General features: G+C 30.7%; 119 protein-coding genes and 2 pseudogenes (1 of these 121 running past the window's edge). 92 read left to right on the forward strand and 29 right to left on the reverse strand.

Features of this window, described 5'->3' with window-relative positions; translation table 11 throughout:
• From STERM_RS02020 to STERM_RS02150, 29 genes are all read left to right on the forward strand, one after another.
• Positions 1–26: the 3' end of a hypothetical protein gene (locus tag STERM_RS02020; RefSeq protein WP_012859886.1), read on the forward strand. The gene continues 691 nt to the left of window position 1, outside the view; the window shows 26 of its 717 coding nt (coding positions 692–717); its start codon lies off the left edge, out of view; the stop codon is at positions 24–26.
• A 28-nt stretch (positions 27–54) separates the two neighbouring features.
• A complete protein-coding gene (locus STERM_RS02025) occupies positions 55–3003 on the forward strand; it encodes an acetate and sugar kinases/Hsc70/actin family protein (protein ID WP_012859887.1) in 2949 nt (982 codons plus the stop codon).
• 34 nt (positions 3004–3037) lie between these two features.
• A complete protein-coding gene (locus tag STERM_RS02030; protein ID WP_012859888.1) occupies positions 3038–4894 on the forward strand; it encodes a contractile injection system protein, VgrG/Pvc8 family in 1857 nt (618 codons plus the stop codon).
• 8 nt (positions 4895–4902) lie between these two features.
• Entirely contained in the window at positions 4903–5709 is an 807-nt protein-coding gene (locus STERM_RS02035; RefSeq protein WP_012859889.1) for a hypothetical protein, read from the forward strand.
• Positions 5709–7199 carry a PAAR-like protein gene (locus STERM_RS20995; protein WP_012859890.1) on the forward strand — a complete coding sequence of 497 codons (1491 nt, stop codon included), beginning with the start codon at positions 5709–5711 and terminating at the stop codon, positions 7197–7199. Before STERM_RS02035 ends, STERM_RS20995 begins: the two co-directional genes overlap by 1 nt.
• The gene (locus STERM_RS02045; RefSeq protein WP_012859891.1) at positions 7199–7594 is read left to right on the forward strand and encodes a hypothetical protein; all 396 of its coding nucleotides are present in this window, start codon (positions 7199–7201) and stop codon (positions 7592–7594) included. The genes STERM_RS20995 and STERM_RS02045 overlap by 1 nt, the downstream gene beginning before the upstream one ends.
• Before the next feature lie 160 nt (positions 7595–7754).
• Complete coding sequence (locus tag STERM_RS02050) at positions 7755–8270, forward strand: hypothetical protein (RefSeq protein ID WP_012859892.1); 516 nt, start codon at positions 7755–7757, stop codon at positions 8268–8270.
• Positions 8270–8668 (forward strand): hypothetical protein, encoded by a 399-nt coding sequence (locus STERM_RS02055; RefSeq protein ID WP_012859893.1) that lies wholly within the window; start codon positions 8270–8272, stop codon positions 8666–8668. The genes STERM_RS02050 and STERM_RS02055 overlap by 1 nt, the downstream gene beginning before the upstream one ends.
• 96 nt (positions 8669–8764) lie before the next feature.
• On the forward strand, positions 8765–9358 hold the full coding sequence (locus STERM_RS02060; RefSeq protein ID WP_012859894.1) for an EndoU domain-containing protein: 594 nt from the start codon (positions 8765–8767) through the stop codon (positions 9356–9358).
• Positions 9359–9372: 14 nt separating this feature from the next.
• The gene (locus tag STERM_RS02065; protein WP_012859895.1) at positions 9373–9669 is read left to right on the forward strand and encodes a hypothetical protein; all 297 of its coding nucleotides are present in this window, start codon (positions 9373–9375) and stop codon (positions 9667–9669) included.
• 28 nt (positions 9670–9697) lie between these two features.
• A complete protein-coding gene (locus STERM_RS02070; RefSeq protein ID WP_012859896.1) occupies positions 9698–10036 on the forward strand; it encodes a hypothetical protein in 339 nt (112 codons plus the stop codon).
• The gene (locus STERM_RS02075) at positions 10036–10518 is read left to right on the forward strand and encodes a hypothetical protein (RefSeq protein ID WP_012859897.1); all 483 of its coding nucleotides are present in this window, start codon (positions 10036–10038) and stop codon (positions 10516–10518) included. The genes STERM_RS02070 and STERM_RS02075 overlap by 1 nt, the downstream gene beginning before the upstream one ends.
• A gap of 136 nt (positions 10519–10654) precedes the next feature.
• Positions 10655–10798: a hypothetical protein gene (locus tag STERM_RS21995; protein WP_169305380.1), complete on the forward strand. Its 144-nt coding sequence runs from the start codon at positions 10655–10657 to the stop codon at positions 10796–10798.
• Positions 10782–11099, forward strand: a complete 318-nt coding sequence (locus STERM_RS21000; RefSeq protein ID WP_049768964.1) for a hypothetical protein — start codon at positions 10782–10784, stop codon at positions 11097–11099. Before STERM_RS21995 ends, STERM_RS21000 begins: the two co-directional genes overlap by 17 nt.
• Positions 11014–11310, forward strand: coding sequence for an EndoU domain-containing protein (locus STERM_RS21505; protein ID WP_244407263.1), 297 nt, complete (start codon positions 11014–11016; stop codon positions 11308–11310). The genes STERM_RS21000 and STERM_RS21505 overlap by 86 nt, the downstream gene beginning before the upstream one ends.
• 13 nt (positions 11311–11323) lie before the next feature.
• On the forward strand, positions 11324–11782 hold the full coding sequence (locus STERM_RS21005) for a hypothetical protein (protein ID WP_012859899.1): 459 nt from the start codon (positions 11324–11326) through the stop codon (positions 11780–11782).
• Between the two features lie 26 nt (positions 11783–11808).
• Complete coding sequence (locus tag STERM_RS02090; protein WP_012859900.1) at positions 11809–12282, forward strand: hypothetical protein; 474 nt, start codon at positions 11809–11811, stop codon at positions 12280–12282.
• Positions 12283–12386: 104 nt separating this feature from the next.
• Entirely contained in the window at positions 12387–12791 is a 405-nt protein-coding gene (locus STERM_RS02095; RefSeq protein ID WP_012859901.1) for a hypothetical protein, read from the forward strand.
• A 162-nt stretch (positions 12792–12953) separates the two neighbouring features.
• A complete protein-coding gene (locus tag STERM_RS02100) occupies positions 12954–13469 on the forward strand; it encodes a hypothetical protein (protein WP_012859902.1) in 516 nt (171 codons plus the stop codon).
• Positions 13469–13870: a hypothetical protein gene (locus STERM_RS02105; RefSeq protein WP_012859903.1), complete on the forward strand. Its 402-nt coding sequence runs from the start codon at positions 13469–13471 to the stop codon at positions 13868–13870. Before STERM_RS02100 ends, STERM_RS02105 begins: the two co-directional genes overlap by 1 nt.
• 160 nt (positions 13871–14030) lie before the next feature.
• Positions 14031–14546 (forward strand): hypothetical protein, encoded by a 516-nt coding sequence (locus STERM_RS02110; RefSeq protein WP_012859904.1) that lies wholly within the window; start codon positions 14031–14033, stop codon positions 14544–14546.
• Positions 14546–14941 (forward strand): hypothetical protein, encoded by a 396-nt coding sequence (locus STERM_RS02115; protein WP_012859905.1) that lies wholly within the window; start codon positions 14546–14548, stop codon positions 14939–14941. The genes STERM_RS02110 and STERM_RS02115 overlap by 1 nt, the downstream gene beginning before the upstream one ends.
• A 556-nt stretch (positions 14942–15497) precedes the next feature.
• On the forward strand, positions 15498–15926 hold the full coding sequence (locus tag STERM_RS02120) for a hypothetical protein (RefSeq protein WP_012859906.1): 429 nt from the start codon (positions 15498–15500) through the stop codon (positions 15924–15926).
• 232 nt (positions 15927–16158) lie between these two features.
• Positions 16159–16515 (forward strand): hypothetical protein, encoded by a 357-nt coding sequence (locus STERM_RS02125; RefSeq protein WP_169305381.1) that lies wholly within the window; start codon positions 16159–16161, stop codon positions 16513–16515.
• Positions 16516–16538: 23 nt separating this feature from the next.
• Complete coding sequence (locus STERM_RS21010; protein ID WP_012859909.1) at positions 16539–17126, forward strand: EndoU domain-containing protein; 588 nt, start codon at positions 16539–16541, stop codon at positions 17124–17126.
• Between the two features lies 1 nt (position 17127).
• Positions 17128–17637 carry a hypothetical protein gene (locus tag STERM_RS02135; protein WP_012859910.1) on the forward strand — a complete coding sequence of 170 codons (510 nt, stop codon included), beginning with the start codon at positions 17128–17130 and terminating at the stop codon, positions 17635–17637.
• A gap of 309 nt (positions 17638–17946) precedes the next feature.
• Positions 17947–18144: a hypothetical protein gene (locus STERM_RS22460; RefSeq protein WP_041309761.1), complete on the forward strand. Its 198-nt coding sequence runs from the start codon at positions 17947–17949 to the stop codon at positions 18142–18144.
• A 73-nt stretch (positions 18145–18217) separates the two neighbouring features.
• A complete protein-coding gene (locus STERM_RS02145) occupies positions 18218–18619 on the forward strand; it encodes a hypothetical protein (RefSeq protein ID WP_012859911.1) in 402 nt (133 codons plus the stop codon).
• Positions 18620–18677: 58 nt separating this feature from the next.
• A complete protein-coding gene (locus STERM_RS02150) occupies positions 18678–18908 on the forward strand; it encodes a hypothetical protein (RefSeq protein ID WP_041309763.1) in 231 nt (76 codons plus the stop codon).
• A gap of 108 nt (positions 18909–19016) precedes the next feature.
• Here STERM_RS02150 and STERM_RS02155 read toward each other — a convergent pair.
• Positions 19017–20153: pseudogene (locus STERM_RS02155) on the reverse strand (IS110 family RNA-guided transposase).
• A gap of 275 nt (positions 20154–20428) precedes the next feature.
• Here STERM_RS02155 and STERM_RS02160 point away from each other — a divergent pair.
• From STERM_RS02160 to STERM_RS02265, 23 genes and pseudogenes are all read left to right on the forward strand, one after another.
• Positions 20429–21244: a hypothetical protein gene (locus STERM_RS02160; protein WP_012859913.1), complete on the forward strand. Its 816-nt coding sequence runs from the start codon at positions 20429–20431 to the stop codon at positions 21242–21244.
• 10 nt (positions 21245–21254) lie between these two features.
• Positions 21255–22148, forward strand: coding sequence for an MFS transporter (locus STERM_RS02165; RefSeq protein ID WP_012859914.1), 894 nt, complete (start codon positions 21255–21257; stop codon positions 22146–22148).
• A 12-nt stretch (positions 22149–22160) separates the two neighbouring features.
• Positions 22161–22736: a hypothetical protein gene (locus tag STERM_RS02170; protein WP_012859915.1), complete on the forward strand. Its 576-nt coding sequence runs from the start codon at positions 22161–22163 to the stop codon at positions 22734–22736.
• A 14-nt stretch (positions 22737–22750) separates the two neighbouring features.
• On the forward strand, positions 22751–24781 hold the full coding sequence (locus STERM_RS02175; RefSeq protein ID WP_012859916.1) for a contractile injection system protein, VgrG/Pvc8 family: 2031 nt from the start codon (positions 22751–22753) through the stop codon (positions 24779–24781).
• 7 nt (positions 24782–24788) lie between these two features.
• The gene (locus STERM_RS02180) at positions 24789–25535 is read left to right on the forward strand and encodes a hypothetical protein (RefSeq protein WP_012859917.1); all 747 of its coding nucleotides are present in this window, start codon (positions 24789–24791) and stop codon (positions 25533–25535) included.
• 9 nt (positions 25536–25544) lie between these two features.
• Complete coding sequence (locus STERM_RS21515; RefSeq protein ID WP_012859918.1) at positions 25545–27650, forward strand: polymorphic toxin-type HINT domain-containing protein; 2106 nt, start codon at positions 25545–25547, stop codon at positions 27648–27650.
• Between the two features lie 9 nt (positions 27651–27659).
• On the forward strand, positions 27660–28139 hold the full coding sequence (locus tag STERM_RS02190) for an SMI1/KNR4 family protein (RefSeq protein ID WP_012859919.1): 480 nt from the start codon (positions 27660–27662) through the stop codon (positions 28137–28139).
• 26 nt (positions 28140–28165) lie between these two features.
• A complete protein-coding gene (locus STERM_RS22000) occupies positions 28166–29071 on the forward strand; it encodes a tetratricopeptide repeat protein (protein ID WP_012859920.1) in 906 nt (301 codons plus the stop codon).
• Positions 29072–29285: 214 nt separating this feature from the next.
• Positions 29286–30080, forward strand: a complete 795-nt coding sequence (locus STERM_RS02200) for a Hint domain-containing protein (protein WP_012859921.1) — start codon at positions 29286–29288, stop codon at positions 30078–30080.
• Between the two features lie 16 nt (positions 30081–30096).
• On the forward strand, positions 30097–31059 hold the full coding sequence (locus tag STERM_RS02205) for a hypothetical protein (protein WP_012859922.1): 963 nt from the start codon (positions 30097–30099) through the stop codon (positions 31057–31059).
• 22 nt (positions 31060–31081) lie between these two features.
• Positions 31082–31525: a DUF6630 family protein gene (locus STERM_RS02210; RefSeq protein WP_012859923.1), complete on the forward strand. Its 444-nt coding sequence runs from the start codon at positions 31082–31084 to the stop codon at positions 31523–31525.
• Positions 31526–31695: 170 nt separating this feature from the next.
• Positions 31696–32055, forward strand: a complete 360-nt coding sequence (locus tag STERM_RS02215) for a Hint domain-containing protein (RefSeq protein WP_256595002.1) — start codon at positions 31696–31698, stop codon at positions 32053–32055.
• Positions 32012–32284 (forward strand): hypothetical protein, encoded by a 273-nt coding sequence (locus STERM_RS02220; protein WP_012859925.1) that lies wholly within the window; start codon positions 32012–32014, stop codon positions 32282–32284. The genes STERM_RS02215 and STERM_RS02220 overlap by 44 nt, the downstream gene beginning before the upstream one ends.
• A gap of 13 nt (positions 32285–32297) precedes the next feature.
• Complete coding sequence (locus tag STERM_RS02225; RefSeq protein WP_012859926.1) at positions 32298–32792, forward strand: hypothetical protein; 495 nt, start codon at positions 32298–32300, stop codon at positions 32790–32792.
• A 20-nt stretch (positions 32793–32812) separates the two neighbouring features.
• Positions 32813–33220 carry a hypothetical protein gene (locus STERM_RS02230; protein WP_012859927.1) on the forward strand — a complete coding sequence of 136 codons (408 nt, stop codon included), beginning with the start codon at positions 32813–32815 and terminating at the stop codon, positions 33218–33220.
• 64 nt (positions 33221–33284) lie between these two features.
• On the forward strand, positions 33285–33416 hold the full coding sequence (locus STERM_RS22610) for a hypothetical protein (RefSeq protein ID WP_256594907.1): 132 nt from the start codon (positions 33285–33287) through the stop codon (positions 33414–33416).
• Positions 33417–33448: 32 nt separating this feature from the next.
• Positions 33449–34045 (forward strand): pentapeptide repeat-containing protein, encoded by a 597-nt coding sequence (locus STERM_RS02235; protein WP_012859928.1) that lies wholly within the window; start codon positions 33449–33451, stop codon positions 34043–34045.
• An 88-nt stretch (positions 34046–34133) separates the two neighbouring features.
• Positions 34134–34373 (forward strand): annotated as a pseudogene (locus STERM_RS21520) (IS3 family transposase); the annotation flags it as partial.
• Positions 34374–34431: 58 nt separating this feature from the next.
• The gene (locus STERM_RS02245) at positions 34432–34944 is read left to right on the forward strand and encodes a hypothetical protein (protein WP_012859929.1); all 513 of its coding nucleotides are present in this window, start codon (positions 34432–34434) and stop codon (positions 34942–34944) included.
• Positions 34945–35031: 87 nt separating this feature from the next.
• The gene (locus STERM_RS02250; protein ID WP_012859930.1) at positions 35032–35361 is read left to right on the forward strand and encodes a toxin-antitoxin system YwqK family antitoxin; all 330 of its coding nucleotides are present in this window, start codon (positions 35032–35034) and stop codon (positions 35359–35361) included.
• A gap of 337 nt (positions 35362–35698) precedes the next feature.
• Positions 35699–36673, forward strand: coding sequence for a hypothetical protein (locus tag STERM_RS02255; RefSeq protein WP_012859931.1), 975 nt, complete (start codon positions 35699–35701; stop codon positions 36671–36673).
• A gap of 22 nt (positions 36674–36695) precedes the next feature.
• On the forward strand, positions 36696–37139 hold the full coding sequence (locus tag STERM_RS02260) for a DUF6630 family protein (protein WP_012859932.1): 444 nt from the start codon (positions 36696–36698) through the stop codon (positions 37137–37139).
• Between the two features lie 104 nt (positions 37140–37243).
• Positions 37244–38848 carry a toxin-antitoxin system YwqK family antitoxin gene (locus tag STERM_RS02265; RefSeq protein WP_012859933.1) on the forward strand — a complete coding sequence of 535 codons (1605 nt, stop codon included), beginning with the start codon at positions 37244–37246 and terminating at the stop codon, positions 38846–38848.
• Between the two features lie 543 nt (positions 38849–39391).
• Here the strand turns inward: STERM_RS02265 and STERM_RS21525 are convergent.
• The 4 genes from STERM_RS21525 to STERM_RS02285 all read right to left on the reverse strand — a co-directional run bounded on the left by STERM_RS21525 (position 39392) and on the right by STERM_RS02285 (position 43088).
• Entirely contained in the window at positions 39392–40225 is an 834-nt protein-coding gene (locus STERM_RS21525) for an IS91 family transposase (RefSeq protein WP_169305383.1), read from the reverse strand.
• A 745-nt stretch (positions 40226–40970) separates the two neighbouring features.
• Positions 40971–41471: a GNAT family N-acetyltransferase gene (locus tag STERM_RS02275; RefSeq protein ID WP_012859934.1), complete on the reverse strand. Its 501-nt coding sequence runs from the start codon at positions 41469–41471 to the stop codon at positions 40971–40973.
• 10 nt (positions 41472–41481) lie between these two features.
• Positions 41482–42402 carry a hypothetical protein gene (locus STERM_RS02280; protein WP_012859935.1) on the reverse strand — a complete coding sequence of 307 codons (921 nt, stop codon included), beginning with the start codon at positions 42400–42402 and terminating at the stop codon, positions 41482–41484.
• A gap of 65 nt (positions 42403–42467) precedes the next feature.
• Positions 42468–43088, reverse strand: coding sequence for a Crp/Fnr family transcriptional regulator (locus tag STERM_RS02285; RefSeq protein ID WP_012859882.1), 621 nt, complete (start codon positions 43086–43088; stop codon positions 42468–42470).
• 737 nt (positions 43089–43825) lie between these two features.
• On the opposite strand from STERM_RS02285, the gene STERM_RS22005 reads away from it, so the two are divergent.
• Together STERM_RS22005 and STERM_RS02290 are read left to right on the forward strand one after the other, a co-directional pair.
• Positions 43826–43987: a hypothetical protein gene (locus STERM_RS22005; protein WP_012859936.1), complete on the forward strand. Its 162-nt coding sequence runs from the start codon at positions 43826–43828 to the stop codon at positions 43985–43987.
• 231 nt (positions 43988–44218) lie between these two features.
• Positions 44219–44539 carry a transposase gene (locus STERM_RS02290; RefSeq protein WP_041309764.1) on the forward strand — a complete coding sequence of 107 codons (321 nt, stop codon included), beginning with the start codon at positions 44219–44221 and terminating at the stop codon, positions 44537–44539.
• A 1222-nt stretch (positions 44540–45761) separates the two neighbouring features.
• On the opposite strand, the gene STERM_RS02295 is transcribed toward STERM_RS02290, so the two are convergent.
• The 5 genes from STERM_RS02295 to STERM_RS02315 all read right to left on the reverse strand — a co-directional run bounded on the left by STERM_RS02295 (position 45762) and on the right by STERM_RS02315 (position 51061).
• Positions 45762–46568 carry a hypothetical protein gene (locus STERM_RS02295; RefSeq protein WP_012859937.1) on the reverse strand — a complete coding sequence of 269 codons (807 nt, stop codon included), beginning with the start codon at positions 46566–46568 and terminating at the stop codon, positions 45762–45764.
• Positions 46565–47263: a hypothetical protein gene (locus tag STERM_RS02300; RefSeq protein ID WP_147289462.1), complete on the reverse strand. Its 699-nt coding sequence runs from the start codon at positions 47261–47263 to the stop codon at positions 46565–46567. The genes STERM_RS02295 and STERM_RS02300 overlap by 4 nt, the downstream gene beginning before the upstream one ends.
• A gap of 433 nt (positions 47264–47696) precedes the next feature.
• On the reverse strand, positions 47697–48620 hold the full coding sequence (locus tag STERM_RS02305) for a hypothetical protein (protein WP_012859939.1): 924 nt from the start codon (positions 48618–48620) through the stop codon (positions 47697–47699).
• Complete coding sequence (locus STERM_RS21015) at positions 48621–49388, reverse strand: tetratricopeptide repeat protein (RefSeq protein WP_012859940.1); 768 nt, start codon at positions 49386–49388, stop codon at positions 48621–48623.
• Positions 49389–49432: 44 nt separating this feature from the next.
• Positions 49433–51061, reverse strand: coding sequence for a hypothetical protein (locus STERM_RS02315; RefSeq protein WP_012859941.1), 1629 nt, complete (start codon positions 51059–51061; stop codon positions 49433–49435).
• Between the two features lie 314 nt (positions 51062–51375).
• Here STERM_RS02315 and STERM_RS02320 point away from each other — a divergent pair, with 314 nt between their 5' ends.
• The 4 genes from STERM_RS02320 to STERM_RS02335 all read left to right on the forward strand — a co-directional run bounded on the left by STERM_RS02320 (position 51376) and on the right by STERM_RS02335 (position 54462).
• Positions 51376–51564 (forward strand): hypothetical protein, encoded by a 189-nt coding sequence (locus STERM_RS02320; protein ID WP_012859942.1) that lies wholly within the window; start codon positions 51376–51378, stop codon positions 51562–51564.
• 821 nt (positions 51565–52385) lie between these two features.
• Positions 52386–52868, forward strand: a complete 483-nt coding sequence (locus tag STERM_RS02325) for a hypothetical protein (RefSeq protein ID WP_012859943.1) — start codon at positions 52386–52388, stop codon at positions 52866–52868.
• The gene (locus STERM_RS02330) at positions 52852–53310 is read left to right on the forward strand and encodes a hypothetical protein (RefSeq protein ID WP_012859944.1); all 459 of its coding nucleotides are present in this window, start codon (positions 52852–52854) and stop codon (positions 53308–53310) included. Before STERM_RS02325 ends, STERM_RS02330 begins: the two co-directional genes overlap by 17 nt.
• A gap of 12 nt (positions 53311–53322) precedes the next feature.
• Complete coding sequence (locus STERM_RS02335) at positions 53323–54462, forward strand: HlyD family secretion protein (RefSeq protein ID WP_012859945.1); 1140 nt, start codon at positions 53323–53325, stop codon at positions 54460–54462.
• Between the two features lie 605 nt (positions 54463–55067).
• On the opposite strand, the gene STERM_RS02340 is transcribed toward STERM_RS02335, so the two are convergent.
• From STERM_RS02340 to STERM_RS02355, 4 genes are all read right to left on the reverse strand, one after another.
• The gene (locus tag STERM_RS02340; RefSeq protein ID WP_012859946.1) at positions 55068–55274 is read right to left on the reverse strand and encodes a 2-hydroxymuconate tautomerase; all 207 of its coding nucleotides are present in this window, start codon (positions 55272–55274) and stop codon (positions 55068–55070) included.
• A 25-nt stretch (positions 55275–55299) separates the two neighbouring features.
• On the reverse strand, positions 55300–56706 hold the full coding sequence (locus tag STERM_RS02345; protein WP_012859947.1) for a 6-phospho-beta-glucosidase: 1407 nt from the start codon (positions 56704–56706) through the stop codon (positions 55300–55302).
• 18 nt (positions 56707–56724) lie between these two features.
• Positions 56725–57576: a PRD domain-containing protein gene (locus STERM_RS02350; protein WP_041309766.1), complete on the reverse strand. Its 852-nt coding sequence runs from the start codon at positions 57574–57576 to the stop codon at positions 56725–56727.
• 100 nt (positions 57577–57676) lie between these two features.
• The gene (locus STERM_RS02355; RefSeq protein WP_012859949.1) at positions 57677–59533 is read right to left on the reverse strand and encodes a beta-glucoside-specific PTS transporter subunit IIABC; all 1857 of its coding nucleotides are present in this window, start codon (positions 59531–59533) and stop codon (positions 57677–57679) included.
• Positions 59534–60946: 1413 nt separating this feature from the next.
• Here STERM_RS02355 and STERM_RS22465 point away from each other — a divergent pair.
• The 4 genes from STERM_RS22465 to STERM_RS22785 all read left to right on the forward strand — a co-directional run bounded on the left by STERM_RS22465 (position 60947) and on the right by STERM_RS22785 (position 70507).
• Positions 60947–61243, forward strand: a complete 297-nt coding sequence (locus STERM_RS22465; RefSeq protein WP_244407210.1) for a response regulator transcription factor — start codon at positions 60947–60949, stop codon at positions 61241–61243.
• Between the two features lie 472 nt (positions 61244–61715).
• A complete protein-coding gene (locus tag STERM_RS02365; protein WP_012859951.1) occupies positions 61716–68345 on the forward strand; it encodes an autotransporter domain-containing protein in 6630 nt (2209 codons plus the stop codon).
• A gap of 654 nt (positions 68346–68999) precedes the next feature.
• A complete protein-coding gene (locus tag STERM_RS02370; RefSeq protein WP_012859952.1) occupies positions 69000–69674 on the forward strand; it encodes a hypothetical protein in 675 nt (224 codons plus the stop codon).
• Between the two features lie 218 nt (positions 69675–69892).
• Positions 69893–70507, forward strand: coding sequence for a TraX family protein (locus STERM_RS22785; protein ID WP_012859953.1), 615 nt, complete (start codon positions 69893–69895; stop codon positions 70505–70507).
• A 489-nt stretch (positions 70508–70996) separates the two neighbouring features.
• Here the strand turns inward: STERM_RS22785 and STERM_RS02380 are convergent, their stop codons facing one another.
• The 5 genes from STERM_RS02380 to STERM_RS02400 are packed head-to-tail and all read right to left on the reverse strand — an operon-like array spanning position 70997 to position 76974.
• Entirely contained in the window at positions 70997–71980 is a 984-nt protein-coding gene (locus tag STERM_RS02380) for an aliphatic sulfonate ABC transporter substrate-binding protein (RefSeq protein ID WP_012859954.1), read from the reverse strand.
• Between the two features lie 33 nt (positions 71981–72013).
• Positions 72014–72781: an ABC transporter ATP-binding protein gene (locus tag STERM_RS02385; RefSeq protein ID WP_012859955.1), complete on the reverse strand. Its 768-nt coding sequence runs from the start codon at positions 72779–72781 to the stop codon at positions 72014–72016.
• Between the two features lie 21 nt (positions 72782–72802).
• Positions 72803–73630, reverse strand: a complete 828-nt coding sequence (locus STERM_RS02390) for an ABC transporter permease (RefSeq protein WP_012859956.1) — start codon at positions 73628–73630, stop codon at positions 72803–72805.
• A gap of 44 nt (positions 73631–73674) precedes the next feature.
• Positions 73675–75477 (reverse strand): DUF6568 family protein, encoded by a 1803-nt coding sequence (locus tag STERM_RS02395; RefSeq protein ID WP_012859957.1) that lies wholly within the window; start codon positions 75475–75477, stop codon positions 73675–73677.
• 24 nt (positions 75478–75501) lie between these two features.
• Complete coding sequence (locus STERM_RS02400) at positions 75502–76974, reverse strand: nitrite/sulfite reductase (protein ID WP_012859958.1); 1473 nt, start codon at positions 76972–76974, stop codon at positions 75502–75504.
• A 924-nt stretch (positions 76975–77898) separates the two neighbouring features.
• Here STERM_RS02400 and STERM_RS02405 point away from each other — a divergent pair.
• Positions 77899–78480 (forward strand): DJ-1/PfpI family protein, encoded by a 582-nt coding sequence (locus STERM_RS02405; RefSeq protein WP_012859959.1) that lies wholly within the window; start codon positions 77899–77901, stop codon positions 78478–78480.
• Between the two features lie 391 nt (positions 78481–78871).
• Here STERM_RS02405 and STERM_RS02410 read toward each other — a convergent pair whose 3' ends face one another.
• On the reverse strand, positions 78872–79294 hold the full coding sequence (locus STERM_RS02410; protein ID WP_012859960.1) for a MerR family transcriptional regulator: 423 nt from the start codon (positions 79292–79294) through the stop codon (positions 78872–78874).
• A 101-nt stretch (positions 79295–79395) separates the two neighbouring features.
• Here STERM_RS02410 and STERM_RS02415 point away from each other — a divergent pair, with 101 nt between their 5' ends.
• The 26 genes from STERM_RS02415 (at position 79396) to STERM_RS02525 (ending at position 107809) form a co-directional block, all read left to right on the forward strand.
• Positions 79396–80157, forward strand: coding sequence for an SDR family NAD(P)-dependent oxidoreductase (locus tag STERM_RS02415; protein ID WP_012859961.1), 762 nt, complete (start codon positions 79396–79398; stop codon positions 80155–80157).
• Positions 80158–80417: 260 nt separating this feature from the next.
• Positions 80418–80546 carry a hypothetical protein gene (locus tag STERM_RS22615; protein ID WP_012859962.1) on the forward strand — a complete coding sequence of 43 codons (129 nt, stop codon included), beginning with the start codon at positions 80418–80420 and terminating at the stop codon, positions 80544–80546.
• A gap of 173 nt (positions 80547–80719) precedes the next feature.
• Entirely contained in the window at positions 80720–80848 is a 129-nt protein-coding gene (locus tag STERM_RS22620; RefSeq protein ID WP_012859963.1) for a hypothetical protein, read from the forward strand.
• Positions 80849–80897: 49 nt separating this feature from the next.
• Positions 80898–81854 carry an aldo/keto reductase gene (locus tag STERM_RS02420; protein WP_041309768.1) on the forward strand — a complete coding sequence of 319 codons (957 nt, stop codon included), beginning with the start codon at positions 80898–80900 and terminating at the stop codon, positions 81852–81854.
• A 64-nt stretch (positions 81855–81918) separates the two neighbouring features.
• Positions 81919–82317: a pyridoxamine 5'-phosphate oxidase family protein gene (locus STERM_RS02425; protein ID WP_012859965.1), complete on the forward strand. Its 399-nt coding sequence runs from the start codon at positions 81919–81921 to the stop codon at positions 82315–82317.
• A 154-nt stretch (positions 82318–82471) separates the two neighbouring features.
• Entirely contained in the window at positions 82472–83908 is a 1437-nt protein-coding gene (locus STERM_RS02430) for an MFS transporter (RefSeq protein ID WP_012859966.1), read from the forward strand.
• A 14-nt stretch (positions 83909–83922) separates the two neighbouring features.
• Entirely contained in the window at positions 83923–84135 is a 213-nt protein-coding gene (locus STERM_RS02435) for a Rossmann-fold NAD(P)-binding domain-containing protein (protein ID WP_012859967.1), read from the forward strand.
• Positions 84136–84331: 196 nt separating this feature from the next.
• Positions 84332–84913, forward strand: coding sequence for a flavodoxin family protein (locus STERM_RS02440; protein WP_012859968.1), 582 nt, complete (start codon positions 84332–84334; stop codon positions 84911–84913).
• Positions 84914–84957: 44 nt separating this feature from the next.
• On the forward strand, positions 84958–85377 hold the full coding sequence (locus STERM_RS02445; RefSeq protein WP_012859969.1) for an OB-fold putative lipoprotein: 420 nt from the start codon (positions 84958–84960) through the stop codon (positions 85375–85377).
• A 464-nt stretch (positions 85378–85841) separates the two neighbouring features.
• Positions 85842–87614 (forward strand): oleate hydratase, encoded by a 1773-nt coding sequence (locus STERM_RS02450; protein WP_012859970.1) that lies wholly within the window; start codon positions 85842–85844, stop codon positions 87612–87614.
• A gap of 547 nt (positions 87615–88161) precedes the next feature.
• Positions 88162–89862, forward strand: coding sequence for a biosynthetic-type acetolactate synthase large subunit (gene ilvB / locus STERM_RS02455; RefSeq protein WP_012859971.1), 1701 nt, complete (start codon positions 88162–88164; stop codon positions 89860–89862).
• Positions 89859–90347, forward strand: coding sequence for an acetolactate synthase small subunit (ilvN, locus tag STERM_RS02460; protein ID WP_012859972.1), 489 nt, complete (start codon positions 89859–89861; stop codon positions 90345–90347). The genes ilvB and ilvN overlap by 4 nt, the downstream gene beginning before the upstream one ends.
• Positions 90344–90919: a TetR/AcrR family transcriptional regulator gene (locus tag STERM_RS02465; protein ID WP_012859973.1), complete on the forward strand. Its 576-nt coding sequence runs from the start codon at positions 90344–90346 to the stop codon at positions 90917–90919. Before ilvN ends, STERM_RS02465 begins: the two co-directional genes overlap by 4 nt.
• A 414-nt stretch (positions 90920–91333) precedes the next feature.
• The gene (locus STERM_RS02470; RefSeq protein WP_012859974.1) at positions 91334–92470 is read left to right on the forward strand and encodes an alpha/beta fold hydrolase; all 1137 of its coding nucleotides are present in this window, start codon (positions 91334–91336) and stop codon (positions 92468–92470) included.
• Positions 92471–92504: 34 nt separating this feature from the next.
• The gene (locus tag STERM_RS22010) at positions 92505–92648 is read left to right on the forward strand and encodes a hypothetical protein (RefSeq protein WP_169305384.1); all 144 of its coding nucleotides are present in this window, start codon (positions 92505–92507) and stop codon (positions 92646–92648) included.
• 2 nt (positions 92649–92650) lie between these two features.
• Positions 92651–93256: a DUF6273 domain-containing protein gene (locus STERM_RS02475; protein WP_012859975.1), complete on the forward strand. Its 606-nt coding sequence runs from the start codon at positions 92651–92653 to the stop codon at positions 93254–93256.
• A 138-nt stretch (positions 93257–93394) separates the two neighbouring features.
• Positions 93395–93883 carry a hypothetical protein gene (locus STERM_RS02480; RefSeq protein WP_012859976.1) on the forward strand — a complete coding sequence of 163 codons (489 nt, stop codon included), beginning with the start codon at positions 93395–93397 and terminating at the stop codon, positions 93881–93883.
• 635 nt (positions 93884–94518) lie between these two features.
• The gene (locus tag STERM_RS02485; RefSeq protein ID WP_012859977.1) at positions 94519–95352 is read left to right on the forward strand and encodes a class II fructose-bisphosphate aldolase; all 834 of its coding nucleotides are present in this window, start codon (positions 94519–94521) and stop codon (positions 95350–95352) included.
• A 5-nt stretch (positions 95353–95357) separates the two neighbouring features.
• The gene (locus STERM_RS02490) at positions 95358–95813 is read left to right on the forward strand and encodes a PTS sugar transporter subunit IIA (protein ID WP_012859978.1); all 456 of its coding nucleotides are present in this window, start codon (positions 95358–95360) and stop codon (positions 95811–95813) included.
• Positions 95814–95827: 14 nt separating this feature from the next.
• Entirely contained in the window at positions 95828–97237 is a 1410-nt protein-coding gene (locus tag STERM_RS02495; RefSeq protein ID WP_012859979.1) for a PTS fructose transporter subunit IIC, read from the forward strand.
• A gap of 684 nt (positions 97238–97921) precedes the next feature.
• Entirely contained in the window at positions 97922–98452 is a 531-nt protein-coding gene (locus tag STERM_RS02500) for a hypothetical protein (RefSeq protein WP_012859980.1), read from the forward strand.
• 24 nt (positions 98453–98476) lie between these two features.
• Positions 98477–98878, forward strand: coding sequence for an FxLYD domain-containing protein (locus STERM_RS02505; RefSeq protein ID WP_012859981.1), 402 nt, complete (start codon positions 98477–98479; stop codon positions 98876–98878).
• Between the two features lie 40 nt (positions 98879–98918).
• Positions 98919–99254 (forward strand): hypothetical protein, encoded by a 336-nt coding sequence (locus STERM_RS02510; protein ID WP_012859982.1) that lies wholly within the window; start codon positions 98919–98921, stop codon positions 99252–99254.
• Between the two features lie 113 nt (positions 99255–99367).
• Complete coding sequence (locus STERM_RS02515; RefSeq protein ID WP_012859983.1) at positions 99368–99898, forward strand: OadG family protein; 531 nt, start codon at positions 99368–99370, stop codon at positions 99896–99898.
• A 21-nt stretch (positions 99899–99919) separates the two neighbouring features.
• On the forward strand, positions 99920–100237 hold the full coding sequence (locus STERM_RS02520) for a hypothetical protein (RefSeq protein WP_012859984.1): 318 nt from the start codon (positions 99920–99922) through the stop codon (positions 100235–100237).
• Between the two features lie 939 nt (positions 100238–101176).
• Positions 101177–107809, forward strand: a complete 6633-nt coding sequence (locus STERM_RS02525; protein WP_012859985.1) for an autotransporter domain-containing protein — start codon at positions 101177–101179, stop codon at positions 107807–107809.
• Between the two features lie 328 nt (positions 107810–108137).
• Here the strand turns inward: STERM_RS02525 and STERM_RS02530 are convergent, their stop codons facing one another.
• The 5 genes from STERM_RS02530 to STERM_RS02550 form a co-directional block, all read right to left on the reverse strand.
• Positions 108138–108374 (reverse strand): hypothetical protein, encoded by a 237-nt coding sequence (locus STERM_RS02530; protein ID WP_012859986.1) that lies wholly within the window; start codon positions 108372–108374, stop codon positions 108138–108140.
• A gap of 320 nt (positions 108375–108694) precedes the next feature.
• Positions 108695–109141 (reverse strand): DKNYY domain-containing protein, encoded by a 447-nt coding sequence (locus STERM_RS02535; RefSeq protein ID WP_012859987.1) that lies wholly within the window; start codon positions 109139–109141, stop codon positions 108695–108697.
• Positions 109142–109280: 139 nt separating this feature from the next.
• Positions 109281–109811 carry a DUF4189 domain-containing protein gene (locus tag STERM_RS02540; RefSeq protein WP_012859988.1) on the reverse strand — a complete coding sequence of 177 codons (531 nt, stop codon included), beginning with the start codon at positions 109809–109811 and terminating at the stop codon, positions 109281–109283.
• A 160-nt stretch (positions 109812–109971) separates the two neighbouring features.
• Complete coding sequence (locus STERM_RS02545; protein WP_012859989.1) at positions 109972–110472, reverse strand: DUF4189 domain-containing protein; 501 nt, start codon at positions 110470–110472, stop codon at positions 109972–109974.
• A 71-nt stretch (positions 110473–110543) separates the two neighbouring features.
• Positions 110544–111053: a DUF4189 domain-containing protein gene (locus tag STERM_RS02550; protein WP_012859990.1), complete on the reverse strand. Its 510-nt coding sequence runs from the start codon at positions 111051–111053 to the stop codon at positions 110544–110546.
• Between the two features lie 303 nt (positions 111054–111356).
• On the opposite strand from STERM_RS02550, the gene STERM_RS22790 reads away from it, so the two are divergent.
• Positions 111357–111548, forward strand: coding sequence for a DUF4260 family protein (locus STERM_RS22790; RefSeq protein ID WP_012859991.1), 192 nt, complete (start codon positions 111357–111359; stop codon positions 111546–111548).
• 186 nt (positions 111549–111734) lie between these two features.
• Positions 111735–111851 carry a transposase gene (locus STERM_RS22470; RefSeq protein WP_370452832.1) on the forward strand — a complete coding sequence of 39 codons (117 nt, stop codon included), beginning with the start codon at positions 111735–111737 and terminating at the stop codon, positions 111849–111851.
• Positions 111852–112105: 254 nt separating this feature from the next.
• Here the strand turns inward: STERM_RS22470 and STERM_RS02560 are convergent, their stop codons facing one another.
• Together STERM_RS02560 and STERM_RS02565 are read right to left on the reverse strand one after the other, a co-directional pair.
• Entirely contained in the window at positions 112106–112522 is a 417-nt protein-coding gene (locus STERM_RS02560; RefSeq protein WP_012859992.1) for a DMT family transporter, read from the reverse strand.
• A gap of 14 nt (positions 112523–112536) precedes the next feature.
• Positions 112537–112956, reverse strand: a complete 420-nt coding sequence (locus tag STERM_RS02565; protein WP_012859993.1) for a DMT family transporter — start codon at positions 112954–112956, stop codon at positions 112537–112539.
• A gap of 88 nt (positions 112957–113044) precedes the next feature.
• Here STERM_RS02565 and STERM_RS02570 point away from each other — a divergent pair, with 88 nt between their 5' ends.
• Entirely contained in the window at positions 113045–113719 is a 675-nt protein-coding gene (locus STERM_RS02570; protein ID WP_012859994.1) for a Crp/Fnr family transcriptional regulator, read from the forward strand.
• A gap of 287 nt (positions 113720–114006) precedes the next feature.
• On the opposite strand, the gene STERM_RS02580 is transcribed toward STERM_RS02570, so the two are convergent.
• Both STERM_RS02580 and STERM_RS02585 read right to left on the reverse strand, forming a co-directional pair.
• Positions 114007–114318 (reverse strand): putative quinol monooxygenase, encoded by a 312-nt coding sequence (locus tag STERM_RS02580; RefSeq protein ID WP_012859995.1) that lies wholly within the window; start codon positions 114316–114318, stop codon positions 114007–114009.
• A 162-nt stretch (positions 114319–114480) separates the two neighbouring features.
• Complete coding sequence (locus STERM_RS02585; protein ID WP_012859996.1) at positions 114481–115311, reverse strand: helix-turn-helix transcriptional regulator; 831 nt, start codon at positions 115309–115311, stop codon at positions 114481–114483.
• Between the last annotated feature and the right edge of the window lie 32 nt (positions 115312–115343).

Raw genomic sequence — 115343 nt, forward strand, 5'->3', positions numbered from 1 at the left:
GGATCGGGGAGATGGTTATTTTTTAGGGGGAATAATAAAAAGTAGGAGAGCGGAATGAAAAAACTGTATCATGAGGAAGAATTAAGGGAAAAATCATATTATGACTTATATGAAATTGTAATAGAAGAAAGGATACTGGATTCATATGCAGCAACACCAACAAGGGAGCAGCTTATAAGTCTGCTTTTGAAATACAGGGGATACAGGCTTGAGAATAAAATCAGGGAATATAATGAAAACGGTTTTTTTTATGTCCAGCAGTTTCTGGACAGAAAGCTTGGTAATAAATTACATCCTGAAGGAAGAATAAGAATACCGTATAAAATAATAATATATAATGATCTGGATCTGACAAGGGAAGATAACTATAAAATAGTTATTCCGGAATATGTGAACAGCAGTAATGTTTTTCTGGTAAATGCCAATAATTATTTATGCGGAATTCTTAGTCTGGAAAAAGATCTGGATTCGATGGATGAGTATTATCTGGTGAGTAAAAAGGAATTTTTGAATTTAGACGGACTAAAAAACAGCAAATTTTCTCTGATATTTTTTAAAGAAAGAGATGCTAAGATTCCTTATGAATTCTATAATATGGAGGATATTGGAGAAATGTCGAGATATCCGGGAAAAATTGATTATTATTGTATAGGGATAGAAAATTTCGAGTACAGGGAGCTGGAAAAAACAACAGCAGTACTGTGTATAGACTTTGGGACGGCGAATACTACAGCAGGAGTGTATCTTGACAGAAACTATGTGAGTAAGCTTCCAAGCAATGATATTCTGAATGGAAATATAAAACTAGATGAGATAAATTATGTAAAATTTCCTGACGGAGAGTGGGATTACAGTATAATCTACCCTACGATTACATATATTGAGAATTGTAAAGATGTGAAAGATATAAAATATCTGTTTGGTCATGATGCAAGGAGAAAACTGGAGTCCAATGATTATATAGTAAACGGGACAATATTTTACGGATTAAAAAAATGGGTTTATGAAAATAATAAAAAAGAGAAAATAGTCGATGAATATGGGAATATGCGTGAGGTAGAGAGGAAAGAAATAATAAAGGCTTATTTGAAATATGTAATATCACGGGCAGAGTATTTATTTAAATGTAAGTTTACAAAGATACATGCCACAAGTCCTGTGAGACTGAAAGAGCAGTTTTTGAATATGTTGCAGGATATTTTTACTTTAGAAATAAAAAAAACAGGGAGAAGGGAAATAATAACTAAGATACCTGTACCAAGGAAAGAAATAAAAATAAATCTGGAAAAAAAATCAGATAAAATAGAAAACACAGAGACCAAAAATCTGACAAATGAGGAAATTTTAGAAAAGTTTGGCGGTCATGGTGAAAGAGCAGATGAACTGAAAAATGAGCTTTTAATTTCTCAGATTGAAATAGATAATGAGTTTGCGGAAGAGGAAATTAAAGCTGTAAAAACAGATGAAATAAATGTAATTGAACAAATCATGGAAGATGATGAATATATTACGGAAATCACATATGTTGATGAAGTAATCGGAAAAGAAACAGTTATGGAATATGAAGTAATAAGTGAAAATGCTATGGATGAAGCTGTAGCTGTTCTTTATAATACTATAGAATCAGGACTGGGAAAGAAAAATTATGAAGAAGGTACAGAATATAAGGCTTTGGTAATAGACTGCGGTGGAGGAACAACAGATCTTGCAGCATGTAGTTTTCAGATAGGGAGCACTCTTGATGTGGCTTATCATCTAGAAATGAAAACGAGTTTTGAGAATAGTGATGAGAATTTTGGAGGGAATAATCTTACTTATCGGATAATGCAATATTTGAAAATAATACTTGCCAATAATTATATAAATAATACAGAAATAAGCATAGAGAATTTAATACCATATGCTAAAGAGAGTATTTACAATTCAATAAATGAAATAGGAATAGATAAAATTTTTGAAGTTTTTGAGGAAGAGTATCAAAAAGCTGAAAAAATAATTCCTACTAAATTTTCAAAATTTGAAAATAAACTAAGTGAAGAGTACAGGAAAATAAAGAGTAATTTTTATCTGCTTTGGGAAGCTGCTGAAAATCTCAAAAGAGAGTTTTTTAAGAAAGATGACACATTAAGGACAAGATTTGACAAAGAAAAAAATTATGAAAAAAGGAATGATTTTCATATAACTGCATTACGAACATGGAATTTATATATTAATGAAAATGGAAGACTGGAGAAAGAAGCGGAATTTCCAAAGAATATTTTTACAATAAGAGAACTGGAAAAAATAATAAGGATTGATATTTATGAAATGCTTAGGAAATTTCTGGACACTTATTATGACGGCGGAGAATTACAAGAATATGCACTGATAAAATTAAGCGGACAATCCACAAAAATCGGGATATTTCAGGATGTCTTAAAGGAATTTGTTCCCGGAAGGCAGATAGAATTCAAGACAAAGGATAATGAGAAGGACGGGTACGAACTGAAACTTGCCTGTCTGAACGGGGCAATAAAGTATCTGGATTACAGAAGATTCGGACATATGAATGTAACAATAAAGAATGAGATTCCTGTGATACCGTATTCAGTATGGGGGAAAACATATAAGAATGATGATGTAGAGATAATAAAAACGTCAAACAGGGCAAATGAAAATCTCGGATATATAGATAAAGTATCTTCTGTCATGGAATTAAAACTGTATCTGAAAAATATGGAAGATGATGTCATAAGAGAGATAGTATATAAGAATGACATAGATTTTGTGGATAAAGATGCCAAACCACTAATAGAGGGTCTTAGGATGAAAATAAGCCAGAATGAAACAGATAATGTACCTAATGATATAACAAGATTTCTGGTTTATACAGATGAGAACTGCTGGGGGTTTTATATATGTCCGATCAGGAGAAAAGACGACCAGATATGGATGGGAAGAATAGATTATTATCCATTTGAAGATAAAATAAATGAAATAAGTTTTTTTGATGGCGAGCATTAATTAAAATATAAAAATAATTGAGGAGGAAGAAAAAATGTCAATAAAGAATAAATCCCTTAAAGAATTAATAGAACAGGATAAAAAAGAACAGAGAGAGCTTTATGGAGGGAATAAAAGTTCTTCGGGTTCATCTGTTAACAAAGATTTGCCGGAAAATCAGCAGGAAATACAGGAGAGACTGAATGCTTTGAGAGGAGACGCATTAAACTCCGGAGACAGAAACTCAGAGGGGAACAGTGCGGTAAACAATGCTTTTTCTAATGTGTTATCAAAAAGTAATTTTGTAAAGGGGATGGCAGCAGGAGCAGCTGGTTCAGGGCTCGCGAATAATATTGTCGCAAATAATAATAGAGATATGACGGATTATGTTCAGTATCAGGTAAAAAATGCCGATATCACAATAAATGATGAAATCCTTGATCTGAAAGATGTGGATTTCAAGATCAGGAAGATTATGAACAAACATGATGTTCTTGAACTTAATTTTAATTTTTTTACTAAGGACGCAGATAAGTATAAAGGATATGTCTATACTCTTATGAATACAATCGGGATTGGGCTGAACAGGGTAAAAGAATCAGGGGAAGATGATTTTAAGGCTGTTTTTGACGGGATAATAGAAGAGATTGAGGTAATACAGAGTAAGGGAGAACTTTCATCAGGGCGGATACTGGCATATTCGAAATCAATACTTCTAGATAAAGTACTGAAATTCAGAACATTCACAAATCCGGAGCTTACAGTGGACGGAGTAATAAATGAAATAGCTGCGGAGTATACTGATGTAGTGTTTCATATAGATGACAGCCTTGTGGGAAAACCAATACCACATATTTTATTCCAGTTTGGAGAAACAGATTTTGAATTTTTGAACAGAATGCTGAATATAATGAATTACGGACTGACAACACACTTAGGTTCTGTAGTGTGTGGCCTTCTTGAACTGACAGTATATGATCTTCCAGTAGAAACTGAAATTTATACTACTATAAGACGTGATAAGAATTTATCATATAAGATAAAAGGGACTAATCCTTTTAATGTGGTGGAAAAGGTAAATATGATAATGGAAGACGAGGAAGCTGTGAGGGTGGTTTATAGTTCCGATATGTGGATAGAAAATAAGACAGTACAGTGTGAAATGGTGCTTGTAGATCTGAATGACAAACAGCTCAGACATGATTTTCCTTTGATAATAAATGAGAAGATGAGCGGTTCTGCAGTGGAAGCTAAGGTAGTGGAAGTAGGGGGAGAAAATGGAATAGCTACAGTTACACTGGATTTTACAGATGGTCTGGCAAGGCTTACAGACAGGAAATCACAGGCATATAAGGATAATTATGCGGGGATATTTAAGTTTCCTTATACTACGATGTATTCGAGCACAAACAGCGGTATGTTTGTGACACCTGAGGCAAATGACGTAGTTTCTGTGTACTTTCCAAATGGGAATGACAGTCTGGCATATGTGCAGGGTTGTGTAAATAATCCCGGAAATGAGAGGGCAAGTAATCCTAATGTGAGAAATTATACTCTTGGCGGGGATGATAATGCAGGAGGAGCACCTTTGTTTAATTTTCAGCTGAGCAGTAACAGTTTTAATGTGAGTACTACTGATCATGTGGGGCTTTCTTCCAAGAATATGATGAATATTTCTACAAGTGAGCAGCTGGTGGTGAATAGTAATAACAGGACTGTTACAACTAAGGGGAACTCTTTCGAGGAAGCAGATAGCATGTGTATGATATCTAAAAGTAAAACATCAGTGATATCTAATGACAGTGTGGCGGTAGTTAGTAAAAATAAAGTAACTGTAGGTGGGCAATCTTCAACAAATGTTGGCGGTGGAAGTTTCACTCATATCACTGGAAAAGCAGCTAAATTAAATTAGGAGGGGCAATGAAATTTGATTTACTAAAAACTACTGGGAAAAAAATATATAGAATCAAAAAAATCAGGGAAGTTCAGATGATTGATGAAAAAGCAAAGAAAATAGAAGACTTTGTATTACAGATAGAAAGTGAAAAAAATGATTCTGATAAGATAATTATAAATTTTGAAATATTAAAGTTGTTACATACTGACAATTATATAATAGAACAAAAATATTATAATTTGATGAGAAACAGAAAAGTGTTGTTTAATCTGGAGGGGAAATACATAGATACATTAAATAAGAATAAGATATTAACAGAATGGGATGAATTCAGAGAATTAATGAGTAAGGATATAGAAACTCCAAATTTAAAAACTGAAAAGGAATTTAAACTGATGAGAGGGTTTTTGGTGGAAGAAAAGTATATAGTAAATTCATATGATATATTTTCGATATTTTTTCCAAAGATATATAATAAAGAATTTATTAATGAAATATATTATAATGACAGTATGGAGTATTTTTTCGGAGCTGTTAATATACCTGTTAAAGTAAAAGTTAATGTTAAAAATGAAAATGAAAATTTTAGAATATCAACAACCCATGACATAGATGATATATATTTTAGAAAATATGAAATAAAAGAAGTACTCGAATATAATAAAATAAATGTTGATTATAATAAAAATATTATAATGAGTTTTTTTAGTTATGACTTATTATTTGATAAGGAAAGACATCTCCTAAAAAGCGGTGAAATAGAGTTAGGCGGAGAAATAAAAGATATCTATAAAAATTATACAAAATTTCAAATAGAGGAGATGGTATAATGGATAAAGATATCGTCTATGAAGACTATCTTTTGGTTTGTGAAGCAGGAGCAGCAATATGTCAATTAAAATGCCATAATAAAATGTCTGTAGATGTAGGCGGGAAGTGCAGTATTCCATTTGGAATAGCAACTACAGCGGATAATAAAGAAGAGAATATAGGTTCATTAGATGAAGAATATTTTGGAATGTGTTTATATAAAGGGAAATGTGATTTGCAGGTATTGGGCGAGTGGACAAAGCAGCATGAAAGTTTATATATAGGTTCTTCAAAAGCTCTACTTATAGATTCAAAACTGCCGTGTAATATTTCACTGTCAACAAATGTATCAGACATGAGACTGAGTAAATTGAAACAATTTGTGGCTTCTGACAACAATATGACTATGTCAGTAAATGCTACACATGAAGGTGACCCTAGTGATATTACAGCCTCCGGTGGTCAGCTATCACCTGGTTCGGCAGACATAACAATAACAGGAACTAAATATATATCAATATTTAAGGATTTTGATTCTGCAATGGGGATGATGGCAAATTCAAGAGTATTACAAGAAAAAGCAGAAGGAGATTTAATAAATGCAGCAACTATAGGGGCTGTTGGTGGAACTATGATGCTTTTATTTCCACAGGTGGGAGCGGCGATTGGGAGTTATGCAGCAAAAGATATGGCATTTTCATCAATATTAATAGGTGGAACATTAGATAATTTAAAATCAAGATATGATAAATATAAGGATTTGGAAAGAAAAGCGGATACGCCGGAAATGAAAGAGTTCTGGAGCCGTCAGTTTTGGCTGGAGGCAGGAGCAGAATACGGGCCGATGATGTTGGTTGGAGCATATCAGGCAGGGCCGGCTGTGAAGAGTAAGTTTACAGAATTGAAAGCATATTATTCAAGAGGTTTGTCAGAAGAGGAGATGATACTCTATGGTTTAAGAAATAACGGAGCAACAGTAGCGGCAGGTAAAAGTGTGGAAGGCGGGGTTATTGGAGATGACGGGAGGTTTTATACAGCTTTAGATGATGAGCTTTTATATGGATATAATGAGGCACAAGATGCTTATTCAAGAATTTTAGGAAAAAGAAAATTTTCTGAATTATCGGTTCAGGATCAGAGATTATTGGCACGTGAGTTTTCTAAGAGATCACCGGTTAAGATACCGGAAAATGCTAAGATTAAAGTTCAAACAAAACTAGGAGGCTATGAACAGATATCATATAGATGGAGAGATGCAAATTATAAATACGAGATAAGATGGCATACTCGAACTCCAGGTGCACCCGCAGATCAAGGAAATACTTGGGTTGTAATGAGAGAGACTCCTGGAACCGGAGGAAATACGAAAAGATCTTATCATTATTTATTAGATGATAATACATGGGTGACTGGAAAAGAATGGTATGATGCAATTGATGCTAGAGGTAGTGGAATGTCAACTTTGAGACAAATAGAAATTTTAAATATGGGACATTGGAGTGATTATTAATGATAGAAGTAGATGATGAATATTACAAAGGTTTTGAAGGAGAAATAGAAATAGATTTTGTATATAGAAGAGATGGGGAAGTAGTAAAAAGAATGGAGATATGGTTTGGTTATTTCTTGAATTTAATAACTGGGATGGTTCCGGAAAATGAAGAACCAACAGGGATATTGTATGATTTACTTATAGGTGAAGATTGGGAAGAGGAACCATGGAAAATATTAGATATCCAACAAACTATCGAACAATTTTGTGGATACAATGAATGTAATTTTAATGTGACTGAAAAACCAAGCAAAGGTATTTTATTAAAACTTCCTAAAGTCTTAGAAAAAATATTAAATTTTTTAAAAGAGGTTAAAAAAAATGATGGAGAAGTGTATATAGAATATCTTTAATAAAATTATAAAAAATATAAATTATTAATTTATAAAATGGGTTAGAGAAAAATCTAATTCATTTAAGTAAGTGAATAATTAAATAGAAGGTTTTTTGTAGGGGGAAGTAATATTTTATAGTTTAAGAAATAACGGAGCAACAGTAGCGGCAGGTAAAAGTGTGGAAGGCGGGGTTATTGGAGATGACGGGAGGTTTTATACAACTTTAGATGATGAGCTTTTATATGGATATAATAAGGCACAAGATGCTTATTCAAGAATTTTAGGAAAAAGAAAATTTTCTGAATTATCAGTTCAAGATCAAAGATTATTGGCACGTGAGTTTTCTAAAAGATCACCGGTTAAGATACCAGAAAATGCTAAGATTAAAGTTCAAAGTAAACCAGCGGGTTATGAACAAATATCGTATAATTGGAGAGACACGAACTATAAGTATGAGATAAGGTGGCATACAAGAACGCCTGGTGCACCAGAGGGACAGGGAAATACTTGGGTTATAAGAAGGACAATACCGGGAACTGGTGGGAATACAAAACCTGCCAACCATTATTCATTGGATGATAATACATGGGTGACAGAGGTAGAGTGGAGAAATGCAATAAAAGCAAGAAAATACGGAGTACCAACATTAAGAGAGAGTGAAATATTAGATAGAGGTCATTGGAGGGATTATTAATGGAAAAAATAAGAGAGAGTGAATTTTATGAAGGCTTCGAAGAAGAAGAAATAGATCTAATATATAAAAAGGATGGAGAGGAAATAAGAAGATTAGAAATTTGGGAAGGATATTTTTCAACACTGCTAAATGAAATGATAACAGAAGAGACAGAAGCTGAGGGATTATTATATGTATATAGTGTTTATGAAGGTTGGTATGAAGATGAAAATCCTTGGAAAATACCTGATATTACTCAAGCTATAACTCAATTTAAAAATTATGAAAAAAAATTAATGATAAATAAAAAAGAAATAGATAAAATTTGGCCAGAGATTCCGAAAATTTTGGAACGAATATTAAAATTTTTAGAAGAGGCTAGAAAAAATAATGGTGAAGTGTACATAGAGTATCTTTAATAAAATTAGAGAAAATGTATGAATTATTAATTTATAAAATGGATTAGAGAAAAGTCTAATTCATTTAAGTAAGTGAATAATTAAATAGAATATTTTTTGTGGAAAGAAGTAATATTTTATAGTTTAAAAAATAACGGAGTGACAGTAGCGGCAGGTAAAAGTGTGGAAGGCGGGGTTATTGGAGATGACGGGAAGTTTTATTCAAATAAATTAAGTGATGAATTTAAAAGACTGGAATATAAGACATTTATTTCAGAAAAGACTGAGAATAAGATTTTAAGAGGGGAACTTAATTCCAAAAAAATAGTTATAGGAGGGCACTCACCTGAAATTAATGATATGAGCACTAAATATTGGATCAAGGAAACTATAAAAATAAATCCTGATGGAACTAGAGTTGTTAGATATAAGAAAATTTTTCCAGATGGAACAAGTTCAAAACTAAAAAAATCAATAATTTTTCCGGAAACTTGGAGTGATACAGATATAATAAATTCAATAAAACAGATAGGAGATACAGAAGCAATAGGGGTAAGGGTGAGAGATCAAACCACTATTCATAGAGGAACTGTAAATGGAGTGCAAATAGAAGTAATGAAGATTGGGAGCTATACAACAAGTGGATATCCAACAGGAGGTTATCCTATGGATTTAATAAAAAATGATTTTATACCAATAATATTTGAATAATTAAGGAGGCTTATATGGCGGTATCATTGTATGAAGAACTTAATTCATATTTGAAAAATTCTGAATACTGGTATGAAGAATGCTGGTATGAAGAGGGAAGTGGTAAAGTAAGTGAAATGCTTTCAAAATTTACACAAGAAGATTGGAATAATTTAACAAGAGAAATATTTAATAAATCAGTGGATTATCAAGAGAAGATAGCTTATTGTATGAATGATATTGATAATAAAAATGAATTAGAATTTTTAATATACATGACAAAAAATGCTAAAGATTCTATAGTATTTGAAAATTGTTTAGATTCTCTGTAAAAATATTGGAACACAAATAGAAGGGAAAGTGGGAGAATTTGTTCAGGAGAGAGTGGAGATAGAGAAATTTGGGCAGAAACTAAAGAATGTTAAAACAAATGAAATAGCTGCAGAAATAGATATAGAAACAAAAACTCAAATTATTGAAATTAAAAAATCTGCAAGTAGTATTGAGTTAGAGCAAATTGAAAAATATATAAATCCTTTGGATAATAATTTCATTAATTATAGTGGGAAAGAAGTAATTATATATATTGATAAACCATTAGCGGGGAGCAAAATTCCAAGATATAAAATTAATTTTATAAATAGTAAAGGAATAAAAATAGTAAATTCATTAGAAGAATTATCGGAGGTGTTAAAATAATGGGAATAAGTGCATTTGTAATGTTCGAGAGGGGAAAAAGTATATCAATAGAAAGAATGTTGCAAGAATTAAAAGAAGAATGTGAAAAATCTGGACTATATTTTAAGTTATCAGAATATGGTTATGAATTAGGTGTAGGTGGAATAAGAATGCATGTAGTTGTGGATGAAATGGCTAATTATGATAGTGATAATAAAGATACTGCACTTTATATGGATTTTTATGAAGAACCTAATAAATTTAATTATGTATTTTTAGATGAATATGATGATATCGAATTATTTCAAGCCATTATAATTAATAGGTTTAGTGATAGAGAAAAATTATTGTTAAAATTTTTATATATAGTATTAAAAAAATATCCACATGGAATAGCTTGGCCAGAAACAGATTGGATTTACACTTTAGAAGATTTGGAAAAAATAGTAAAGAAACCTTATGATGAAGATTGGTTTATCAAGAATCCTAAAAAATTAATATAAATTTAAAAAAATATACTCTAGTAAAGTTGTAACAGAAAGAGAATGGGTGAAGTATACAGACAAAGTAAAAAATAATTTAGTACAATATTGAAAATCAGAATATCCTGATATTGTATTTCATATAGATGACAGCCTTGTGGGAAAGCCAATACCGCACATTTTATTTCAGTTTGGAGAAACAGATTTTGAATTTTTGAACAGAATGCTGAATATAATGAATTACGGACTGACAACACACTTAGATTCTGTAGTGTGTGGCCTTTATGTGGATAAAAAATAAGACAGTACAGTGTGAAATGGTACTTGTAGATATAAATGACAAACAGCTCAGACATGATTTTCCTTTGATAATAAATGAGAAAATGAGCGGTTTTGCAGTGGAAGCTAAGGTAGTGGAATTAGGCGGAGAAAATGAGATAGCTACAGTTACACTGGATTTTACAGATGGTCTGGCAAGGCTTACAGATAGGAAATCACTGGCATATAAAGATAATTATGCTGGGATATTTAAGTTTTTTTATACTACATGGAACAAGTTCAAAATTAAAAAAATCAACAATTTTTCCGGAAACTTGGAGTGATACAGATATAATAAATTCAATAAACCAGATAGGAGATACAGAAGCAATAGGGGTAAGAATGAGAGATCAAACAACTCTTCATAGAGGAACCGTAAATGGAGTACAAATAGAAGTAATGAAGATTGGGAGCTATACAACAAGTGGATATCCAACAGGAGGTTATCCTATGGATTTAATAAAAAATGATTTTATACCAATAATATTTGAATAATAAGGAGGCTTATATGGCGATATCATTGTATGAAGAACTTAATTCATATTTGAAAAATTCAGAATACTGGTATGAAGAATATTGGTATGAAGAGGGGAGTGGTAAAGTAAGTGAAATACTTTCAAAATTTACACAAGAAGATTGGAATAATTTAATAAAAGAAATATTTAATAAATCAGTGGATTATCAGGAGAAGATAGCTTATTGTATGAATGATATTGATAATAAAAATGAATTAGAATTTTTAATATACATGACAAAAAATGCTAAAGATTCTATAGTATTTGAAAATTGTCTAGATTCTCTAATAGAATTTGTGACACCTGAAACAAAGTTTAGATTTTTAAGTGATGATCAATTGATTATATTAATTACTGGTGGGATAAGAAAAGAAACGATAGAAGGAAATGGAAGAAATAAGATATATAAAACAATATATGAGCAGTTTTTTGAAAAGTTAAATAATAAATAAGGAAAATTATTAAATAGAAGATTTTTGTGGGGAGAAATAATATTTTATGGTTAAGAAATAACGGAGCAACAGTAGCGGCAGGTAAAAGTGTGGAAGGCGGGGTTATTGGAGATGGCGGGAGGTTTTATACAGCTTTAGATGATGAGCTTTTATATGGATATAATGAGGTACAAGATGCTTATTCAAGAATTTTAGGAAAAAGAAAATTTTCTGAATTATCGGTTCAGGATCAGAGATTATTGGCACGTGAGTTTTCTAAGAGATCATCGGTTAAGATACCAGAAAATGCTAAAATTAAGGTTCAAAGTAAACCAGCGGGTTATGAACAGATAGTGTATAAGTGGAGAGATGCTAATTATAAGTATGAGATAAGGTGGCATACAAGAACGCCTGGTGCACCAGAGGGACAGGGAAATACTTGGGTTGTGCTAAGGACAACGCCAGGAACTGGCGGTAATACAGTTGCAGTTGATCATTATTTATTGAATGATAATACATGAGTATTAGGTGATGACTGGCAACAAGCGATAAGAGTGAGAAAATACGGTGTGCCAACATTAAGAGAAATAGAAATTTTAGATATGGGTCATTGGAGTGATAATTAATGGATCGAATAAGAGATAGTGAGTTTTATGAAGGTTTTGAGGGCGAGGGAGAAATAGATTTGATATATAAAAAAGAGGGTAAAGAAATAAAACGATTAGAGATTTGGTATGGATATTTTTCAAAATTATTAAATAAGATGATACAAAATGAAATGGAAATTGAGGGTTTATTATATGAACATAGTATACATGCAGGATGGTATGAAGATGAGGAGCCATGGGAAATAATGGATGTAAATCAAGCAATAACTCAATTTAAAAATTACAAAGAAAAAAAGTTAACAGAAAATAAAAGAGAAATGTCTGAAATTTGGCCAGAGATTCCGAAAGTTTTAGAAAGAATATTAGAATTCTTAGAAGAAGCTAAAGAAAATAATGGTAAAGTGTACATAGAATATCTCTAATAAAATTACAAAAAATATATAGGCGATTAATTTGTAAAATGGGTTAGAGCATTCTCTGACCAATTTAAGTAAGAGGATAATTAAATAGAAGATTTTTTGTAAGGATAAGTAATACTTCATAGTTTAAGAAATAACGGAGCGACAGTAGCGGCAAGTAAAAGTGTGAAGGGTGGGGTTAGTGGAGATGACGGGAGGTTTTATACAGCTTTAGATGATGAGCTTTTATATGGATATAATGAGGCACAAGATGCTTATTCAAGAATTTTAGGAAAAAGAAAATTTTCTGAATTATCGGTTCAGGATCAGAGATTATTGGCACGTGAGTTTTCTAAGAGATCACCGGTTAAGATACCAGAAAATGCTAAAATTAAGGTTCAAAGTAAACCAGCGGGTTATGAACAGATAGTGTATAAGTGGAGAGATGCTAATTATAAGTATGAGATAAGGTGGCATACAAGAACGCCTGGTGCACCAGTAGATCAGGGGAATACTTGGGTTGTGCTAAGGACAACACCAGGAACTGGTGGGACTACAAAAGCAGTTGATAATTATTTATTAAATGATAGAACATGGGTAACAGGAAAAGAATGGTCTGATGCAATAACAGCTAGAAAATATGGTATGCCAACATTAAGAGAAATAGAAATATTAGATAGAGGACATTGGAGGGATTATTAATGGTAATAATAAATAATAAATATTATGAAGGATTTGAAGGTGAAATAGAGATAGATTTAATTTATAAAAAAAATGGAGTTGAGATAGAGAGATTAGAGATTTGGAATGGTTACTTTTCAGCATTACTAACAGGTATGTTACAATTAGGGACGGAACCTATAGGGATATTACATGAGTATAATTTAAGAGAAGGGTGGTACGAAGATGAGAATCCATGGAAGATACCAGATATTGCTCAAGCGATAACTCAATTTAGTAATTATAGTGAAAGTAATTTTAGTGAGGAGGAAAGGCCGGGGAAGCTTCTCTTGAGCTCTCTTCTGAAAGTATTAGAAAGTATAATACAATTTTTAGAAAAAGCTAAAAAAAATTGTGGAGAAGTTTATATAGAATATCTTTAATAAAATTATAAAAAATATAAATTATTAATTTATAAAATGGGTTAGAGAAAAATCTAATTCATTTAAGTAAGTGAATAATTAAATAGAAGGTTTTTTGTAGGGGGAAGTAATATTTTATAGTTTAAGAAATAACGGAGCAACAGTAGCGGCAGGTAAAAGTGTGGAAGGCGGGGTTATTGGAGATGACGGGAGGTTTTATACAACTTTAGATGATGAGCTTTTATATGGATATAATAAGGCACAAGATGCTTATTCAAGAATTTTAGGAAAAAGAAAATTTTCTGAATTATCAGTTCAAGATCGAAGATTATTGGCACGTGAGTTTTCTAAAAGATCACCGGTTAAGATACCAGAAAATGCTAAAATTAAGGTTCAGAGTAAACCAGCGGGTTATGAACAAATATCGTATAATTGGAGAGACACGAACTATAAGTATGAGATAAGGTGGCATACAAGAACGCCTGGTGCACCAGTGGATCAGGGGAATACTTGGGTTGTGCTAAGAACAACGCCAGGAACTGGCGGTAATACAGTTGCAGTTGATCATTATTTATTGAATGATAATACATGTGTATTAGGCGATGACTGGCAACAAGCGATAAGAGTGAGAAAATACGGTGTGCCAACATTAAGAGAAATAGAAATTTTAGATATGGGTCATTGGAGTGATAATTGATGCTAATAATAGATGATAGATATTATAGAGAATATGAGGGAGAAGGAGAAATAGATTTTATATGTCAAAAAAATGGAAGGAAAGTAAAAAAAATACAAATTTGGGAAGGATATTTTTTAAGCATATTGAATGGATTAATAAAAAATGGAGAAAAACCTGTGGGAATGCTATGTATGTTGTTAATAAGTGATACATGGGATAAAGAACCTTGGAGAATACCAGATATTCAGGAAATGATAATAGTATTTGAAAAATATGATGAAAATAACTTTAGTGAAAGTGAAAGACCGAGTAAACTTCTTTTGGATTTATTGCCGGAAGTACTGGAAAGTATAATAAAATTTTTGAAAGAAGTTAAAGAAAATAATGGTGATGTGTATATGGAGTATCTTTAATAAAATTCGAAAAAATGTACAAATTATTAATTTATAAAATAGGTTAGAAAATAGTCTGACTCATTTAAGTAAGTGAAGAATTTTATATAGATTAAATTAGTCTAAATAGAAAGTATGAGAATTTGAAAAAAAGCGGATACACCCGAAAGGGAATCCATACGATGATGTGAGCATAGAAAGTTTTTATTCAGTATTAAAAAAGAACTGATTTATGCATTAGGAGAAAAAAGTTTCATAGAATTAAAGCAATATTTGTTTGTGTATATAGAAGGGTTCTGTAATACGAGGAGAATCCAAAAAAAATCAAGTTATTTATCTTCAAGAGAATATTTGAAAAAAAATCTTAACAGACAAGAAAAATGTGTCCAAGTTATTGACATAAGTTCAATATCCAGATTTAAATGGAGCAGAGATATTAATTTTTACTGAAAGAATTCCATGTGCAGGATGTGCTTTAGATATATCGACATTTGATAAAAATTGATTTAATACAATAATAAATGTATTTGATACAAATGGGGAATTATTGCTCTAAGACTAAAAAGGAGATTGAATTATGAATGTATTTAAATTAAAGAAATTTACAAGAAGTGATTTTAATTATTTTAATAATTTAAATTTAATGAGTGAGGTATCACTTGTATCTGCTTGTTTAAATGAGTTTAGTTTTAGAACTGAGGAGGAGAAAAGAGGAGAAATAGTGGTATATTTGGAATTATTTATGTGTACAGAACATACAGGAGAGTTTTTGAAATATCATTATGATGAATTAGAAAAAATTATTAAAAAATATGAAACTATTGATAATAAATATTTTAGTGATTTTGAAAATGAAGAGATAAAAAGTATGTTGAAAAAATACAGAGATAGGGTAAAAGATATGGATATAACAGAAGTAACAGAAAATGGAGAATATAGGATATATTCTGTAAAAGAAAACAATGAATTAGAATTAAAATTTAATAAATTGAGAGTTCTTGAATAATGGAAGGATTTTTGATGGAATATAGATGTATTTAAATTGGAGAAATTTTAAAAAAATGATTTTAATTATTTTGATAGTAGATAAATATCAGAATTTAAAAGGATTAAGCATATTGTTATTTATAGAAAGAATACTGTCAAAAAAATGATGAAATATTTAAGTACTTAATAGAGAAAGGATTAAATAAAGTTAAGAAAATGATTGTAGATCCTAATATATTATATGAGGTGAAATGATGAGAAATGTTACTGAACTTAAAGAAGAGACTAAAGAGTGTTTTGAATATTTTGAAAAACTCACAGAAGAATTGGGTGGTTATACAAAAGCTTCCTTAATTGGGATATGTTTAAATGAATTTAGCTTTAGTAGTGAAGAAAAAAAAATAGAAAAAATAGTTATATATTTAGAATTATTTAATTGTATAGAAAAATATAAAGAAATATATATGTATCATTATAATGAATTAAATGAAATTATAGAAAATTTCAAAGTTAAAGATTTTAAATATTTTAATGAAAAAGATAGAAAAGATATAGAAAAAATGATAAGTTTTTATAAGTCTAGAATTAAAAATATGTTGATAATATAAAGATTTTGGAAAGAGCTGCATATATGAAAATCAGCTCTTTTGGCGCTACAAATGATATTAGTAAGAAATATCAGGCAGGACCGTCTGTGAAGAGTAAGTTTACAGAATTGAAGGCTTATTATTCAAGAGGTTTGTCAGAAGAGGAGATGATACTTTATGGTTTGAGAAATAACGGAGCGACAGTAGCGGCAGGTAAAAGTGTGGAAGGCGGGGTTATTGGAGATGATGGGAGGTTTTATTCAAATAAATTAAGTGATGAATTTAAGAGATTAGAGTATAAAACATTTATTTCGGAAAAGGCTGAGAATAAGATTTTAAGAGGGGAGCTTAATTCAAAAAAAAGAATTATGGGGGGACATTCATCTGAAATTAATGGTGTAACTACTGAGTATTTGTTAGAAGAAACTGTAAAAATAAATTCTGATGCTACAGCTTCGAAAATAAAAACATCAACTCTTTTTCCTGAAACTTGGAGTGATGCAGATATAATTAATTCTGTAAAACAGATAGGTGATACCCCAGCAATAGGAATCAGAATGGAAGACAAGGCAACTATTCATTTAGGACGCGTAAATAATGTAGAGATAGTAGTGATAAAAATAGGAGGCTAATATGTCTTTTACAATGTATGAAAAGTTTGATTTATATTTAATGAAAGGTTACATAAAAGAATTTATAAGTTTAGAAAATGAAAGCCAAACAATAGGTGAAAAATATTGGTTTGATGAATATTGGTATGAGTATGGATGTGATAAAGCAATTGAAATACTTTCAAAATTTACGCAAGATGATTGGAATAAATTAACAAAAGAAATATTTACTAAGTCATTAGATTATCAAGAAAAAGTGATTTATTGTATGGAAAACGAGAATAATGAAAATGAATTAGAATTTTTATTATACATGATAAAAACCACAAAAAATTCAATGATATTTGAAGCTTGTATGGAATTCTTAATAGAATTTGTAAAACCTGAGACAAAGTTAAAATTTTTAAATGATGATAAATTTATGGTGTTAATTACTGGTGGGAGAGGGAAGCAAGAGAATAGTATAAATAGAAAAAATAATATATATAAAACAATATACGAGCAATTTTTTGAAAAGTTAAATAGTAAATAAGGAAAATTATTGACTTATAAAGTGCTAGTATTTAACTTAAGAAAAAATAGAAATTAGATAAGAAGGCGGACAAAAAGTTATGTGGATTTCCAAAAATTCAGTAAATGAAAAAGTATAATTTCAATGCCATCCACAGATTGTATTAAAAAAATGGTTGCAATATACTATAGAAATTGGAGTCAGAGTCAGTATTATCGGTTCAGGATCAGAGATTATTGGCATGTGAGTTTTTCTAAGAGATTACCAGTTAAGATACCAGAAAATGCTAAAATTAAGGTTTAAAGTAAACCAGCGGGTTATGAACAGATAGTGTATAAGTGGAGAGATGCTAATTATAAGTATGAGATAAGGTGGCATACAAGAACACATGGTGCACCAGTGGATCAGGGGAATACTTGGGTTGTAGAAAGGATAACGCCGGGAACTGGAGGAAATACAAAAGGAGTAACTCATTATTTACTGGAAGATAACACTTGGGTGACAGGGGGGAGTGGTATAACGCAATAGGAGCACGAAGTGATGGTACATCAACTTTAAGACAAATAGAAATATTAGATAAAGGGCATTGGAGTGATTATTAATGAAACTTATAGATGATGAATATTATATAAAATTTGAAGGTGAAGAAGAAATAGATTTTATATATGAAAAAAATAAAGCAGAAATAAGTAGAATGAAAATATGGCATGGTTATTTTTATTTTTTATTAAATGGAATGATAACAAAAGAAAAAAAACTGATAGGATTATTATATGAACATAATAAGCATGAAGGATGGTATGAGAGTGACGAACCATGGGAAATACCTGATATTAAGCAAGCTATTGAACAATTTAATAATTATAGTGAAAATAATTTTAGTGAAAATGAGAAACCGAGTGAAGGAATTTTATTGAAACTTCCACATATTTTAGAAAAAATATTAAAATTTTTAGAAGAGGCTAGAAAAAATAATGGTGAAGTGTACATGGAGTATCTATAATAAAATTAGAGAAAAGTCTAATTCATTTAAGTAAGTGAATAATTAAATAGAATATTTTTTGTGGAAAGAAGTAATATTTTATAGTTTAAAAAATAACGGAGTGACAGTAGCAGCAGGTAAAAGTGTGGAAGGCGGAGTTATTGGAGATGATGGGAGGTTTTATTCAAATAAATTAAATGTAGAGATAGTAGTGATAAAAATAGGAAGTTATGCAACAAGTGGATATCCTACAGGAGGAATTCCAGTAAATTTAGTGAGAGAGCGGTTTACACCAATAATATTTGAATAATAAAAATAGGAGACCAGCTATGAAATGTCAAGGAAAAAAAGAAGAAATATAAAAGCTAGAAATGAGAACATAACAAAATTAAGAGTATAAAACTTTTTGAAAAAAGATTTAAATTAAAAACTGCACATCAAATGGAGTATTGGTAGATAATAGCTTAAATAAAACTCTGACTAATTTATGTGCAACATGTTCGAGAGACTGGTTAATGAGTTTTATCCTGGCTTCTTTTGTATTCATAATAAGTTTTAAAAACGTGATTGTATCTAACAAGATTCCATGAAGTAAATACAAGAGTATACCTTAAGTATTTAGACCCTCTTTTGACATTCTGGCTGATCTGGCATTAAAAGTGCCTGATTGTCTGATTTTAGGATCGAGTCCGGCAAAAGCAAGGAGTTTGGAAGGTGATTTGAATCTTTTGATATTTCCAATTTCACCTAAAATAGAAGTAGTAGCTATGGAACTAATACCAGGAACAGAAGTAATAACAGAGTCGGTATTTTGAATAATGTCATCAATGTTTTTTTCGATATCCTCAATTTGTTTGTCTAACATCTTAATTGATTGGATCAGTTGAGGGATATGTATAGATAATGGAAAATCGAATATTCCGACGGAATCAGAAGCAAGACTTTTTAACAAAGAGGCATGTTTTTCTTTAAAATGACCTTTTGTAAACTTACTAAGAGTTTTAGTAAGAGAATTAATATTTAAGGCAGCGATCTTCTTCTTGTCGGGATATCTTTTAAGAATTTGATAACATGCTTTGAAATGAATACCGCTTTTAAAAATAGAGTGTAATTCAGGGAAAATAATATCAACAGCACAGACAAGTTTAATTTTAAGTCTAGTACGATTTTTAACAAAATTATCTCTGAATCTGGTTAGCTTTTTGAGATTAAGGGAGTCAATATCAATTTTATCAATAAATTTAACAGGATTAATAATAAAAGAGAATCAAAATGATCATTTTTAATATCTCTGATAGAAGCTTTACGGATGTGAGAAGTAGCAATAGTATTAATAACAGCATTTATCAAAGAAAAAAGCAATAAAGTTATCAGCGTAATTCCCAGTAGATTTAATAACAAGGAGGATATCATCAATAATGGAAATTTTATTGAGAAAAGTAGAAAAACCGTGTAAATCATTATTGAATTTCAAATTATCAAAGATAAGCTGACCAGAATCAATAAGAGAAGCAACATGAAAAAATTTAGAAATATCAATACCACATATCAACATAAAATCACATCCTAATTAGAAATATGAAACTGTGATATTCCACAAAACTTTATTAAAACAGACTTGCTAGACATGAAAGCTGAAACGCTTATCCAACTATAAGAATTAAAAATAAAGAGGTGGCTTTACTCTCTTAGTAAAAATTATCCGATAATGGATATTTAAGGGAACATAAAAAGTCCACAGTTTCTAGTAACAATTATACAATAAATTTAAAAGAAAGGAGTGTATGATAGGAATGTATAATCATTATACATTTATCATACAAGGAAAATATGAAATTTAGAGTAAGTATAATGCCAAGAAGTGATATGCCTGGGACAGGAGCAGGAGGCAGCAGTATTGGAGGAGCACTTTCAGAAGGAAAAGGAACATTTGGAGCACCAACAGGATACTTTGGGAATACTACAAGTGGTTTGGTAGCAAGCAATTCATCTAGTAACAGCGGGTTTGGAAGTTCCGGTCTGCCGGGCTTAGGGTCTTTAACAGGACTTCTTGGCGGGGGGCAAAGCGGGTTAATATTGACCCCTGATGAAATAACAGATGTGTCATTTAGTGCATCGGATTTTTCAGTTAGTTCCACAGCCAATACAGAATCAAATGTCACTGTAAGAATAGCTGGAAAGTTATTTTCACAAATAGAAGAAGGAAGTACCAGCTTTGATTCTCCGTTAAGTATGAATTCATTATTAACGGGTTTTATGGATGATAAATTAAGTGGTTTAACAGATGGATTAAATAAAGGAATGCAGATTTTAGGAAATACTTTTACTTCTGGTTTGAGTTCAACATTAACTGGAATGATCGGGAAATTCGGCGGGAATAAGTTTGGGTTAAATAACCTGTACAGTATGAATTTTGAGAATACTATAGAACTGGCAAATTGGGCCTTAGCATATGGAGAAAAAACAGACTACAGGGATGTAGTAGTGGAGATAATGATAAATGAGGGAGTATCAAAAACATATGTATTGCCAGACATGTTTGCAATAGATTATGATGAAAATTTAGGAGTAGGACGCGGAGAAGGATTTTTTAATCTGGTGTTGAGACAAAAAAGATACAGTTCAAGAAAAATAGAAATAAGGTAGGTGAGTGTAAATGAATAAATTTCTGTATTTTTTCTATTTATTTTTACTTGGGAGAAATATATTGCTTTTATCAAACAGTTATTCCAATAAAACAACAGGAGTACTGCTTCTTATAAACATGCTGTTTTGTTTTATATTAGCATTGATTTTGTTATTTAAAAGTAAAAAATATAATGTGTATCTGATAGTTACGATTTTAAGCTTTTCAATATTTTATATTTATTATTCCGGTTACAGTGACATGAATAAGGATTTTAATAAAATGGTTTATTATATTTTTATTCTGCTGTCAATTGTTGAAATAATAATGTTTATATTTGTGAAAATGAAAGAAAGTAAAAAGGTCAAAACAACTTTATATCTTTGTTTCTGTTTTATTGCAGGGATATTATTTTTAAGATTTTTGAATAATTATTATCAGGAACCTAAGAAAATAGTCTATAGTACACGGATTACAAGTTTAAAAGATAAACAGGAAATGTTGGAAATAATTGGAAAAATGCCGGGAATAAAATCAGCTGATATTATAGAAGATTATGAAAAAAGCAGCTTGTCATATGAGGATAATGTTTACTATCACTATAATTTTAAAGAATCTCTGGAACCATCGGATTTAATAATAGATATTTCGTTGAAGACATTAGTGGATGATACTTCTTTGGATTCTTTGGCGTATAAAATACAAAAATATATAAAATTAAGCGGACTGGAAAATGATCTGGTAAGAATATATATAGTGACGGACAGGGATGACAGAAGAGCAATAAATATTTATGATTTTCAGAATGATAATATAAAAGTACGTTATAAAAGAACAGAACCATATATAGCAGGTTCTTCACCATTATTAAATATATTTTCACTGGCTGTGAAAATATTAAAAGGGGTAGTGTCTGAATATTAAAAGGAGGCAGGTGTGAGAGTAAAATATACAGTTGACAGCACAGCTTATTATTTAAATATACATACGAATAATAAAACAAGCAGTCTTGGAATTAAAGTAGCCAGTAAAGATATGCTGATCTTATGTTATCAAAAAGATATAGCAGTACTTAGGGATATTTCAAATCATTTAAAAAATATTTATGAAAATGAAAGAAAAGGAACAAAGAATAAAATTAAATATATAAAAACATTACATTTTATGGCACAGGAAATATTATTTCATATTGATGCCTACGTGCACGTGCTTGCAGAAGCTCAGATAAAGGGAATAAAAGTTGATTCAAATAAATATACAGAAAAATTAGCTGAACTAATTGATAAACTGATTGTAGAACCGTCTAAAGTAGCAGATGTAGGAGCTAATATAACTAAAGATCATGACAGTGCAATAATAAATGTAGGTTACACTGCAAGAATCCCAAGTGGTTTTATGATCAACAAACAATTTTATAAAATTGGGGAATTATTAGGCTTCCCCTTAGAAAATACAAGTGATGTATGGTATGAATGCAGCTATAAAGGAGAAACCAAAAAAGTGAAAAAATAAAATGGGAGGATATGATGTCTGAAAAAAAGAAATTGATGATGGATTTGATTGAGAAAGATAAAAAAGAACAAAGGGAATTATATGAGGGGAATAAGAGTTTAGGGAGTACCTTAGATACAAGGAATAAAGCTTTTTCAGAAAATTCAGAAGAAATCAAAAGAAGATTGGAAGAAGTAAATGGTCAAGTATCTGGAAATAGTGAAAAAACATCATTAGGAACAAGTGATATGATAAGCGGAGCTTTTTCAGAGGTATTGTCAAAGAATAATTTTGTAAAAGGAATGGCAGCGGGAGCAGGAAGTGGTTTGCTAAGTGCAGCAGGTCTGGGAAACATTATGGGGATTCATGATTTTGTAGAATTTCATTCAAAAAATGCGGATATACTTGTCAATGATGAAAAACTGGATTTTAAAGACGTAAAATTCAAAATATCGGAAGTAATGAATGAACATAGTGTACTCTATATGGATTTTACTTTTTCAACAAAAGATACGGATAAGTATAAAGGATATGTTTACAGCCTTATGAATACGGTAAAAATTGATTTGAACAGAATAAAAGATACAGGAGAAGAGGATTTTAAAGCTGTATTTGACGGAATAATTGAAGATATTGAAATAACAGAAAGTAAGGGAGAACATTCTTCTGGAAGAATACTGGCGTATTCAAAGTCAATATTGATGGATCGGGTTCCTAAATTTAGATCTTTTCAAAATACGGATTTAACAGTAGATGAGGTAATAAAAGAAATAGGTGCTGAATATCCGGAAATTACAATACATATAGATGATAGTTTAGTAGGGAAAAAGATCCCGTATATGATGCTTCAGATAGAAGAAACAGACTTTCAGTTTATTAACAGAATGCTTAACATAATGAACTACAGTGTATCATGTCATCTGGGGAGTCTGGTATGCGGTCTTTTGGAACTCACTGTGTATGATCTTCCAATAGAAACTGAGTTTTATACAGCAATAAGGAAAAATAAAAATTTATTATATAAAATAAAAGGAACAAATCCATTTAATGTCGTGGAAAAAGTTAATATTATAGACGGAGAAAGTGAGGTAGTAAGGGTCGTATACAGCTCTGACATATGGATAGAAAATAACATAATCCAATGCGAGATGGTGCTGCTTGACTTGAATGAAAAGCAGCTAAGATATGACTTTCCACTGGTAAAAAACAGAAATATGCTGGGAAGAGTAATAGAAGGAAAGATAATGGAAGTGACTTCTGAGGAAGGAATTGCTGTGATGACTCTGGATTTAACAAGTGGTTTGGCAAAATTAACAGACAGAGAGTCTGTAGCATATCCTGATAAATATGCTGGTTCGTTTAAATTTCCTTATATGACACCAATGAGCCAGACAAATACCGGGTTTTGGCCGAGTCCTGAGGCAAATGACCAGGTAGTGCTTGTAATAGATGATTTTAACGAGTCATTATCATATGTGCAGGGAGCTGTAAATAATCCCGGGAATGGAAGGTTTAGTGATCCTACAGTAAGAAACTTTACATTGCCGCCGGATCCTTCTGTTATTTCTCCGGAAAATGCAGCGCCATATAATGAAATGGGTATAAAGAATTCTTCATCGGGGACTTATGGAAGAAAGGGAGACAGCAGCGGGAATAAGGCTGCTCATAAGAGCGGTGGAAGACCGGCAGCACATTTTCAGCTGGATAGCTCGAAGTTTGTGGTGGATGTGACGAGTTTTATAAGTTTGAGTGCTAAAAGCAGTGTTAGTATTAATTCACAGGATACGATGGGAATATCAGCTAAGAGTGTAATGGGGATATCTTCTGATAATGTGATGAATATAGACGGGAAAAATATGTTAACTGTAGGCGGATCGGCCGGAACAATTACTGTAAATTCTAAAGGACTGATGTTAGTGGGGTCGGAAGCAAGTATATTTGTTAATGCTACAGATAATATAGCTCATACATCTAAAGTTATCATGTCTTCAGGTTCGGATACTGCAACATATGGCAGTGGTTCAGTTGCTGTTATAACTGCTGATGATATAAAATTAAACGGGTAGGTGGAAAATGAAATATCAGATAGAAGCAGTCAGTATAGTGGAAAAGGAAGAACCAGTTGATATTACATTATTAAAAATGACATTGACTACAAGAATAGAAAAAGATGTCATGATCTTTCATATTTTAGATACAAAAATATATAATAAAAGTTTTTTTATTCAATATATGAATCCTTTTAATGCTGTTAGAGAGATAAAGATGGTTTTAGACAGAAATCAAAGAATACAAGGAGTGGTAAATTACAAAGAAGTGAGAGAAAAAACAGAGAAATATTATACTGAGATGGCTGATAAAATGAAAAAAGCAAATAAAAAAGACCTGGAAGAAATCTTTTTTGATATGGCTTATCAATCATTCCAGTATGAAGAAAATATAATAAGGGAGTTATTAAGAACAAGTTATTTCTATCCTTTTATTGGCGGAAATTACAGGAACAATGAAAGCGATAATATTTCACTGGAAGGATTTCTTCCCAACTATAATATTATAGAAAAACTAGAGAAAATATTTTTTAGAGATAAAAACAGCACATATATAAGAGGTGGTGTTGACCAGTCGAAAGTTTACGCATATTCATTAAGTGAACAAATGAAGGAATTAGGACTTGAATATAAACCGGAGATGCTTAATCTTTCTTCTGAAAGCAGGATTTATTATAAAGAACGGGAAATTGACAGGGTAGAATCGTATAAACAAGGAGGAATCAAAGGTTATTATCAAAAAAAAGAAAAGATATTTATAGACAGAATTTGAGGAGTATAAATGGGAGAAATTAAATTTGAGGAAGTATTTGTATGTCATCAGGCTTATATATATTGTCCATTTGGAGAATTTATACAGCCGGTAGAAGCTACTGTAAATGAGACAGCTACTTTTCAGGGGAAAAGAGTATTAACCAAAGATGATGACGTGGTTGGCAGGAATATTCATCCATTTAAAAAATGTGATAAAAAAGGTGAATGTCTGCTTTCAGGAACTGTTTCCTGGCAAAAAGCCAGAACAGATATAAAGGTAAACGGATCACGGCTGCTGACAGGGGAATCATACTTTATGTGTCCGCATGTGAGAGGTACAAAGATAGAATTTAAAGATGTAAAACAGGAACCGGGACCAGAAGTAGACAAGAGAAGCAAGTTAGAGATATTTACTGATGAAGCAAGCGGATTAATGAGTGCTCTTATGGGAATAAATGGAGTATTTCAAGCAACAGAAGGAGCAGTACAGGTAAAAAAAAGGTATGAAAATATTTATAATGCAACAGTTAAAGATGTAAAATATTTTTCAAAAGATAATCTTAGGACTCTTGAAGAAATATGGAGTTATTCATTACCAGGTCAGTTCACACATGGAGATCCATATTCAAAAGATATGAAAAGCTATATAAAGAATGAGGGGATATTTGCTTATGAAGAAGGAGAGGAGGGGTATTCGAGCGTAACAGGTAGCGTGCTGTCCTCAATGGCACTGGATGTTATACATCCTGCATACGGAGCAATGGAAGATGCGTATGATTTCAAGAATGCCTATAACGACGGAGATAAATTAGGTATGGCCCTTTCAGCAGTAGGTTTTATTCCTGTATTAGGTGCCGGAATAAAAAAAGGAACAGGTAAAGCAATGAAAATTGCCGGTGAATCAAAAATGCTGAAAAAGGGCTCTAAAATAGGAGATGCGATAGTAGACAGCAAAGCTGTGAAACTATTTCAAAATACTTTATCTGGAAAAGTAAATAAAGTGGTACGGGGATTTGGCGATACTTTGAAAAGTATAACGGAAGCCGGGTTAAATTTGAAAAAAAGGTTTGTGAGTTCTACAAAAGCTCTTAACAGAAAAATAAATATGGCAATTTGTAATTTGATCGAATCTGGATGTTTTGTAGGCGGGACTTTAGTTAATACTGAATATGGACTTAAGAAAATAGAAAATATTAAAATTGGGGAGAAAGTTTACACTTATGATTTAGTTAACAGAGAAGTAATTTTGAAAGAAGTAACAGAGACTTTTAATGAAAGAGTCAGTAAAATAATTAAAATAGAAATAGAAAATAATGTTATAATTGAAACAACTGTCGAGCATCCTTTTTATGTGAAGGATATAGGATGGGTGGAAGCTGGAAAACTGAAGGAAGGTGATAAATTATTTTCCAGGGAACTGGGAGATACTGAAATAGCAGCAGTTCGGGAAGATATATATTTAGACAGGGATGTATATAACTTACAATTAGAGGGGAATCATAATTTTTTTGTTTCTGAGTTGGAGCTGTTGGTGCATAACGATACAGCTTGTGCGGAGTTGCTTAAAAAGCTGGATGATGATATAGCTAAATTGATTAAAGAAGGGGCTTCTGAGGATGTTATAAATAGTTTAAGAAAACAGAGAAAGCATATTATAGAAAAAAATCTTAATGAATTTCTAAATGGTACTAAAAAATTTGATGATGTGCTTGATGATTATGCAAGATTATATGCTGATGTTGTTGATTCTAATGAAATATGGCGTTGGGAACGAGATATGATAGGTGGATCAGAACTAACTGCAAGACAAAGAAAGGCAATTAGAACAAAGGCATTTGATGACGGTTTATTACCAATTGTAGAGTTTAAAGCAGGTACGAAGTATCCAGACTTTGAAAAAGCTGGTTTAATAATTAAAGAAGATATGTTACCAGAAGAGTTGTGGAAAGCATCAGATAGACGTCAATTTGATTGGTTAGACAATAGATTAGTGGATGGGCGTCCTCGAGGAACTACTTGGAATCATTCAGATATAGCAGGTAGAATGGAATTGGTTCCATTTGGTATTCATAATGTAATAAATCATAGAGGTGGAAGAAGTCCTGGACAATGGGCTTATGTTTTAAGAAGATAGGAGAATGAAATGATAGAAGTAGATAAAAAAAGTATAGTATATCCATTACCAAGTAATGAAAGAATAGCTGATTTTGAAAAAGCGTATAGAATAGAGTTTCCGTCAGAGTATAAGGATTTTTTGAAAAAATATAATGGTGCAACATTGTTAACAAATATTTTGAAAATAAGAGATTTTGAATATATAGTAGAGAGATTTTTATGCTTATTAGATGAACCTAATGAAAATAAAATTGATGGTTGGTATGATTTAAGTGTTGTTTTGACACAGTTAGATGATCGACTAATTGAAGATGAAGATATGGTTGGAATGAACATAATACCAATTGCATCTATGTTTGCAGGAAATTTTATATGTCTGGATTATAGAAATAATAGTGATCCGGAAATTGTAATTTGGTTTCATGAAGAATCAGGTGAATTTAGTCCTGTGACTGATAAAATAGCTGATAGTATAAATGACTTTTTTAATATGTTGTCTAAAGATTAATAAAAATTTTGAAAGAGAGAGATTTTATGTCAGCTAAAAATAAGGAAATAGAATTAAAAGATGAAATTTATAATAATATTTTAGAATTGACAGAAACAGGAGATGAGTATTACGAAGAAGGTGAATTGAAAAAAGCTGAAAAAGCTTATTTAGAAGCATTGGAATTACTTTCTGAACCTAAATATGACTGGGAAGCAGGTACTTGGATTTATACAGCACTAGGAGATGTATATTTAGAGGAACAAGACTATTTAAAGGCAAAAGAAGTACTCTATGATGCTTTGAACTGTCCAAATTCTCAAAATCCTTATATTTATTATAATTTGGGAATTGCATTGTTTGAATTGGATGAGAAAGATAAAGCACAGGATTTTTTTATGAGAGTATATATGTTAGATGGAGAGACACTTTTTTTAGACGGAGAAGATAAATATTTTGAAAGTATAAAAAATGAAATAAGTAAAGATAGATCAATGGCAAAGAAAAAATTGGAAAAAACTGATAATGTAATTACAGATGAAGCAAATAAAAATTTTGAAGCAGTTCATTTTTATGATGAAATGAATATTGCATATGAAAAAGGAGACTACGATGAAGTTTTAAAACTCTTAAATAAAAAATGGGAGGAAATACCATTACCGAAAGAAAAGAATAAAGAAAGTCCTTACATATTAAGAAGTATAATTGAAATTTTACTTATAAAACATGATTATATGGAAGCAAAAAAAGTATGTGCTGATTATTTTGATTATGACTTTTTTATGAATGATTTTGGTGAAGGATATCTTTTGAGCGGGAAAATATTTTATGAATTAGGAAATAAAGAAGAAGCCAAAAAAACATTGTTATTAGCATATAAAATATCAGGTAAAAGATTATTCATGGATGAAAAGAATAAAAAATATTTTGAATTTTTGAAACAATATTTATAATTTATGTTAATATTGAAAATTAGATTTTGTTGTTTTATTGGAAGAGTTAATATTAGCTCTTCTAAATAAAATAATAAGTAGATGCAAGATAATACAATATTAGAAGGGTAAATGAAGAAAAATGGATAAATTATCAAATGCTGATTTGTAATATTATAAAAATGAGAAGTTATCACTATCGAGCATCCTTTTTATGTAAAGGATTATTGGATGGGTGGAAGCCGGAAAACTGAAGGAAGGTGATAAATTATTTTCCAAGGAACTGGGAGATACTGAAATAGCAGCAGTTCGGGAAGATATATATTTAGACAGGGATGTATATAACTTACAGTTAGAGGGGAATCATAATTTTTTTGTTTCTGAGTTGGGGTTGTTGGTGCATAATGATACTCCCTGTATGGAAGCTTTAAAAAAATTAGATGATGAAATAGCTAAGTTAGTTAAAGAGGGAGCATCAGAAGATGTTGTAAAAAAATTAACGAAAGAAAGAAATAAATTAGGGAAAAAATTAGATATATTAAATGATATATCAAAACATTTTGATTTAGAAAAAGCATTAGAATATGAAAGGAAAATTAATAATAATAATTTTTTCCGTCATGAAGTTGGAGATTATGGGGAAGAGATAGTAGGAGTAATAGGAAAAAATAATAATTGGGGAAAGGATATTTCAGAACAATTTCAGACGGGAAGAAATGGACTAGATAAGGTGTTTTTATCGGAAGGTCCACCACCTAAATTAACAATTATAGAATCTAAAGCGTCAAGAAAAGGAATTTATACATATTCTGATGTGCAGAAATTAGGTGGTGAGGGATATTTTAACAATATGTTAAATAGTAGTGATGCAAGATATAGGGGCTATGCAGAAAAATTACAAGATATTAAAGATGAATTCCCAGATCTTGTAGTTGATTATAAACGTGTTGAGACAAAAGTAAAAATAACAGATATAGGTTTTGGGGCAGAAGATGTGACTGTTAAAGATTGGAGTAATCCAATATATTAATTACAAAGGAGAAAAAATGAATAATAAAAAATTAGATATGGCATATAAAAGATACAAAAAAAATTTTATTGAGGGATATCCTATGCAAGAAATGGAAGCTAAATATGAAGAAGCAGAAAAAAAAATAAAAGATATAATAAAAAATAATGAACTGAAAAAGGATCATATATTTTTAACACGTTTGGCGAGAATAAGATTATATTATTTGACACTATGGAAACATATAAATTTTTTAGATAATAAGATGGATAAGCAATCATTAAAAAAAATACAAATTATAGTGTTTTTCCAATGTTTTTCACAAGAACTATATAAAGAACGTTATCCAAATATGCTTTTAGAGTATAATCTGAAATTTGTAGTGATAGCTTTGATACATTTTAATTTTTGGGGTTGGGAAAAGGAAGAAGGAATTTTATTAGAGTTTATAAAAAATAATATTAGTAGTAATATCTTAAACACTAATGACGATAATAAGCATGTATGGTTTCTTTTGGAGCTATACTTAAAATTTAAAAATGAAACTATTTTAGGAGTTAATGAAAATTTAAACTTAAAAGTGAAAGAAAATTTAATAAATAATGACATGAAAGCCAATATGATTCCTAATGATTTAGAGATATATGAAAAAGTGTTTAAAAATTTAAAAGCTGAAAATATTGATGGATTGATTAATGGAATGATAATTTATCATTCTGAAATGTTGAAAAACTTAGGAGAATATGGAGAATTTAGAGATTATGTGTATGGCTTTTATCCAATAGAAATTTTATATCTAATTCACATAAGAAAAAAGCTTGGATTGTCAGTTCCAGAAAAATTTGATGATTTTCTAATGAATACACCAGAAGCTAAAATGGAATTTAAAGAGAAAGAGCTATATCCGGAGATGGATGAACTTGTGGAAGAAATAGATAAATTTTACAGAAGAAATTATCCGGAGTATATACCAAATAAACACGGAGAATTGTTTAAATAGAATTAGAAGAAAGGGAAGTCATATGACAATAAATAAATTAGCAGAAATAATATTTAATGAAGCTTATGAAGTTTATGATAAAAATGATGTATGTATGGAAATTTTAGATTATGGGTTAGAAAATAAAAAGCTTCTGTATATTGATTATAAAGGGGAGGAGAATCAAGAAATAGTAAATTATATATTAGATTATGAATTTGAGAATGGGCTGGAACTCGCAAACGAAGAAGAACTAGAGTATCTTGAGGATTTTGATTATACAGAATTGCCGGAGAAAATAAAAGAAGTAAATAAAATAATAAAGAAAAATAATTATGGTTTATTTTCTTATCCAACATTTAGTGATTTTTATGCATTATTTTTGTCAGAGTTAAAAAATAAAGAAGAATTATTGAAAAGTGATATATGTATAAATTCTACGGATGAAAGAGTGCCTTTGGAGGCAAAAACAATCCAATATTATTAGAATGGTCAAAAAATGTTTTTTGTTGTTTTATTGGAAGAGTTAATATTAGCTCTTCTGAATAAAATAATAAGTAGATGCAAGATAATGCAATATTAGGAGGGCAAATGAAGGAAAATGGATAAATTATCAAATGCCGATTTGTAATATTATAAAAATGAGAAGTTATCACTATCGAGCATCCTTTTTATGTGAAGAATATAGGATGGGTGGAAGCCAGAAAACTGAAGGAAGGTGATAAATTATTTTCCAAGGAACTGGGAGATACTGAAATAGCAGCAGTTCAGGAAGATATATATTTAGACCGGGACGTATATAACTTACAATTAGAAGGAAATCATAATTTTTTTGTTTCTGAGTTGGGGTTGTTGGTGCATAATGATACAGCTTGTGTGGAAATGTTGAAAAAGCTGGATGATCAGATAGCTAAGCTGGTTAAAGAAGGTGGGGATATCCAAAGAGGCATTAAGAAAACAAAGAGAGAAGATAGTGGGAGGGATACTAAAAAATACAAAAAAGATATCATCGGGTAAAAATTTTAAAGATCATTTTTTAAGGCATAAAAAACTCCTTGAAAAAATTACTGGGGAAAAATATTCTAAATTTAAAGAGCATGATCAAGGAACATTGAATGCAACTAATATTAGATATAATATTTATAGAGGTGAAGGAATAACAATAGTGACAAAATCAGATGGTGAATGGGTAACTATTTTGGAGTCAGGAAAAGGTATGGACAAAAATATAAAATTTATTCAATAAATTGGAGTGAGATATGATAAAACATGATATAATTAAAATTTTAAAAGAGAATAAGATAGAAAATATTTATTATACAGGCTGTTTTGATATGGAAGATCAAGATTTTATAATTAATAGCAATTATGTATATTTTAAATTAGGAGAAAATTTTATTTGCTTTGAAGCAATTGAAAGTTATTCTAAATTGGAAATTTCAATTACTGATTCCATTATCTACAGAAATGACATAGAAGATTTTATAGATGGAAAAGTTGAAATTAGTGATCTTATATTAAAATCTATTTTAACTGACAATAAAGTAGTTCAAGAAATTACATTTTATAATTTATTTGAGAAAGAAAATTCTATTATTACAAATGTTCTAGCATGTGTACTTAATGATAAGGATTATATTTTTTTAGATCCGGGTTTTTTAGGTATAAAAGTTGGCGGTTTAGAACAAAAGGAGTTTTGGGAAAAAAATTCAAATAATAATGAAAAAATTAATATAGAAGAAGTTTGTATATAGTATTGTAGAAAGCGGTGAAAATGTTGAAAGAAAAAATAATGGAAATATTAAGTACGGATACATTAGAGAATTTATATTTTTCTGGGGATTTTGATGAAAATATAAGAGAATTTATAATTAATAAAAAAAAATTATATTTAGAATTTAGTAAAAATATTATTTGTGTTAATAGTGATGAAAATATTTTAAAATTGAGTATAGTATTAAATAATAAATTTGAAAACCAACCAAGAGTGAAAATCAATGAAATTGTATTTATTAATTCTTTAATAGAAGAGAGAAAAGTAGTTGAAGTGACATTTGATAATCTTTTGTACAAAATGGATGAACTGCTAGTTGAGGGATTAATGTTAGAACTTTCTGATCATGAATATATTTGCTTAAAACCAGCATTTTTTGGTATTGAGATATGTAAAAATAAGAGTTGATATAAATATCAGCTTTTTAAATAAACGATAATAAATATTTAAAGTAGAGAAAGCGTTGGGAACAATGGGGAAAGAATTTGATAAAGGATATAATGTAATTTTAGATACAAGAAACTTAACAGAAAAACATCTGAATGAATTGATTAAAGCTATTGAAAAAAAAGGTGTAAGTAATAGGGTTATATTTTATCCATGATTTTAAAGTTAAAAGTTAGAGGTGATCAATTTATGTTTGAAAAAGACGACATAATGAAAAAGTTAGAGAATCATTTGATTTTTAGTAAAAGCTTAGGAGTGGATGGGGAAAGAATGGAAGAAGAAGGGATAGATTTTAGAGAATATAATTTAAAAAATTATATTCTAACTGAAGGAATCTTTTATAATTGTAATTTTAGTAAGATGAATTTAGAAGAACAAGATTTTTATAAAACTATACTTGAATATTCTGATTTTAGCGAGTCAAATTTACAGAATGCATATTTTGTAAAATCAGAAACTAATAATGCTATTTTTGATAACGCAAATTTGATTGGAGCAAATTTTAGCAAATCAGATTTGCTAGAGGCTAGCTTTATAAATTCTAAATTAAATAATGTGAAATTGATATTCACTACATTGATACGCACAAATTTTACTAATTCTAATTTAGTAAATGTTGATATTAGTGATTCATATATAGAAGAAACAATTTTTACAAATGCTATTTTGACAGGTATGAAAAATCTCAATCAAGCATTTGTACATTCTATAAACATAGGCACAATAGAAAAACCAATTATTTTGAAAGAAAAAAAGGCAAAAGAGTGGCTTAAAAATAGAGTGTAATTTTTAATATTGTTGGTGTTATAATAGTTTATTGGACACGAAAAAGTTGATTATCTAAAAAAACCTAAGAAAACAAAGGAAAGGGAATCCGTGGGATAATACAGGAATAGAGTCGTTTCATGCGTCGTTAAAAAAGGAGTTGATTTATGCAGGAGTCCAAAAAAGTTATAAAGAAATGAAAGCAGAAATATTTGAATATATAGAAGGTTGGTATAATACGAGAAGAATTCAAAAAAGACTTGGCTATTTATCCCCAAGAGAGTATTTGAAGAAAAAATATAAGGAGACAAAAACAGACAAGAAAAATGTGTCCAACTTATTGAAATAAGTCCAGGGAGAGTGGGTCAATTTTACATTGAATATTAAATAAATGAAAGGAAAGAAAAATGGAAATAAATTCGTATATTTTAAAACCTGGACACGGGACAGTACCATTAAAAACATATAATGATTTTATAAATGTGAATGATTCAGACGGCTTATTAGAAATAGAAGATTTTTTAGATGATTTTTATTTAGATGGGGCAATTGAAATAAAATATGAAGAACAAATATTTTTGGATATTAATAATTGGGATTTGATAGATCAATTATGGAGTTATATTTTGAATTTAATTGAAAAATATATAGAAAATGATAAAAGTAGGGTATATTTTCCTGATTCACCTAATGAAATTTGCATGGAAAAAGTAAATAGAAATGGTATGATGCTAGCGATTACAACAGATAAAAAAAGAAAAATAATACAAAATGAGAGAAAAATGATTGAGTTATTATTAAGAGAGGCGAAATTTTTCTTTAACAATATATCAATATTAAGAGATTATAAACAAGAGAGTTTAGAAGAAGTAGAACGAATAGAAGTTATAGAAAAAAAATTAATAATGAGAAACAGTTAATTTTATTATTTTCTTGGAAGAGTTAATACTAGCTCTTCTGAATAAAATAATAAGCAGATACAAGATAATGCAATATTAGGAAGACAAATGAAAGAAAAAAGGATAAATTATCAAACGCTAATAGGAAATGTTTTTGAGTTAAAGTATATGATGGGAAAATATGCTTTATTGTTGAATAATGAATTGTTTAGCGGGAAACTTATTTTAGAGTATGATAATGGGAATCTTCATTCAAGCGGAATTATAAAAAACGGATTTAAACATAAAGAATGGATAACATGTTATGAAAACGGGGAAGTACAGATAAAAGAATTATTTACAGCCAATCTGCACCAGGGCGAATATTTAGAATATCATAAAAATGGAAAATTAAAAGGAAAAAGTTTTTTTATGTTTGGAGATTCACATGGGGAATAGAGAATGTACTATAGATGAGATAAGTAAGCATTTTGATTTAGAAGAAGCTAAAAAAATATGAGAGAAAGATAGATACTTCAAAATGTTTTGATCTTGATAAAGGATATTTCAGAACAGTTTCAGATGGAAGATTATTTGAATAGGATGATTAAAGAAGGAGACGGCAGATATAAAGACTTTGCTAAAAAATTGAAAAATTATGAAAAAAATATCCGGGTTTACAATATGAATTTATTAGAGTAGAAACTGACATAAAAATAACTAAAATAGGATTTGGAGTAGATGAGTTAAAAGTAAAGGATTGGAATAAAATGTAAATAAAAGAGGTGTTTATTAGATGTCATATAGAAAAAAAATAGATATATCATATAAAAGGTATAAAAGTAATTTTGAAAAAAAAATTAGGTTTGAAGAAATAGAAGAGGAATATAATGAAATTAAAGATGAAATTTTTGGAATAATTAATTCAAATAATTTAAATGAAGATCATATTTTATTAATAGATTTAGATACAATATATCAATACTATATTTCAAAATGGAAAAAAAATGTTTTGATAGAAAATAAAAAAGAAACAATAGAGTTGAAAAAAATGCAGGTAGCTGTATTTTATACATGTATAGTACAAGATTTATATAAAACCCGTTATCCGAATATGAGATTACAATATAATTTTAGGGATATTGTGTTAGCATTAGTGCATTTTAATCTTTTTGGATGGACAAAAGAAGAAGATATTTTGTTTAAATTTATTACAGAGAATATTGGAAGTAATATACTAGATATGAATGATTATAATACTCATGTCTGGTTTCTTTTAGAATTGTATTTAAGATACACTAATAAGACTATACTAGGCACAAATAAAAATGTAAATTTGATGATAAAAAAGGAACTATCGGCTAAGGATTTAAATACTAATTTTATCCCGGATACTCTGAATGTTTACGAAAATACTTTGAATAGTTGGGAAACAAAAGATTTAAAAGAAATAACAGAATTAATGAAACAAATGATTGAATACCATACAATTAAAGCAGAAAATATAGGAGATTTAGATGAGTTTACAAATTATATTTATGGATTCTACCCAATAGAAATTTTGTATCTGATTCAAATAAGAAAAAAACTGGGATTGTCAGTTAGTGAGGAATTTGATGATTTTCTAATGAATACACCAGAAGCTAAAATGGAATTTAAAGAGAAAGAGCCATATCCGGAGATGGATGAACTTGTGGAAGAAATAGATAAATTTTACAGAAGAAATTATCCGGAGTATATACCAAATAAACACGGAGAATTATTTAAATAGAATTAGAAGAAAGGGGAGTCATATGAGAATAAATAAATTAGTAGAAATAATATTTAATGAAGCTTATGAAGTTTATGATAAAAATGATGTATGCATGGAAATTTTAGATTATGGATTAGAAAATAAAAAGCTTCTGTATATTGATTATAAAGGGGAGGAGAATCAAGAAATAGTAAATTATATATTAGATTATGAATTTGAGAATGGGCTGGAACTCGCAAACGAAGAAGAACTAGAGTATCTTGAGGATTTTGATTATACAGAATTACCAGAGAAAATAAAAGAAGTAAATAAAATAATAAAGAAAAATAATTATGGTTTATTTTCTTATCCAACATTTAGTGATTTTTATGCATTATTTTTGTCAGAGTTAAAAAATAAAGAAGAATTATTGAAAAGTGATATATGTATAAATTCTACGGATGAAAGAGTGCCTTTGGAGGCAAAAACAATCCAATATTATTAGAATGGTCAAAAAATGTTTTTTGTTGTTTTATTGGAAGAGTTAATATTAGTTCTTCTGAATAAAATAATAAGTAGATGCAAGATAATGCAATATTAGGAGGGCAAATGAAGGAAAAAAGGATAAATTATCAAACACCGATAGGAAATGTTTTTGAGTTAAAGGATATGATGGGAAAATATGCTTTATCACTGGAGAATGAATTGTTTACCGGGAAACTTATTTTAGAATATGATAATGGGAATCTTCATTCAAGCGGAATTATAAAAAACGGATTTAAACATAAAGAATGGATAACATATTATGAAAACGGGGAAGTACGGATAAAAGAATTATTTACAGCTAATTTGCGTCAGGGAAAGTATCTGGAATATCATAAAAATGGAAAAATATCTGTAAAAGGTCTATTTTTAAATGGTATGAAGACTGAGAGCTGGAAATGGTATCATGAAAATGGAGTTTTGAAAATGATAGGTTCGTATATAGCAGGAAATAAAACTGGGGAATATAAAGAATACTCTGAAAATGGGAAACTCATCAGAATAGCACAATTCCTTGATAATAAAGAACATGGAGAAGGAATTTGGTATTATGAAAGTGGAAAATTAAAGGGGAAAAGGCTTTTTATGTTTGGAGATTCGCATGGAGAGCAGAGAATATACTATGAAAATGGTAATTTGAAATCAGTTGGTAAGTATATTAGGGATGAAAGAGTGGGGGAATGGAAAGAATATTATGAAAACGGGAATTTGAAAATAATATCAAATTGGACGAATTCAAGACAAAATGGAAAAGCATATGAATATTATGAGAGTGGTGCGATGAAGGCAGCTGCTAATTATCATAGAGGAAGGCAGCATGGGGAAACAGCTTTTTTTCATAAAAATGGAAATAAAAGAAAAGTAGAGATGTATAATAATAATACACTGGATGGAAAATCATATGTGTATGATGAAGAAGGAAATTTGGAAAAAGAATTATTTTATAAAAATGGAAAGATAAACGGTTTGGTAACAGCCTATTACTCAACTGGTAAAGTTAAATACAAAGCTCATTATAAAATGGGTGTTATTTATGGAGAATACAAAGCTTTCGATAAAAATGGAAATTGTACAGAAAGAGGCTTTATAGATGAAATGAATAATATTTTTGATATAAAAGCAATAGAGATAAAAAAGGAAATTAAGAAAAAAGAAAGAGCTGTAATTAAAAATATTGAAATAAGAAAAATAGAAAAAGAGAAAGTGACAATTAGAGAAGATAAAAAAGAGGTAAATTATTATAAAAGTATAATTCAACCGGAAGAGCCAAAACAGAATATAAGAACAGAAGGCAGTCCTTTTCTAAGATATGATGAAGTTTTGGAATTAAGGGAAAAGAATAAAAAAGCGCTAGGAATAATTGATTTTAATGATTGGAGGGATATGTTTGATTTAATTAATGAAATAAAAGGTTATATAGAGAATAGAGATATGGAAAGAGCTGTAAATAAAATTTTAATACTTTCAAATATTGATAAACAATTGGCAGAGAATAATTCAGCAGTAAAAAAAAATTTATCTGTATTATTGAAAGAAACGAGTAGATTTTTTATGGTTAAATCAAAAGATTTTGAAGAATATTGGGGATTTTTTGAAGGAAAGGAAAAATTAAAAACGGAATTTGTAAAAAGTATTGAAGGTTTGAAGGAAAAATTCGGGATAGGAAGTTAAAAAAAACTAATTATGTGTAAATAAGAAAGTTGGGCAGAATTTCCAAATCATAATAAAATAGTGCTAACTTAAATATTGTGATAGTAAAATTTATGAAAAAAATAGACAATGAGATATTTTCGTGAGACTAACAATAATTATTTATTTATAAAAAGAGTCAGAAAAATTTCAGTATTAAAAAATATGAGGAAGTGTAAATATGGATGTATTCAAATAAAAAAGACTTGCTAATAGTATATTTGATTATTTTAGAATTTGGGCTCCAATGAAAGATTCAACACTTGTATCGGGATGTTTAAATGAGTTTAGTTTTAGAACTGAGGAAGAAAAAAGAGGTGGAATAGCAGTCTTAGAAGTGCTCTAATTAATTAGAGCATTTTTTAATAGTAAGGAAAGTAAATTTAAAGTTAATGTATTGAAATCAAGAAAAATAGATAAAACAAGAAATTTTGATATATATGAGATATGAATAAGGAGCGTAAGCTCCTTATCTATTAAAAAAAAACATCACAAAATAATCTAACAGAGTTAGATTAAAAAAAATCAAATATATATTCTGGTTGGTGGATATAAGTAATGATAAAATTCTGAGACTTTCATTTTAATATTACATTTAGGGCAAACAAAAGGATTGATACCAAAGGTATTGAATATTTGTCTTTCATACCATGGAAAATTTGAAGAAACAGCAGAAGTTTTAAATGCTTGAATAGCGTTAGTGAGTTTATGTGATTTTCTTCTGGCGTAAAACCCAAATCTGCTGATCATTTTAAAGTTTTTAGGAGGCAGGTGAATAAGGATTTGAGTAATAAATTTGGACAAAGGCATGGTAACTAAAGTTTTCTTTTTATCTAGTTTAAGATCATAAAAAAAGAAAGAAACAGAATCATGGGAAATATTAGAGATTTTGTATTCAGCAATAGGAGCTCTAGCAAGATACCGGCCAAGATATTTAATGATTCCCTTGTTGTTGTTAATATTCCCGTTAGCAACATCAAAGAAGAATCTTTTATCAATTTTGTACATTAGACTGACAGTATTTTTAGCTTTTAAACGAATATGTTCGTTAGGATATTTACCATTTGAAATAATATCAAGAAGAAGGAATTTCCATTGTCTAGCGATTGATTCAGCGTGAAAATATCGAAAGTTAACAAAGTGAAAAAATTTATTAAAACCGCCAAGAGAGAGAATAGCATGAATATGAGGATTCCACTTGAGGTCTCTGCTAAAGGAATGAATAACAGTAATAAGTCCGTAATGAATGACATCAGAGGGAGTAAAGTATTGATAGAAAGATTTAGGAATTTTGTTAACTCTTAGATTTTTACGATGAATATTATGAAATTGATATTTAAAGATATGATTAACAGCCAAAGGAAGTTTAGAAAGAAGAGTTCTGTCATAGAAGAAAAATTCTCTGCATTGTTTAGGAATAGTAAAAAGGACATGTCTGTGAGGACAGTTGAGAATATCCTTTTGAAAAGAAGATCAATGTTATGTATAATGTTATTGCTGAAGATATATTTCAGTTTATTCTGTATAGTTATTTTACTAGTCATAAAACAATTATACAAGAAATCAGCCGGATTTTGAATCCGGCTTTTTTAAATTTAATTCCATATGAAAATCATTATGCAGCGATACATTATAAACTTTTTTCTAAGATAATCTAAAAAAATGAATACAGTGTTTATAGTATTTTGACCATTTCGGGCAACAAACGTTTGGTACATGGATTTTTATTCCTGAAGAACTTTTTAGTTTAATCTTATTTTATATAAAAAGCTTTCTGATCACAAAATCCGTAAGCGGATTTATTGCACTGTAACATATGGGGCAATGCATGAGGTAAGAAGCTTGGGAGCTTCTATTTATAAATTTAGAGGACTATATATAAAGGACAGATGATACCTCCTTGACACTGCCGTATCCTTAAAAAAGGGTGATTTTAACACACCCTCCGTATGCTCTTTTTTCAAAAAGAAAATGGCGGATTGAAATTTGATGTTTCAAAACCGCCGTAAGGTTACTGTATTTTGTTTTGGCGCATAGACACTTGCTCTCGCCAAACAACGTTTTTTTATTTCCCGTTATCGTGAGCAAGAGTAACACACGTGTATTATTCCCGCAACAAAGCATATAGTTTGCTGTCATAGAGGTGACCATTCTTATATACCGCCTTTTTTAGCACGCCCTCTAATTCAAAACCGTTTTTTTCAAGAAGCCTGCATGAACCCAAATTATGAGAAAAGACGGTTGCATATAATCGGATGATATTGCGATTTTGGAATGAAAGCTGCACCATCTGTTTTACAGCTTTTGTCATGATCCCTTTTCCCCAGTAATCTTCTCCAAGCCAGTATCCAAGTTCTGCGCTTTTCTCATAAATATCAGAACCTACTGTAATACCGATACCGCCCACCGCTTGACCGTCAATGACGATTGCAAGGTTGCGAATTTTCTGTAAATCTTGCGTTTGGCAAAATTCAATAAAGCGCACAGCATCTTCTTCCGTATAGGGGTAGGGAAAGATATTTCCCAAATTTCGGGAAATGATCTGGTTATTTGCATGATGTACCAAGTCGTGAACATAGTCTAAAGACCATTCTTTTAATTCCATAAATTTTCTCCTAAAGCAATAATAACCTTTCCAAACCAAGACCACTTATTAAACACCGATTTTTTTTACTCCCGGTCATTTTGCCAATCCAATCAACAAAACCACCATCGCCGATCTCAATTTGCTCGTTATCTTTTTGCATATAAATCTTAAAATTGATTCCTTTGTAGTAGTTGTTGTTCTCACTATCTAGAACAACAGAAATAGGAGTGTCAGGAAACATCTCTTTTGTAGCAGAGTACATTTTTTCAAAAAAGTCCTCATAGGCTGTATATCCAGTTCGCCGTCTTAGCACAATCGTCATTTTACGATGGTATCTTGTCTGTATTAAATTATCATAGAATTGAAGATGGTGCTTTAACAGCTCCTTTTCACACAGATAAGAACCCTTATCCTGTGCGGTGGATACAATGCAAAAAATCCCAAAATGTGCATATTGATTTTCGCCTTCCCACTTCTGACCTCTAACTACGCGTGTCGTCGTTGCATAGTGTGTACAGCGGGTATGGTCAATTTGGTTGTTCAATATATCATTGGAAAGCATGATTGCCAGAATATTAGACGGATCGGAAAGCACCTCAACATTCCGTACCGCACTTAATACATTGTTTTGGTTTACACAGCCAAACACACTACAACTTCCAATCGGTGCAACCGGGGACAATAATTTGTTTGTAATTCCGGCTTTTGATGTCATTGATAATAGTTCAAGTTCCAATTGGTGCAGTTTAATCGGGTCAAAGCTGCTCGGAGCAACAAAGCGATTTTCCCTGAATGTATGCAGGACTTTTTGTGGTGTGGATTTCGCTGTTCTTAGTGAAAACAGTTTCAATAAAATAGAATTGAAGTCTGCTGTATTCAAAGAACAAATTCTGTCGAAAAAGTCCTGTATTTCTATTTTTTGTAATATTCTTTTGCAAATTTTGTCCATGAAAATCTCTCCTTTTTTCAGTATAGCAAAAGTGAGAAATTCTATCGAGGTCAATTGACCCGCCATTATAAATATGGCACACTTTTTTGGAGTTTTGCCATATCCTTAATCAAAAATGTGTTGTTACTATATGAAATTATCCCCTCGCTCTCACAAGTGCTGATAGCCCTATTTAAACTCCGAATAGGGGTGTTAATTTCCTTTGACAAATTTGCTTTTGTGAGATTTTGCAAAGTGCCTCGCCGATAATGTAATAGAATACTTCTCAAAAGTCTTTCTTTCACGGTAAGGCTTAGTAAATGTTCTACCAATTCAGTGTTTATTATCAATTTATTTGCTAATTCCTTAATTAAAAATTTAGTAGCCTCAAAATCAGATTGTAACCATGATAGGAAGTCTGTTTTATAAAGTCGTTTGGCAATACATGATGTAACGGCTGTAATCTCAACTGGTTTCCTTCCATCGTAGAATGGTTCTATTTCACCAAAAAAACTTCCTTTTTCATAAAAATACAGAGTAGCAAATGTTCCGTAAGGGCTTTGAATATACGCCTCAGCAGTGCCCTCTATCAAGAAATAAATGTAGTTGTTCTCCTGCTCTGCAAATAATATTGTTTCATTGGGATTATACATTTTAGTTTCCAACTTCTCTTTCACACGGTTAGGTATAATATCATAAAAAAACATTGTACTCTCCTCTTGTTATTCAAAAATATTACCATAAATATTGGTGTAAAGAAAACGCCTAAATTATCTTCAAGCAACCAATATTTTATTCGTATTTTAACTTTTTTCTTCTTCCATCACTGGGCTTTTACGCGTCTTTAGGCCTTGGTTCGTTTGGTTGTTTCATATAAAACCCCTTTCTATAATAAATATATTATATCACGGAAAATTAGAGTACAAAGACAGCTGAAAATATAAACTGATTTTTTTAATTTTATTTTATATAATAATCATTATGGAACTTAGTCTTATGAATATTTTTATAAGATAATATAAAAAAATGAATTCAATGTTTAAAGTATTTTGACCATGTCGGCCAGCTGCAGCCTGGCATATGAGTTTTTATTTCTGAAGAACTTTATTATTTAATTTAAAACTAATCAAAAAATGAAAATAAAGTTGACATTGATACGAAAAAAACTAAAGGACAAATTGCATTAGATCAAATGAGAAGTATAAGCTCTGTTAGAATAGTCAAGAAATTAGATATCCTAAAAGATGAAGAAACTAAGAAGAAAATAACAGAAACATTTGAAATAATTTTTGAATGAGGTGATTCAATGCTTTAAATAAATGGTGCGGTAGACAAATTTCCGAATATATTCACGCATGTTCGGTAGTTGATCTAAATCCAAAAATGAACTAAAAAAATGGAATTGATTTTTAAAATAAATTTCAATATTCAAAAGGAGAAAAAAATGACAAAAGTGAAAATATTTGAAAGTTTCATTCACAGTTCTTTAGAAAGAGATATAAACAGTACGTTAGAAGGATATTATATAATATCGTCAAGCATATGCACCGCAATTACGAACAACAGGGTTTTATATACTGCAATAGTAGTATATGAGGTGGACTAAATGAAGGACTATGATAAATTTAAACAAAAAATATATAGGAAAAATTAGTAGACTTGAAAAAGGAGAATATAAATAAATTAAAGACAGTTGATATCAAGTAGTAGTTTTTTTTAATTTAATTTTATACAAAAAGCTTTCTGATCACAAAATTCACAACTGGATTTATTGCACTGCTACAAATAAAAGAATAGCAGACAAGACATCTTGAGGAAGTATATCCGATAAGTATTTATGGATACAATACATTACAGTGTAAGACAGGACGGAATGAATAGTAAAAAATCAGTATATATACTAATAGGAATAAATACGCGAGGAGAAAAGGAGATATTAGGATTCTGGCTAAATATATTGAATGAGATAGGAAGCAGAGGAGTACAGGATAATCTGATAATATCAGTAGATAATTTGAAAGAATTTAGTGGAGCAATAAAAAGTAAATATCCAAAATCAGAAATACAGAAATGTATAGTACATCAGATAAGAAACAGTATAAAATATGTAGCTTCAAAAGACATGAAGGAATTTACAAAAGATTTAAAACAGGGATAAAAATCTCTGTATATATTATTTTTATTGATTTATCTAGAGATTTACACAGAAATTGGGACATTTTCAAAATTTCATATCTTAACTCTGTGTAAACTTTTTTGGGGAATTCTACTTTTTTTATTTCAAAAAATAAAGGTCTTATTTCCCAATTAAAAATATTACTGGTTAGAGAAAAAGCGGAATAATTCTGATAGTCAGAAAAGTGGATAAATCCGGAACTTAATAACTCTAAAAATAGTATTGAAGAAAATTGTTAGGGGGAACTTTGGCGCACTTGAGTGCGCCACTTTAAAAAAACTAAATTTAGAATAGAATCTTAATGTTATCAGTATCTTTGATAACTATTTTTTTATTAAGCTCATCTACCAAATATTTGTCTCTATTAGGACATTCAAAATATAAATTCAATTTATCCTTATTTTTTCTTTTTAATGTTTTCTTTTCATTAAAAATTTTATTCATATCAAAAAAATCCACTACTTTTTCTAGATATTAGTTAATGGTAATATCTTTTAAGTTAAAATTTCTTATATCTGAATAACTATTTAGTATTTCAGATTCACTTCTTGTACGAGTAAATGAGTTTCCATTAAATCTTGTTATAAAGTCATTTGTTTTTCTGTTACCTAATATTCTAAATCTCAGATTTTCATAAATGCTACTTCCAATATCTTTTATATTCCATAATTTCTAATTTTTACTATTTGGAGAATCAGAATAAACAAACAATTTCTCATGCTCTCTTTCAATTCTAAAGATTTTGCCATTTTTTATTTTAACAAGATCATTTAGAGAATTGCTTGAAAATATTTGACATTCATATACTTGGTTTTCATTAATTTTAGATGCAGCATGATCTGATAAAACTTCTCTTTCTTCTAAGTTTCAAGCTAAAAAATAATTTTTATACATATTTTCATTATATTTCCCATAGTCTAATTTTATAACTTTAATATCTATATTATCATTAATATTTTTAATATAAATTTCAAAAAAATTCTACTATATAGGATGTATAAAACTTTCCAATTTATATTATTAATTTCAAAAACTTCTAATTCTTCTTCTTTCAGTTGATTCAAGAAATCATCAATTATATGTGGAACAAGACCTGTACTCAATTCTCTAAAAAAATCTCTGTCTTTATCATTCGTTAAATTTTTTTATGCTTCTTTTAGTATTTTTTATATATTCCAAGCTTCTTCTCCTTATATAGTTAAATTTAAATTCTGTAACCATAGTCAATATATTCTTTTAAATTGTAATTTTCTCTCATTGTTTTTTTGACCAAAAAGCTTTCATAATATTGATTATTTTCTTTAAAAACATAATAGCCTTTGATACCTAATGTTAAGTTTAAAGATTCATACATAGGTATTCTGTAAATATCTCTTAAATGTGCGTAAAATTTATTTTTACTAATTATTTCTTCATCTAATTCACCAACAAATTTCAATAAAAAACCATTGTTCGGCAGATTTACTATTTCTGTATTTAATACCATTGGAATAAACTGCATTGGAATAAGGTCACCAATTGTTATTTTTATATTATTATTGTTTAAGTGTTTATTATAGACAGGAACAAACATGGAATTTGTAATTCCGTTAAATTCAAATAACAAATGCATTTTTTCCATCTTTAATAGTTCCTCATAAGACATAATTGTAGATAAATTATCTGATGAATTTACAGGATCGTATGTTAATAAAGCAATTTTTTCTTTTTCTAAGTTATTTAAAATTTCTTTTCGATTTTCAATGTTACTTATTCTTCCACTGGCAGAAAGTTTAAATAAATAGTCATTTCCTATAACTTTATTCAAATTATCTAAAAAATTATTAATTTTAATATTCTTATATTCCTTAAATCTTACTATATTATTTTCAAAAAAAGCAAGCATGATCATAGTATCGGTGAATACCTTTTCATTTATTCCTTCTTCCATGTCTATTTCATGGAGAAATGAGATTGCTTTATAATTTATTCTCACATTAGCAGGAAGATTTAATTTATAGTTATTTATCACATTTCCTCCAGTAAGTATGCATTTTTTATATATCTTTCTTTACAATATTTTATTTCAATTTCTCTGTTACACCTTCTTACAAGTTCTGCTTCTTTATATATTTCAATATGATAATTAATGTCAAAAGTAAAGTTTTCTTGTTTTAATTCCTCTGTAATTTTAGAATTTTTTTTATAAATTTCCATAAACTTATAAAAATCAAATAATATATCATCAAGTTTACCATACATTTTATAAATAATGCTTTTCTCTTTATATACTGTTTCTTTTAAATAATATCTAAGTGGAAGTGACATTTCTGGTATGATATTTTTTATTTCCTCTGTTATATATTCTTTTTTAACTTCATTGTATTTAGAACTAATAATACAATTAAAAAATATTTGGAAAAATGGTATATGAGAGATAAGATTTTTTAACTCATATTCATTAGCTAATATTTTTTCTGATTCATGTAAAAATTTTAAAAATCTGTTGCTAAATTGTTGAGTATACAAGTTATTAAAAATTTTCTGTATTTCAGATATATTTATTATTTTATATAATTGAAAATTTCTATCAATAGATATTTCCAAATATTTAAGTATATTATAAAACAAAGTTTCCAATTCAGAAATTTTTCCGTTATATATTTTTACATCATTATTATAAAAGAAAAATTCTTTAAAGTTATTGCTTTTATTAATTATATTCAAAAGTTCATAGCTTTTTTCGATCTTTACTTCTTTTCTTTCCTTTTCTTCAATGGTATGCGTAAATTTATATTTAATAGGCATATCATTCTCCGTCCTTAATTATTATTTTGTTTTCTTTTATCAATTTATTATATTCATAATACTCTTCTGAAGTATCTATTAATATTCGATTGGTATTTCTTGTATTTGAGTTTGCCAGATCGATTATTTTTTTAGCTTTTGCAAAATCACTGGGATCTCCTGATTCTAGAAATTTACTGTAGCTTTTTCCACCCTCTACAGTATCTATTACAAGTTTTGCTGTATCATAATATATTAATATTTCATCAGTTTCATGTTTATGATCATTATAAATATCAGAATATGATTTTCCAGTTCCGACTGTTGATGAATAAGAACCACAAAATACAGCTTCCTGAGCTGGTTTTAACAGCTAGCTTAAAGGTGGCATCAGATCAGTGGGAGTTCCGGAAGCACGGCATATATTTGCTTTTATAGGATGTTCTTTTTCATATTCTTTTAAATAAGCTTCCTTAGCTAATTTGGTCTGTACGATTTCTCTTACTATACTGTAATTTTTACCTGTAATTAATTTATTTATTGAAGAAATTCCACCATCCACAGCATACACTAATTTTACAGACGTATAAGTTATAGTACCGACTGCACCGCTGGATGCTGTTGCTGTACCTAATCCCTGAGCAAGAGAAATAATTTTTTTAACCCCATTATATGCAGATAAAGCATCCATTGCTTTTATATATCCTTTTATAAATATATTATTGGTATTAGGGTCAACTCCGTAATACGGAGCCCTTTCACTCCACCACATCATAGCTCGGATATCTCCTAATTCTTCCTGACCATTTGACATAAATACAAGCTGTAAAAGATCTTTTCCGTGATCAACAGCTTTTTGACATTTTAGTCTTGAACCCATTAAAAGAGGGTAGCCGCCGTTTACTTCAATTCCATCATAATAACTAATCCATTCAACAGGTTCTAAAGTACATGGAGCACCATCAATAGGACATTTGAGTTTTTCATATCCGCTGAAATATTTTATATCAAGATCAGTAGTAAGAGCCAGTGGAAGAAGCCCAAAAAGAAAAACATTTCTGTCTGATGGTAAGCTCATAGTAATTAAAGGTGTAGCACCATTATATGGATTTATATTAGATGACTGTGAATAGGTATGATATCCCAGTTGTTCCTTACAGGTTAATGTAGCTCCGTCACTTATTAGCCTTTCTCCTGAGGTATTATCAAGGTCGTGGGTTGTGATATCATTTTGCCCAGTGATATCTTCGTTCGTATAAAATATCATATATTTTATATCTATATTATCCAAAAACATCTACTTCTCCTTTAGTTCTTTCAGTTTTTTCTTTGAATTTTTGTAACCTGATTTTGCAGATTTTTTATACCAATAAACAGCTTTTTCTATGTTATTTAAGTTTTCTTCATATAAAATTCCTAAATTATATTGGGCAGCTAAATTACCTTGCGTTATCGCTTCTAAATACCATTTTTCTGCCTCATTAAAATCACCTGTTTTTTTGTAAATAATACCTAAATTATTTTGTGAATCACTATCCTTATTTTCAGCAGCTTTCAAATACCACTTTTCTGCTTCTTTATACTTTTGTTGCTTCAAATATAAATAACCTAAATTTTTCCACGCTTTTAAGTGATTTTGTTCTGCAGCCTTTAAATACCACTTTTCTGCTCCATTAAAATTGCCTTGTTTATATAATCTTACTCCTAAGTTATTTTGAACACTTGCCTCCCCCATCTCAGCAGCTTTTACTTCCCATTCCTTTATTTTTTCTTCATCTTTTTCTGAATTATACAATTCATATAATTTGACTGCTCCTCTTACATCCCCTAGTTCATATGCTTTTTCAAAGTATCTTATTGCAAGAGCCTTATTTCCATCACCATATGAAGCAATTCCCGAGATTAACAAAGAGTCTAACTCACCGGGCTTTGTTCCGTCTACCTGACTCAGATATTCTTCACTTGCTTTTGATATTACGTCATTTCTACTGTTTTGCTTTTCACAAAATAAACCTAGTAATGCTAAAAAGATAATTAGTAGAAATTTTAAATACTTTTTTTTCAAGACTGTCACCCCTCACTTTCGTATTAAATAATTTTGTTTTTAGTCTATTTATTTATTATTACATTACCCCCGCCATTTATATTATATATTCCTCCTGATGTTGCAACTGTTTTCCCACTGGAAACCTGTGAAATTTCCTTTGCTATTGTTGATTTTACACCGCTGGAAATTTCTGTAATGTTTTTAGTATTAGCTGTATAATTCTCTGCTGTCATATTTGCATTTGTAGTATTCATGATCATATTATTTTTAGAATTCAAACCAATAAAGTCTGTTGTATTAACACTAAAAACTTTGCTATTTAATTGAAAATTAAACATTGGAGCACCGCCTGCACTATCATCACCTGATAAAGTGTAATTTCTTATATTAGGGTTACTAAATCTTTCACTTCCGGGATTATTAACAGCACCAGTAACATAAGAAAAATTCTCATTATTTTGTGGAACATAAATTGTAACAATATCTCCTTTTTCCGGGGAACAGAACATGCCACTGTTACTACTGCTGTATTCCGTGCAGTATGGAAAATTATGTGAGCCGGCATATTCATCTTCATATGCCTGTGATTTTTTTTCTGCAGATTTTTCAAGTCCGTGAGAGAAATCAACAGTCATGGTTGCTATTCCGTCTGTTCCTCCTATTTTTAATACTTTTCCTTCTATTATATAACCGACGGAATTTTTCAATGCTTCGAATTCATGTGATATTTCTATTAATTCATAATCATTAACAACATAATTATCTTTCATTCTTAATAATGCCTTTGACACTATTCTTGTGTCTGTACCGTCTTCTCCTTGACTTCCTTGATTTTTAAGGGTTATCTTAACTCTTTCGCCTGTATTATACGGAGTAGCTGCTTCTCTGACTTTAAATATAATATTCTCTCCTTCTCTTCCGCGTCCATAGACAGCATTATCAAGTTCAGCATTATATATCTCTAAATTTATTTCATTCCCCATGATAATTTCGTCTAAATGTGAAGCCATTGGTATTCCCATATCCTTACATATTCTTACAAGAAAATCCCAGTCATTTTCATTGTATTGAATATATATTTTTTGAATATTCCTGTCAAATTCATTCCCAAGATACAATGTTATATCAGGATAATCAGCTATGACAGCTTCTGCAATCTCTCTATATGTCAGTTCCAAGCTTTGAAAAGATCTGAACTTTGTTATCTTACTCATTTGAAATGTTGCTGATGGAGTATTTATAAGCACTACTGCTCTTTCCCCCATACTTTCCTCTATGTTTATATTTTCAATATTAAATGTATGAAATATTTTTTTAAATTTTTCATCATTATTAATTAGTTCTATTTCCAATGTATTATTCAAAGTAAAAACATAGCCATAATATTTATCTATTTCTTCAGAAGGTATTGTAAAAGTTAATTTTAGGTAATCATGACAAAAAAGAGTTTTATCAAGTTCAAAATTAATATCCTTAATATCTAAGATTTCACCGTTAAGTTTTAAAATAATATTTTTTCCGGTATACAATTCTGATATCTTATTTCTAGATTTTTCTAATAAACCATTAAGTCCAGAACTATTAATTTCTTTTGTGTTCTGACCCCTTGCAGAATTATTTATTAGTCCTCTATTTCCAGAATATTTTTCTTCTAATTCGTTAAAAATATCATCTAATGTTTTATTGCCCATAATATTCCTCCATAATAAATTTTTTTATAATATGATTATAATATTTTATATTATAACAAAATATAAGAGTATATTTCAACATATGTTAAATTATTTTTTAGTTTATATTCAAATTATTTGATTTTGTTTTTGTGATATATATTTACAAAACAGTGGTAATTAATCTTGAAATTTTCCAATATAGAAAGAATAGCAGTCTTAGAAATGCTCTAATCAACTAGAGAATTTTTTAATTCATCAAATAAATTATTATAATAAAATCAATATTTATATTTAGAAAAATTATATTTAAATACAATAATTAGGAGAGTAAAATGGCAGAATATAAGAAAATGGTTTTTGAAAATATTAGAATTACAAATTTAGATAAAAAAGAAAAACTTGAATATGTAAAATATATAGAAAAGCATATTGAAATATTAAAAAATTCAAAATTAAAAAAAGAGATATTTATGAATAGAATTCATACTTTTTTTAGTACCACATCAGAAAAAAGAATATAACGCTAAAAAAACTCCCTTCCTACAAATAGAAGTAAAAAAGTTTTTTGAATAGTAAGGAAAGTAAATTTAAAGTTAATGTATTGAAATTAAATAAAATAGATAAGATAAGAAATTTTGTATTCTGCAATAGGAGCTCTGGCAAGATAGCGCACAAGATATTTAATAATTCCCTATGAAGGGCAAAGTCTGGATTTATATGTAAGAGGAATTTTATGAGAATGACCGTAAGAGAAGCATTTAAGGAGAAGATACTCTTTATCTAAATTCCTGCTGGCAATAAAGTTAGAGATAGATTTTTTGATGAATGAAATATGAGAATAAGAAAAACAAGTCTCTTTGAAAAGGAGAGCAAAGTTGTGTATAATATTATCGCTGAAAATATATTTCAGTTTATTCTGTATATTTATTTTATTAGTCATAAAACAATTATACAAGAAATCAGACGGATTTTGAATCTGGCTTTTTTAATTGAATTATCTCAAGTTCTGGTTTAATTGACTATTACATTAATAAAAGAATTTTGATATAATATAAATATATGTATTTTCAAGTACATCAAAGAAGTAAATATGAACAAAAAATAAAAAGAAAAATACTATTTTATTGTTATATAGAGATGAAGAAAAATTAAATTTAAAAATATTTTTTCCAGATTCGATCAGAAAATATCTGAAAATAAATTTTTCATATTAAAACATGATCTGATAAATGAAATAAAATGGTTAGAGTCAACAAATCTAGTAATTATAAAAATTAAAATATTGGATGACTTTTTATAATCTTTTTATTTTAAGATACAGAATTTTTGAAGGTGAAAAGAAATGAAGTTATTAACAGAACCTAAATTAAAAATGTGCATTGTTCTTTTAACAGGATATTTATTGACAATATTTACTAATACTTTTAAAAATGACTACTTGCTGGTGATGATGTGTATGATATTTTCCAGTATACCAAATGTAAGTCTATATTTGACTTCAAAAAAGATGATAGCTTTAAGTATGATATGTTCAATATTTGGCTGGACAGTGGGAGCAGTTTCAAGTTATATAAAAAATGTAGACTTATTATTATTTCCGATAGGCGGATATATAACCATGAAACTTATAGATAACACTATGAAAAAGAAATCTGGATTAATAGTAATAACCTATCTGGCTTCTTTTTTATTCAGAGGCAATTTTGGAGATCTTATGAGAATCTGGAAAAGTTATGGGGAAGCAATATTCGCTTCTTTGATAATTTCTTATATAACAGAAATATTAATAAAAAAGATAGGGAATAAGAATGAAAATAGATATTAGAGCATTAAAACTCAGTTTGTACTTTTTATTTATATTGATAATAATAAAAATATATCCTGATCCGAATCAGTTTTATTTATTATATCCGGCAGTGGTAATCTGTGAATATTCCAGCCATGAAACACTGGATAGTTTTAAAAAAAGAACTTTTGGATTTATAAAAGGCGGTATATTTGGCATGATTTTGGCGTTATATGTAGGCATAACTCCTTTTACTGTAGTGACGGCACTTATAATAATAGTAATAATTTCTGAACATATAGGGAGTAGTTTTTTGGTGCCTACATTAACGACGTTTTTACCTACAGTAATGAAATCAACACATATTAAATATTTGGAAATAAAGATACAGCATTATTTAATTATTATGTTATTGTGCATTATAATTGATTACACTATAAACAGAGTATTTAGGATACCAAAAGAAAAATTACATTTATAAATAGGAGTAGAAATGAACAATAAAAGAAGACGCGGAAGAAAAAAGAAAAAAATATTTTTGAAAAAAAAGATAGAATTTTTTAATGAAAATAAAGGAATAAAAATATTCTGTATAACATTAATCGCAATGATATCATTTTATATAATATATTCAATAAGAATGGACTACATAACACCGTATTCATCCAATGCAGTCGTAGAGTATGATGTGATTCCGGTATACAGCAGAGTAAATGGAATTATAAAAAGTATAAATGTAAAAAATTCAGATATTGTAAAAAAAGGTGATAAGCTGTTTGATATAGAATCAGAACAATATAGAATTTTATATGAACTAGCTGTAGCAAATAAAGAAAGTGCTGAAAGACATATAGATACAATGGACAAGGAAATATCAGTAGAAAAAGCACAGATCGAAAAAGCACAGAAAAATTTAGATACATTATCAAAAGAGCATGAAAAATACAAAATGCTATTTGAGAAAGAAATGATTTCGGAAGATCTGTATGATGATATAAAAATAAAATATGATAATGCGAAAAATGACTATGAAATTGCTAAGAGGCAGTTGAAGCAATTAGAAGTGAGCAAAGGAAAAGAAGGAAGTGACAATGACCTTATAAAGGTATCTGATTCTCAGATTTCAAAAGCAAAACTTGATCTTGAGTATACTGAAATAATATCACCAATAAACGGAATAGTAGAAATGAAACAGCTTTATTCCGGAAATGCTGTTAACACCTCAGTACCTTTATTATATATAATTAATAAAGATGAATTAAAAATAAGTGTAGAAACAAAAGAAAAAACTATAAATGCTATAAAAAATTCTGATTTGATTTTAGTTGTTTTTGATGCTTACCCTAACAAAATTTTTCATGCAAAATTAGTGGATATAACTAAAATATCATCTTCATCTTATACAAAGCCAGGAAATCTTGAAGATGTAGAACAGATAGATAATAAGGTAGTAAGACCGCAGGGATTCGGGAAAGTGAATATAAAAATAACAGATAAAATCCCGGAAAATTACGATATAATGGGCGGCGGAAAAGCAAGCGTGCTGTTTTTTTCAAAAGATGTCGGAAAACCGATGAAATTATTTGGTAAAGTCTGGATTAAAGCTGTTCAGTTATTTAAATATATCCAATAATGCGAGAAGTGAAATGACTCATAAAAGTTTTTACAGAGTTAGGATATGAATTTTTCATACTTAACAGAACCTAATAGTTGATAAATCCATATATTCAAAGCTCCTATTTTTAACCTCTTTCTTTGCTTCAAAATGGTCATTTAATAAATATCTTCTGAGAAAGATATTCACATAATAAAATAGAGATTGACAGTTAATGGCTGAAAATCTCTATTTTTAATAAAAAGAGGAGCGTAAAATAATTGTCATATATTTAAGGACTAATCTCAGCTTCCTTTGCGAGGATACGCTTGTTATCCTTGATTTTTAACCTCTTGCGAATGCCGGAGGTATCTGTTGAAGCGAAGAAAGTACAGTAGGAATGACTATATGTGATTGAAAATCTTATTATATATTCCTCTCCGTAATAGCTTTTCTATTGTTCCATTTACTTTGCATATATAAAGACAATGAAATTAAGTAATCTGGTATGCTTTTTTTCCTTTAGCTTGATTATTTTATACTAACTTATTTTTTCAGTTCAGTTTAGTCCAGCTCATCTAAATTTAAAAAAAATAATAAGTAGAAATTATTATATTTAATTTATTTATAATTCCATATTCTATTTATATATCATAAGGTTTTTCACTTTGATCATCCCATGTAACTCCACCGCTGGCATAATGTTTCGGGGCCATTTCGCTGACAATCATCTTAACAGCACTAAGTGGGCAGCCTAAAGCTTCAGCACAGGCAATAGACATATCCTTAATCATTTTTTTCTTTTTTTCATCACTGCGTCCTTCTAAAATTTCTACATATATTGTAGGCATATTTATCTCTCCTTTTATATTAATTTTATTTTATTTTTTCAAGTTCCTCGATAACTTCTTTGAACTGGGGCAAGTGCTTTTTATGTGCAATCAACATTTCGTTCATTAATGTTTTAGTAATTTTTCCATGCGGTATAAGCGGATTAATTGTAAATGCCTGTAATGCTTTTCCATAATCACCTGTATATGCTGCTTCAATAGTGATGAGTTCCATATTTTTCATTAATTGTAACATGCCTTTAGGTGAAGGATCAAACGAACCCCACGAAATAGGCACAGGGCCTTGACTAGTAATAATACTTGAAACTTCAACAACAACATCATTAGGAAGATCAGAAATTGCACCATTATTTTTAGTACTTACAACCATGTGAATACGTTTATCATTATAGATAGCATTAATAAGTTCACAAGCTGCATCACTGTAAAATGTACCGCCGCGTTGCTCTAATTGCGGAGGCTTGATTGATAAATCAGGATTTTTATAAAGCTCAAAGAGTTCTTTTTCTGTTTTTTTAACGACTTCAGCACGTGTTTCACCTTTTGCAAAATTCTCAAGTTCTTCGTCAAGCATATCTTGTGTAATATAGTAGTAACGATGATACATACAAGGAATAATACCTAAATTCTGTACTTGTTCTGCCAGGTAGCTGATATTAGGAATATTCTTAACACCAGAGTCGTTTGTATTTCCTGATTCTCCAGCAGATTTTCGAACAAATTCCATTGCTTCAGCCATACTTTCTGCATTAGAATATGTATCTCTTAAAATTTGACTACTTTTTTCTTCTCCTGTTTTATCCCAAACGCGATGCCAGTGAAAATGATTTAAGCCCGCAAATTTGAAAAAAAGTTCTTCTTCTGGTATTTTTAATGATCCAGAGGCTATTTTTTGGCATAATATTGGCACGTTACAAAGACCGACTACCCTGTCCCAGTTGCCATAACGCATAACAGCTTCTGTAATCATACCTGAAGGATTTGTAAAGTTAACTAACCAAGCATCTGGACAAAGCTTTTTCATATCTTCTACAATATCTAAAATAACAGGGACAGTTCTGTAAGCTTTAAATATACCGCCTGCACCATTAGTTTCCTGTCCTAAAATACCATGACTTAATGGAATACGCTCATCTTTAATTCTTGCATCTAATAAGCCCACTCTAAATTGTGTTGTGACAAAATCTGCATCAGTTAAGGCTTCTTTTCTGTCTAAAGTCAAGTGTACTTTCCAATCAAGCCCTGCTGCTTTTACCATACGTTTAGCTAAGGCACCAACAATTTCCAGTTTTTCTTTTCCTTCTTCAATGTCAACAAGCCATATTTCACCAATAGGTAATTCTTTGCTTCTTTTAATGAAGCCTTCAAATAATTCTGGTGTATAACTGGAACCACCACCAATAGTTACTATTTTAATAGGTTTATGTACCATAATAATATTCCTCCCTTACTAGTATTCATCTGTTCCGTCTAATTCCTGCACATTACGAATAATATGAATTAGTAAATAAAATTTTTCATCAACGCTTATATCTTTTCCAACACAATTCTTAACATATTGATTGATTTTTTCTAAACATTTTGTTTCAGAAGGATAAAGTCGAACATACTGATTAAGTAAAAAAATTTCCCTGTTTTTTAGCATTTTTCCTTCCAATACCCGCTGCACAAAAAACTGAATGTGTGTTACAAGTCTTAAATAGTGAAGATCATCTTTATTTAACAGATGATTTGTATGATACTGAATAATATTCAATATTTCTTTAAGCATAGTTATGGATAAAATAGTTTCACCCATTTTCAGTGCGCTGGATTGAGCATTTACAAGATAGAATGCAATATTACTAGCTTCTTCTTCCGGTAACTGAATACCGATTTTTTCTTTAATAAGCGTAAGCGCCCATAGACCTACTGTAAACTCTTTTGAATAAAATGCTTTTATATCCCAAATAAGCCTGTTTTGAAGTACAATGCCTTTATTTACACGTTCAACTGAATAAGAAATATGATCAGTTAAACTTAAAAACAATTGTGCATTAAAAATACCAGTAAATTCTTTATTTGCCCGTTCTACGATTTCCCCTGCAATTTCAAAATAAATTTCTGGGATCTCCATCGCAAGTCGTTCATAATTTTGAAGGGTATTCTTTTTTTCTAAACTAAATATTTTTTCGATTTTTTTAATATCAACTTTTTCACCTATATGGCTTGAAAAACCTACGCCTTTTCCCATTATGATTTTTTCTTCATCGCCGTCATTAACTAAAACAAGACTATTATTTAAAATCTTTTTGATCAACAATGCTTTCTCCTTCTCTTTCTCAATACGTCACTATTATTCCTATATCGATATGCATACATGTTATATATTAATTTATATTTATAGAGCTTCTTTTAGAATACTAAACTTCCAGATTTAATATTGGTTTGCCAGAAATAATATTTTCTGATGATATTTGAGTTATACTTTCAAATTCATTAGAATTAGTTATAATAATTGGGGTAATTATTTTGTAACCTGCTTTTTTGATAGCATTAATATCAAACTCTAAAACAACATCACCAGCTTTTACTTTATCCCCATTTTTAACTTTACAATTAAAATATTTCCCATTTAACTCTACAGTATCAATACCAACGTGTACTAGAAGATCAATACCATTATCACCGGTAAAAGCTACTGCATGTTTTGTTTCAATTATAGATACTTCTGCATCATATGGCGCAGTGACTTTACCTTCATTAGGAATAACTGCAACACCTTTTCCAAGCAGACCTTTTGAAAAAATTTCATCATTCACTTCACTTAGACTGGTAACTTCTCCGCTTAACGGACTGTTAATAACAGCTGTTTGTAAAATTGGTCTGGCAGCAGATAGTGCTTGATCCGTTATTACTTCTTCTGGTGAACCATAATTATAGTCAAATTTTATAAGCAGTGTCAATACAAATGAAACAATAATACCAATAAAAGCAGAAATTAAAGCATTTCTGATGTTTGCAGGATCATCTGAAATAAAAACCGGAAGAGTTGCAAATCCAGGAGAACCAAAGGAATACCTAACAACACCAGTAAGTCCTGCATAAAGTCCGCCAAGGCCGCCACCTATCATAACAGCAATTAAAGGTTTTTTCAATCGAAGAGTTACACCATACATTGCCGGCTCTGTAATTCCAAGTAATGCAGTTATTCCAGCAGAGATAGCCTGCTGACGCATTTCCTTGCTTTTTGTTTTAACTGCAACAGCCATACAAGCAGCACCTTGAGCAACATTAGACGGTAACATACCAGGTCCCATAATTGATTCATGCCCTGAAACTCCAAGCTGAGTTGTAGCAATTGGAAATAATCCGTTATGGAGACCGAACATAACTAATAAAGGTGTGAATGTTCCAATAACTGTTGGAACAAGCCAGCCAGCTTTATTATCTAAAAATGCTATACCTGCGGCAAGAATGTTTCCAATGTTGAATCCAAGCGGACCAACAACAATTAAAGAAAGTGGTGCCATGACAAGTAAAATAATAAGCGGTCTGCCTATATATTTAATATGAACCGGCAATATTTTTTCTGCAAACCGTTCAACATAAGACATTAAAAAAACAATAAGGATAATAGGAATAACTGTCGAGGCATAACCAGCAAGCGGTACATTGATTCCTGCGAATTTGACTGCTTCACCAGCATTTTTCATTGCAATAAAGTTTGGATGTAATAATACACCAGCTAGTGTAATAGCAAGTCCGGGACTGCATTTAAATACTTTTGCTGATGAATATGCTAATATCATCGGCATAAAATAAAAGGCTGAATCTGAAATAAATGATAATATAGCAAAAGTCTGACCATTAACATCAATTAGAGAAAATGCCTTTAAAAGAGCTAAAACAGCTTTAATCATACCAGCACCTGTAATAGCAGGTAACATTGGATTGAAAATACCTACAACAACTGCCATAATACGATTAAGTATATTTTGATTTTCTCCCTTTTCATTATTATTATTTTTTGAACCAGTATAAAGAGCGTCGGCTGCCCGGTAAACTTCTGGTACATCAGGACCAATGATAACTTGTAACTGGCCTCCCTTAAATATAACATCTAAAACTCCGGGAATTGCTTTTAGTTTTTCATGATCAATACTTGAAAAATCCTTTAGTACAAATCTTAACCGCGTCGCACAATGTGTCATTTGAGTAATGTTATTATTACCTCCAACAAGATCAAATATTTCCTTGCCGATTTTTTTATAGTCCATAACTATACTCTCCTTTCATAAATAAAAGATAACATGAATGATTAATTATTAAAAATAAAAAAAGACCAAAAAAATACAGAGAACCATGTGCACTTGGTTTTCTAAACTGTATTTTAATGGTCTTGCCCGCTTTAGCGGTAACACGCCATCAGGAATTTAATTAAATCACTCTTTCTAACATAAGGTCATTCTAGCATATATTTTTTTTAAATACAATAGAAAAATTATAATCAAAAATAGTAAAATGAAAAAAGCCGAGAAGTATTTTAGAATAGGCGTTGAAAAAGAATCTTGTGCGTCTAAAAAGAGATAGAGAGGATTGGAGGAAGAGATAATAAGGATAATTGTAGAACTAGCATGTACGAAAAATTAGAAAAAAGAAGAGTCAGTTCTGACTCTCGAAATTCTGCCGGACAAATTGAGCAATAAAACAAAACTGGAATGGACATAATTTATGAAGAAAAAATATCAGGAGTAAATCAACTAGAATGTGACAATAAATTAGCTATATACTGAAATTGCTTAAAAATAAGGTTTACTTTCAAATAGTGGATAATTTTTTTGTTTACAGTCTAATTAATTAAAGAATATCACATTGAATTGTAGATACAAATTATTCTCATTTACATATTTTTTGTAGTATGATATAATTTTAATATCTAAAAAAAAATATATTTATTTTTAGGAGGATAAAAGTTAATGGAAGTCACAATTTTTATTTATAATATATTTTTAATTATTTTGTGTAGTATTGTACTAACTTTGTCAGGCTTTTATTATTTGAAAACAAAAAATAAGTGTTATTTTGGAATTATTGTTCTGTTTAGTTTATATCTGTTTAATAATATTGTGGTATACACAACAGAATTTATAAAAACTTTCTCTCTTTCATACAATAATCTTTTTATTTCTATCCCGACATATAAGACATTAATCTTAATATCTATACTGGCTGCCTATATCATGATTAATAACATTTTTTTAAATTTAAAAAATCCTAAAATATGGTATTTTGCCCTAGCGTTTCTAACTTTCTTTTTACTTATAATTCTTGTTATGGAAAGAACTGCTTTCAAAGTCTGGCTGTTTTTTCTGCCGGGAGATATTTTTTTTATTGTATTTAATATATATATATTAAATATTCTAAGAAATAAAGAGCTAACCAAAGGGAATGAATTACTCAGGTGTTATAAAAAAATAATGAAGTACTTCCTTTTGATGTCCTGTTTTGTACTTATTGAAGATATCTTTGTTATATTTAAAATTGATATTTATACAGACACAATTCTGCATATTACTAACAGGAATTTTTCTGAAGATATTCTTAGAATAAGCCAGTCTATAATGATCGTGTATTATTTTTTTAATTATTATCCATTTGAATCTAACCAGAAAGAAGAGAGGCACATAATATTGTCAGGCAGCAATTACAAGCCTGCTTCAAAAGATAAAAAAAATGAAGATAAGTATAATTATTATATTTTTCATTTATTTTGTAAAACATATCTTTTCACAATAAGGGAACAGGAGGTTTTTCAGCATCTGCTTGAAGAGAAAAATAATAAGGTAATTAGTGAGAGTTTGTATATATCAGTAGGGACTGTGAAAGCTCATGTACATAATATTTTTATTAAAGCCAAGGTGTCTAACAGACGTGAATTAGCTCAGACATATAATAAATGGAAAGAAAACCAAATAGCAAGCATATAGTAAAAAAATCTTAAATTTAAGAAAAATAGAATATGAAGTTATATATAGAAAAGTATATAATCTTATTATAAAAAATGAAGGGAAATTGAATTAAGCAGTGACAATAGCAGGGTTAAATAAATTTTTGAGAATTTATTATACCAGAGTATTGGAAGTATACCAATAAAGTTAAAGAAAATTAGCATGTAAAAAGGCCGGATTTATACTGGTCGGTTTTTTATTGTTGTTTTTTCGAATAAAAGAATATGTCCGTGAGGGCATTTTTTGATATCATTTCTTCCATAAAGTCCTGCTTTTAATAAAAAAATAACATTTAAAATAACTTATGAAAAGAATTTTTCCTTAACTTGATAGGTATGTGGTATTGTCCCTATTTTGGATTTCAATTTGTCAACAAAATATGATATAATAGATTTTATATTTAAAAATTTTTTTAAAATAATTGGAAATAATAAAAAGAGGAGTAATTTTAATGAAAAACAAGAAATTGTTATTTGCTTTGGCATTAAATGCTTTTTCAACATCGATTGTAAATGCAAATGATCAGGCAGTAAAGAAATATAATATATTGTATAATAACATGGTAAAAAATATAGATTTAGAAAAAACAAATGAAAGTAACTATGGCTTAATTGAAAAAGTTTTAAACCAAAGAAATAAAGAACTGAAAGATTTATATCTACAAAATGACTATATTGTAAAACCTGAATATCTGGAATGGCAGATTTTCTTTACTGGTTTCTATAATTATGCCGATAGAGGCGGAAATCAAAAAAATATTTTTAATAAAACAGCAGCTGACGCTAAAACGGTAGATTTAGGAATGGTAATTCCTATAAAAGGAATTAAAAGAAATGATCTGATTTTAAATATAACCTCTGTGAATGAACCTATAGTGAATGTAAACTTAAATCCGATAAAAGCACCGGAAATGACAGCACCTGAAGTTGTATATACAGAAATCGATTTTCCAAATATTCCTATTATTGGATCTATACCCTTAAATCAACAAAATTCACTTAATGCCATAAAATTTGGAGAACGTAAAAGTGAAGTAAAATATAATGTTTTGGGGAGCAGTATTTTTAATAATCTAAATGTTGATTCTACTAATGGAACATCATTATTACTTGATGAGAATACCCGTGATATTTTAATAACCGGAGAAATGTTATATTCAAACGGAACTGTTGCAGGTACAAGTGCTTATACATATAATCATACAGGATATCCAGATGGATTTTCAGTGAATAATATAGGAAATGGCGGGAATTTTGAAATAAAAGGAAACTGGGATATGTCGGTAGTTGATGGTATGGTTTATCAGTTTGGAGTAGGATTCCTGTCTTATATGCCATATTTTTCAAATGTAGACAGTAAAGTCTTATTTTCTGGTAATTTGGAATTAACAGCAAAATCTACGAGTCCAAGTTATTTTTCACGATCTATAGTGGGATTAAGTCTTGATCTGTCAAATCAAAACCTAGATCCTTCAACAAAAGCAGTTTTAGAAAATAGCGGGAAAATAATTTTGAGAAGTGGAAATTCAGTAACTAAAAATATTATTGCAATGCAGCTTATAGGAGGTTCAAGTACATCTACACAGGCTGGAGAATTAATTAACTCAGGAAATATTATAATAGAGACTAGAACAGATCTAATTGGAGATGCTGGAGGAGTGGGAATCCTTGTATCTGTGGAACCAGTAACAAAACCTGTATTGGTAAAATCAGGTAATATATTGGTAAATGGGAAGGGTAATACCGGAGTTTTATTAGGGCAGGAAAATTTTCAAACTGATTATGTTAATTCAAATATAACAATAGATGGTTCAAATGGAAAGATAATTTTGGAAGGTGAGAGAAATTCAGGATTAAATGCAAAGAGAGCTGTAACTTCAACAGGGAACTCTTTATTAGATAATGTAAAAAATATGAATATACTTATAAACGGCTTAAACACTCCTGCTATAGTAAGACATACAGAGAATCCAATTGAGATGACAATGGATATGAAATTAAATGATTCAATTATACAGTCTGTGGAATTTGGAGAAAATTCAGTCAAAAGTTCCTTAGTACAAGTTGGTTCTAACAGCAGTTACAGTTTTGGTAACGTTATACTGGAAAGCAGCCTTGCTAATTCTATAATTCCTATTAATGCAGGCAGACAGAATATAATAGCAGCAGGATCAAGCAGTTCTATAATAATTAATTATATGCCCATAACCATAAATTCAGGTGCAAAGGCTATGATAGGAATAGCCAGCGAGGGAACTATTGAAAATTATGCAGATATAGTCAATAATTCATCAGTGTATGAAGAAAATAACTATAAATATGGGTCAGTGGGGCTCGCTTTAACCAAATATTACAGCGGATCATCAGCTTTAAATAAGGGAAATATAGATATGAACGGAGATTATGCTACAGGTATATATAATCTTGGAAAGATGTTTTCTTCAGATAGCGATCATATAGTTATAAACGGGAAAAATAGTACAGCAGTATATGCAGGAACTTCGCATCCTAATTATTATTCTCAAACAGTTATAAATGCTGATAAAATAGTAGTTAATGGAGATAAAAGTACTCTGTTTTTTTCAAACGGAGGAAATATTGAGATAGGAACTCATACTTTGGGACAGGCAATGGAATTAACAGCAGCAGGAAAAGATACATTTGCTTTTTTTATTAATAAGTATTACAACCTATTTGGGAAATTTAGTTTGAACAGTGATGTAAACTTAAGCTTGAAAGATGGGGCAATAGGATTTTATTATAAAGGAGCAGGTGCATCAAATATAGTTGATATACCTTTATATTTAAGTACCATAGTAGATACTGCAAATGGTAAATTATCTATAAATTCAGATGACAAAAGTTATAATATTGCTATAGAAAATTCCGGAATTAAATTAAGTGATCTTGCAAATATATCAGGATCTGGAATAGAATTTAACGGTTCAAAAAAAGCTAAACTGCTTAAGTCAAAATTAGTTTTGGATATAGATTCAAATATAGATAAAAACAATACAACAGGGGATAAAACATACAGAGATTTAGAAATAGGAAAATCAGGAGTGAGTATTCTTGAAGGAATTACACTTAGCGGAACAGAGAATGATTTGATAGGAATAGGACAGAGTTATAATTACAATGATCCTGTTAATAGTTATATCAGCAGTGAAAATGCCGGGATAATAGACTTATCAGGAAATAACTCTATAGGAATGTACAGTAAACGTTCACAGCTCACAAATGCAGGAAAAATAAGTGCAATCGGGGATAAGAGTACAGGAATGTATATTAAATCAGGAACTGTAACAAATGATGGTGAAATAATTATAGGAGATAGTGGTGTAGGTATATATGGGGAAACTTATCTGGAGCCAAGTGATAATCCGTCTAATAGTAGTTCATCAATAAATATAAATAATACAGGAAAAATAACAGCAACTGCCGGTAACAAGGCAATAGGAATATATGGTAATCAAAATGCAGTGGCAGGTACAAATTCATCCGGGAATATTTCTTTATTCACAGGGACTGAAATAGATATGAGTTCTTCAAAAGGAGGAGTAGGGATATACTCCAACGGTATATCAATATCAGGTTTAGGTAATACTAAAATAACAGTTGGCGAAAATGGAACAGGTCTTTATATAAAAGATTCAAACGCAAATTTTGTTGATCTGGATTTAAATTTAACGGGAGACAATTCAGTTGGTGTGTATACTGACGGAAGTGCTTCTTTCGGAGGAACAGGTAATATAAATATAGATGGTAAAGGGATAGTAGTATTTAATGTAGCAGGGAGCGGGACTTTTAATGAGAACTTTACTGTAAATTCTACAGAAGAATCGCAGTATATACTACAAAATATAAAAGATAAAATTTTATATTATAATTCTACTGCTAATCTTGGAGGAGGAGGAACATTTGTATCAGGAGTTAACTCAGCAGTATTATTGGGAGAAGATTCAATTTTGAACTCAGAAAACTCTAATCTAGTGGGTATAGCTTTAACAGGAGGTTATGTAAATGGTCTCCCTGTAAATATAAACGGAGAAATTTTGGAACATGAAGCTACAAATAAAGGTAAGATAAACTTTGGAGATAATTCAGTAGGAATATATGTTATAAATGGAGCAAGCGGTAAAAATACCGGTGAAATATCTTTAGGGAAAAGCTCTGTGGGCTTATATGGCAGCGGCAATGGAACAAATATTGATAATGCTGGAAAAATATATATAGGTGAAAATTCAGTTGGTTTATATAATAAAGATGGAAACAGTATTTCAAATTCCGGAAGTATTGAAAGTATAGATTTAAGAGTAATAGGCTTATATTTAGATGGAAACAGCAATTCTATAGGTGTAAATACAGGGGAAATAAAATTACTGGGAGATAAATCAATTGGTATATACATCTCTGAAAATGGTACTAAAACGATTAACAATACAAACCGTATTGAAATAGGAAGTTCAAATTTAGCAGAAGATCCAAGCATAGGGATATTTAATAATAATATTAATGGAACTGTAAATAATTCATCAGATATAATATCAGGTAAAAATTCTATAAATATCTATAATAAAGGTGGTCAGATAAACCATCTCTTAGGAAATATAGAGGTTGGAGAAAAAGGAACAGGGATTTATACAAGCTCCGGCAGTGTGAAATTAACAAGCGGGACTTTGAATCTAAATGGCATAGCAGCTGTAGGGGTTTATGGAACTAATAATGCAATCATAGATATTAACGCAAAGATAAATGTAAGTCAAGAAAGTTATGGAATGGTCTTAATTGGAGAATCAGATCTTACAAATAGAGATGTTTCAACACTTGCAGACAAGGGAGTTTTATTATATTCAGACGGTAATGTAAATGTTAAAAATGAATATGGTGCAAATATTAATGTGGCAGGTTCGAACTCTATAGGATTCTATATGAAAAATGGCGGAACTCTTGTAAATAAAGCAGAAATTATTGGAAATTCAGGGATAGGAAATATAGGAATATATAATAAGTCAGGGAATATAGATAATAGTGGTAACATAAAAATAGGGAATTCCCTTATAATTGATCCCCAAAATCCATTTGTCAATGAATATGCAGTAGGTATTTATGGTGATGGTGTAAAGAATATAAAGAATACAGGTAATATAGAGGTTGGAGCTAATGCAGTAGGGTTTTATATCACAGGAAATTTAAATGAAGCATTGAATACAGGGAATATAAGTTCAGACTCAGAAAAAGCCATTGGAATTTATTCTGAACAAGGAGCAGTAAGAAATACAGGTAATATAACATTATCAGGAGATGGAAGTATAGGAATTGCAGCAGCAAGAAATAGTAAAATTTCAAATTCAGGGACAATAACTATGAATGGTAATGAAAATATAGGGATTTATGCACATTCAAACTCACAAATAATAAATGAAAGTACGGGAAAAATTTATATAAATGGTAATGACAGTATTGGAGTTCAGTTATCAGGCGGATCAGTACTGGAAAATTATGGATTAATAGAAGTTACTGCCGGGACAATTGGTTCAATGCAAATAGTAACCGGAGATCCAGCATATACTCCGCCTAGTATAATAAATGCGGGAGTTATAAAAGTAGATGAGAAATTTGAGTTGGATGGCTTGAATTTAATAATAAAACCTGATCCAGAAAGTTTTAGAGCACCTACAATGGAAGAATTAATAAAAAATGAATATGCATTAGAAGATATAAATGCTGGTTTTCTATTAAGCAATAAAGTAAACATAGCAGCCCCAAGTTTTGATTTTGGTAATAATACCGTAGGAATTGATCCTTTATTTACTCAGGGAACTAATGCAAGAGTGTATAAATTTGAAAATGTATTTGATCCTACCACTCCTGAAGGCGGACCAAATACAGGTAAAGTAGCTGTCAAAAGCGGTTCTTTAACATTTGATGCAATACCTGTAACGAATGATAAAGGAAAAATAGATATTTGGATGGAGAAAATAAACTATAATGAGTTTACTCAAGGGTCTTGGCAAAATGAGTTTGCAGGAAATATAGAAGGAAATTATTTGAATGCAACAGGTGATGCACTAAAATTGTATGACAGGCTAGATTTAATAACTGAAAAAAATGAATTATATAAGAGATTCGATCAGCTGGCAGGAAGTGTTTATGCAAATATAAATCAAAGAGAAAGCGATATAGCAGGAGTATTTGAAAATTCACTGTATTTATTACAAGATTCAAAGAATAACACAAAAGAGAATGTCAAGATAAATGTAATAACAGGTCAGGGAAAAATGAAAGACGATACAGCAGGAGTGACAGGTTATGATTTTGGTACAGTTGGAGTATTAGCTTTAAGAGAAGTCGAAAGAACGTACAAACATACATTTGGATATTCATTAGGATATCTGCACACAAGTTTTGAAATGGATGATAATAACAACAGTGAGGAATGGGTAGATACGATTCAGTTAGGAGTACATAATAAGTATACAGTAAGTGGCTGGATACTGAGAAATGACTTAACAGGAAGGGCAAGTATCCATAATATAGATAGAAATATAGACTGGGCAGATGGCAGATCAGAAATGAATGGATTTTATGAGACATATAGCATAACAAGTGATAATAAGCTGGGTAAGGAAGTATTGGGTGGAAAGAACGTAAGTATAACACCTTATGCAGGACTAAAAGCAATGTATGTAACAAGACCTTCATTTGAAGAAAAAGGATTAGAAAAATTACAAGTAGAAGGAAATGATGCCTGGAGTGTAAAACCAAAAGTAGGATTTGAATTTAAGGCATCAACAAATGAAAGTAAAAATGGCTGGAAATTAAAAGGAGCTTTAGATATAACCTATGAATATGAATTAGCTAATTTAAATACTCAAGAGAAAGCAAGATTGGTATCACTAGAAGATGGATATCACAACTTAGCGAAGCCAGAAGAAGAAAATGGAAGATTAAGAACAAAAGTAGTAATAGGAACAGAAATAGAGGACAGATATGGAATATTCTTAACAGGAGAATATTCTATAGGAGAACATAGCCAAGATGATTATAGAGCAGGAGTTACTCTAAAAGCTGTGTTTTAAAAAAATTAATTTATTGAGTAAAAAAGAATAGAGGCATGTTTATTTTAATAGTAAGTATAAAAGAGCTGTATTCAAAAATAATTTTGATATAGCTCTTTTTCTATTTAGGGATAGCTCCATAATCCCAAAACACTAAACTGGACAGAAAAAATAAATTAGTCTAAAACGGAAAAAGTAAGGAAGATACAGTAAAAGAATATAATATTTATGTATTAGTAATAGGTAGATGGCTGAGTTAATATAACATCAGCGGAGAGAATATTAAAGAATAAAAACATGCTTAAAGCATCATAGATACTAACATATTTTTTTCAGTTTATATCTGGTAACAGCTTATTTAGCTGATGTTAAGATATAAAAAGTTGACATTTATTTAATTCTAGTGTATTATTTAACTAATACACTAGAATTAATTGAAGAATTGAATATATTTTACTAAAAAAAGGTGTGGGAACTTTGTCACTGGAAATGAGAAAAAATAAGCAGCCTATCTAAATTTGCAACGGAAAAAATAGTAATTTACTTTATTCAGCAAATGAAGAGAATAAGATTTGATATAAAAAAATATTAGATTTATAAAAGAAAGAAGTGATTAACATGGAATTACCCGTTTATTATAAAAATATTGCCGGAGATGAGGAGGGGGTGAAATGAATGAATAAACTGATTCGTTTTTATTTAGGTGAAGTAAGAAATTTTATAGAATTATTTATTGGTTTTCATATATTAAATAATATACTGGAAATATTGTTAAAAGGTCAGGGGCTAACATCTGTCTGGAGTATGATATTACCTTTGATCATTCTTATTTATCTGATAAAGTTTAATTTATCTGATACCGGAAAAGAAACATTTACTTTCGTCTCTATGACAGATAATTCACCAACAAAAATTTTACTGTCAAAATTAATAGTCAGTTATGTATTTGTTCTTATGCTAAGTGCAGTAAATTGTATTTTTATTATAATACATAATATATATCAATATGAAAGTTCATGGAAAAGTATATTAATGCTTCCGGCATGGAGTATATTTGTGACAACTATGGCAATATGTTATATTTCTTATTTTATAATATGGATAAAGTCTTTTTCCATAAATAAGATATCAAGAAAAATAATAGTAATAAGTGCAGTAGTTATATGGCTTGTTATAAATGCAACAGTAAGAAATCATGTATTTCTTTTTTCAATAGATGCTGTTCATGGCAGCAGATATTTTGGCGGCAGTACAATGACAGTATGGTCAATACTATGGCATCTGACATGGTGCACAATATTTTTTCTGGTAACAGCATATCTGCAGAAAAAAAAAATAAATCAAATATAAAAAGGAGAAAAATCATCATAAACGGCAACTAGAAACAGATTTCTTTTGTTTAATCTGTTGTATTAAACATACATAAAACAAAAAATATATTATATTTAAGGAGATGTATCTGGACAAAGTGACGGAATGCTTGCAAAAATGGAAATAAAGTAAGAATTTCTCCTTATACAGCAGTATTTCATAATTTTACATTCTAATATAATAAAGGGGTTTAGAAGATGAGTTCTTTTTCGTTAAAGATTATAGCAATAATCGCTATGACATTAGATCATTGGAATATAATTTTGGGTGGTTCTATTTATATGAGAATACTGGGCAGATTAGCATTCCCAATATTTTCTTTTTTAATAGGCGAAGGTTATAGACACACTAGAAATAAAAAAAATTATTTTTTAAAAATATTTTTTTATTCTGTTTTATTGCAAATACCGGTATTTTTGTTTTATTCATCAAATGAAGATTTGAATATATTTTTTACATTAGCAACAGGAATTTTATTTATATCTATATTGGAAAATAACAAAATGAATAAGCTGACAAAATTTTTATTAGTATTATTTTTAGTTATAGGATCAGAATATTTTAAATTTGATTACGGAGCTTACGGAGTTTTATCAATTGTAATTTTTTATAATTTTAGAGAAAGGAAACAGAAAATTTTTTGGTTATTCCTCTTTATAAATATTGTGTATATATATCTAGACAGAGTATTTCTAATTCAAATATTCTCATTGTTCTCTTTATTTTTAATTTTCAAATATAACGGGAAAGAGGGAATAAAAAATTCTTTTATTTCTATTATCCAGCTCATATATTGCTGTTATATTTATTAAGTAATTTAATCTTTTAAATGATAAGTTTATTACTATAGTCAGGTTATGCAGGAATTGTACATTTAAACGAATATATTACCAAAATGAACCTAGAATGCTAGATTATCTATTCTCTGTCAATTTTTATTGGTATTATAAAATAGCAGCAAAAATCTTAGGAAAAAATAGAAGAATTAATATATGATTGCAAAAAAAATTCACTATAACAGAATAATCAGATATTCTAAAAAAGTTTAATTTTTTTTATTTTTAATAAATTAATATATTGGTAGATATTTTTTTACTTTTAATATGATTAGTGTGTAATTTCTTCTCTTCCTTTTCTTAGCTGTCCAACTTCTCTCCTTCTCTTTTATTCTAATTATTTTAACCTAACTTATTTTTCTATCCAGTTTAGTGTAGTCCGTTCACTATTATAGAGTACTAAAAAAGCATCCAAAAACAGATGCTTAAATTGTATATAGATTTTATAGTATTGTTTTATATAGATTAAAATACTTTATCATAAAAAGATTTATCACTCCATTCTTCTATAGAAAAATCTTTTGTAATTAGGTTATTTTCCAGTAAAAATTCTTTGCACTGCTCTAATTGAAATATTATTTCAGGTGTAATATTTATCATATAGCGTTTATTTATATTATCCTTATTAAAATCATAAATTTTTCTGACAGTATTTACATTCATATTATGTGATTCTGCTAAAATTCTATAGGCTTCATCTTCATTTTCAAAAATAAAATCTACACCTTTTTTCAAACCTTTTAGTACTGCTTCTATTGCTTCTGGATTTTTTTTAGTATAATTATTATTTCCTACGAATATACTTTTTCCGGCTAAATCCGGATTTTTTTCAGTATCAGCTATAATCTCAGTCAAGCCCTTGTCTCTAGTAAGTCTTTCTGTAAAAGTTTCCGTGAAGGCCACAGCATCTACACTTCCCCCTAGTAATGCAGATTCTGCATCAGAAGATATTTGTAAAAATTCTACATCATTTTCAGAAAGTCCGTTTCTTTTAAGTATTTCTATCACAAATCTGTGTATATAAGTGCCTTTTGGAAATGCTATTTTTTTTCCTTTTAAATCAGAGACAGATTTTATAGTAGAGCCTTTTTTGACTATAATTCCTGCATTTATGTGGTTATCTGCAATTGCATATAAAGAATTATCAATACCTTTTGATTTTAAAATTATTCCGGGAACTTCAGCATAAATTGCCACATCAATTTTTCCTCCGATTAATGCTTCATTTACTGCCGGCCCATTTCCGGAAAAATTAATATACTCAACTTCATAACCTATATTTTTTAATTCATTTTCTATGAATTTTTTTTGTTGTGCAATTCCTGCCACTCCATCCAGTACATTAACACTGCCTGGAAAGCCAATTCTTACTTTTTTTATTTCTATTTTTTCTTTTTGACATGATATGAATAAATTGAAAATTACTATTAAAAATATTATTTTTTTCATTTTATCTCCTTTTATATATACAGAAAATTTCCTCTAAATATTATATTCTAATTCATTATTTTTATCTTCAAAAAGTTCTCTGTATACTTTATTTTTTATGTATAAAAAATCATAGCTGCTTCTGTCTCTTATCGGGTGTTCGACCTTTATTATTTTTTCCCCTGCAGATTTTGATGATAAAATAACAATCCTTGTTCCTAAGTATACAGCTTCTTCTATGTCATGTGTTATCATTATCATTGTTTTATTGCTTTTAGACCAAATTTTCAATATCTCTTTCTGCATTTTAATTCTTGTCAAAGCATCAAGAGCTCCAAACGGTTCATCAAGCAGTAATATTTCGGGATTACTGGCCAGTCCTCTTGCTATTGCCACTCTTTGTGCCATTCCGCCTGAAAGCTGCTTAGGATAAGCATTTTTATATTCTAATAAATTTACCATTTCTAATAATTCTAATGATATATTCTCTCTTTCTTTTTTCAAAAGATTATCTAAACCAAACTCAATATTTTCCTTTATAGTAAGCCATGGCAGCAGTCTGTGTTCTTGGAAAACAACTCCTCTGTTAATACCGGGACCTTTTATTTCCTGTCCATTTAGACGGATTATACCTGAATCACTGGTTTCCAGACCTGCAATTATTTTTAGCAGAGTGCTTTTTCCACAGCCGCTGTGTCCGACTATTGTGATAAATTCTCCTTTTTTTATATCAATATTTATATTTTCGAGTACTTTTATCTCATTCTTATTTATAATAAATTTTTTCTCAAGATTTTTAATCTCCAGTATTGTATCTGACAATATTAACTCCTTTCTATAAAGTTATTTTGTAGTATTCCATGGTGTAAGTTCTCTTAATATACGGTCTAATATCCTGTCCATTATGACTCCCAGCAGACCGACTACTATTATTCCTGTAATTACTACATCAGACTGGAGTAAATTTCTTGCATCATTTATCCTGTAACCTATTCCGGATGTAGAAGCTATTAATTCCGCAGCTATCACAGTCATCCATGCCGAGCTTAAACCTAGTCTGAGACCTACAAAAATATTTGGCAGCGCATAAGGTAAATATATCTGTCTGAAAATTTTCCAGCTGTTTTTATTATATAGTTTCGCTACTTCAATATAAGCTTTTGGTGTTGATTTTATTCCTGATATAGTATTTAATAAAATTGGAAAAAATGAGGCTTTTGCTATTAAAATTACTTTTGAAGTTTCACCTATACCAAACCACAGAATAACTAAGGGTATCCATGCAAGAGGAGGAATCTGTCTTATTGCGTCAAATGTTCCTGAAAAAAATTTATTTGTACTTCCGGATATTCCCATTAATGTACCCATAAAAACTCCTAGAATCAAACCAATTCCATATCCTTGCATTACTCTGGATAAACTAATCAATACATCCTGAAATATCTGCCCCGAGCTAATTTGTGATATCAGGGAAGTAAAAACCATTGCTATTGATGGTAAAATAACCGGTGAAAATAGTTCATTTTTTGTGGCACTTATCCAAAATATAACTATAATCACCGGCAATGCTATATAGTTGAATATTCCTAATCCTTTATTTACAAAACCTGAAATGAAATAAAATGCTGCTTTTTTTGGATTTATTCTTATTTTTTCAGTCAAAATTTCCATCTATTTACCTCTTTCTATGATCTAAAATTTTTTTTGGTCATACTTCATAAAAAACGATTTTCAATATCATTAAAAAATTCTATTAGTTCAGCCTCGCTTTTTTCTCCGTAACTTTGAGCTAAAATTTTACCTTTTTCAAAAACTATTAATGTCGGAATTCCTCTTATCTGGTATTTCTCTATAAATTCAGTTTTTTTATCTACATCAATATACTCAAATTTAAGTTTATTCTTATACTTTGAAATAATTTTGACTAAAATCAAATATAGATTTTTGCAATGTACACATCTCTCCGCTCCAAATAAAACCAATATTTTTTCTTCATTACGATTTTCTGCTTCTTTCTTTTCTGCTGTATTATTTTCTGTAAAAATTTCTCTGTCTATTGTAAATAATTTAGGACTCCTTTTTATATTTTCCTGATCAACTATGATACAAAGAGCATCGCTGCTGTCTTCATAAGGTCTTAGCCCTTCTACTTTTATTATTGAAGCAGCTCCCGTTTTTGCAGCATTAGGAAGTCTGAAATTCCTTATATCTGGTGCTGTTATTGATTTTTCTTCTGGTTTTTCTAGCTGGGGTATCCAATCATATGGTATTCTGTATGCCCGATAAATCATATTATTTTTTGTAGTTTTCCCCCAGTACGGAGAAATAAATTCCCACACTATTTCATGTTCCGGAGTAACCTCAAATATTCTCCCGTCTGCACCTTCATCAATTAATGTGTTGCCATTCTCCAGCCTTTGTGCACTGCTGATATAAGGACTATAAAATCTAAATGAATCTGTAGGATGTGGAAATCCTGCTTCTGCTGGCGTATACTGCCACACAATATCAAGTGTTACCGGATTTATTTCCAATATTCTCGAATAATCTCTCAAGGCATTTTTCTGCCCAATTTTTGACATTGGATTTATTTCTCCATATCCTCCCCAGCCTCCATTATCAAAAACCAGTATATTTCCTTCACCCGGTAATCCCTTAGGTATCATATGAGCATGATGCTGACCTATTATCCAGCCGATGTGTTTTAATTCCTCTTTAGAATAATCAGGGCCTAATTTCCAGACTATTTTACCGCTCCTCTTTTCAATTATTGCTATAATATTAGACTCTCTTGCATCCCATATGATATTATCGGGGTGAAATCTCTCGTCTCCCTGATCATACCATTTATTAGGACCCAAAGTTGACATTGAATTTATATGCATCCAGTCTCCCATGCCTTCTCCGGCTTTTCTCATATTAGGATCTCTGAATAAGACATTTTTAGCCGCTTCATCAAATCCTAACTCATCAAAATGATCACTGCAAATCCATTCCCATATTACGTTTCCTTCCCAGTCTACTTCTATTATAGCGTCATCTAAAAGAAGCTTATCTGAGATTTTTTTATTATATAAATTTTTATGTACTAAAATAAGTGTATTTCCGCTGTTAATTTTAGGTTCCTGGCCAGGTGAGTAATATCCTGTTGAACTTCCTTCTCTTTGATAGTCATGATGTGCCCTTGCCATCCACTCAGCCTCATTCTCACCATCTTTTATATATTCGTATCTGTTAAATTTCCATACAATATTTCCTTCCCAGTCTATTTGGATAAGATCTATCATATCCTGCATTCCATACTTTGGGTTCCTGCTTCCCGAATGTCCTAAAATATGTCCGCCCGGAAATATTTTATTTGGAAATCCATGCAGCCCTTCCCATAAACGCAGCTCTTTTCCATTCATATCTAATAATACCGCTCCCAGCTCACATGCCTGTATTATCGTATATCCGTTCCATGCCTTGTCAGAATTATAAATAGTTACTCCTGTAGGATAAACTGTCGGGTGTCCCATAATATCATCTCCTTTTATATTATTTTATTTGAAATAATTTAAAAAATTCTCTATTTCTATTTTGTTTTCATCTACAAATGTTTGATAATCTTTTTTTGATTCTAAAATCTTCTCGCCTAAATAAAATAAAAAATCCTTTATTTTACTTCTTTCAATATCCCCATATGATTCTCCGATTTTTAAAACTTCTGCTCTTCGGCCTCCCAGAAATATTTCATATATATCTAATTGATTACCATTTTCAGTTTTTCTTTTTTTTCCCATAAATCCAATTGGAAATATTAGATGTTGGCCGCATGAATTTATACATCCTGAAATCCCTATGTTTGGAAGTATTTCCAATACTTTTTCATTTTTTGTTTTTAAAAATTCTATTATTTCTTTCACTAATATATCTGTTTTCAAAAACCCCAAGGTGCATGTACTGGCACCTGTACAAGCTGTTAAAGATAATACTTTATGCTGATTATAAAGATCGTAGAATATTTCCTCTCCTTTTTTTTTGTCTTCTTTATTGAGCCCGAGAATGTACAGTCCCTGTGTATTTGTTAATCTTATTTTTGTTTTATATTTGATTTCTTTTATAAAAATTATTATTTTTTCAAGGTCATTTATTTTAAGTTTTCCATGTAACGGATGTAAGTAAAGATTTTCTTTATTTGTATATTCAAATTTATTGCTGGAGTTATCTAAATTTAGTTTTAGATCTTTTTCTTTTGATTTTTCAAAAAATAATTTTAAATATTCTTCCTTAAATTTTGTTTCTCCAAAATTATCCAGAATATATCTTATTCTGGCTTTATGCTTATTTTCTCTGTTTCCGTATTTATTAAATAATTCAGCCATAGCAGTTATGGAAACATAAACTTCTTCCTCAGTAATAAAATCCTGAAGCAGAATACCCTGTCTGGGATTTTTCCCCATTCCGCCGCCGCCATATACTTTGAAGCCTTTTATATCATTTTTTTTAATTGCTATAAATCCTAAATCATTTATTTGGGCATTTATGTCATCTGTTTCATTATTTGAAAAGGCTATTTTGTATTTTCTGGGAAAATCGTTTTTTATTCCCGCATCTTTAAGCTTTTTACTGACTTCCTTTACGTGAACGCTAACATCAAATTCTTCATTTTCATAACCGCTTTTAGGTGAAATTACAATATTTCTAATAGTATTCCCGCCTGTTCCAACTACGGAAAAGCCTAATTCTTCCAGTTCTTTTGCTGTTATTTTTAATTCTTCCTTAGATATATCATGAAACTGTATGTCCTGTCTTGTAGTAATATGTATACTTTCTTTGTTTAACCTCCTTCCGAGAGAAATTAATTTTATTCCCTGCTCCGGAGTTATCTCGCCACTATTGACCCTGCCTCTTACCATAAAATTCCCTGTTCTTTCCAGATAAACCCCATAAGATGAGCGGATTTTGGAAAATTCCGTTTCTCCTTTCTCTGTGTTGATAATATCTAATACGTTTAAAAAATTATAGATATCCATTTTATCATCCCTTTCTTAATTATTAATATAAAAAGAACCTGGATTATCTGTCCAGATTCTTTCTAGCTGGCACAGAACTCTAATGAAAATTTCATTTCAAAATGAGTCTGCACCTAATATTAAAATATCAGTTTCAAACTCGCCGGCTACACATACACATATTGTAATTTATAATATTTATTTTATTTTCCATAATTATTCTCCATATCATTAATTTTATTTTATTATATACATAATTAGCATGTTTTTCAAATATATTATAAAGATTTATAATATATATGTAATATATGATAATTTTTTTTATGATATGAATAATATATAAATAAACTATTTTGTTTTTATGTATTATTTTCGGTAGTGTTGTAAATAAAATTATACGAAATCAAGAAATAAATTTTTAATTCCTTTATATACAAAAAAAGGCTGATGATTATATCCTTGATCAAAATGTAAAGTAATGTTATATTAAAAACTTGGACAAAAACAGCTTACTGATGTAAGATAAAAACTAAGGAACTGAGTACAAAATAGGAAAACAAAAGAACTATGGCAAAACGATACTAAAATTATATGGAAATGTAAAGAGCTTGAAAGAATTATTATGTGAATACGGCGTAAGTATTCAAAGCATAGGGGTTTTGAAAATACAGCAGTTCTAAGTAAAAAGGACATTGAATATTTTTGACAAGAAATATGGCATATGTTAAAATTTTGGAGTTATTTTTATTGTCATTTTATCTCCTTTCCTGTGGATTTATTTGGCTGTAAAACGAAGAATAACAGCGATAAAAAGCAAATATAAAATATATGTTGTATTTACAGGTTTGGTTTTAGGCTTCGATGCAGTTTGTATGAATATTGTTGAAATACTGAACATCATATTCTACTGTATATTGCTATTTTTTTAGATTAAGGAGGATTCAAATGAAGGTATTACTGTTTTGTGCTAAGGGATTTGAAACAATGGAGTTTAGCGTATTTGTAGATGTTATGGGATGGGCTAGAAATGACTATGATTATCCGGTAGAGGTTGAAACCTGTGGATTTACAAAAACGGTTTATAGCACGTTTAATGTACCGGTTATTGTTGATAAAACAATTGATGAGATTTCAGCTGATGATTACAGTGCTTTGGCGATACCGGGTGGTTTTGAAGAATTTGGCTTTTATGAGGAAGCATATAATCCGGCACTTTTAAATTTGATTCAGGCGTTTGATATTCAGAAAAAGCCGATAGCCTCCATTTGTGTTGCTGCTTTAGTACTGGGTAAAAGCGGAATTATAACAAATAGGAAAGCTACAACCTATCATCTGAAGAACGGTTATCGTCAAAAGCAATTAGCAGAATTTGGGGTAAACGTAGTGAATGAACGCATTGTCATAGATGATAATGTTATTACGTCTTATTGTCCGGAGACTGCTGCTGATGTTGCATTTGAGTTACTAAATAAACTTTGCGGCAAAGAGAAAATGCTTGTTGTAAAGAGTGCAATGGGATATAGATAACAGCTAATTTGATATTATACTAAAAACTTGGACAAAATTAGCTCGCTGTGAAAAAATTTACTGGAGTTAAGAAAAAGTATTGTAATAAAACCTATACCTTTTTTACAGCGTGAAAGAGGTATATTTTTATTCATAGGCGATGCTATCAGACGTAAATATGGGAATTAAAAAGAAAATTCTATTATTGCACGGGTTCATGAAAAAACAGAGAAAGCTCCGATTAAACAAATTAAAGCAGTTAAAAAAGAACGGCTGACATAAAAGAAGGTTTAAAATGTGAGTTTTAAAGAATTTTTTCTCTTATTTTTTTTAACTTTCTTTGTTATACTTAAATCTAATATAGCTGCCATTTGTAAGCAAAGCAATTTGACAATATTTTTTAGTTAAAATATCATTTTAAATTAGAAATTCGTTTTTCCTCAGCAGCTTTCTTTAAGCGTTCTGTGATTATTTCTACTGCATTAGATGATTCATATGCCTCAATTTTCAAATTTAATAAACTTAGGTTATCTTTCAGCATATCGATCTGTTTAAGTATTTCTTTTTTATGTTTATTTAGTAATTCATTACGAAGTGCAATTGTTTCTGTTCCTTTCATACATAAATCAATATATTTTTTAATATCACGGATTGGCATTCCTGTATCTTTTAAACAACATATTGTCTGTATCATATTTAAATCAGATTCTGTAAAAACCCTATTTCCTTTTTGGTTCCGCAGCACAAAAGGTAAAAGACCTTTTTTATCATAAAAACGTATTGTATGTACGGAAAGTTTAAAACGTACTGCTACATCATTAATTGAATAATTCATACAAAATACTCCTTAAAAAAATATGTTTGACTTAGACCATAGTCTAAGTGGTAATATAACTATATAACATTATTAAACAAATTTCAAGAGGAGGTATCATCATGGATATAAAAGAAAAAACTGCTATAATAACAGGCGGAAGTCGCGGTCTTGGCCGGAATACAGCCCTTAATCTTGCAAGTCGGGGAGTAAATATTATTTTTACTTATAACTCTAATAAATTTGAAGCAGAAAAGACTCTCCAACTTATTCAAGAGTATGGAGTAAATGGAGCTATGTTAAATCTTGATACAGCTAATACTAAATTATTTGATGCTTTTGTACAAAATGTTGAGAAAATTTTACAGGAATGGAAGTGTAAAACATTTAATTACCTGATTAACAACGCTGGAACATCACATCACAATTCAATTGAAAATACTACAGAAGAAGAATTAGACACTCTTTATAATGTCCATTTTAAGGGAGTGTTCTTTCTTACGCAAAAACTCCTTATGCTTCTTAATGACGGAGGGAGTATAATTAATATTTCCACAGGTCTAACACGATTTACTTCACCTGGAAGCGCAGCTTATGCGTCTATAAAAGGTGCCGTTGAAGTGATGACACGTTATTTGGCAATGGAATTAGGACCACGTAAAATCACCGTAAATACTATTGCTCCCGGAGCCATTCAAACAGATTTCAGTGGGGGTGTAGTCCGTGATAATCCTGAAGTAAATAAAATGATAGCTGAGCATACAGCACTGGGTCGTGCTGGTGTTCCGGATGATATCGGACCTATGATTGCTTCACTATTATCAGATAGTAATAGATGGGTAACCGGTCAGCGTATTGAAGTTTCCGGAGGAATGTTTCTTTAAAAAATAGTATGCCAATATTATACTTTGATAGCAAACACAAGTGTTTGTATAAATTTTAAAGTTGCTACATTGAGCTGTATCTAAAAAATTTATTTTGATACAGCTCTTTTTTTGTAACTATTTTACAATTATAGAAAATAATTTCAAATTTTTTATTGACATAATTTTGTAAATAAGTTACAATAATTTCATCTAAGATACAAGAATTGGAAATAAAAACAAAAAATAACAAATAAATTAATTGGTTAAGGAGGCTTATCATGAAAAAGACAATATCAATACTAGCATTAACACTGACAGTATCATTCACAGCACTGGCTGATGCAGTATCATATGATTCGTCAAAAGAAATAATTGACAGAATACAATTAGAAATGAAACATAAATAAATTTTGAAATTATAAATATATATTTTACTGTTAACTTGTAAGCACAGAAAAATAATTTCAAAAATTTTTTTTAGAATTATTTTGTAAATTAATTACAATTTATTTATCTGAAATACAAATATTGTAAAAGAAAACAAATATCAAATAAAATAACTATTTTAAGGAGGTCAGCCATGAAAAAAATATTATTAATACCGGCATTAACATTGGCAGTATCATTCACAGCTTTAGCTGATGCAGTATCATATGATTCGTCAAAAGAAATAATTGACAGAATACAGTTAGAAATGAAACATAAATAAATTTTTGAAAAATATAAATATTAAACAAAATAATTATTGGAGGAAAAAAATGGAATATAAAGGTTTTGGACTTGGATGCATGAGCTTATCAACTGCTGATCAGGCGGAAAGTTCTGCTGTTATACATACAGCTTTAGATGAAGGTATTTCTTTTTTGAATACTGGGGATTTCTATGGTTCAGGGGAAAGTGAGATGGCTGTCGGAGAGGCTCTAAAAGGTTACAGCCGTGAAAAATATTACATATCAGTAAAATTCGGGGCTCTTACAATGCCAAATGGCGGGCTGTATAGTTTGGATGTACATCCTGACAGGATTAAAAACTATCTGACTCACTCCCTGAAGCGTTTAAAACTTGACTATATTGACTTATATCAGCCTTGCAGGATTGATCTTGGTATCCCTGTAGAAGAAACTATCGGGGCAATTTCAGATTTGGTTAAAGAAGGATATGTGCGACATATCGGACTTAGTCAGGTAGATTCTGAAACAATCAAAAGAGCTCAGGCAGTTCATAAAATAGAGCTGGTAGAAATGGAGTATTCTTTATTTAATCGCGGCATAGAAAAGGATATCCTTTCAACAGCCCGTAAATTAGATATTGGAGTTGTGTCATTCGGGACGCTTGCCCATGGACTTTTAAGCGGTTCATGGACTAAAGAACGTCTTAAACATGGTGAATTCCCATTACATATGATGAGTCCGCTGTTATCAAAAGAAAACGTTGAAAAAAACATTGAGTTTGTTGAAAACTTAGACCAAATTGCAAATGAAAAAAATGTAAGTGTATCTCAGCTTGCTCACGCTTGGATTTTGTCAAAAGGAGACGATATTATACCGCTTATCGGAACAAGCAAGGTGAAACATTTAAAAAATTCTCTGGAGTCTAAAAATCTGTTTTTAAGCGAAGAAGATATACAAAGAATAGAAAATGCAGTGCCGCAGGATAAGATTTCCGGTGAAAGTTTACGAAGAATGCAGTTTAAGAATGGAGTCATAGTCAGATAGTAAAAAATACTGAAATTGAGGAAATTAAGTAAAAAACATTATTAAAAATAATGGAGGAAATAATATGAATGAAGTATTAGAATTTTTAAAAAACTGCAAAGTATTTTTTGTTGCAACAGCAGAGCAGGGAAAGCCTAAAGTCAGGCCGTTTAGTTTTGTTATGATGCATGAAGAAAAGTTATATTTTGTAACAGGAAATCAAAAACCATTTTTTAAGCAAATTCAGGCAAATCCGGAAATTGAAATATGCGGAACCAGCCAAAAAATGGAATGGATACGTCTTAGCGGTAAAGCTGTTCCGGATTCGAGACTTGAGATAAAACAGAGAGCATTTGAGGAATTACCGTTTCTTAAGAATAACTATAAGTCAGTTGAAAATCCGGTAATGGAATGCTTTTATCTGGGAGAAGCCAAGGCTGATTTTTGTAAAATAGACGGATCATCAAAGACAGTTGTTCTCTAAAACTTACTTTCTGAAAACAGGGCTGTATCAAAATATAATTCATAATATTTTACACCTGTATTTTGGAAACCGAAAAAAATGTATTTATTTATGAAGAATTAATTTATATATTGGATAACTAAATTTATACACTGAAATAAAAGGAGAACAAATTATGAACACTGAGAAATATGAACAATATAAAAATAAAAACGTAATTTTAATTACAGTATTACTGCTTGCTTTTATGACTTCACTTGACGGAAGTATAGTAAATGTAGCCCTACCTATGATGTCAGAAAGCTTATCTGTCAATACACAATCTATAAGCTGGGTTTTTTCTTCCTATTTGATAGGAATTTGTACTCTCATATTAGCATTTGGAAAACTGGGAGATCTTAAGGGAAAAATGAAAGTTTTCAAAACAGGAATTCTCATATTTACACTGGGTTCAATGATGTCTGGATTATCTGCGGCCTTTCCCTTTCTTATAACAGCAAGAATCATTCAGGCTGTAGGAGCTGCCGCATCTATGGCCACAAGCCAGGGAATTATCACAGAAGCTGTTCCAAGAAATGAAATTGGTAAAGCCTTTGGGTTATTTGGTACTTGTATAGCTTTAGGAACTATGATGGGAGCACCAATAGGCGGCTTTATAATTTCCATATTTAAATGGAACTACATTTTCTTCTTTAATGTTCCTATTGGGATCATAATATTTATTTTATGCTTTAAGTTTTTACCCAAAGAACATGTAAATAACGGAAAGTTTCCTGATATAAGAGGCTTTTTACTTTTTGTGATAACTATAGTCAGTTTTTTTATCGCTGTAATGCAGGGAGGTGCTGTGGGCTACGGTAATCCTTTTATAATCAGCTGCTTTGTTATTTCGATAGCAGCGTTTATTTTCTTTGTTTTTACAGAGAAAAGAGCTGATGACCCAATGCTTGACTTGGATATATTTAAATCAAAATCATTTTCGATAAGTATTTTTTGCTCATTTTTAAGCTTTGTAGCAATCTTCTGTCTGTTAATAATCAATCTGTTTTACTTACATTATGCGAGGGAATATGATCCTTCTTTTATAGGGCTGTTAATGATGTTTTATTCAATAATCCTTACTTTATCATCACTTTTCAGCGGTATACTTTCAGATAAGATACGCCCTGAGCTTTTGACTTTCACAGGCTTAGCAATTATGGGAGCAGGTTTTTTCTTCATGACACTCTTAAATATAAGCACTCCTATATTCTTATTATTGATTTTTATGGCACTTATAGGCTTGGGAGCAGGACTGTTTCAATCACCAAACAATTCATTGGTAATGTCTGCAGCGAGTAAAGATAAGCTTGGGATTGCGGGAAGCGTAAATGCATTGGTAAGAAATATAGGAATGAGTATCGGTATAGCGGTAGCTACTATTCTTTTATACGATAGAATGAGTCAGAAAGCAGGATATAAGGTTTCGACCTATGTAGCAGGAAGCGATGATATCTTTCTTTACGGGATGAGATATGTCTATGTTGTGGCAGGAATACTCTGTGTAATTGGGGCAATTATTACTTTTATGAGATTTTATCACCAAAAAATAAGCTTTAATAATAAAAACTGAAAGGAATGACTCTTATGAAAACAATCATTATTACAGGTGCGAATTCCGGTTTGGGATTTGAATGTGCCAAAAATATACTTTTGGAAAATTCGGACTATTTTATCATTATGGCATGCCGGAATATTGAAAAATCCGAGAAAGCCAAGATAGAATTAATAGGAAAAACAAAAAATAAAAATATTCAGGTTATGGAATTAAATTTATCATCATTTGACTCTGTGAGATGATTTGTAAATGATTTTAAAAATAAACAACTATTGTAATATGTAGATGTAATCTGCGGTTAATTTGGGTATAGTTCACAGTGTTGCTAAACGCTGCTGTCTGCTTTCTCATCTGCTGCGTCACGAGTTCTTGATACAAAGAAAACATTACACACCCTAATGAAAATAAATAAAATCTTAAAGTGAGGAGTTGTTTTACATGAAAAAAATAGCGAAGATATTTTTATGTGTATTATTTATAAGTATCTCTATGATATCCTGCTCTCAGGGAAATAAGGGAGGTAAAATCAGTAACACCAATAAAACATTGATCATATATTACTCAGCATCCGGGACTACTGAAAAAGTAGCAAAGGAACTGCAAAGAAAAACAAAGGGCGATATATATTTTATTAAAACTAATATGCCGTATTCAACAGATCAAGAGGTTTTGGGAAAAGAAATGGCACTTGAGAGAGAAAACGGGAATATTCGTGAATTAAGTGGGGAACTACCAGACTTATCCAATTATGACCTGATTTTGATAGGAGGACCTGTATGGTCCGGGGAGCCTTCAAATCCTATTCAAAAGTACCTCAGTATAACTGATTTTAACGGAAAAAAAGTAGCAGGGTTTTGGACAGCTTACGGAGAGCCGGGAGATTATGCGAATGTATTTAAAAAATTAGTGAAGAATGTCGAATTACACGAAGGTCTCAGCTTAATAAATACAGATGTCTCAAATGAGAAAGAATTAGAGAGTAAAATAAATACATGGTTAAGTACACTAGGTATTTTATAATTAGAAAAATGGTATAAATATTTAAAAGAACGGAGATGACAGTTATGAGAAATATTTTAGTTTTATTTTTGACAGGATTTCTTTCTCTTGCAGTTATAAGCAATACAGTTATTAATAATAAGCAGAAAAATCCGGCAGTTTCAGAAGAAACGAAGACAAAATCAGCCAATACATATGATTTACTGGAAGAATATAAGAAAGATGCATCTAAAAGACAGCCTACATACACAGGAGAGAATATCACGGTATCAGGTGTTGTCGTTTATAAAGGACCGGATATTCATGGACTTCCTTCGCTTGAATTATCAGATAAAGTAAATGGAACAAGTCATGTTTTATGTGTATTTGACTCAGCAGATTCACTTAACAAAATATCTAAAGGAGATAATCTCACAATTTCAGGAAAATTCCATATTGTAAGCTCTGATGATATGGTTGTACTAAAACAGAGCAAGATACAATAATGCTAAATTTGATGAAAAAGGAGCAAGGGTGTATATTCATGAATTAGACTATGATTTTTTACATAACCTTGAATTAGCTGCCTCACTTTATGGTACAGCTGAAAAATGATTAAAAGAGTAAAGTCCTGTAAAAAAATATTAAAATAAATTATATTATTAAGACGGAGAATTCAGGCTCTGTCTTAATTTTTATCCAAAAAAAGCTGTTAAAGCCGAGCTTATGCAATAAAACAAAGGTTCAAAGATAATTAATTAGAGCAGCCTTCACGTCGGATGGACTAAGTTTAAATATAAAAATCCTACAAATTTTCATAATAGTGCAGAACTTTACAATGCTGAATTCAATCAGATTAAAAGTTTTATTTGAAAAAAATGTAAAAGTTTGTATGTGATCCAATTATATGCTAATATATAATTAATTAACTTGTAAAATTTTCAATTCAACGTTTGAAAGGAGGATTTACATGTATTATACAAATGGAAATTACAACGCTTATATGAAGCCGCAAAAGCCAAAAAATATTGATGGAAAATCTGCCTATATCGTAGGGGCAGGATTAGCGGGGTTAGCAGCAGCAGTTTTCTTGATTCGTGACGGACAAATGGAAGGAAAGAGGATTACTATTTTTGAAGAGCTTCCTGTTTCAGGCGGGAGCATGGACGCCATTTTAAAGCCGGAGCGGGGTTACGTAATGCGCGGCGGCCGGGAGATGGAAGAGCATTTTGAAACCTTGTGGGATTTATTCCGCAGTATACCGGCTCAGGAAACACCCGGGGCCTCTATCCTTGATGAATATGCCTGGGAGAACCAAAATGATCCTAGTTTTTCTTACGCTCGTATCATAGAAAATAAAGGACAGCGAGTTTCAGATGACGGACAGCTGACACTTTCACAAAAAGCCATACGAGAAATATTAGACCTTGCCCTCACTGAAGAGAAAGATTTACAAGATAAAAAGATAAATGAAGTATTCACGGAAGAATTCTTCAAATCAAATTTTTGGTTATATTGGGCTACTATGTTTGCCTTTGAGCCTTGGGCATCTGCTATGGAAATGCGAAGATATCTTTTGCGTTTCGTGCATCATATCGCGACACTTTCCAATATGTCAGCCCTGAGATTCACCAAATATAATCAATACGACTCATTGATTCTTCCTTTAGAAACATTTTTGAAAGAACAGGGAGTTACATTTCAATATAACAGCAAAGTAAGCAATGTTATTATTGAAAACTTTGGAAATAAAAAAACAGCAAAAAAAATTCTGCTGATTGAAAATGACACTGAAAAAACTATTGAACTAACCGAAAATGATTTGGTTTTCATTACGAATGGTTCTATAACAGAAAGCTCAACTTACGGAACAAATACAGAGCCCGCCCCTGTTCCTACTGAAATCGGGGGAAGCTGGCAGCTCTGGAAAAATTTAGCAGCTCAGAACAGTGACTTTGGCAGACCGGAAAAGTTTTGCGAAAATATTCCGGAAGCTAATTGGGTCATTTCGGGAACAATTACCTTAACAGACGACAAAGTAATACCATATATTGAAAAAATAAGTAAAAAAAATCCTCACAGCGGTTCTATTGTAACCAGCGGACCGGTAACCATAAAAGACTCCAATTGGTTATATGGTTACTCAATAAGCCGCCAGCCTGTGTTTAAAACACAAAAGTCGAATGAAACAATTGTGTGGGTATACGGTTTGTTTTCGGATAAAATCGGAAACTATATAACAAAAAAAATCACAGAGTGCAACGGTATTGAATTATGTGCAGAATGGCTTTATCATATCGGCGTTCCTGAAAAGGACATTATGGATATCGCTACAAACTATGCAAATACAGTTCCCTGCTATATGCCTTATATTACAAGCTATTTTTGCCCTCGTGCCTTAGGAGACAGACCTTTGGTTGTCCCTGAGGGTTCTGTAAATCTGGCATTCATAGGAAATTTTGCTGAAACGGAAAAAGATACTGTTTTTACAACAGAATATTCTGTACGAACGGCTATGGAAGCAGTCTACCAATTCTTGGATATTCAACGCGGTGTGCCGGAGGTCTTTGCTTCATCCTTTGATGTGAGAAAGCTATTGAATACTTTATATTATCTCAACGATCAAAAGAGCTTGGATGAAATCAAAAAACCTCTGCGGGATTCTATATTGGAAAAATATGTTATTAGAAAAATTAAAGGTACATATATTGAAGAAATCTTCAAAGATGAAAAATTAATATAGGTTGTGCTGGATAATTTTAAAAAGAATTGATTTGTCATGAAACAGAGTAAAAATGTAATTCATGAATTAAAAATGCGGAAAGAAAAAATCTGTATGTAAATGGAAAATAAAATTAGCAGTTTATACTTGCAAAAGAAAGAAGAGGTTTGTGTCTCAGCTTTCATTATTGACAAAACCCGGCTATGCAGTACAGTATTTAAACAAAAGAATTTGGAATTTGACTTATGGTGCAGGATGTTTTTAGTTATAGCTGAATAAGAAATCAAACCAAATATCTTGTATTTATAAATAATCGAAAGGGGCAGCCGCTCGTGCTGTCTCTTTTTTCGTGTTGTCAAGATAAGTACAGCAGATCACTCCATTGAAAACAGTTGTTTCTTTACAGGTACCGCTCTCAATAAATATTGACATAAAGCAAATGATATGTTAAAATTTTAAAAATTAGTGCTTGCAAGTTTTATTGTCAGAAGTCGCTGTGGATTACGGCGTTTTTATTTGACTTTTATTGCAAGTGAATACTTGCAATAAAAGAAGGTGAATAATTATTATGAAAATAACAGGAGCAGATTTATTTGTAAAATCGCTGATAAAAGAAAATGTGGATATCTTATTTGCATATCCCGGCGGACAGGTTATAGACTTATTCGATGCCTTGTATGGTCGTGATGAATTTCGTGTTATACTTCCGCGGCATGAGCAGGGACTCATTCATGCTGCTGACGGATACGCCCGTTCCACAGGCAGGGTAGGAGTATGCCTTGTAACCAGCGGCCCTGGGGCTACTAATTTAGTAACAGGAATTGCCACGGCTAACTATGACAGTGTTCCGCTTGTCTGCTTTACCGGACAGGTCTCTACTGACCTTATTGGTAATGATGCTTTTCAGGAAGTAGATATCGTAGGAATTACCCGTCCGATTACCAAGTATGCTGTAACAGTGCGGAATCGTGAAGAATTGGGACCTGTTATCAAAAAGGCATTCCAGATTGCACGCACCGGAAAACCTGGTGTTGTTATCGTGGATATCCCGAAAGATATCCAAAAAGAGCTGGGAACAGATAAATATCCCGAAAAAGTAGACATTCGCGGTTATAAGCCGTCAGTTGCAGTACATACCGGACAGCTGTCCAGAGCAATGAAGGTACTTGAAGAGGCAAAACGGCCTTTGTTTTTAGCCGGAGGCGGAGTAAATGTAGCAAATGCCCAAAAAGTCATGCTGGAATTAGCTGAAAAAACTCAGATACCTGTAGTTACTACTATTATGGGAAAAGGTTCGATTCCTACAAGTCATCCGCTGTATATAGGGAATGTCGGGATTCATGGCAGTTATGCGGCAAACTCTGCTTTATCAGACTGTGATGTGCTTTTTTCTATCGGAACGCGTTTTAATGATCGTATTACGGGAAAGTTAAATGAGTTTGCCTCAAATAAAACTATTATTCATGTTGATGTAGATCCTGCATCAATTTCTAAAAATATAGCAGTAAATATTCCCATTGTTGCAGATGCCGGACAGGCAATAGTTGCTATGCTTGAAAGAAGTAAACCATTCAATGATGCAGAATGGCTTACTGAGATTCAGAGCAGGAAGGAATTACATCCTGTCGAGATGAGATATCCTGGTCTGACACCGCAGATAATTATTGAAAAAATAAATAAAATATTTGATAATTCGATTATAGTAACCGATGTAGGACAAAATCAGTTATGGTGTACACAGTTTTTAGCTTTGGATACAAAACGCCAGATGCTTACAAGCGGCGGTCTGGGAACTATGGGCTATGGTTTTCCTGCTGCTTTAGGTGCCAAACTTGGTAATCCTGATAAAAATGTATTGGTAATTACTGGAGACGGAGGGTTCCAAATGAATTTGCAGGAGCTTGCAACTGCTGTAATTGAAAAAATTCCGGTTATTATCTGTATTTTAAATAATGGATGTCTTGGCAATGTGCGTCAATGGCAGGAAATGTTTTTTGAAAAACGTTATTCTTATACTAATCTTACGAATGATTCCGGCAGTTATGTTCCTGACTTTGTAAAGTTCGCTGAAAGTTACGGTGTAACAGGTATACGTATAACCCGTGAGGAAGAAATCGATGAGGCATTTATCAAAGCAAATAAAGTGAAAGACTGTCCTGTTTTATTAGAGTTTATTATTGATAGTACACAAAATGTATTGCCAATTGTACCTCCGGGTAAATCATTGAAGGAAATGATTTCAACACAGGAAAAGGAGGAATCGAAATGAAAAAAAGATGGCTCTGTTTATATGTAGAAAATGAGATTGGTGTATTGGCGAGAATTTCCGGTCTTTTTGCCGGAAAATCTTATAATCTTAACAGCCTGACAGTAGGAACAACTGAGGATGAATCTATTTCTCGTATGACTATCAGCTTATACGGTGATGATAAAACTTTTGAACAGATAAAGAAGCAGCTGAACCGTTGTATTGAAGTAATAAAAGTTGTTGACTACTCGGATATCTTTATTCATTCAAAAGAAATACTTTATATTCGCATTTCTTTTCGTTCAGAATCTGATAAAATTGAAATATTTCGCTTAGCTGAGGTGTACAAAATGCGGGTAGCCGATTATGGTGCAGAGAATATAATTGTAGAATGTGTCAAAGAGGAAGAGAAAAACAGTTTTATTATTAATAAATTTGCGAAAGCTTTCCCGAACCATATTGAAGTAGTGCGCGGCGGCAGTGTAGCTATGGAGGGATTACAGTGAAAATCATCAGTAACCGCCAAATTACAGATGCTGCTATGGAACTCATTATTGAAAAGGGATACAGCAATATGACCACAAAGGACATAGCTGTAAGAGCGAATGTAAATGAAACTACATTATTCAGACGTTTTGGAAGTAAAAAGGAAATAATATTAAGGGCTTTAAGTGAAGGCTTCTGGCTTCCGGTTCTGAATACTAAAATTTTTGCGGATGCCGACTGGGATTTGAGAAGTGATTTGGAAAGGTTTATGCTTGAATATATTAAAAAAATTACCCCGGATATGGTAAAAATGTCTATAGGTCTTCGTTCGCCGCAAATATATGAAGATACAGCACCTTATATAATGAAAGTACCTGAAAGCTTTATAAATGCTTTGCAAAGTTATTTTGAAATTATGAAACAAAAGGGAAAGATCATAGAAGGCGAGCCAAAAGTTCTTGCACAGACTATTTTTTCTTCAATATTTGGTTTTGTATTTTTGCAGGCATCATTTGGAAATATGCTTTCGTTATCAAAGCAGGAAAAGTATGTAAAAGAAAGTATAAAAATATTTGTTAATGGTATTGAATAAAAAAATGACAGTTTATCAGAGGTGTAGAGCCTGTGATGCTGCCATCATAGGAAAAATGAAAAAATACGTCAGTATTGTATAATGCTTTGAACGTATTTTTTTAATTTGTAATATTCTTTGGAATTTTTCAAATATTAAAGGAAGTAAATTACAAGTTAATATATTGAAATTAAATAAAATAGATAAAATAAAAATCCCCTCAATAAAATTGATTAAAAATTTCAAGTATAGTATAATACTGAAAAATAAGGGCATTGGCAAAATGAAGTGGTTTTTTATGTGTTTATTATTACATTTGTGAAACAGAATTGCCTGAAATACAGCAATTCATACAAAAAAAATCAACAGCCGTGATTTCGCCGACAGCGGGTATTCTTAAACAAAGACTGCTGTCAATTTTTGGAGGTGTAAAAAATGACGGAAAATAAAGACGGCGGGATGCAGAATGCTCCCCGCAAAAGGAGGAAGGCAGTCATGGTACTATTTTCAATTATTGGTATTGTATTTATATGTTTACTGCTTATCATGGCAAATAGCCCCGGCAAGCTGGCTCCCCTAAAGGATGAGCAGGGAAATGCCATTGAAAATTCTATTTCTGAAAAGGTATGGGTTGATATCAACGGAATTAAACAGGGAATGTTTATTCGGGGAGAAAATCCTCAAAATCCGGTAATATTGTACTTACATGGCGGACCTGGGACACCGATGCTGCAATTTATTTCTTATTTAGAAAAAAATGAACGTCTTGAGAAGTATTTTACAATTTGTTATTGGGATCAGCGCGGTTCCGGTATGACTTATAACAAATCAACAGATCCTTCGACTATGACGGTAGAGCAAATGGTAGAGGATACACACAAAGTTACTGAATACCTCAAAGAACGCTTTGGACAGGATAAAATATATCTTATAGGTCACTCCTGGGGTTCGTATCTTGGCGTTAAAACCATAGAAAAATATCCTGAAAACTATCTTGCGTATATTGGCATAGGTCAAGTAACAAATCAAACGGAATCAGAACGTTTAGCCTATAATTATATGCTAAATCATGCAAAAGAAATAAATGATAAAGATGTTATTAAAAAATTGGAAAAGTATGATCCGTATTCAGATGACTTTTTGTCTCTTGATTATCTCGTAAAAGTCAGAACCGGAATTCTCAATAAGTATAAAATCGGTCATTTACACCAAGGACTTGCTTTTACCGATATTCTTAAATCACTATTTGTATTTAAAGGTTATACAGCAGGAGAAAAAATAAACTGGTTTCTGGGTGCTGATTTTTCGATGATACATTTGTTTCCTGTAATACTAAAAGATGATCTCTTTACATCATCCGTAAAATTTGATGTTCCGTTTTATATAGTTCAGGGAGCTTATGATTATCAAGTTTCACAGGTTCTTGCCGAAAAATATTTAGATGCTTTGGAGGCTCCTAAAAAAGCATTCTTTATATTTTCTGATTCTGCCCATTCTCCAAATATGGAGGAGCCGGAAAAGTTTATTGAAGTTTTTCGTAAAATAGCATTGGAAAATCCAGCCCAAGAATAGATACTGATTTTGTTATTTTCGGACTGTGTGATTTATGCTAAATTCAATTAATGCAGTATTAATAAGACTGGTTTTGATGTATAGTTATACAGAAATTATGGATAAAAATAATTTGTCAGCAGGAATTCTGAGCTTATTGAGCGGCGGACTGATCAGTTTATATAATTACAGGAGGTAAATATGCAGGCAGGAGATAAAATATTATTCGGAAATTACGAGTGGCGTGTACTTGAGGTACAAAATAATACGGCTTTGATTATAACTGAATACATTATAGAGCAGCGTGCTTACCATAATGCTTATAAAGATATAACATGGGCTGACTGTTCATTAAGAAAATATCTTAACAGTGAATTTTATGATAGATTTACTGCAGCTGAAAAATCAAGAATAATTCCGGTATTAAATAAAAATCCTGATAATCAGTGGTATGGCACAAAAGGAGGGACAGATACGCAGGACAGTATATTTCTGCTGAGTATTGAAGAAACAGTGTGCCGGTATTTTGGAGACAGCAGCTCAAAGCTGTATAGTCCCGGAAAAAATCAAAGATATTGGTTTGAAAGAAAAGATAAAAATAACAGTAAGCGTATTGCCAGGCTTGAAAAAAGAAAAGAAGGTTCCTGGTGGTGGTGGCTTCGGTCGCCGGGCCGTGTTAGTATAAAAGCTGTGTATATTCACGGTGATGGTAATATAGGGATACAAGGCAATAATATATTAAAGGGCAATATCAGTGACGGTGAGTGTAAAGGCGGTCTTCGCCCCGCGTTGTGGCTGAAATTCTAATTTTGATTATCTAGCGGCGTTGTTAAATCCAGCAGATTTATGTCTAAACATATAAAAATATTATATTTTCAAATATGACATGCAGTTGTCTAATTTATTCTGTTACAATAATAGAAAATTTAGCAGGAGGAATTTGAAATGAGCAGATATGAAGAAGGAATAAAATTAATTGAAGAAGGATGCGGCAATGGAAAAGATAATGTTATATCACTCTCAACCATTGCAATGGAACCAAATGCTGAAGGGAAACCCAGTCCTTGTGTCCGGGAGGTGGATGCCCATTATGAGGACGGCGTATTTTATGTTACTACCTGGGCAAAATCAAATAAAATGCAGCAGATAGCCCAAAATAAAGAGGTCGCATTCGCGGTTTGTTTTGAGGGAATCTCCGGAAACGGAATCGGTGAAAATCTTGGATGGGTTTTAGATCCAAAAAATGCTGAGTTAAGAACTAAACTCCGTAAAACATTTACTGACTGGTATGATCATGCAAATGATGAGCAGAATGAAAACTGCGTTATTTTAGCAATCCGTATCACTAAATGTAAGATATTCAGGGATCATGGGGCTGTACGTTACAGTCTGGACTTTGTGAACAGGGCAGAGATTGAAGAGAAAATTAGTTAATGACTGTATTTGATAAGTATTTCCAAATTTGCTTAAGTTTTTTGTTAAGCTTCTTAATTACACAGATTTTCAGAGATATAAAAACAGCTACAGGGGATTTTTTCTATCACTGTTTTTATATATAATATTTCAGGCTTTACTATATTAAGCTTGTGTTGCTTATATAAGCCGGACAGGAAAAAGTATCAGATCAGAAGAAAAAACAGATGAGAACAGAGAAATAATTTAAGATTTTCGCGGGAACTAAGTATAGTTTTTATTTTTACAGGAAAATTAGTACATTTTTGAATATGATATTTTTTATATTTTAGGGTTATCAGGATTTCTGATAACTTTTTTTTAATTTGGAGTTAGTCTCAAATAAGGTACAGACATAAGCTTACAGAATTATTATTTATTAAAACGGCAGTTTTTTGACAATAAGTTTCTTTCCTCTGCTTCAGTCTTACTTTTTCAGGCATTCTCAAGCTAGGGTAATTTCTCTTTTATACTGATATGGTTTTATAAGAAAAAAAATTTTCGATCAAAAAGAATCAGAAAAGAATTATAAAAAATCAAAAATACTTGACAAAAGATTATTATCGAGGTATAAAATAAATATAAAGGATCAAAAAGAATCAGAAAGGGTGAAGAATATGTTAGTTAATACAAAAGAAATATTTCAGATTGCCAGAAAAAAAGGCTTTGCAATACCTGCTCCGAATTTCTATAATTCAGACTCTATAAAAACATATATAGAAATCGCGGCCAAAAATAACTTTCCTGTTATAGCAAGCTTTGCAGAGGTTCATACAGAGCTGATGAGCATAGAGGAAGCAGCAGAAATGGGGAAATTTTATGCTGACAAATATGATATTCCTGTAGTACTTCATTTAGATCATGGAATGACTTATTCTGTTATTGTGAAAGCAATAAAGAATGGTTTTAGTTCGGTAATGATTGATGCATCTTCAAAATCATTTGATGAGAATGTAAGACTCACAAAAGAAATCGTGAAAGTAGCACATGCAGTGAATGTTTCTGTAGAAGCTGAAATAGGTCATGTCGGAGCCGGGCAAAATTATGAAAATCATGAACAGACTGAATCTCAATATACTAAAACAGAAGAGGCAGTAAAATTTGTAGAAATGACAAATATAGATTCATTGGCAGTGTCAGTGGGAACTGCGCACGGATCATACATCGGAACTCCTGAAATTAATTTTGAAAGATTAAAGGAAATCTATGAAAATATATCAATACCTTTAGTTTTACACGGCGGTTCATCAACGGGGGACGAAAATCTCAGAAAATGTGTTGGATTTGGAATTGCAAAAATTAATTTGTTTACCGATATTGTAAATGCTGGAATGAAAGCAGGGCAGGAAGGAAAAGCGGCTGATCTTCTTTCTTTGAATAAAGATATTTCAGGTGGTATGGGAAATTGTCTTGAACATTATTTTAAAGTTTTTAAAACAGAAAGGGTGTAATTAATATGATAAATATCAGTGATCTTTTTACCGAAGATTTTATCCTTCTTGATGTGGATATTAATTCAAAGGATGAATTATTTAAAGCTGCTGCCGAGCATCTATACAGTAAAAATATCGTAAATGATAAGGAATTGTTTATAAAAGCACTGTATGACAGGGAAAGCATCGGGGAAACAGGTGTCGGCGACGGATTTGCCATACCTCATGCAAAATCTGAAGCTGTTAATAAGCCGGCTGTTTTATATATAAAAAGTAATAGAAAAATAGAATATGAATCTCTAGATGACTTACCCATAGATAATTTCTTTATGCTGGTTGTTCCGGAAAATTCTGGGAATGAGCATATAAATCTTTTAAGCTCTGTAGCATGTCTGCTTTTGGAGGATGAATTTAAAGCTAAGCTGGAAAATGTCAAAAGTAAATTGGAAATTATAGATTTAGTGAATAAATATATATAGAAAAGGAGAGTTTTATGAAAAAGATAGTAGCTGTTACTGCATGTACAACGGGGATAGCGCATACATACATGGCAGCCAAAAGTCTTAGCAAGGCTGCAGCAGATATGGATGTGGAAATATATGTAGAAAAACAAGGAGCCGCAGGAGTGGAAGATGAGCTTACATCTGAACAGATTAAGGAAGCTGATGTAGTCATATTTGCCATTGAAAAAGGAATAGACGAATCCAGATTTGCAGGGAAAAAAATCTATAAAACTAAACCGGGAAAGGCGATAAAAGAAGGAAAAAAGACAATTGAGGAAGCCTTGGAAGGAAAAGGTATTTATATAGGAGAGTCATTAAACGGAAGTTCAGCAGTAAAAACTGGAAATACTGCCTCGAAAAAGAAAACAGGATTTTCTGGGGCATATACACATATGCTTGCCGGTATATCATACATGATTCCGATTGTTGTTACCGGAGGGATCTTAATAGCATTATCATTTGCATTTGGAATCACTGCATTTGAAAAAGAAGGTTCTCTTCCGTGGGCTTTATTCCAAATGGGTGGCGGAAGTGCATTTGCTCTGATGTTCCCTGTGCTTGCAGCTTTTATTGCTTATGATATAGCAGATAAGCCCGGCTTCGGACCTGGTATAATCGGAGGGTATCTTGCCTATACCAGCGGTTCGGGGTTTGTCGGAGCAATAATAGCCGGATATCTTGCCGGGTATCTTGCAAGGTATATAAATAAAAATCTGAAAGTTCCGGAATTTTTACAAGGATTAAAGCCTATAGTAATTATTCCCGTGGTGACTACTCTGGTAGTAGGTCTGGTTATACTTTACGTAGTCAAGGTTCCTATAATTTATTTACAGGATATGGTATCGGCATTTTTGAATTCATTGGCTGATAATAATACCGGAGCTATTGTGCTAGGACTGGCATTCGGATGCTTATACTTTGATCTGGGGGGACCTGTTTCAAAAATGGTTTATTCATTTGCAATAGCTGCATATACGACAGGAATATATACACCTATGGGAGCAGCAATGGTTTGCGGAATGGTTCCGCCTATAGGAATGGCAATAGCGACATTTTTAAAGCCGAAGTTATTTTCTGAAGATGAACGTGAGGCAGGAAAAACTGCATTGATTTTAGGATTCAGTTTTATTACTGAAGGAGCAATACCGTTTCTTATTTCCAAGCCAAAGGCAAGTATTATAGCAAATGCAGCTGGAAGCTCTGTGGGATCAATAGTAGCGTTTCTTTTGAAGCTGGAAATAAAGGCTCCGCATGGAGGAATGTTTCTGGCAGTTATTCCTAATGCGGTAAGCAGCGTACTTGGCTTATTAGTTGCTGTTTTGGCAGGAAGTCTGGTTACTGCACTTATTATGGTTGTGATTTTGAAATTTGAAGATAGAAAAAAACTTGTTATCGAATAAAGATAAAAAAATAAATTTTGAACAGAGCAGGATAATGAAATTTTGCTCTGTTTTTTTATTAACAATAGAAGAGAAAAAAGATAACAGCCGGGCGAGCACTACAGGAAGGAAAAGAACGCAGAATTAGTATATGAAGCTCTTACACATGAATACTGTAACTGAGACGTTAACTAAAAATTTGATATTAAATGAAATATATGTAAATGAAAGTAAAAATGAAAAATATTATTAGTATTATTTCTTTTCTTATTATTGTATTTTTAGAAAGATGATAAAATAATGTTTTTTGAACGGACAGTCCCGGAAGAAATGAATCAAGCAAAAGGAGCTGATCTAAAAGCTTTTGTCTTAAAGATAAGAGGAATTTTTATTATATAGGAAAATCAATAAAAGTGATAGATGGAGGAACATTAGAAGCAGTTAATATACAAAGAAAAAATCCGGAGACGGAGCTAAGATTCGAACTGTCTAAAATGACAGTTTAGATTTATTTTAGAAAATAGAGAATATATTTTTATGTTTTATATACTTGATTTTATTCATTAAATGAAATATAATTTATTGATGTTCAATGTTGAACAAAATCTATTCAAAGGATACTTGGTAGAAAAAACATTGATATTTATTTGTTTTTTAAATAGATCGAGTGTTCGGTTTAGAAAAATATTTTAAAGGAGATTTGACATGAAAAAGTTGTTATTTTTTATTTTAACGTTATTTGTAGTTACTAATGTTAAAATAATGGCTGATTGTTCACTTGTAAGTAAGATCAATGAAGATATTCTGGGTGGAAGTGTTTTGTCAGCAGTAAATTCTATAAATTTGAAAGGAGATATTTATTGCGACAAAGAAGGATATTATATGGTTTATTATTTACAAAACAATAATTATCTGCAGGTAGGATTGGAGTATAAGGTAAACAGTTTAGAGAGTTCTGTTCCTATAGGTTCTTTTATTTCTGATGCAGATAAAATCTATGGAAAAATAAAGGAAGATTTAAAAGGAAGAGATATTATTTTCAGAATGTATTTAAGAACAAACAAAAATATTTATCAGCACGGCAGTATTTCTATTAATAAAAAGGGTAAGGAAACACATTATTCTAATGTTAATAATAAAGGGACGAGTGCAACAGGAGCACCATTCGGAGCCCGTAGAATCAAATACAGTTTCGCAGCCCCGAATTGGGATTATACAGATGATATAATTTATTAAAAAAAATAAAAAAGGAGAATTAGTATGAAAAAAATTATGTTATTAATTACGTTATCAGGAATGTTAGCGGTAGTATCTTTTAGCTTTAATGTAGGAGGATTTATTAAAGACAAAGTGAGTGAAAAGGTAGATGAAACAATATCTAATCAAATGTATACGATGTCTAAGCCTGTAATCAAATATTCTAAAGATAAAAAAGAGGTTTTCATAACGGGTACAATAAAAAATTTAGGACCTAAGGTAAATAATGTATATGTATTTGTTCCTTGTTATGATTCTAAAGGCGGAACAATTCCGGATGCAGATGCACACATTGGAACAATCGGAGCCGGAGAAACTTGGAATTTTAGTGCTGAAGCTATGGCTACAAACGGTCTTACAATAGGTTCATGTGACCTAAAGAGAATAAAAGTAAGAGGATTTTAGGGATAGCAATTAATTTATAAATATAAGGAGTGGAGTAAGAATGAAAAAAGTATTATTGTTGTTAATTATTGTATGCAGCGGATTTTTGTATTCAAATACGCGTTGTGAGCTTAAAGCTAAAAAAGAAGTAGAAACTTTTTTAGCTTTAACGGGACAAGACGGAATAAAGGCTGAATATTTAGGACAGAATAAAGGAAAGCCTCCGTATTATCTGTACGATGTTACAGGAGCTGAAAGCAAAGTATTACTTGCAATAGATATGGAAACCGGAAGTATCTATGCTGCCGAGAATTATTCAAGAAATGATCTAAGTTCCGGTAAGGCTGTAGACTTTGAATTACTAATTACAGATGTAGAAAGTCTAAAATGTGAATAATAACTGATGCTGTATTAAAAAAATCAGAGAGTCCGGAATTCCTTTAGGCAGTAGATAAACAATAATTTATTACTGTTCAATTTTGGACAAAATGTATTGAAAGGTGATTTTTCATGAAAAAAAATGTTATTTTTATAATAGGATTTGTGTTCTTTGTACTTATTCTTGCAGTCGGCATTTTATCATATACTCTTATTTCAAGTAATAAGAAACTTGCTGATAAAGAAAATAATGACAAAGTAAATCAAAAAGTAGAAGAGTTAGTGGAGAAAAAGCTTCAGGAAAAAATAGATGAAGAAAAAATTGCAAAAGAGGAAAATGATAGAACAGAAAAAAAAGAAGCAAAAAATAAAACGAATTTTATTACAGCAAAAGAAGCTTTTGAAGGGGAGACTCAAAGAGGGGTGTCTTCTGATCCTATAGAATGTGTAATAACAGCAAAACAAAAAAGAATTCCAAGTAATGTTGACCAAAAAGCAGAAGGCGGAATGCTGACATGTGAAGGCTCAAAATACAGGGTTTATGTTGGTAATGACCGGAAATATAATTTGATGAGTGTCGGAGATCGCTATGGATTTCAAGTAAGATGGATAGAGAGTAACCTTTATTATTTTTATGTGGATGTTATAGGAGGAACTTTTTAGAAAAATATGGGAGTGATAGAAATGAATAAATTAATAGTTGGGATATATTTAGTTTTTGGAATAATAAGTTTCTCAAATTGTGATTTAAATGCTGAAAAGTTATTGAAAACTGTAATAAAAGAAAAGCTTACTGTTTCTCCGGAAGATAATTTAAAATATTTCAACCCTGAAATAAACGGAAAAGAATATAAGTATGAAATATTTGAAGATCATGAAACACATATTGTAAACAGAGCTTATGTAATACTTAATATGGAAACAGGTATTGTATATAGAGAAAATATTGCAGAGGATAAAGTAGAAAAAATATATCAGAATAAAAATTTGAGCTGTAAATAAAAAGAATTGAGTTCCATATAATGTAGAAAGCAATACTCATAAAAATATTCAAGTTTTTAGCGGTATGTGCAGCTAGCTTTCAATATTTAAAATTAGAGACTAACAGATAATTACTGGAAGTCTCTTTTTTATTGATAAAAAATATATTTAATAATAAAATTTCAAAAAATTTACCTGTTTGTAATAAAAAATACTTAACTTTAGTCAGCAGATTTTACGGCTTTCCAGATTTAGGGAAGTTAGAAAAACCCTGTCATTTATGGATTAATTACTATTATAAAGAAAAACATTGACAGCGGGAAAGAAATGTTATAGAATGGAGTACTAAGTATTTTCTAAGGACATCTCGATTAAACATTTCTACAGCTTTTGGGGGAAATATAATAAAAATGGTGATTTTTTTTATCAAAAAACAATATGTAGGACAAGAATAACAAGGAACAAGCTGAAAATACCGGGATAATCAGTGTTTTTCAGGTTTTAAAATAGTTTGAATTGAAATATAAGAGAATCCGGCTAAATAGTTTTTTTAATTAAGCAAGTAAACGTTTACAAGATTAAGATAAAAAGAAAAGCATGAAATTAGCGGTTTAAGAAAGTATTTCAAATTTTATATTAGAATTAAGTTCAAATATTCAGCCTGTATAATAAGATGTTTTATACAGGAATTAAGTACAAAACATCATCTAATATAAAAATATAAATTATTTTAAAAAAATATAATTAAAAATTATTAATAATTATAATTCGCATATTTTATATTATGCGAAATATTTCATATATATATGATACTAAAATAATATATTGAAGTCAATTTAAATATATAAATAATATAAAATTTATTATTATGTATTATGTGGATATATTGATATTTTTGTAAATTTTGTATTCGTGTAATATAAAATATACGAATAAAAACATGAAAATAAAGGAGTAAAAATGAAAAAGAATGAAAAATTTCTAAAAACATTTTTAATGTTAAATGCAGTGATGACAGGGGTTGCTGCTGCTGGTACAAATAATGTAAAATATGAAAAAATGTACGAAAAAATGACAAAAAATATAAGCACAAATAAATCAAATAAAGATAATTATCAATTAATAGAACGAATACTTAATCAAAGAAATAAAGAATTAAAAGATTTGCACTTACAAGGAGACTATATAGTAAAACCAGAGTATCTGGAATGGCAGATATTTTTTAATAGTTTTGCTGATAAGATCAAAATAAACGGAAAACAGGAAAATGCTGTTACATATAATGAAGACCGTGTAAAAAGCGTAAACTTTGCAATGATGCTGCCAATAAAAGGAATTCAGGATAAGAATATTAGTCTAGATATATCAGCAATACAGCCGCCGTATATCACTCCATCAATCAGCGCGGTAAATCCTGTAGCAATGACTTCACCGACAATAAATCATGACAGTTTTACATTACCGGCAGCACCGGCTCCAAAAGCACCATATTTTGGTACTGGTTCACAATCATATAATACTCCGGTAGGAAAACTAACATCAAATGTGGTGTATAATACTACAGGAAACGCTGTATATGAAAACTTAAATGTCAGCTCAAGTGCAGCAGGTACAGAAATTCTTGTGAAAGGTACAGTAACTGATATTACCGGGACAGCAGATTATGAGAACGGCCTATACAGCGGGACGACATCTGCCCTGACTTCATATACACACAGTTTTGCAACGTTTGATGTAATAAATATCGGAAATAATGGAATGTTCGAGGTAAAAGGCGACTGGACTTACAGATCAAATTCAGTGATCAACGGACACACCAGTTATGGTTTTTTAAGCTACAGACCTTATTATGTAAATACAGACAGTCAGGTGACTTTTTCCGGAAATTTAGCATTGCGTAATAAAGCCAACTATGTCAATGGATCAGCAACCGGAATGGTGGGACTCAGTCTAAATGCAGATAATGTTACATCGAATCCTACGGGGAAAGCAACACTGGAGAATAAAGGTACTATCACACTGGGGGTTTTAGATCCCGGTGATTCATATTATCGTATGGTGGGGATGCAGCTGGAAAGCGGAAGCACGTATAAAATAGACAGTGAACTTATCAACAGCGGAACTATAATTTTGAATTCTAATTATACATCGAGCATGGCGGGGATGCAGATTAATCTTAGCAATGACAGCAGATATACAGGTAATTCACTGGTAAAAATCGGAAATATAAAGATGAAAAGTTCTGGAGAAAATTATACAAGTGCAATTGGTGTTATATTCGGTCATACTTCAAATTTAGGTCTGGTGGATTCTAATGTGATAGTAGATGGTTCCGGAGGGCTGATAGATATTGAAGCATATTTGGGGAATGGAATACAAATAAATAGAGTCAATAAACCGCAGAGTTCTAATAACGGAGTGGAAAATTTTAAAAACCTGAATATGTTAATAAATGGAAAAAGTATAATAGGAATATCAAGAAGTACAAATAATGCAGCTGAAAATGCAGTAGATATGATTATGACAGGAGATGTCATCAGCAGTATAAAATTTGGTCCAAATTCAGTTGAAAGTACGATGTTTATGCCTGTAAGAGATGTAATTATTCTTGATGCCAGTCTGAAAGACTCTGTGGGTGTGATAAATGAAGGAAGAGGTAATTCAGTAGGATATATTTATACAGCAGCTACAAATGCAACTGCAAATTATGCCACACTTAAAAACTATATGCCGATAGAAATAGGATCCGGAGCAGAAGCCATGACGGCTTTAGGCGTGAGAGTGGCAGGAACAGTAGAAAACTACGCAGATATAATAAATAATTCCTCGCCTTATACAGAAAGCGGAGTAGTATATGGAGCTAAAGGACTGGTTTCAGATCTGAATCAGGCCGTAATGACAAATTATGGAAATATTGATATGAACGGAAAAAATGCCACAGCTTTTTATAATGGCTTTTTGTTGAATTCTGCCAGTGATCATACAGTTATTAATAATGAAAAAGGAATAGTAATATACAGTACGGCAAGCCATAGAGGGAGCTCGCTCGGGTATGTGGCAGGAGAAAGTAATGTATCTGCCAATAAACTGGAAGTTAACGGCTCTGATGGTGTTGTTGCCTTTTCGCACGGGGGAAATATTACGCTGTCACCTTTAACAGCGGGTGGAACACTTGAACTAACTGCTAACGGGGAAAATACTTATGCTTTTTATCATCAAAAAGGTGGAGGAAATATAGCAGGAAAAATAAAAATAAACGGTACAATAAATGCCAATGTGAAAAACGGAGGGATAGGACTTCACTATACAGGAACGGGAGTTACTGCAGCTCCGGTGAATCTTGGGACTGAATTGGCTACAATAATAGATTCTTCAGGAGGAACTTTAAATATCATTACAGATTCGGATAGCTATAATTTAACCTTGAAAAATACAACAGTTAATCTTTCTAATTTGTCAAACCTGAACTTTGATAATGTAACTTTTACTCCTGATGCAAAAACAAAGATGTATGACGGCGGTCTTTTTGTAGACATAGACTCTAACATAGATAAAAATAACAATACAGGAAGTAAAGCATACAGAAATACAGGGATGAGCGCATCAAATGTAACTGTAAACTCCGGTATAACAATAACAGGAACTGAAAATTCGTTAACAGCAGTAGGTCAGGATTTTTCAGATATAGTCAGATGGGGAGAGCTTGCCAACAAAGGTACAATTTCACTTTCCGGAGATGAAAGTACAGGAATATATGGTAAAAAGTCAACAATAGAAAATACAGGCAGTATAAATTTATCCGGAAAAGATACTACTACAATATACAGCATAGATTCTTCGGTAAAAAATACAGGTGAGATAAAAACCGGGGATAAAGGTGTAGGTATCTATTCCGAAATAGATCCGTACAGTTTTGCGATACTTACTGTTGAAAATGACGGAAAGATAGAAGCCGGAACAGGGACAGGTGCAGTGGGAATATATTCCGTGTTAAAAAATACAAATATTCCTTACTATAATCATGAAACAATTTTGAATACAAATTCAGATATAGATATGAGAAAATCACAGAATTCAGTGGGGATATATTCTATAGACAGAAATGTAAGCGGAACTGATTCAGGAAAAATAAGTATAGGAAAAGACAGTTACGGAGTGTATGTCAATAATGGCGATGTCAGTCTTAATAATCTTACATTGAACATATCAGGGGATAATTCTGTAGGAATTTATACAAACGGGACAGGATCATTCTCAGGAAACGGAACAGTAAATGTGGACGGAAAAGGGATAGTTATACTTAATATAGAATCTACAGGAACATATAATCAAAACTTTGTGGTAAATTCTACAGCCGGTTCCAGCTATATATTTCAAAATTTGAAAAACAGAACACTGGTTTCAAATAATACTGTTAATCTTGGTGAGGGCGGAACATATATAAATGCTGTGGATTCTAACGTAACTTTGGATATTAATTCAGATTTGAATTCTTTTAATACAGCAACAGGAAACTATGATTCCAGAATGATAGGTGCAGTATCTTCTGGAGGAACAGGAAGTATAACAAATAAAGGAATTATAAGTTTCGGAGATGAATCAGCAGGATTATATGCCAGAGACGGCGGACAGATAATAAACGAAGGAAGTATAAGTCTGGGAGCAAACTCTGTAGGTTTATACGGAGAAGGAACAGGAGCCAATATTACCAATGATATTTTGGCTGAAATAAATGTAAGGGATAATTCTGTAGGGATAGTATCAAATAACGGGGACAGCATAACAAGTTCGGGAAAAATAAACGGAACGGGTGAAAGACTTACCGGGATATATTCTGACAGTATTAATAATACAGTGATACAGGTTAACGGTGATATAACTCTCACGGGAAATAAATCTGTAGGAGCTTACCTTGCTGGAACAGGCCTGCAGACTTTTACAAATAATGCTGTTATTACATCAGGTTCCTCGAATTCTGATCTGGATCCGGCAATAGGGATTTATAATAACGGAAGCGGAAATAAAATAATAAATAATAACACAATAAAAACCGGGGATAACTCTGTAAGTATCTATAATAACAGCGGAGAGATTATTCAAAATTCAGGAAATATAACAACAGGTCAAAACAGTGTAGGTATTTATACGAATTCCGGAAAAGTCTCGCTGCTGGCCGGCAGTATGAATATAAACGGTGCGGACAGTGTGGGAATATATGCATCTGAAAATGCAGAAATAGAAAATAATCTTAGTATGACTTTTACAGATTCCAGCTACGGGATAGTGGCGAATTCAGGCTCAAAACTGATAAATAACAGCGGTGCTGTAATAATGGGAGAAAGCAGTGTATTTATTTATTCAAAGGGTGGTAATGAAGTATTGAATAAAGCGGGTTCTGATATAACGCTTACTGGCTCAAACTCATCGGGTATATATACTACAGACGGGACAGACATAGAGAATCATGGTCATATCACGGCGGATACAGGATTAGGGAATATAGGTATTTCAAATAAAGGCGGAAGTGTACTGAATACCGGGAATATTAAAACTGGAGATTCAATAATAATAGATGAGGAAAATACATTCCTAAATACATATTCAGTGGGAGTATACGGAGAAAATACCAAAGGCTTTAAAAATACCGGGAATATAGAAGCCGGATACAGAGGAATAGGGCTGTATATCAAAGATAATACCGGCGAAGCTCTGAACAGCGGTGATATAAAGTCTGATAAAGAAGGAGTAATGGGTATTTATGCTGAAAACAGTACTGTAAAAAATACCGGAAATATAACTTTATCAGGTGATGAATCTATAGGAATAGCAGCTGCCAAAAAAGTAACAGCTGTAAATTCAGGTGTGATAACTATGAATGGTAATAACAGCATAGGAATCTATGCTAATATCAGTTCAAAAATAATAAATGAAAAAACTGGTGTAATAAACATAAATGGTAATAACAGTACGGGAATACAATTATCATTAGGTTCGACCCTTGAGAATTACGGGCAGATAAATATGGCTTCCGGAATTTACGGGTCAAAGGATATTGCAATAGGTGATCAGGGGTATACACCTCCGAGTATAGTAAATGCCGGAGTTATAATGGTAGATGAAAAATTTGAAATAGACGGAATAAATCTTACTATAAAAGTAGATCCTGATTCACTGCGTCTTCCTACACTCGAAGAAATAACTCTGGGAGGATACTCGCCGGAAGACCTGAATGCAGGATTCCTGATATCAAACAGTACATCAATAAAAGCTCCAAGTTTTGATCTTGGCGGCAATACAACGAAAATTGATCCGAATTTTACACAGGGAACTAACATGAGGGTATATAAATTCGTAAATGTATTCGATCCCTCTACTCCTGAAGGCGGCCCGAATACAGGAGAAGTAGCGGTAGAAAGCGGAAGTCTTACTTTTGATGCTATACCTGTGGTTAATAAAGATTCAGGCGGAATAGATATCTGGATGGAAAAAATTAATTATAATAAGTTTACACAGGGAACATGGTACAATGAGTTTTCTGAAAATATTGAATCAGGATACCTTAATGCAGCAGGAGATTCATTGAAATTATATGACAGGCTGGATCTTATAAGTACTCAGAGTGCATTGAATAATGACTTTGAACAGCTTGCAGGGAATGTTTATTCAAATATAATGCAGAGAGAACAAAATATAGGCAGTATGTTCAATAATACTCTTGATATTCTCCAAAATTCTGAAAATAATACAAAAGAAAATGTGAAAATAGGCGTAGTAGCAGGATATGGAAGCAGGGAAGAAAAAACAAGCGGTGTTCCGGATTATGATTATAAAACATACGGAGTATTGGGGTTAAGAGAAGTAGAGAGAACTTATAAGCATAAATTCGGATATTCACTGGGATATACACAGACGAATTTTGAATTTGATGATTCAGACAGTAAAGACAGAGCCGATACATTTCAGATAGGAGTTCACAATAAATACAGTACAAACGGATGGAATTTTAAAAATGATCTGCTTGGAAGAATGAGTATCCACAATGTTGACAGAAATATAAAATGGAGCGACGGAAATAAATCGGAATTAAGCTCTGATTATAATGTTTACGGTGTATCATCACTGAATAGTGCAGGCAGAGAAATAGATCTGGGGAATAACTTTACTTTGGAGCCGTATGCAGGTTTGGAATTAGGTTATGCTGTTCACTCTGACTTTGAAGAAAAGGACGGCATTGAAAAGCTGAAGGTCAGGGAAAATGATGCGTATTCAGTGAAACCAAGTGCAGGAATACGTTTTGGAGTAAAAAAGGATATAAAGGATTCGGGCTGGATGGTAAAAGGAAATCTCGGAGCAGCCTATGAATACGAACTGGGAGATATGAACAGACAGGAAGAAGCAAGTGTAATAAATATAGAAAATGGTTATCATAAACTTGCCAAAGTATCAGAAGATAAAGGGATGCTAAAAGTAAATGCTTCCGGCGGAGTGGAGTTCAAGGAAAGATACGGAATTTATGTTACAGGTGAATATGCTGCTGGAAATGATGACAGGGAAGATTATAAAATAGGAGTAACGTTAAAAGCTTCATTTTAAAAAATAAAGTTTTTATAATTTTAATTAGTACGCTTTATCCAAATTCATTTTTCGTGAATATTCGTAAGAATCAAAAAAAACTTTACATTTGATATCCCCCTTAGATGTACACTTTGATACTAATTTATCAAAATACGCCTGCTCTTTTTCTTGAGCAGTGGGTCTTTTACCTATAATTGAACTAAATCCATTATATTTTTCTGCTACATAAATACCATTAGAGGAAGTAACGACAACACCATGTGTGTAAGCTTTGTTAGTTAATAATACTTTGCAGTCATTGACACCACAATATTCTAAAGAATTTTGTGTAGCAATATTTTTATTCTTAATTATGTGCTAAACCATAATAACCTGTACTTGGACTATATGCAAAAATAATCCAGTCCACTGGTCTTGCTTTTTGTTTTGTAGGCGTTGTATTTACTACAGCAGAACAATATTGACCAAATGTAACCCAACTTCCATTAGGACATGTACATATTTGTGAATTACAGGCATTTGCATAAGAAAGAGAAGTTGAAACACAAAATAGTACAAAGATAAATAACAATAATTTTTTCATATACTTTCTCCTTTGAATAAATTTAATTCCTCTTTGAATCATGGGTAAATTATAATTCATTTAGTGAATAAAATCAATAAAAAAACTGAGTACTTCAGGATATTAAAACAGAAGAATAGATGATAAAAATAGGCTTATTTATAAATTTGATAATGAAATAATACAATGTAAAACACACTATGGCGATAAATAATTGAATATAACGGCAACTGATAATACCAACTGTTTTTTTATAAGAAAATAGGCTAAAATTCCTTGAAAGTATAAAAAAAAAGAGACTGAAAATTAGATGTCTCTTCTTGTATTTCTTAGTTTTATGTTTAATTTAATGGAGTTTTATCAATGATATATTCATAAGCACCAAATTGAGTACTATATAATATTTTGTATTTGAAATTTTTATCAAAAAAATTTTTATCGTCTATATAATTGAAAGTTTTAGGGTCAGCTCCATCAATTTTTGTTTCTTTATAGAAGACTGAATCTTTATCCAAAGAATAATATAATTCCAAAACTTTAAAAGTTTCAAGATCGGCTCCCAGAATTTTTGTACTTAGAAAATAAACTGAATTTTTATCTTTTCCATAAAGATATGATGATGGAATATTTTCAAAAGAATCCGGGTCAGCATCAATAATTTCAAGATCGGTATAATAAACAGTATTTCCTTTAACCCAATAACCAAATGACTCTACTTGCCTTGCATTTATAATAAAATTGAAAGTAGTAAAAAAAAATAATATAGTAATTAAAAAAAGTTTTCTCATAAATATTCTCCTTTGAATAATTTTTTATAACTAAATAATCAATAAATTATAATTCATTTAGTAAATAAAAGCAATAAAAAAACTGAGTGCTAAAAAAAGAGACTTTTAACTTTCAATCTCTTTTTTGTGTTTCTTAGTTTTAATTTCTTCGTCCAAATTTTTCCTCATATGCTTTACTGTTATGTAACAGTATTCTTGAATTAAAAACAACTTTACAATCTATACCGCCTTTATCTTTACATTTTTTTAATAAATCTTCATAATAAGAGGTGCTCTTGTCATAAAAATAGTGATTAAATGATTTAAATTCCATTATATTATTTGATGAAAGTGCAATAAGTAAAGTTTTATCGTGTTCTTTTACAGATTTAATGACTTTACATTCCGAAGAACCACAATTTTTTAGTGATTCGCTTTCAGATGTTTTTTTATCCTTACCCTTACCAATACCATAACTTTTTCGAGTACTATCATAAGAAAAACTAAACCAAACCTTAGGAAGACTATAATCAGGTGAATATGTAGGTTGGTTATAGGCAGGACAATATTGCCCTGTAGTAACATATCCACCGCCGGGGCACATACATACCTGTGCATTGCACCCTGCAGCTAAGCCTTTTATATTTATCATTTCAAATAATATTAGTATAAATAAAAATAATTTTTTCATTGATATTCTCCTTTTAGCTTTTTATATAAAATCTCTGTACATCATTAAATAATACCTACACCTGTTCTATGAATATTAAAATTAAAAGAAGCCACAGCATTATTTTTGAAACTATCAATAACTTTAAGACAATAGCCAGAAAGCTATAATTTACTTAGAATTATTTCATGTAGGAGCAAATGCTTGTTTCTATTTTACATGATTTTCCATTTTTATTCTTACATTTTGTTAATGCTCTATCTTCTGCTTTTTTTAACAGTTCTTGTTGTGTAGCCTGACCTGTCCACCAAAAGCCAGTTGCTTCATAGGCAGAAATTTCATCTACTTTTGAATAAGCAAATGCTCCACATTCACTTGGAGACATTTGAATTACTTTACAATTACCTTGGCATCTCTCTTCAACAGATTTCTTTGCAGATTTCTTATCTGTATAATTATATGCAGTTGCCCAATTTCCAGTCTTTTCATTTATGGCTATTGCTCCGTAATAAGTTGGTGAATAAGAATTATTGTTAGTATTGCTGCCAGTATTGTTTTGGGTACCACTAGGATTTCTACAAACTTCAATAGGTATAGTTACTCCGCATCCATAAGGATCTGAGAGAGATTGAAGACTCAAGGTAATAAATAATATCATAATAGTAAATAGTAATTTTTTCATAAATATTCTCCTTTGAATTATTTTTATAATTAGATAGTTTTTTATGTATATATAGTCTTAATTCTTATTTTTTAGTAACCTAAATTTTTATCTTTTCGATAAAGATAAGCAGAATCAAATACAAGTTTACAATTTGACCCGCCTTTAGCTTTGCATTTTTTAATTAAGTTATCAATTCTTTTCTCGTATTGTTCCCAAGTAGAACTTCCGAATGATGAATATGTTACCATTACACCGTTGGATGAAACTGCAGCAAGGGAAATGCCACCAGGAACTTTTTGTGATTTTTCAATTTTACATTCAGCTGTTCCACATTTTTTTAAAGCTTCATTTTGTGCTGTTTTTTTGTCATAACCAGTTCCTACTCCATAAATATTTTTATTTTTGTCATAAGAAAAAGCATACCATTTGGTTAAAACTGACTGACTAGGTGTATTATTATTATAAACAGGACAATATTGACCAGTAGTAACATAGCCACCACCAGGACATGTACATATTTGAGCACTGCAGCCATTAGCTAAAGATTGCACGCTAAGAATACCAAATAATATTAAAATAAAAAACAATAATTTTTTCATATATTTTTCTCCTTTGAATAAATTTAATTCTTATCTGAATCATGGATAAATTATAATTCATTTAGTGAATAAAATCAATAAAAAGTCTAAGTGCCAAAAATGCTGAAAAATATTGGAGAATATAATATAATTTCCATTATCAGATGTTGAAAGTGATTAGAATTACATTGAGACGATCAGTCAAGAAAACAAGGAAATCATTTCATAAAATTTTTTTTAATTATAAATTATTTAATATAGTATAGTTGACAGGAAATTATATATATAGTAAAATGATTGTATTTACAAAAAAGTAGGCGCATTATGGTAAAATTTATTTTAAAACTAGAGTCATTATGTTTTTTTCTGTTGCTCATAATTGGATTTATTATGAAAAATAATTTGATTGTAAGTTTTGGTGTAATATATGGTTCTCATATTAGTTTTGATAGAATGATTGGCTATGGATTAAAATATAATGATTCTTTCAAAAATACTCATTTATCTAATATATAAAAGAGAATTCAATCTATAAAATTATAGTAAATAAACATATACCTTTTTTAAGTGTAGAAGAGGTATATTTCCATGTAAAAAAAGACATGGTTTTCTATTTATATAAATGTGTAAAAATATCTTGAAAATATATTGTTATGAAAAAAGTACGGCTCTCCCAAGTCCGTACTAAGGAACTATTTTAGAATGAACAGATCAATTCAGCTAGAAGGATCATTTGGAGTAATAAAAGAAAACTATAAATTCAGACAATTTTTACGGAGAGGAAAAAAAAGTAAAAATAGAATTTTTATTGATATTTAGAACTTTTAATATAAGAAAATTCAATAGAAAGATGAAAATTGATCGTTTAGGAGTCGCTTTTCATCAAAAGAACTTATGTTGGAAAAGCAGAAGAATATTATTTTGAAAAAGAAAAATTTTTTAATTTTTTGTTTGTTTAAAATTATGGATATGTTTAAATGTAAAATGACAGGAACTGTGTCAAAAAAATTCATTTTGACACAGTTCTTTCTATTTTATAATCTTATTTATTATGTATAATAAATATACATAATTTAAATAAACTTTTGAATTATCAGGCCGATACCAATCACTATTATACCTATAAAAGTATTGAGAACAAAAACGTTATTAACTGCAAAATCTAAAATCAGACCTGTACTCATCTGACCTATAAACAGTAATACGGTCATATTGACAGAAGATACGGCTTTTAAAGAATAGCTGAGTAAAAAAACAACTGATACGCTGATAACACCGCCTAAAAGCATCCATAGCTCGAAATGCCGGCTGCCGGCAAGCTGCGGTTTATGAAAATATATAAGTAAGATTATTGAAAATAATAATCCTGATACAAAATTAAAAAATGTACTTTTTAATAAGCCTGTTTTACCGGAAAGCTTTGAATTTACACTTCTTGATAAAACTTTGGCAGTTCCTGCCGTTAAAGCACAGAATATAGAAAAAATCATGGTAATTCCTCCTTTTAATAAAATATTATAAATATTCCTGAAAGCATAATAAGAAGCGACAGGATTTTCTTTTTATTAATCTTCCTTTTCTCAAGGCTGAAAAAGCCAAATTGGTCTATAATTAAGGATGCTGTTATTTCTCCTAAAAAACTCAATACTAAAATACTTGAAATGCTGATATGTCCGAAGGCCATATTATTAAATAATGTTGTTCCCACTCCTATTACTCCTCCAAGATACATCCATACAGGCAGTTTATGATTTTCAAATATTTTTTGTTTTTTTATGCTGATAAAAATAAAACAAATGATCACTCCCACTGTATGAATTATTACTGTTGCCAGATAACTTCCAACAGCCTGTGATAGCATCCCGTTAAAAAATACCATTAATGCTATAAGCATTCCAATAATAACTGCTGTTATATTATACATAAAATACACCTCTTTATAATAAGTATAGAATTTTTTCATTGAAAAAGAGTATGACATATGTCATACTCTTATGAAGAGAGGTGATTATATGAAGTCAGTAAAAATAACGTCAGATCATTTTTTAATATTAGAAAAAATGAAACTCGGAGAAATTGACGGAAAAAATTTGTATATTAAAACGTATAAAAAAGGAGAGTATATTTTTTATCAAAATGAGGAAATAAAAAATATTCTTATTATATATTCTGGAAAAGTGGGGGTTACTTTAGATTCAAGCAAGGGACACAGACTTCTTCTAGCAATATATTCCCCGAATTCAATGCTTGGAGATATAGAGTTTTTTAATAAAAGCTGTACTGTAAGTAATGCACAGGCATTATCCGATACAGCCGTTATCTGTATATCTTATTCAGATATAGAAAAGCTTCGGAATCATAATGAATTTATATATTTACTGGGACAGATACTGGCTAAAAAGTTGACAAGAAACATAAAGAATAATTCAATTAATATTCTCAATGCTGCCGATATTAAAATAGCGGCATATATTGCGGGAATCTGTGAAAATAACATATTTGACGTAAATTTATCCAAGCTTTCAGAATTATTAGGAATCAGCTATCGTCATCTGCTTAGGCGGCTGAAAGCTTTTTGTGAAAATGGGTATCTTCTTAAAATAAAAGATGCATATAAAATTACAGATTTGAATTCTTTAAAGGAGCTTGCCGGTGATTATTACATAACAGATGACTGGCAGATATAATAATGATCTCCGGATAGTAAATATATTATGTATTTAGAATATTTATTCATCGTGATCTTTTATTTTAAAAATGAAGGAGGCTGATTTTTTTATGAAGCCGGGCAGGAATAATGAAATCAGATAAGCCAGTAAAAATACTAATTTCCATGTTCCCAGCCATGTATAAAAAGGGAAGGTTTTCTGCTCATTATTTAAAAAAGTCAGTGTAAAAGAGATTATAGCCGTAGTTAATAATATCGTTATGACAGAAATTATCCTGTTATAGAGAACTACTGATATGCTCAGCATTATAAGTCTACCTTTCTTGAACTTTCAAATAATATAATCTCAGTTATTTTTTTTGCAAATAATTCCTGAGTATATATTTTTTTATGATGCTCATAAAATGCCACATCATCTTCCCAGATTTCCCACAGTGCAAACTTTTTTTCTTCGGGATTTAACGGTGAAATAAAAAACTGAATACATCCTGCTTCCTGATTAGTTTTCTCTTCTAATTCAAGCAGTTCATTTTTTACTATCTCATAGTCTGTACCTTCCGTTGCTCTGATTATAGCTGTACAATACAGGTAAGACGGATTTTTTTCATTTCTTTTCATTTTTGTAACCTCCTGTTATTTTAGTGTTGTTAATAATATCATGAGGAGTCCGCTCCATGTCAAGCTTTTTAAATATTTTTAACAGCAGTCAAAAAAAATATGGTTTTTTTCACAGGTTTCAGTAAAATAAAAAGAAACTTGAAGAATTTTATTTCAGTTTTTCTATTTATTCATTAAAATCTCCATTTTTTGTTTTGTACTTTCAGTAAGTGAGGTATGTACAAATATTTTTAAATTTGTGTTATTAGCAACATCTAAAACTATACATTCAAATTCTAAACTACCGGCTTCGGGATGGGAAAAATATTTGTTTACAGAGTCAATACTCTGAATCTGATGCTGAGACCACCAATAATCAAATTTTTTGCTCATTTTACACATTTTTTTTATAAAATCCAAAATCCAATTATCCATGGTATAATGACTGTATACGGATCTGAAACGCGCCACAAGATCTTCGGCATGTTTCTCCCAGTCTGTAAATAAATTTTTATAATAATCATCCATAAACATAAGCCATACCGCGTTTCTTTCTCCTTCAATTTTCTGATTAAAATCTCCGAACAAATAACAGGCAGCTTTATTCCATGCAAGTATATTCCATCTTTGATCAAGGATATAAGCCGGGGATAATTTTAAACTGTCTATAAAATTCTGAATGCTTTTATCAATATTTATCTGAACTGTCAATAAATCAGTCGGAATGCTTTGATGGGCTAAAGCGAAAAGATATCTTTTCTCTTCCTGGGAAAGCATTAAAGCATTTGATAATTTATTCAGTATTTCAATTGAAACCTTTATTTGTCTTCCCTGTTCCAGCCATGTATACCATGTAAGTCCTATATCTGCGAGATAAGCCACTTCCTCACGGCGTAATCCCGGGGTTCTTCTTCTGATTCCTTCCGGCAGATTAACCTGAGAAGGAAGTATTTTAGAACGTTTCAGCTTTAAAAAACCAGCTAGTTCCGTACGGTTTTTTTTGTCAATATCCAAAGATATCCTCCTATCGTATTACAATTTATACT

The organism is Sebaldella termitidis ATCC 33386 (genome assembly GCF_000024405.1).
In the GTDB taxonomy this organism is placed as follows: domain Bacteria; phylum Fusobacteriota; class Fusobacteriia; order Fusobacteriales; family Leptotrichiaceae; genus Sebaldella; species Sebaldella termitidis.

Coding starts and splice junctions, on each gene's coding strand:
- STERM_RS02030 (WP_012859888.1), top strand. CDS start 3,038: ATGTCAATAAAGAATAAATCCCTTAAAGAATTAATAGAACAGGATAAA.
- STERM_RS02520 (WP_012859984.1), top strand. CDS start 99,920: ATGAATAAATTAATAGTTGGGATATATTTAGTTTTTGGAATAATAAGT.
- STERM_RS02400 (WP_012859958.1), bottom strand. CDS start 76,974: ATGGATATCTATAATTTTTTAAACGTATTAGATATTATCAACACAGAG.
- STERM_RS02490 (WP_012859978.1), top strand. CDS start 95,358: ATGATAAATATCAGTGATCTTTTTACCGAAGATTTTATCCTTCTTGAT.
- STERM_RS22790 (WP_012859991.1), top strand. CDS start 111,357: ATGGTAAAATTTATTTTAAAACTAGAGTCATTATGTTTTTTTCTGTTG.
- STERM_RS02250 (WP_012859930.1), top strand. CDS start 35,032: ATGAAAGAAAAAAGGATAAATTATCAAACGCTAATAGGAAATGTTTTT.
- STERM_RS22785 (WP_012859953.1), top strand. CDS start 69,893: ATGAGTTCTTTTTCGTTAAAGATTATAGCAATAATCGCTATGACATTA.
- STERM_RS02515 (WP_012859983.1), top strand. CDS start 99,368: ATGAAAAAAAATGTTATTTTTATAATAGGATTTGTGTTCTTTGTACTT.
- STERM_RS02550 (WP_012859990.1), bottom strand. CDS start 111,053: ATGAAAAAATTATTGTTTTTTATTTTAATATTATTTGGTATTCTTAGC.
- STERM_RS02395 (WP_012859957.1), bottom strand. CDS start 75,477: ATGGGACACCCGACAGTTTATCCTACAGGAGTAACTATTTATAATTCT.
- STERM_RS02315 (WP_012859941.1), bottom strand. CDS start 51,061: ATGGGCAATAAAACATTAGATGATATTTTTAACGAATTAGAAGAAAAA.
- STERM_RS02305 (WP_012859939.1), bottom strand. CDS start 48,620: ATGTTTTTGGATAATATAGATATAAAATATATGATATTTTATACGAAC.
- STERM_RS02505 (WP_012859981.1), top strand. CDS start 98,477: ATGAAAAAAATTATGTTATTAATTACGTTATCAGGAATGTTAGCGGTA.
- STERM_RS02430 (WP_012859966.1), top strand. CDS start 82,472: ATGAACACTGAGAAATATGAACAATATAAAAATAAAAACGTAATTTTA.
- STERM_RS02445 (WP_012859969.1), top strand. CDS start 84,958: ATGAGAAATATTTTAGTTTTATTTTTGACAGGATTTCTTTCTCTTGCA.
- STERM_RS02410 (WP_012859960.1), bottom strand. CDS start 79,294: ATGAATTATTCAATTAATGATGTAGCAGTACGTTTTAAACTTTCCGTA.
- STERM_RS02565 (WP_012859993.1), bottom strand. CDS start 112,956: ATGTATAATATAACAGCAGTTATTATTGGAATGCTTATAGCATTAATG.
- STERM_RS21515 (WP_012859918.1), top strand. CDS start 25,545: ATGGGAGAAATTAAATTTGAGGAAGTATTTGTATGTCATCAGGCTTAT.
- STERM_RS02475 (WP_012859975.1), top strand. CDS start 92,651: ATGCAGGCAGGAGATAAAATATTATTCGGAAATTACGAGTGGCGTGTA.
- STERM_RS02380 (WP_012859954.1), bottom strand. CDS start 71,980: ATGAAAAAAATAATATTTTTAATAGTAATTTTCAATTTATTCATATCA.
- STERM_RS02470 (WP_012859974.1), top strand. CDS start 91,334: ATGACGGAAAATAAAGACGGCGGGATGCAGAATGCTCCCCGCAAAAGG.
- STERM_RS02180 (WP_012859917.1), top strand. CDS start 24,789: ATGAAATATCAGATAGAAGCAGTCAGTATAGTGGAAAAGGAAGAACCA.
- STERM_RS02285 (WP_012859882.1), bottom strand. CDS start 43,088: ATGTTTTTTTATGATATTATACCTAACCGTGTGAAAGAGAAGTTGGAA.
- STERM_RS22615 (WP_012859962.1), top strand. CDS start 80,418: ATGAAAAAGACAATATCAATACTAGCATTAACACTGACAGTATCATTC.
- STERM_RS20995 (WP_012859890.1), top strand. CDS start 5,709: ATGGATAAAGATATCGTCTATGAAGACTATCTTTTGGTTTGTGAAGCA.
- STERM_RS02335 (WP_012859945.1), top strand. CDS start 53,323: ATGAACAATAAAAGAAGACGCGGAAGAAAAAAGAAAAAAATATTTTTG.
- STERM_RS02260 (WP_012859932.1), top strand. CDS start 36,696: ATGAGAATAAATAAATTAGTAGAAATAATATTTAATGAAGCTTATGAA.
- STERM_RS02340 (WP_012859946.1), bottom strand. CDS start 55,274: ATGCCTACAATATATGTAGAAATTTTAGAAGGACGCAGTGATGAAAAA.
- STERM_RS02560 (WP_012859992.1), bottom strand. CDS start 112,522: ATGATTTTTTCTATATTCTGTGCTTTAACGGCAGGAACTGCCAAAGTT.
- STERM_RS02570 (WP_012859994.1), top strand. CDS start 113,045: ATGAAGTCAGTAAAAATAACGTCAGATCATTTTTTAATATTAGAAAAA.
- STERM_RS02320 (WP_012859942.1), top strand. CDS start 51,376: ATGGCAGAATATAAGAAAATGGTTTTTGAAAATATTAGAATTACAAAT.
- STERM_RS02390 (WP_012859956.1), bottom strand. CDS start 73,630: ATGGAAATTTTGACTGAAAAAATAAGAATAAATCCAAAAAAAGCAGCA.
- STERM_RS02230 (WP_012859927.1), top strand. CDS start 32,813: ATGTTGAAAGAAAAAATAATGGAAATATTAAGTACGGATACATTAGAG.
- STERM_RS02330 (WP_012859944.1), top strand. CDS start 52,852: ATGAAAATAGATATTAGAGCATTAAAACTCAGTTTGTACTTTTTATTT.
- STERM_RS02480 (WP_012859976.1), top strand. CDS start 93,395: ATGAGCAGATATGAAGAAGGAATAAAATTAATTGAAGAAGGATGCGGC.
- STERM_RS02245 (WP_012859929.1), top strand. CDS start 34,432: ATGGAAATAAATTCGTATATTTTAAAACCTGGACACGGGACAGTACCA.
- STERM_RS02420 (WP_041309768.1), top strand. CDS start 80,898: ATGGAATATAAAGGTTTTGGACTTGGATGCATGAGCTTATCAACTGCT.
- STERM_RS02510 (WP_012859982.1), top strand. CDS start 98,919: ATGAAAAAAGTATTATTGTTGTTAATTATTGTATGCAGCGGATTTTTG.
- STERM_RS02525 (WP_012859985.1), top strand. CDS start 101,177: ATGAAAAAGAATGAAAAATTTCTAAAAACATTTTTAATGTTAAATGCA.
- STERM_RS02405 (WP_012859959.1), top strand. CDS start 77,899: ATGAAGGTATTACTGTTTTGTGCTAAGGGATTTGAAACAATGGAGTTT.
- STERM_RS02210 (WP_012859923.1), top strand. CDS start 31,082: ATGACAATAAATAAATTAGCAGAAATAATATTTAATGAAGCTTATGAA.
- STERM_RS22610 (WP_256594907.1), top strand. CDS start 33,285: ATGGGGAAAGAATTTGATAAAGGATATAATGTAATTTTAGATACAAGA.
- STERM_RS02065 (WP_012859895.1), top strand. CDS start 9,373: ATGGCGGTATCATTGTATGAAGAACTTAATTCATATTTGAAAAATTCT.
- STERM_RS02290 (WP_041309764.1), top strand. CDS start 44,219: ATGGATACAATACATTACAGTGTAAGACAGGACGGAATGAATAGTAAA.
- STERM_RS02115 (WP_012859905.1), top strand. CDS start 14,546: ATGCTAATAATAGATGATAGATATTATAGAGAATATGAGGGAGAAGGA.
- STERM_RS02025 (WP_012859887.1), top strand. CDS start 55: ATGAAAAAACTGTATCATGAGGAAGAATTAAGGGAAAAATCATATTAT.
- STERM_RS02120 (WP_012859906.1), top strand. CDS start 15,498: ATGAATGTATTTAAATTAAAGAAATTTACAAGAAGTGATTTTAATTAT.
- STERM_RS02440 (WP_012859968.1), top strand. CDS start 84,332: ATGAAAAAAATAGCGAAGATATTTTTATGTGTATTATTTATAAGTATC.
- STERM_RS22005 (WP_012859936.1), top strand. CDS start 43,826: ATGACAAAAGTGAAAATATTTGAAAGTTTCATTCACAGTTCTTTAGAA.
- STERM_RS02415 (WP_012859961.1), top strand. CDS start 79,396: ATGGATATAAAAGAAAAAACTGCTATAATAACAGGCGGAAGTCGCGGT.
- STERM_RS02325 (WP_012859943.1), top strand. CDS start 52,386: ATGAAGTTATTAACAGAACCTAAATTAAAAATGTGCATTGTTCTTTTA.
- STERM_RS21010 (WP_012859909.1), top strand. CDS start 16,539: ATGAAAATCAGCTCTTTTGGCGCTACAAATGATATTAGTAAGAAATAT.
- STERM_RS02035 (WP_012859889.1), top strand. CDS start 4,903: ATGAAATTTGATTTACTAAAAACTACTGGGAAAAAAATATATAGAATC.
- STERM_RS02495 (WP_012859979.1), top strand. CDS start 95,828: ATGAAAAAGATAGTAGCTGTTACTGCATGTACAACGGGGATAGCGCAT.
- STERM_RS02175 (WP_012859916.1), top strand. CDS start 22,751: ATGTCTGAAAAAAAGAAATTGATGATGGATTTGATTGAGAAAGATAAA.
- STERM_RS02355 (WP_012859949.1), bottom strand. CDS start 59,533: ATGGACTATAAAAAAATCGGCAAGGAAATATTTGATCTTGTTGGAGGT.
- STERM_RS02370 (WP_012859952.1), top strand. CDS start 69,000: ATGAATAAACTGATTCGTTTTTATTTAGGTGAAGTAAGAAATTTTATA.
- STERM_RS02540 (WP_012859988.1), bottom strand. CDS start 109,811: ATGAAAAAATTATTTTTATTTATACTAATATTATTTGAAATGATAAAT.
- STERM_RS02580 (WP_012859995.1), bottom strand. CDS start 114,318: ATGAAAAGAAATGAAAAAAATCCGTCTTACCTGTATTGTACAGCTATA.
- STERM_RS02135 (WP_012859910.1), top strand. CDS start 17,128: ATGTCTTTTACAATGTATGAAAAGTTTGATTTATATTTAATGAAAGGT.
- STERM_RS02045 (WP_012859891.1), top strand. CDS start 7,199: ATGATAGAAGTAGATGATGAATATTACAAAGGTTTTGAAGGAGAAATA.
- STERM_RS02485 (WP_012859977.1), top strand. CDS start 94,519: ATGTTAGTTAATACAAAAGAAATATTTCAGATTGCCAGAAAAAAAGGC.
- STERM_RS02225 (WP_012859926.1), top strand. CDS start 32,298: ATGATAAAACATGATATAATTAAAATTTTAAAAGAGAATAAGATAGAA.
- STERM_RS02275 (WP_012859934.1), bottom strand. CDS start 41,471: ATGGAATTAAAAGAATGGTCTTTAGACTATGTTCACGACTTGGTACAT.
- STERM_RS02055 (WP_012859893.1), top strand. CDS start 8,270: ATGGAAAAAATAAGAGAGAGTGAATTTTATGAAGGCTTCGAAGAAGAA.
- STERM_RS02280 (WP_012859935.1), bottom strand. CDS start 42,402: ATGGACAAAATTTGCAAAAGAATATTACAAAAAATAGAAATACAGGAC.
- STERM_RS22470 (WP_370452832.1), top strand. CDS start 111,735: ATGAACAGATCAATTCAGCTAGAAGGATCATTTGGAGTAATAAAAGAA.
- STERM_RS02265 (WP_012859933.1), top strand. CDS start 37,244: ATGAAGGAAAAAAGGATAAATTATCAAACACCGATAGGAAATGTTTTT.
- STERM_RS02255 (WP_012859931.1), top strand. CDS start 35,699: ATGTCATATAGAAAAAAAATAGATATATCATATAAAAGGTATAAAAGT.
- STERM_RS02160 (WP_012859913.1), top strand. CDS start 20,429: ATGAAATTTAGAGTAAGTATAATGCCAAGAAGTGATATGCCTGGGACA.
- ilvN (WP_012859972.1), top strand. CDS start 89,859: ATGAAAAAAAGATGGCTCTGTTTATATGTAGAAAATGAGATTGGTGTA.
- STERM_RS02125 (WP_169305381.1), top strand. CDS start 16,159: ATGATGAGAAATGTTACTGAACTTAAAGAAGAGACTAAAGAGTGTTTT.
- STERM_RS02075 (WP_012859897.1), top strand. CDS start 10,036: ATGGGAATAAGTGCATTTGTAATGTTCGAGAGGGGAAAAAGTATATCA.
- STERM_RS02105 (WP_012859903.1), top strand. CDS start 13,469: ATGGTAATAATAAATAATAAATATTATGAAGGATTTGAAGGTGAAATA.
- STERM_RS02365 (WP_012859951.1), top strand. CDS start 61,716: ATGAAAAACAAGAAATTGTTATTTGCTTTGGCATTAAATGCTTTTTCA.
- STERM_RS02235 (WP_012859928.1), top strand. CDS start 33,449: ATGTTTGAAAAAGACGACATAATGAAAAAGTTAGAGAATCATTTGATT.
- STERM_RS02165 (WP_012859914.1), top strand. CDS start 21,255: ATGAATAAATTTCTGTATTTTTTCTATTTATTTTTACTTGGGAGAAAT.
- STERM_RS22000 (WP_012859920.1), top strand. CDS start 28,166: ATGTCAGCTAAAAATAAGGAAATAGAATTAAAAGATGAAATTTATAAT.
- STERM_RS02535 (WP_012859987.1), bottom strand. CDS start 109,141: ATGAGAAAACTTTTTTTAATTACTATATTATTTTTTTTTACTACTTTC.
- STERM_RS21000 (WP_049768964.1), top strand. CDS start 10,782: ATGTGGATAAAAAATAAGACAGTACAGTGTGAAATGGTACTTGTAGAT.
- STERM_RS22010 (WP_169305384.1), top strand. CDS start 92,505: ATGCTAAATTCAATTAATGCAGTATTAATAAGACTGGTTTTGATGTAT.
- STERM_RS21505 (WP_244407263.1), top strand. CDS start 11,014: ATGCTGGGATATTTAAGTTTTTTTATACTACATGGAACAAGTTCAAAA.
- STERM_RS02345 (WP_012859947.1), bottom strand. CDS start 56,706: ATGGTACATAAACCTATTAAAATAGTAACTATTGGTGGTGGTTCCAGT.
- STERM_RS02545 (WP_012859989.1), bottom strand. CDS start 110,472: ATGAAAAAATTACTATTTACTATTATGATATTATTTATTACCTTGAGT.
- STERM_RS22620 (WP_012859963.1), top strand. CDS start 80,720: ATGAAAAAAATATTATTAATACCGGCATTAACATTGGCAGTATCATTC.
- ilvB (WP_012859971.1), top strand. CDS start 88,162: ATGAAAATAACAGGAGCAGATTTATTTGTAAAATCGCTGATAAAAGAA.
- STERM_RS02450 (WP_012859970.1), top strand. CDS start 85,842: ATGTATTATACAAATGGAAATTACAACGCTTATATGAAGCCGCAAAAG.
- STERM_RS02190 (WP_012859919.1), top strand. CDS start 27,660: ATGATAGAAGTAGATAAAAAAAGTATAGTATATCCATTACCAAGTAAT.
- STERM_RS02425 (WP_012859965.1), top strand. CDS start 81,919: ATGAATGAAGTATTAGAATTTTTAAAAAACTGCAAAGTATTTTTTGTT.
- STERM_RS02500 (WP_012859980.1), top strand. CDS start 97,922: ATGAAAAAGTTGTTATTTTTTATTTTAACGTTATTTGTAGTTACTAAT.
- STERM_RS02145 (WP_012859911.1), top strand. CDS start 18,218: ATGAAACTTATAGATGATGAATATTATATAAAATTTGAAGGTGAAGAA.
- STERM_RS02095 (WP_012859901.1), top strand. CDS start 12,387: ATGGATCGAATAAGAGATAGTGAGTTTTATGAAGGTTTTGAGGGCGAG.
- STERM_RS21005 (WP_012859899.1), top strand. CDS start 11,324: ATGGCGATATCATTGTATGAAGAACTTAATTCATATTTGAAAAATTCA.
- STERM_RS02205 (WP_012859922.1), top strand. CDS start 30,097: ATGAATAATAAAAAATTAGATATGGCATATAAAAGATACAAAAAAAAT.
- STERM_RS02435 (WP_012859967.1), top strand. CDS start 83,923: ATGAAAACAATCATTATTACAGGTGCGAATTCCGGTTTGGGATTTGAA.
- STERM_RS02530 (WP_012859986.1), bottom strand. CDS start 108,374: ATGAAAAAATTATTGTTATTTATCTTTGTACTATTTTGTGTTTCAACT.